A 105,149-nucleotide genomic window follows, 5' to 3' on the forward strand; every position below is an offset into this window, starting at 1 on the left:
GCGGGTAAAACGAATCAAATCATCGAGAACACAGTACATTGCAACGGTCTGTTCGCGCATGGTCGGCAGGGCTTGAAGGGGTCGAATACTTCAAACCTAGTCTGTTCACGCCGAACAGACTTTTTTTGGCCTTATTTATACCTCGCAACTTGGGTTAGCTATACAGGCCGGGTTCGTCGTCGTCAGGGTAAAATAAGGCCGGCACTGCCCTCGCGACGTGGCCTGTGCCTGTAACCCCGTCGGCGCTATGACGAAAGTTAGGCGGCAGTCTGACATGGCTCATATCATTTACAGGCCGTTCCCCGTTTCTTTACCAGCGCCGATTTCCCTGCTTCAAGCCCTGTCCTATGACACCTTCCCTGCTGATTATCACCGATTTCTTCCGGGCCGCCGACCAGGCTCTAGCCTATGCCACTAGCCTGGCTGGTCCGTTGCAGGCCCGGCTGGTGCTGCTACACGTGCGCCGCGACTCGCTGCTCGACCCGGAAATGTTTACCGGCGAGCTGTCGGACCTGAGCAAGGAAGCCACGGCCCTGGCCCTGAGCCAGGTGGCCGACAACCTGGCCATCCCGGTGGTAGCCGAAATAGGGCACGGCCGCGTGGCCGATGCAGTGGCCGATGCCGTGAGCCGGCACCACCCGCTGCTAGTGGTGCTGGGCCGGCCCGACTACTCGGGCACGCCCGACCAACTGGTGCAAACCACCGCGCTCGATATGCTGCGCACGGCACCATACCCCATGCTTATTGTGCCGCATACGGTGGCTGGCAGCAAGCTGCCCCGGCGTGTGCTGCTAGCTGTCGATGGGGAAGATTTCACTCTGGGGGCCCATGTTGGGGCTATCCGCCAACTGCTGCAGCTGTTGGGTGCGGAGCTGACAGTGCTCCATGTAGCACCCGACGCCGCCACCCATATTCCGGAGGAGCAGGTGCTGGATTCGGTGCGGCGCACGGGCCTGGGTACTGATTTGCCGGTCCCTATGGGTCTGCGCCGCATAGTGGCGGACCGCCCAGCCGACGGCATTCTGCAAGCTGCCCTGGCCCGCGACACCGACCTGGTAGTGGTGCTGGCGCGGCCCCGCAGTTTCTGGGGGAAGCTGTTTCATGACAGCGTGACGGCGGAAGTGCTGCTGCACAGCACCGTGCCCGTGCTGGTGCTTCCTACGCTAGCCTGAAACAGCGCAGCCCCCGGTCATTCGCTTCATCACGAGCCCGGCCTCAGTTGGTGCCCTGCAGCTCACCAGTGAGTTTGGTGGGGCTGGCGGCAGAGAAACGTCCTGACCCGGTATTCTGATCCTTGGGTTACTCCGGGCTCCACAGGCGGGCTACGTGCAGGCTTCGGAGCAGGGTGTTCTTCTTGCTTTGGTGGGCCTCCATGCGCCCCAGGATGCCGGTCAGCGTCTGCACGGCGGTTACAATGCGGGGGCCTTTGTTGAGCATAACGCACTCGGCCCGGCTGCCCATGGCGGCATCGGTAATTTCGGCCCGCGCCGGCATACCGCCGCTGGCCAGGCTTTCCAGCACCTGCGTGGCCCAGATTACGGGCACGTGCGCCGCCTCGCAGAGCCACAGTATCTCTTCCTGTACTTCGGCCAGCCGCTCGAAGCCGCACTCCACTGCCAAGTCGCCGCGGGCAATCATCACGCCGCAGCTTTCGGCCTGCATAGCGCGCAGCAACAGGGCGGGCAGCTGCTCGAATGCCCGTCGGGTTTCAATTTTAAGCACGATGGGCAGCACCCGGTCGGTGAGCCGGTGCAGGTGCTGACGCAGCAGCGTTATATCCGCGGGGCTATTGACGAAGGAGAGCTGCACGGCATCGGCATGTTGGGCGATGAAGACGAGGTGCTGCAAATCCGTTTCCGTCAGGGCCGGAATGGAAAGCTGGCTGTCGGGCAGGTTGATGCCTTTGTCGTTGCGCAGCTTGTCGCCCTCGGCGCGGGCCTGAACTATGCGTACCTGCACCGCCTGCTCATCTACGCGCTCCACTACGCCCCCAATTTTGCCATCGTCGAACCAGATACGCTCGCCGGGCTTCACCGAGTCGAACACTTCGGGCAGCGTGCAGCCGATAACTGCCGGCCCGGGCGCGGAGTGGGGTGGGGCTGGCTCGTTGCGCTGGCCATCGAGGGGCTGGCGGGTGAGTTGCAGTTGGTCGTTGGGGCGCAGCAGCAGAAACGAGGTCTTGGCGGGTAGCACGTGGGGGCTGGCCTGCGCCCCGGTAGCCCCAACAAAAAGGGTGGAAGGGGTGATGTAGGCCGTTTTGCGCAACTCCGCCCAGTACCCGTTCGCCTCCGTACGCACTATGTGCAGCTTCCGCCGGGCCCCGCGCGCATCCTCAAACAATACGCGGTTGCCCGGGCGCAGGCCCTGCAACCAAGCCGCCGGAAAAACAAGGGTGGCCGCCGTGGCCGGCTGCTGCTGGGCTGCCAGCCAAAGGCGGGCGGGGGCTATTACCCGGCCCATGGCGTCGCGCCTGGGCTCCACCTTCAGCACGGCCGGCGCGGGCGGCAGGCCCTGGGTGCGCAGCTTAGGGCCGGCCAGGTCCATGCTCACCCGGCAGGTTTTGCCCAGTTCCTGCTCGGCGCGCCGCAGGTGGGCAATCATCTGGCCCCAGGCCGTGGCGTTGTCGTGGGCGCAGTTGATGCGCATACAGTCCATGCCTTCGCGCAGCAGGTTGCGCACCAACTCGTAGTTGCCTGCCGCCTCGCCAGGCATGGTTACCATAATTCGAACGTCGTGGGCCGCCGGCGCCGGACCTAGGCAGGCGTTGCTATGCTTGGCCAGCAGGCGAGGTCCTCCCTCGAAATCGGGGGCGGTTTCGGGAGAAGGGCCGGCGGCGGTCGGTGCCAGCAATGCCTGCACGATGGCCAGCACCGATTCGACGGTGGCCAGCGCGTGGGCCTCGGCACGGCCCAGCGACGAGAGGCCCAGCGCGGCAAGCCGTTGCTGCAGGCCGCGTCGGTCGTGCTGGCGCAGGGCCAGGTAGTGCAGCAGGTTGCGGGCGCTGGCCCGGAAGCCCGGGTGCACGGCCTGCAACTGGTCGGTGGCCTGATCGGCCAGGCGCAGCATGTCGGCGCGCAGCGTGGTCAGCTCAGCCAGCAGCTCAGTTAGCGCGGGCGCGTGGCGTCGGGCATACGGGATGTGCTGGACAGATTCAGGCATAAGGAAGCAGCAATAACCGCAGATACCGGAATTGGTGAGCGGTCGGCAGCCGGGCAGCTGCGGGCGGCGTATCAGCTCATGGAGGGCATCCAGTCGGGCACGCCCGGGGCATGGGCGGGCAGCAGTAACACCGGCACAGGGCAGTCGCGCAGAACCTGCGCCGTTATGCTGCGATGGAACAGCCGGCCCAGAAAGCTGCGGGGCCGCGCAATAAGAACTAGCAAATCGGCCTGCAGCTCGGCCTGGGCCCGCAGAATGGTGGCGGCCGGGTCGTCGTTGTCGTAGAGCTGCGGTGCTGCGGCCGTCGGCAGCAGCCCGCGCAGCGGTTCGCCAACCCGCGCATACTGGCTCGCCTGCTCTGCTGCCCCGCCCACAGCCGGCCGGATATGCACCACCGAAAAAGTGGCTTGCCAGCTTGCCAGCAGTGGAGCCAGGGCCAGGGCGGTTTCCCCCAATGCGAAGTGCTCGCCATCGACGGCTACCAGCACGTGGCGCGGCATAGCGGGCGGCGAAGCGGCTTCGGGCACCAGCAGCAACGGCCGGTGGGTGGCCCGCAGCACCGGCAGGGCCTGGTTGCGCAGAAACTGATCCAGCAGGCCCGGCTCGGCGCTCAGGCCCATGGCCAGCAGCAGCGGCCGGAAACGGGCAATAGCCTGCTGCACGGCCTCGGCCAGGGGCGCCATCAGCACCGATGCGCCGGCTGCCGCGGGCAGGCCTTCGGCCAACTCGTGCAGAGCCGCGTCGTCATCGGCCTGCAACTGGGCCACGTAGGGCATCGGAACAAACGCCAGCTCCGACGACAGCACCGGTGCCTGGCAGACGTTGACCAGCTCCAGCCGCACCTGCCGCGGCGCGCCCAGCAAGGCCGCGTAGTGAGCGGCACGCGCGGCTCCGGCAGACAGATCGACGAAGACAACAAAGGAGGGCTGCATAACGAAATCAGAGGAAGAGTTTACGAAGCCGATTATAAAAGCTAGTCTTTGGCGGGCAGCACCAGTACCGGAATGGTGCTGCGCTCGATGAACTGGCCCGTGACGCTGTGGTGGAACAGGCTGCCCAGCAGGCTGTGGCGGCGGGCTATTACCACCAGCAGGTCGGCCTGCTGTCGGTCCGCTTCGGCCAGCACACCATCTACTGCCGAAAGGTCAGCCACTTCGGCAACCTGGCCAAAGGCCGCCTCATCGGCCAGGTCGTTGGCGGCTATGGTTCCCAGAATGGTGTCGGCTCCCAGGCGCGGGTGGCTGCTGTCGGCTACCCGCACTATGTTTAGCGTGCCGCCGCCCGATACGCTTAGCAGCTGCCGGATTATGTCCTGGTACTGGTGCAATACGAAAGGTTGCCCGTCAACGGCCAGCAGCAGGCGGCGGGGCGGCACGGCCTCCTGGGCGAGGGCCGGCACCAGCAGCAGCGGGTAAGGTACGGTGCTGAGTAATGTTTTGGCCGTGCTGATCATCACTTCTACGGGTGTATTGGCCCCACCGGGGTGGCCCAGCACCAACAGCAGGGGGTTGTGGGAGCGCACGGCGGTACGCACGGCCTCGGGCAACTCCCGCTCCGATACTTCGACCTGAGTAGATACCGGCTGCGTGACGGCCAGCTGTTGCAGCGCCTGCTCGGTGGCGAGGGCGTCGACGGGCACGTAGGACGGGTCGTCGAGTGGGGCTAGTAAAGCATCGTAGCGGGCGTGCAGCAGCACGAGCTCTGCCTGCAGGGGCAATGCCAGCCCGGCAGCATACGACAGCGCACTGTTGGTAACGGCATAAAAATCGGTCAGTACTATTAAAGGCGAAGCCATAATGCTGGAGAACAAAAAGTGGGGGAAGAGTGCAGAAAAGGTTGCCAGGTAATTAGGCAGAAAGGGCTCAGCAAGCGGCCGGCAACGGGCTTCCGATAGAAAGGAGTGCGCAGGGGCGCAGAACGAATTGGGAGAAGAGCAACCAGGAAAGCAGGGCTGTAACGGCGGCTAGGTAACTGACCGGCAACCGCTTTGAGGCGGGGACTAGACTTCCGGGGCCGGGGTGATGACCCGGTAGACGTCCATGCTGACCTGATATACTTAAGATACGATATAAACCGAACAATGGTCGGATGCTCGGCCCGTATGCGGCTTTTGCCAACGGGTTACGCAGTTCGTCGGGGCGCTGGGTTTTCCTGCTGATCAGGGGCATGCGCGCCAGCTGGTAGAAGTGTAAGAGCTCGTGCCAAAGCAGGGGCGTAGTGCTGGGTGCCAACGCATTGATGCCAGGCACCCAGAGCGCCCCGGCAATAGCGTTTGGGGGCGCCAGGGCTGGTTGTTGGCCCCTGCCCGCCGGCTACCTCCCAAACCAGAAAGAGTGCCGACCAATCGGCCGGCACTCTTTCGAAAACCCACGTAATACGAAGCGAAGGGGCCAGCTTCAGGGCTGTGCGTGGTTGGTGTACACCCCCGGTGCGCTCCTGCCTAGAATCGGCTCAGGTAGTCTTTTGCTTTGAACTCGCTCTTCTTTTTCTTCTTTCCTGAAGAAAGCCACACGACCAGCCCGGCCGTGACGGCGCCGATAGTGGCCATTTTGGTAACGAAGGCCGTGCGGTTGTGCTTCCACTCCATACCGTAGCCCTTCTCGGCCCAGATGTTGGGCAGCTTGCCCTGAAACAGGTCCGTTACCACGCCTTCCACCACGTTTACGCGGTCGGCCACAATCAGCGGTAGCCAGTGCTTGTACTGGTTCTCGCTGTACTTGAACGCCTGGCGGCGGATCATCCCGCTCAGGCCGCTGGGCGGGGCCGGCGTGCCAAACACGGCCGACACCTTGGGCCGCTCAATCGACTTGAGCACCTCGACGTTGACGGGCTGCAGGTTGTCGGGGCGGCGCTTGGGAGTAGGATCTTCGCCCGCGTTCATGCGCTTGCGCATGGGGTAGGTGGGGTCGTTTTTGGGGTCGGCGTCAATGCCCCAGCCCTTAATGGTCTTCGGGTCGATGGGGGTATTTATGGCGTTGTCTTTCATGGGGAGGCGGGGTTATTGGTTGGCGGTTGGGGGCATGAGCACGGTTTTGATGCAGTTGTCCAGTTTGTTGGAGAACATGCGGTAGCCGTCAGCCACTTCCTCCAGCGGCAGGCGGTGCGTAATCAGCGCCTTGGGGTCCAGCACACCGTTCTGCACGTGCTCAATCAGGCGCGGCAGCAGGCGCTTCACCGACGTCTGGTTGCCTCGCAGCGTCAGGCCCTTGTTCATGGCGTTGCCGATGGGAATCAGGTTATCGGTCGGGCCGTACACGCCCACAATCGACACCACGCCGCCTTTTTTTACCGCGTTGATGGCCCAGTGCAGGGCCGTGGCCGAACCGGCCTGCTGCAGCAGCTTGCGGCCGGTAATGGTTTGCAGCGTGTTGCCTTCGGCTTCGGCGCCCACGGCGTCAATCACGCAGTCGGCTCCCATCCAGTCGGTAATTTTCTTGATAAACACCACCGGGTCGCCTATTTCCTGAAAATTGTAGGCTTCGCAATACGAGTAGTTGCGGGCGAAGTCGAGGCGGTAATCCTCCTTGTCGATAATGATAACCCGGCCCGCGCCAAACAGCCAGGCGCAGCGGGCGGCCACAATGCCAATGGGGCCGGCCCCAAACACCACTACCGTGTCGCCGGTTTGGATGCCGGCCATTTCGGCGCCCTGGTAACCGGTGGGGATGACGTCGGTGAGCATCACGGCATCGTCCAGGTCCATATCGGCCGGGATGATGACCGGGCCCACGTTGGCGTAGGGCACGCGGGCGTACTCGGCCTGGCCGCCGTTGAAGCCGCCAGCGGTATGCGAATAGCCGTAAATGCCGCCTATTGCCCCCGATTCGGTGTTGGATTCCTGGCAGTTACCATACATTTCCTGCCGGCAGAAGTGGCACTCGCCGCAGGCAATATTGAACGGCACTATCACCCGGTCGCCCACCTTCACCTTGGTAACGTCGGCCCCGATATCCACGATTTCGCCCACAAACTCGTGGCCAAACGTGGAGCCCACGCGGGTGTCGGGCACGTTGCCATTGTAGAGGTGCAGGTCGGAGCCGCAGATGCAGGCGCGCAGTACGCGCACAATGGCATCCTGGGGATGCCTGATTTCCGGCATAGGTTTCTGCACGGCACGGACCCGCTTGGGGCCCCGGTAGTCCATTGCTAACATAGGGATTCTGGAAAGGATATGAAAGAGAGAAACTGGGCAACGCCGGGAGCACGAATGGCGAAACAGCTGCCGCTCCTGGCCCTAGCATTTGCCCATTTACTTACCCCAGGCCCTGCCAGAAGGTTGTTACGGTAGCGCTTGAAAATGTGCACGGCTGAAAAACGGCGAGTCTATAAACGAAGCGGAGCCGAATCGTCTCTACCGGGTGGTAGGCGATTCGGCTCCGTTGTGCCTGGCTTAAGTGGTCCTCCGGATTCGTTGAGTTGTTTGTTGCTAGAGGAGGAGGCGGGCTTTACAAAGTGGCGGCAGCGGCCGGGAGCACCTTGCCCGTTACCTCACCGAAACCAATCCGGACGCCGTCTTTCTCGGCGAAGCCGCGCATGGTTACCCGGTCGCCGTCGAGCAGAAACTTGCGCTCCGAGCCGTCGGCCAGCGGTACGGGGCGGGTGCCCTTCCAGCTTAGCTCCAGCATCGAGCCCAGCGAGTCGGGCGTGGTGCCTGAAATAGTACCCGAGGCATACAGGTCGCCGACTTGCTGGTTGCAGCCGTTGGAGGCGTGGTGGGCCAGCTGCTGGGCCATGCTCCAGTACATAAGGCCGAAATTGGCGTACGAAACGGCCGTTTCGGGGCCGCCTTCGGGCTGAATGGTGACTTCCAGGTTGATGTCGAAGTTGTGCTCGCCGGTCTGGCGCAGGTACAGCAGCGGCTCAGGCTCCTGCACCGGCCCGGCCATGCGGAAGGGCTCCAGCGCGTCGAGCGTCACTACCCAGGGTGCCACGCTGCTGCCGAAGCTCTTGCCCAGAAAGGGCCCCAGCGGCACGTATTCCCAGCTCTGAATGTCGCGGGCGCTCCAGTCGTTGAACAGCATCAGCCCAAAAATGTAGTCCTCGGCGCTCTGCACCGGCAGCGTGTCGCCGAGCTTGGTGGAGCGCCCCACCACGAAGGCCATTTCCAGCTCAAAGTCCAGCTGCTGGCAGGGGCCGAAAGTGGGCGCGGCGGCATCGGGAGCCTTGCGCTGGCCATTGGGCCGGCGGATATCGGTGCCGCTGACCACAATGGAGCTGGCCCGGCCGTGGTAGCCGATGGGAATGTGGCGCCAGTTGGGCAGCAGCGCGTTGTTGGGGTCGCGGAACATGGTGCCTACGTTGGTTGCGTGCTCGATGCTGGAGTAGAAGTCAGTGTAATTCTGGGGCTTCACGGGGCGCAGCAATTGCACGGCATCCTGGCGCAGCAGGCACTCGCGCATGGCTTCCTGCTGGTCGCGCAGGGCGGGGTTGTCGTGGCGCAGCAGCTCGCTCAGGCGCTGGCGCACGGCCCGCCACGCTGGCCGGCCCAGGGCAATAAACTGGTTGAGGCTGCGGCGGCGGAACACCTTGGGCATTTTCTTGCCCAGCTCCAGGTCCTCGAAATAGCCAAACTGGGCCACCGCGTACAGGTCGAGCACGTACTCGCCGATGGCCACGCCCAGCCGGGGGCCCCGCTCCGGGGTTTCAAACACGCCGAAGGGCAGGTTCTGAATCGGAAAGTCGCTGCCGGGGGCAATGTCAATCCAGGAGCGCAGGGTGGGGTCGTTGGCGTTGGCCATAGTAGCGGGCTGGTTTGGGTGAGTGGATAGGGTAGTGGATTAGGCAAAGGTAGAAGGGTAGGGGGAATGGGCGGGGTAGGTGGCGGTTTGTTCAGATATTTGCGCCATACTTTCCTTTGGACGCTCCATGCCCTACCTCCCCAACCCCGCCCGCTACGCCAATATGCCCTACCGCCGCTGCGGCCGTAGCGGGCTGAAACTGCCGGCTGTGTCGCTTGGCCTCTGGCACAACTTCGGCGACGTGGACGTGCTCAGTAACTTCCGCGCCATCCTGCACCGGGCCTTCGATTCGGGTATTACGCACTTCGATTTGGCCAACAACTACGGCCCGCCGCCCGGCTCGGCCGAAACCAACTTCGGCCGCATTCTTAAGGACGATTTCCGGGGCTACCGCGACGAGCTGGTGATTTCCACGAAGGCCGGCTACGACATGTGGGCCGGCCCCTACGGCGAGTGGGGCTCGCGCAAGTACCTGCTTTCCAGCCTCGACCAAAGCCTGAAACGGATGCGCCTGGAGTACGTCGATATCTTCTACTCGCACCGTTTTGACCCCGATACGCCGCTCGAAGAAACGATGGGCGCGCTGGCCCAGGCCGTGCGCCAGGGCAAGGCGCTGTACGTGGGCATCAGCAACTACGAGCCCGCCGAAGCCGCCGAGGCCATCCGGCTGCTGCGCGAGCTGGGCACGCCCTGCCTGATTCATCAGCCCAGATACTCGCTGTTTGAGCGCGGCCCCGAAAATGGCCTGCTTGATTTGCTGGGCCGCGAGGGCGTGGGCTGCATTCCGTACTCGCCGCTGGCCCAAGGCCTGCTCACGGGCAAGTACCTGCAGGGCATCCCCGCCGATTCGCGGGTGGCCAAGGGTGTGGGCTTCCTCACCGAAAACCACCTCACCGAAGAGCGCCTGCGCCAGATTAAAGCCCTGAATGAACTGGCCCAACCGCGCGGCCAGAGCCTGGCCCAGATGGCCCTGGCCTGGGTGCTGCGCGACGAGCGGGTAACATCGGTACTCATCGGGGCCAGCCGCCCCGCGCAACTCGACGACTCGCTGCGCTGTCTGAAGCAGCTGGCGTTCAGCGCGGAAGAGCTGGCGCGGATTGAGGAAATAGTGCGGTAGGGTTTTCTCGCAGAGGTTCGCGGAGTGTTGGGGCCAGCTACAGTTTAGCCCGGCTAGCGCAGCACGACGTAGGGGCGGGGCTTGTCCCCGCCCGCCGTTGAACGAGAGCAACCCGATTCGTTGGATGTATATCGTTTCAGCGGCGGGCGGGGACAAGCCCCGCCCCTACGTCGTTCTCTGCAACTGGAGTTACCTTACCGCGGCTCGCCATCTCCCAAACACTTCCTGCCCGTGACTAAATTTTACGCATTGCTGCTGAGCCTGCTGCTGCTCGCGGCCCACGGCCTGAAGGCCCAGACGCTGGCCGAAAAAACCAAAGGGCTGAAAAAATTCGAAGGCTTCTTTCCTTTCTACTGGGACGAGAAGACCGGCCGGATTCTGCTCGAAATCGACAAGCTCGACCAGGAAATTCTCTACGTCAGCAGCCTGCCCCACGGTGTAGGCTCCAACGACCTGGGCCTCGACCGGGGCCAGATTGGGCAGACGCGCATCGTGAAATTCGTGCGCAGCGGACCCAAAATCCTGCTGCTCCAGCCCAACTACGACTTCCGCGCCGTGAGCCCCAACCCTGATGAGCGCAAATCGGTGGAACAGGCCTTTGCCCGCTCCGTTATCTGGGGCTTCAAGGCCGAAGCCCGGGAGGGCAACCGGGTGCTGGTCGACCTGACGCCCTTTCTGCTGCGCGACTCCCATCAGCTCGACGACAAGCTGGAGGAGCTCAAGCAGGGCAGCTACAAGGCCGAGGAAAGCCGCTCGGCCGTGTTTCTGCCCAACACCAAGGGCTTCCCGCAGAACGTCGAGTTTGAGGCTATGGTCACGCTGATAGGCAAAGCCAAAGGCCGCGAAATCAGCTCCGTCACGCCCGACCCCAGCGCCCTGACGGTGCACCTGCACCACTCCTTCATTCAACTGCCTGATGGTGGCTACCAGCCCCGCGCCTTCGACCCGCGCGCCGGCTTCTACGCCAACGAATTCGCCGACTACGCCACTCCCATCGACCAGCCCCTTATGCAGCGCCAGCTGGTGCGCCACCGCCTGCGCAAACAAAACCCCGCGGCGGCCGTGAGTGAGGCGGTGCAGCCGCTGGTGTACTACCTCGACCGGGGCGCGCCCGAACCCGTGCGCTCGGCCCTGCTGGAAGGGGCGGCGTGGTGGAACCAAGCCTTCGAGGCGGCCGGCTACCGCAACGCTTTCCAGGTGAAGCTGCTGCCAGAAGACGCCGACCCGATGGACATCCGCTACAACGTGATTCAGTGGGTGCACCGCTCCACCCGGGGCTGGTCGTACGGGGCGAGTATCGTGGACCCGCGCACCGGCGAAATTATCAAGGGGCAGGTGTCGCTGGGCTCGTTGCGGGTGCGCCAGGATTACCTGATTGCCGAAGGGCTGCTGCAACCCTACGAGGACGGGCAGCCCACCAATCCGGCCATGCTGCAAATGGCGGTGGCCCGCCTGCGCCAACTGGCCGCCCACGAGGTGGGCCATACGCTGGGCCTCTACCACAACTACGCCGCCAGCCCCCAGGAGCGGGCTTCGGTGATGGATTATCCCATGCCCCGCATCCTCATGCGCCCCGACGGCAGCATCGACCTGAGCCAGGCTTACGCCGCCGGCATTGGCAGCTGGGACAAGCGCGCCATTCTCTACGGCTACCAGGATTTTGGGTCGGCGGCCGCTGAAAAAGCGGCCCTGCCCGGCATTATGCGCCATACCCTGGCCGAGGGTTTCGCCTTTATGGCCGATGCCGACGCCCGCGCGGCCGGTGGCGCCCACCCCACGGCCCACCTCTGGGACGATGGGGCCAATGCCGCCGACGAGCTGAACCGCGTGCTCGACGTGCGCCGGCAGCTGCTGGCCCGGTTCTCCGAAAAAGCCCTGGCTCCGGGCCAGCCCATGGCGTTGCTGGAAGAAGTGCTGGTACCTATCTACCTGCTCCAGCGCTACCAGGTAGAGGCGGCCGCCAAGCAGGTTGGCGGCCTCTACTATACCTACGCCCTCAAAGGCGACGGCCAGACCATTACGAAGCTGGTGCCGCCCGCCGAGCAGTGGAAGGCCGTGGAGGCGCTGCTGCGCACGATTTCACCCCGCGAGTTGGCCCTGTCGGAAGAGTTGCTGGCCAAGATTCCACCCCGGCCCGTGAATTACGGCCGCTCCCGCGAAACCTTCCCGACCCGCACCGGCCTCACCTTCGATGCGTTGGGCGCGGCCGAATCGGCGGCGTCTACTACCCTGGAGTTTCTGCTGAACCCCCAGCGGGCGGCCCGCCTGGAAGACTACCACGCCCGCCACCCCGAACAGCCCGGGTTGAGCGCCGTGCTCGACAAGCTGCTGGCCGCCACCTGGCGCGCCCGCCCCGAAACCGGCTCCGCGGGCGAGCTGCAGCGCCTCGTGCAGCAACTCACGCTGCGGCAGCTGCTCACGCTGGCCGCCACCCCCACGGCCCCGATGGGCGTGCGGGCCATGACCGCTTTGAAAGTGGAAGAGCTGAAAAACCAGCTGGAAAAAAGCCAGAAGTCAGCCAAAAACGAGAGCCAGCGGGCCAGCGCCCTGCTGGCCCTGCGCACCATCGGGCAGTTCGAAGAAACCCCCACTAAGTTCGAGCCCGCGCCCGCCCTAACAATGCCCGACGGTGCCCCCATCGGCACCGACGACTGCGGGGTTTGGTAGTGGAGCAAGTGTTATAGGTCGTCCTCACGTGCGCCTCACCCCCTAGCTCCCTCTCCGAAAAAGGAGAGGGGGACTAGCTTTTAGATTCTAAATCTAGAGCAGTCATAGTGACTAAAAATTACTTCTAGTTCCCCCTCTCCTTTTTCGGAGAGGGGGCTAGGGGGTGAGGCGCAACGGGAGGCGTAACATCCTCACTAAGAACCCTCCGGGGTCCAGCCGCCGCCGAGGGCGCGGTAAAGGTCGATGAGTAGCAGGAACTGCTGGCGGCGGGTGTCGGTGAGCTCCAGTTCGGCTTCGAGTACGTTACGTTGGGCGCTGATGACTTCGAGGTAGGTGGCGTAATTGGCTTTGAACAGGTCGTCGGAGATGCTGACGGCTTGTTGCAGGGCCTCTACCTCTTCCTGCTGCAAGTCGAACACGCGCTGGTAGTTTTCGATGCCGCGCAGGTTGGTGGTTACTTCCTCGAAGCCCGTCTGGATGGCCTTCTGATAGGTGCTGTAGGCAATCTGCTGGCCGGCTACCGAGCGGCGGTAGTCGGCCTGCAGCTCGGCTCGGTTGAAGAGCGGGGCCGAGAGGCCGGCCAGCAGCCCGTAGGCCAGCGAGCCGGGCGTGGTGAACAGCACCGAGGCCCGGTAGGCGTTCATGCCCACGTAGGGCGTGAGGCGCAACGAGGGCAGGAAGGCAGCGCGGGCGGCCGACACATCGGCGCGGGTGGCTACCAGCTCCAGCTCGGCCTGGCGTACATCGGGGCGGCGCAGCAGGGTGGCGGCGGGCAGGCCGGCCGCTATCCGGTTGGGCAGCGGCTGCTCCAGAATGGGCACGGTGCGGGCAATGGGGCGGGGGTAGCGGCCGAGCAGGCGGTTGAGCACATTTTCGGTGGCCGCTACGCGCTGCTGGGTTTCGGCCTCCAGGGCGCGGGTGCGCAGCAGCTGGGCCCGGAACTGCTGCACGGCCAGTTCGTTGGCCCGGCCGGCGCGTTTAAGCGTGCCCACAATGTCGAGGGCGCGCTCCTGCAGCTGCTGGTTTTTGCGTAGCACCAGCAGCTCGTTGTCGTAGCTGAGCAGGGTGAAATACTGCCGGGCTACTTCGGCTACCAGCTGGGTTTGCACCAGGTGGCGGCCCCGCTCGGTGGCCAGCAGCCGCAGGTAGGCGGCCTGCCGGCGCTGGCGCAGCTTGCCCCACAAATCAATTTCCCACGACGAGCGCAGGCCCACGAAAAAGTCTGGCGTGGGCGTCGGAATACGCTTTTTGCCCTCCACGTTGGGCGACAGGTTGGTGTCGTAGTTGCCCACGCCATTAAGCGTGTAGTCGCCGAAACGTTCCACGCCGGCACTCACCACCCCATCTACCTGGGGCAGCAGAGCCCCGCGGCGCAGCAGCAAATCGGCCCGGGCTATTTCGATTCGCTGCAAGGTGATGCGCAAATCGGGATTAGCCTGCAACGCCGTGTCAATCAACGAAACCAAGTTCGGGTCGCTGAACAGTTCGCGCCAGGGCTGCCGGGCAAACGTAGCGGAATCGGTAGCGGCGGAAGTAGTAATCGAATCGGCAATAGTAGCCAGCGGGAAGGCCAGCGGCACGGCGGCTACCCGGGGCAGCGCATCGGGTGCGGCTACCCGGCAGCTCGTCGCGGCCAGCGAGGCAACGGTAAGATAGGAAAGAACGGAACGGGAAAAGCGGGGCATGTAGTTGGGGAAGCTAGGAGTCAGGAGCTGGGAGCTGTGTGTCAACGAACACCCCACCCCCCGGCCCCCTCCCCGGTGGGGAGCGGGGAGTAAGGTCAGACCAAAACGGCCTCTTCCACGGGCGTTTCCACCGGTTTCGAGTTTTTCTTCTTGCCACCGCCCGAAAACAGCACGTACAAACCCGGAATCAGGATGACGCCGAACAGGGTGCCGATGAGCATGCCGCCGGCCGCGGCCGTGCCGATGGAGCGGTTGCCGAGGGCGCCCGCGCCGGTGGCGATGGTGAGCGGAATCAGGCCGGCCACAAAGGCGAAGCTGGTCATCAGGATGGGGCGCAGGCGGGCGTAAGCGCCTTCCACGGCCGCATCGAGGGCCGAGAGGCCTTCCTTGCGCTTGAGCACCGCGAATTCGATAATGAGAATGGCGTTCTTGCCTAACAGACCAATCAGCATAACAGCGAAACCTGGGCGTAGATGTTGTTTTCGAGGCCTAGCAGCTTGAGGGCCAGGAAGGCGCCGAAGATGCCGGTGGGCAAGCTCAGCAGCACCGGCAGCGGCAGCAGGAAGCTTTCATACTGGGCGGCCAGCAACAGGTACACGAAAATCAGCACGATGCCGAACACGTACAGCGCCTGGTTGCCGCTCAGAATTTGCTCGCGCGTCATGCCGCTCCACTGGTAGCTGTAGCCCCGGGGCAGCTCGGTGGCGGCCACTTTTTCCATGGTCGAAATCACGTCGCCCGACGAGAAGCCGGGGGCCGAGTCGCCGTTAATCATGGCCGAGGTGTACATGTTGTAGCGCGTGAGCTGCTCGGGGCCGTACACCCGCTCCAGCCGCACGAAGGCCGAGTAGGGTACCATCTCGTTGCGGTCGTTTTTCACGTAGAGCTTGAGCACGTCCTCGGGCTTGGTGCGGAAGCTGGGGTCGGCCTGCACCATTACCTTATACATCTGGCCGAAGCGGATGAAGTTGGAGGCGTAGAACGAACCCATCAGCGTCTGGAGCGTGCTCATGGCCTTGTCCACCGTCACACCCTTCTTGGCGGCCTGGTCCTGGTCGACGTGAATCAGATACTGGGGGAAGCTGGCGTCGAAGCCGGTGAAGGCCGAGCCGATGGCGGGTGACTGGCGCAGGGCCGCCACGAAATCCTGGCTGACTTTGGCCGTTTGCTGCAGGTCGCCGCGGCCGGTGCGGTCGAGCAGGCGCAGCTCGAAGCCGGCCGAGTTGCCGAAACCGGGCACGGTGGGCGGCGGGAAGAACTGGATGTCGGCGTCGTTGATATCCTTGGTTTTCTCGTTCAGCTCGGCAATCAGCTCGTTCACCGACTGGTCGCGGTCTTTCCAGGTTTTGAGGTTGATCATGGCCATGCCGTAGCTGGAGCCCGCCACCTCGTTCATGAGGCTGTAGCCGGCCAGCGTCGATACCGATTCGACCGGCTTGAGGCTGGCGGCTACCTTCTCCACTTCGTCGAGCACGCGCTCGGTACGCTCCACGGTGGCGCCGGGCGGGGTGGTCACGTTCACGTAAATCATACCCTGGTCCTCGGTCGGGATGAAGCCCGAAGGCAGCACCGACTGCACGCCCCAGGTAGCCAGGGTGAAACCAATCAGCAGGCCAATGGTGATGACGCGGCGGTTGGCCACGTAGCGCACCAGCCGCTGGTAGCCCTGGGCCAGGTTTTCGTAGCGGCGGTTGAAGCCGGAGAAAAAGCGGTTGATAAAGCCCTTTTGGGCTTCTTCACCCTCCGCCATTGGCTTGAGCATCAGGGCGCATAAGGCCGGCGTCAGGGTCAGCGCGTTCACGCCCGAAATCACAATGGCAATGGCCAGCGTGAGCGAAAACTGCCGGTAGAACACGCCCACCGGCCCGTCCATGAACGAGACCGGAATAAACACGGCCGACATCACCAGGGTAATAGCCACGATGGCCCCGCCAATCTCGCCCATCGCCTCCAGCGTGGCATCCATCGCCGACAGGTGCTTCTCGTGCATTTTGGCATGCACGGCTTCCACCACCACAATGGCGTTATCGACCACGATACCGATGGCCAGTACCAGCGCAAACAGCGTGAGCAGGTTGATGCTGAAGCCCAGCAGCTGCATGAAAAACAGCGTGCCAATCAGAGCCACCGGCACGGCCAGGGCCGGAATCAGCGTCGAGCGCCAGTCCTGCAAAAACAGGTACACCACGATAAATACTAGGATAAAGGCCTCAAGCAGCGTGATGAGCACGGCGTTGATGCTGGCGTCGAGGAAGCGCGACACGTCGTACGACACGTTGTAAGTCATGCCGGGCGGGAAGCTGGTGCCTTTCAGCTCGGCCATGCGCTCCTTCACGTTGGCAATTACCTCCGAAGCGTTGGAGCCGGGGCGCTGCTTGAGCATGATGGCGGCCGAGGGGCGGCCGTCAATCTTCGAGGTCATGCCGTAGTTGAGCACGTCGAACTTGACTTCGGCAACGTCTTTGAGGCGCAGCACCGAGCCGTCGGGGTTGGCCCGCAGCACCACGTTTTCGTACTGCCGGGGCTCGAACATCTTGCCGGTGTAGCGCAGCACGTACTGCAACACCTGGGCCTGGGAGCCCGAGCTTTCGCCCGACCGGCCCGGGGCCGCCTCCACGTTCTGGGCCCGGATAGCTTCCACCACCTCGTCGGCCGACACGTTGTAGGCCACCATGCGGTCGGGCTGCAGCCACACCCGCATCGAGTACTCGCGCGAGCCCATAATTTCGGCGAAGCCCACGCCATCAATGCGCTTAAGCTCCTGCAACACGTTGATATCGGCGAAGTTGTAGATGAACTTCTCGCCCACCTTGGGGTCGTCGCTCATGATGTTGAGGTAGAGCAGCATGCTGTTCACCTCCTTCTCGGTAGCTACGCCGGCCTTAATTACCTCCTCGGGCAACTCGTCGATAACGGTCTGCACCCGGTTCTGCACGTTCACGGCGGCCAGGTCGGGGTCGGTGCCTACCTCAAAAAACACGGTAATCAGCGTGGTGCCGCTGTTCGAGTTCACCGACTGAATGTAGGTCATGCCCGGCACGCCGTTGATGGCCCGCTCCAGCGGCGTGGCCACGGCCTTGGCCAGCACTTCCGAGTTGGCCCCGGTTTATTTGGCCGTCACCGTCACCGAGGGCGGTACGATGTCGGGGAACTGGGTAATGGGCAGCGTAAACAGCGCCAGCCCCCCCAGCAGCGTAATAAAGAGCGAAATAACCAGCGACAAAACCGGCCGGCGAATGAAGAGTGCGAGCATTCTTTCTTGTTAGTGCTTTGAGCTTAGTTGGTAGTGTATAGGCTGGTAGGGGCGGGGCTTGTCCCCGCCCGCCGTTCGCACCGTTTCAACGACAATCGTTCAACGGCGGGCGGGGATAAGCCCCGCACCCTACCTGTTCAGCATCTCTTTCATCGTAACCAGCCGGGGCTTGATGATGGCGCCGTCGCGCAGCTCCTGGATGCCTTCGTACACCACCCGGTCGCCGGGCTTGAGGCCGGCCTTCACCACGTAGTAGTCGGCGAGGCGGACTTCGGGCTCGAATGCCTGCTGGCTCACCTTGCCCCCTTTGCCCAGCAGGTACACGTAGTTCTTGTCCTGCACCTCAAACACCGATTTCTGGGGCACCAGCACGGCATCTTTCACCGTGTTGGTGAGCAGCACCTTGCCCGAGGCGCCGTGGCGCAGCAGGTATTTGGGGTTCTCGAAGCGGGCGCGGAAGGCAATGGAGCCGGTGTTGGGCGCAAACTGGGCCTCCACTGTTTCTACCTTGCCCTGCACCGGGTAAGTGCTGCCGTCGGCCAGAATGAGCGCGGCCACGTTGGTGGCGCGGGCCGAGTCCTGGCGGCGGGTCCTCACGTACTCCAGATAGTCGGTTTCCGACACGTTGAAGTAGGCGAAAACGTCGGCGGCATCGGAGATGGACGTGAGCAGGGTGCCGTCCTCAATCACGCTGCCCTTTTTGAGTGGAATACGGTTGATAACGCCATCAAAAGGGGCCTTAATGAGCGTGTACGACAGATCGAGGTTGGCCTGGGCCTGGGCCGAGAGCTGCTGCTGCACGGCGGCCTGGGCGGCGTGTAGCTTGGCGCGGGCCACATCGAGCTCCGTTTTAGAGATGATGTTTTTGCTCACTAACAGTTGAACACGCTCCAGCTCCAGCTCGGCTACGCGGGCATCGGCGCGGGCGCTGCCAAGGGCGGCTTTGGCCTGGCTGACGCGGCTACGGTACTCGGTGTCGTTGAGGCGGAACAGCGTCTGGCCCTTGCGCACGGTCTGGCCCTCGTCCACGTAAATTTCCTCCAGAAAGCCTTCAACCCGGGCTCGTACCTCCACGTTGCGCACGGCCTGAATATCGGCCACGTAGCTGTGGGTGAGCACCGTGTCACGGGCGCTCAGGGCCGTCACCAGGATTTCGGGCAGTGTTTCTTTCTTAGGCGTGTCGGCTTGGGTTTCGGCCCCGCAGCCGGCGAGCGAAGCGGCGCAAAGCGGTAGCAGCAGCCAACGGAAACGGGAGAGCAGGGGCAGGGGCATTGAAGAGGAGTTGGGGAGGAAAGAAGTGCGTCGGATGGCAGCCCGACGGCACAAAAGTCCGCCCCTGGTATTAGGGTCAGGTTAAGCCTACATTAAAAAGCCTTAATGCCCCCTGCGCCCTCTGGCGGCTCCCCAGCACATTCCCACCCCGGCCTCCAGCCCAATAATGAGAGCCGCCCCCACCCATCACGCCAGCTACAGAAGCTAGGCTGTAAGATGTTGATAGACAGTATAGGTATAGTTCATTCGCTCCTCGCTCCTCGTTCCTCGCTGCTAAGGTCCCTGCATCCACTCGCGCGGCATGGCAGAGTACAGGTAGTCAGCAGGCATAGCTACCCAGCCGGCGGTGGGCCGGGAGCCGAAAGTGCGGCCGGATTTAAGAACGGATTAAGAACCTCCGATGCGAAGGAGTCGCTCGAAAAGCCACTGCCGGGCTTGCTTGGGGGCGCTACTCGAAAAAATCGGTGGGGTCGGCCTGGGCCAGGTACTTGCTCAAGGCCCCCAAATCGGCAAAGATGGGCTGCACCAGCACCAGTAACCGCGCCGTGGCGGCCGGTCCGTCGGTATAGGCGCGGAAAATCTCGCCCGCCCCGGCCAGCTCCACATGGTCAAGCAGCTCGGGGTCGTGCTCCTCCAGAATCGTTTCGATGTGCTCGGCCCAGCTGGCCCCGCCGCCCCCAAACCCGTACCGCTCGAACACCACGTAATAATCATCCATGTCCGAGAGGTCCACCAGCAGGCGCTGCTGCCGCTCGGGCGTGGCCAGTTCCGGCGAAACTTCGGTGAGGATAAACGGGTGGGTGTCGGTGGGGTCGGGCATGGGCCGCAAGGTACGCCGGGCAGTTATCAATTTCCCTTGCGTGAGAGTGGCCCCTTAGAATTCGCGTTGCCTTACTCAGCCAGTAAAGGAGCGGGCTTGCCATAATCCCAGTGTCACCGATTAAATTCTGGATACTGGCTTGGCTGAGCCCGGTGCCTGTTTCCTAAACAGCTTCACTGGCTCAGATGCCACCTGCGGCGAAACCCTGCGGTCGGGAGGGAAATATATTCCTGGCGGCGGCCCGAGCCCCAGGGAGGAGGGAGGCAGCCGAGCCCTTGCTGCGGATATGAGCTGGGGCACGGAGGAAAAAGACTATGTCGCAAACATACGTCATAGCTATGTCGTATATTTGCGACATAGCTCCCGGCTTCAGCCATGACCTACGCCAAAACCGCCGCTTTCACCGCCGACCAGCAGCAGCTAGCCCGCGTGGCTAAGGCCCTGGCCCACCCGGCGCGGGTGGCCATCATTCAGCTGCTGGCCAGCAAGCATACCTGCATTTCGGGCGACATCGCGGCCGAGCTGCCGCTCTCGCGCACCACCGTTTTCCAGCATCTGCAGGAGCTGAAGGCCCTGGACCTGATTCGCGGCGAAATTGACGGGCTCACGGTTTGCTACTGCCTCAATACCGAGTTGCTGCGCCAGGTGCAGCAGCAGTTCACGGCCTTCTTCACGGAGGCTACGAGCGGCGCGGCCTGCGGGCCAGCCGATGCCTGCGCCTTCTAATTACCAGGCTGTTAGCTTTAAACTGGTAGCCGTTAGCATTTTGTTGAATACCAAGCAGTCGCTTCAAGAACACCAGCACCGACATTCGATACCCTTGCTCTTTTTAACCTCCTCAACCATGAACATTTCTGAAATGAAGCAGGCCCTGACGGGGCTGGAAGCCGTGAATTTCCGCTTGCCTACCGGCGAGTACCTGCCCGCGCATTTCCATGTTACGGAAGTGGGCCTGGTCAGCAAGCACTTCATCGACTGCGGCGGGGTGGAGCGTCGCGAAACCGTGGCCAACTTCCAGCTCTGGGAGGCTGGCGACTACGACCACCGGCTGGCCCCGCAGAGATTCCTGCACATCCTCAACCTCTCCGATAAGATTCTGGGCAGCGAAAATCTGCCCATCGAAGTAGAGTACCAGCAGGTCACCATCGGCAAGTTCGGCCTCACCTTCGACGGTACCGATTTCGTGCTCACGCCCAAGCAGACCGCCTGCCTGGCCCAGGATGCCTGCGGCATTCCCGATGCCCAGCAATTCTCCCTGCCGCAGCTGCAAATGGCCGCCTGCACCCCGGGCGGCGGGTGCTGCTAGATGTTCCTCAAGGGCTCAACCGGCAGATTGCGCCGTTCTGCTGTACGCCCTTTTTCTCCCGCTGATGACCATTGCCTTTTTCTCCGACGTGCATGGCAACCTGCCGGCGCTGCAAGCCGTGCTGGCCGATATTGACCTGCGCCGGCCCGATATGATTTTCTGCCTGGGCGACTTGGTGGGCTACGCGCCCTGGCCCAACGAAGTGGTGAACGAGGTGCGCCGGCGGGGCATCCCCACGCTGGCCGGCAACTACGACCAGGGCATCGGTTTGGCCCGCACGGAGTGCGGCTGCGCCTACAAAACCGACGTGGATAAGAACCTGGGCGCCCAAAGTATTGCCTACACCAACGCCGTGGTGGGCGACGATGAGCGGCGCTACCTGCGCCTGCTGCCCAAACATATGCGCCTCGATTTCGAGGACGAACCCTGCACGCTCAGCCTATTTATGGTGCACGGCTCACCGCACCGCATCAACCAATACCTGTTCGAGGACTTTCCCGAAGATAGTTTCCGCCGCCTACTGGAGGGGGCCGGGGCCGACATTCTGCTCTTCGGCCACACCCACAAGCCCTACCATCGGGCCATTGCTTACGAGCATGCGGGCGAAACCCGCTACCGCCACGCGCTCAACATCGGCTCAGTGGGCAAGCCCAAGGATGGCGACCCCCGCGCCGCCTACCTGCTGCTCCACCTCGACGAGCACACCCGCCTGACCGAGCCTAGCAGCCTGCGCAGCGGGTTCGTGCGCGTGGCCTACAACGTGGAGCAGGCCGCCGCCGCCGTGGAGGCCTCGCCGCTGCCCAACGAGTACGCCGACATGCTCCGCAAAGCCTATTAGCCCCATGCAAGCAACTCCCCTTACCGCCCCGGCCCCCGCCGCGCTGGCCGAAAAAAAGCTTTCGGGCCTTGACCGCGGCCTCACGCTCTGGATATTTCTGGCGATGGGGCTGGGCGTGGGCCTGGGCTACTTCGTGCCCGGCCTCAACGCCGCCGTCAACTACTTCTCGGTGGGCACCGTGAACGTGCCGCTGGCCATCGGCCTGATTCTGATGATGTACCCGCCGCTGGCCAAAGTCAAGTACGAGCAGCTGCCCACGGTTTTCCGCAACACCCGCATTATTGGGCTTTCGCTGGTTCTGAACTGGATAGTGGGGCCGCTGCTCATGTTCTTTCTGGCCATCTGGCTGCTGCCCGACAAGCCCGAGTACATGATGGGCCTGATTCTCATTGGTATTGCCCGCTGCATTGCCATGGTGCTGGTCTGGAACGATTTGGCCGACGGCAGCCGCGAGTACGCCGCCGGGTTGGTGGCGCTCAACTCCATCTTCCAGGTGCTGTTCTATGCGGTGCTGGCCTGGCTGTTCATCACGGTGCTGCCGCCGTATTTTGGGCTGAAGGGCTACGCCGTGAACATTGGTATCTGGGACATTGCCCAGAGTGTGCTCCTCTACCTGGGCGTCCCGTTCGCGGCCGGTTTTGGCTCGCGCTTGGTGCTGCGCCGCCTCAAGGGCGACGCCTGGTACGAGCAGGTCTATATCCCGGCCATCAGCCCGATTACGCTGGGGGCTTTGCTGCTGACTATCGTGGTGATGTTCAGCCTCAAGGGCGAAACCATTGTGCAGGTGCCGCTCGATGTGCTGCGCATTGCCCTGCCGCTGGCCTTGTATTTCGGTATCATGTTCGTGGTCAGCTTTGCGGCTGGCAAGTGGCTGGGGGCCGATTACGCCGAGAATGCCAGCATCGCCTTCACGGCCACCGGCAACAACTTCGAGCTGGCCATTGCCGTGGCTATCGGGGTGTTCGGGCTGAACTCGGGCCAGGCATTTGCCGGCGTCATCGGTCCGCTGATTGAGGTGCCGGCCCTGATTGCGCTGGTCAACGTGGCCTTCTGGTCCCGCCGCCGCTGGTACGGCGGCAAACCGGTGGCCCCGACCGCGTAGCTTCCTTCGTTTCAATGCAGCCATTGTACATGAATTTCGCCACCCTTCCCGTTACTGCTGACTTCACTGCCGACGTGCTCGTTATCGGGGCCGGCCAGAGTGGGCTGGCCGTGGGCTACTACCTGCGGCGGGCGGGTCTGGCCTTCGAGCTGCTCGACGACCAGCCGGCCCCCGGCGGGGCCTGGCCCCACGGCTGGAACTCGCTGCGGCTGTTCTCGCCGGCCGACGCCAGCTCCCTGCCGGGCTGGCTCATGCCGCGGCCAGCGGACAACAGCTTTCCTACCCGCGACGCGGTTATCGACTACCTCACGCGCTACGAGCAGCGGTACGAATTGCCGGTGCGGCGGCCCGTGCGCGTAGCCGCTATTCATCAATCTTCGCAGGGCGGTTTCGTAGTGCAAACCGATGCCGGAACATGGCGGGCCCGGGCGGTAGTATGCGCCACGGGCAGCTGGCGCAACCCCTTCGTACCGGCTTACCTTGGGCAGGCCGGTTTTGGCGGGGTGCAGCTGCACTCGGCTCATTACCAGCAGGCGGCGCCCTTCGCCGGGCAGCGGGTGCTGGTAGTGGGCGGCGGCAACTCCGGGGCGCAGGTGCTGGCCGAAGTTTCCCGGGTGGCGCACACCACCTGGGTCACGGAAAAAGCCCCCCGCTTCCTGCCCGACGACGTGGACGGCCGGGTGCTCTTCACCCAGGCCACTCAGCGCTACCACGCCCAGGACGGCCAGGCGGCAGCGACCCCGCCCACGCTGGGCCACATCGTAATGGTAGACCCGGTGAAGGAGGCCCGCGGCCGGGGCGAGCTGGGTAGCGTGCGGCCGTTTGCGCGGTTCACGCCCACGGGCGTCGTCTGGGCCGATGGGCGCGAGCAGGCTGCAGATGCAGTTATCTGGTGCACCGGCTTCCGACCCGCCCTCTCATTTCTGGCAGACCTAGGAGTTATGCAGCCAGATGGCCGGGTGGCCACTGTCGGCACGCGGGCCACCGCCTTGCCGGGTCTGTGGCTGGTAGGCTACGGCACCTGGACGGGTTTTGCGTCGGCTACGCTCATCGGCGTGGGCCGCTCGGCTAGGGCCACAGCCGACGAAATCAAGGCGTTTCTGGCCCCCGGTTAAGCGTCGGCCGGGGAGGTGAGCTAGTGCCTCAGGCCTGACTCCGAAACCATCAAAACTCCACGATAAACCCGATGGTGGGCAGCACGGTGGCGGCGTTGTTGTCGAGCAGTACGGGGATGCCGTTGGTGCCGTCGGGGCGCAGGGGCTGGCCGTCGGTGGACACGAATTCGGTGTTGTCGGGGGTGCGCTGGAAGGCGTAGCTGGGCACGGCCGGCGACTTCAGGGCCAGTGCGTTCTGGATGTCGACGTAGAAATCGAAGGTGAAGCGGCGCAGGTTTATTTTCTTGTCGAGCCGGAAATCGAGTTGCTGGAAGGTGCCCAGGCGCTGGGTGTTCAGGCGGTTGTAGTCGAGCACACCCTGGCCCACGGTGAGGTAGTTGGCCCGCGAGGCGGCGGCATCGAAGGGCGTGTAGGGCGCGCCGCCCGCCAGGCGGTACTTCAGGCCCAGCTCCCAGCCCCGCCCGAACTTGCGGCCCAGCAGCGCCGAGGCCAGGTGGCGGGTGTCCCAGGCTGAGGGCTTGTAGCGGCCATCGGCCCCCGTAAACTCGCTGTTGAACAGCGTGTAGGAAGCCACCGCGTAGAGGTTGCGGGTGAGCTGCTGCTGAAAGAACAGCTCGCCGCCAAACGACCGGCCTCGGCCGGTACTGGTCACGGCCTCGTTGCCTAACGCAATGAAGTCGCCGCCCAGGTTGGCCAGCGAAATACCGTCGCGCACGTTCACCGGGTAGTGGTCGTACTGCTTCCAGAAGCCTTCGAGCGTGATTCGGCGGCTGGTACTGGGCAGGAACTCCAGGCCCGCCACGTAGTGGGTGCTGCCGATGTAGCGGTTGGATTTGTTCACGAGCTGGCCGGCGTTGTCGCGGAAGCCGAGCAGGGTAGAGGGCGGAATTTTGTAGTAGCGGCCCACGCTGGCGCTGGCGTTCCAGCGCGGCGTGAGGGCATAAGTGGCCGAGAGCCGGGGCGAAATCGTGCGCAGTAAATTAGCCCCGCCATCGGTGAAGCTGTTGCCATCGGTGCGGATACCGGCCGAGAGCGTAAGCCGGTCGGCATCGAGGAAGGAGCGGGTGAGCTGGCCGAACGCACCGAAGCGGGCGAAGTCAATAGCCGAGTTGAAATCGACGGTGACGGCCGGCTGCTGCACCGTGCCGTCGGGGGCTATTACGGCCTGGCGCAGGCGGTTGAAAAAGCGGTTGTCGTAGTGAATGAGCTGGCCCACGGCCCCGTAGGCGTAGCGCCAGCGGCCGGCGCTGCGGTTCACGTCGAGGCGGAGCTTGTTCTCGGTTTCGCCCGAGCGCGTGAGCAGCACCCGCTTGCTTTCATCGCCCCGGAAAGCCGAACCGCCCTCAAAAAAATCGATTTGATTATGCAGTTGGGTGCGGCTCAAAGCCAGGTTGAGGTAGCCTTGCGGCAGCAGCTGGCGCAAACTCAGGCCCACGGTGTAGTTCCACTGGTCGATGGTAGGCGTGTTGCGGATGATGTAGGCCTTTTCGGGCGTAGTGGAGCGCGGCACGGCCACCTCGAAATGGTCGAGGGCCCCCAGGCCCAGGGCCGTGAGCGTGGTTTTGGGGCCCAGCTTGGAGGTGATTTTGAATTGGGAATCCCAGTAATCGGGCCGGATGGGCAGGTCAATCAGCTTGAAGAGCACCTGCAGGTAGGAGCGGCGCACGGAGGCCAGAAATGTGGTGTTGGGCGCCAGCGGACCTTCGAGCGTGCCGGCCACCTCGGTGCCGCTCAGGCGGATATTGCCCTGCACGCGGTCGGGGTTGCCTTCGCGCTGGCGGAATTGCAGCACGCTGCTCAGCACGTTGTCGTAGCGGGCCTCGAAGGCCGAGGTGCTCAGCGTCACGTCCTCAATGAAGCTCACGTTGAGCATGCCGGCCGGCCCGCCGGCGCTGCCCTGGGTCTGGAAGTGGTTGATGACCGGCACCTCAATACCGTCGAGGTAGTACACGTTTTCGTTGGGCGCGCCGCCCCGGATGATGATGTCGTTGCGGAAGCCGGCGGTACCGCCCGTGCCGCCGCCGCCCACGCCGGGCAGCACCTGCACCACCTTCGAAATATCGAAGTTGCCGCCCGGGTTGCTCTTGATTTCCTGGGCGCTCAGGCGCTGCACGCTCAGCGGTGTTTCGGCCGTAGCCACCCGAATGGCCCGGCTGGCCGTCACGGTCACCTCGCCCAGCTGCTGCTGAGCCGCCACCAGCTCCAGCCCTACAATATTGGCGTTGCCGCTGGTGATGACGATGTTGGCCCGTAGCAGCGGCTCGTAGCCGATAAATGAGGCCCGCACGTTGTAACTGCCCGTTGGGATGTCGGCGAGCCGGAAGCGGCCCTGCTCATCGGCGGCCGTACCCAGGCTGCTACCCTCCAGGGTAACGGTCGCGCCCGGCACCGGCTGCTGGGTGGCCCGGTCGCGCACCGTGCCGCTCAGCACGCCCGTTTGGGCCCAGCTCAGCAGCGGCAGCAGCCACAGCAATAGGAGGTAGAGGAAGCGCATAAGCTGGGGTGTCGGAAAGAATAACAGGTGGAAAGTCTCAACTTAACCGTAGCCCATAGGTTTCGGACCGCTGCCGTTAGCGCCGCCGCACGGCTTGTAGCTGCTGCCGTAGCTCGGCGGCCGAGTATATCCGGCCCCGGGCCACGACGGTGTGAATCCCACGCAGGGCCGCCAGACTGGTCAGCGGGTTGCGTTCGAGCAGCAGCAAATCGGCCGCTTTATTGGGGGCGATGGAGCCGGCCGTGGCTTCGAGGCCGAAGAAGCGGGCCCCGTTGAGAGTGGCGGTGCGCAGGGCCTCGGCGGGCGTGAGGCCGGCGCGCACCAGCTGGTCGAGCTCACTGAGCAGGGCCGCGCCGGGGTACACGTAGGAGTTGGAGGCCCCGCTGTCGGAGCCGGCCAGCAGCAGCACGCCGGCTTTTTGCATCCCTGGAATCAGGCTCCGAAACCGCGCCCCGAGCTGCTGGTTGAACGCCCGGGTGGCGGCCGACTGCTGCCGGACCCCGGCCAGGCGGCGGGCGTAAGTAGCTTCAATTTTCGGGTCGATGTAGGCCAGCAGCGAGTCGCGGGAGTGGTCGGTGGTGGGCAAATCGGCCAGCAGCTGCTGAATATAAAGCGTGGGCACCACGGCCGTGCGCTGCTCGGCCAGCATCCGGAACGTGCGGGCGGCGGTGGCCGGGTCGTAGGTGCGGTACACGGCCGGCAGGGCCGCGAACAGCCCGATGGGCCTAGCGGTGCCCTGGCTCTGGCGGATGGCGGCCGTGATGCTGTCTTCGCGGTTGGAGCAGGCTTTGAACACGTAGTAGAGGTGCTCGGAGGCATCGAGGCCCGCCGCGGCGGCCTCGGCCAGCGTTACGGTGTAGGGCATGTGGCCGGTGGTGCGCATGCCCCGCTTTTCGGCCTGCGCGATGGTGTTCAGAAAGGCCTCACGTGAAATGGTGCTCTCGTAAATCTTCACGTAATCGACCCGCAGCGCCTGCAACGAATCGAGGGCCCGCGTAATCTGGGCGGGCGTTTCCACTTCCAGCGAACCAGCCCAGAACGCGCCGGGGCCATCAATTTTGGGTCCTGAGGTGAAGATGGTCGGCCCTGCCAGCCGGCCGGCCGTAATCTGCCGCCGCCACTCCATCACGGCCGGGGTCAGGTCGCCGCCCGCGTCGCGCACCGTTGTGATGCCGTGGGCCAGGTACAGGGGCAGCAGGTTTCGGTTGGCGTTTACCAGTGAGTCGCCACCCCGAAAATGCACGTGCATGTCCCAGAGCCCGGGCATGAGGTAGCGCCCCTGGGCATCGAGCGTACGGGCCGCCCGCGGGGCGCTGGCCGAGGTGGGGCCGAGTTGGCGGATGATGCCCCCGGCTACTGCCACCGTCTGGTCGGGCCGAATGGTGCCGGTTTCCACGTCCACTACGTTGGCGTGGGTGATAACCAGGTCATAGGCTGCCTCGGCCGGGCGGCGGGCGGTACAGCCGGCAGCCAGCAGCAGGGTGGTGGCGAACAGAAGGCGGGCGGGGTGGGGCATGGGGCGTAAGGTAAGTAGGGACGGGGTTGTTTGGGGGCTCAGCTTATATGGTCGTTACGTGCTTCGTATCGCCCTCTGCGTGCGCCTCACCCCCCCCGGCCCCCTCTCCGAAAAAGGAGAGGGGGTGCGTTCAACGACTTGTGCAATCAGTTCTCGAACGTACTGTCGTCTGGCACCCCCTCTCCTTTTTCGGAGAGGGGGCCGGGGGGTGAGGCGTAACGTAAGGATACTAATAGGAGCCCTTAGACCCCCAGCGCCTTCAGCAGCACCGAGACGCTGAGCCAGGTCATCACCAGCACCACCAGCACCCCGAACACGGCCAGCACCAGCGGGTGGCGGTAGCTGCCCACGATGGCCGGGCGGTAGGCCGCTACCAGCAGGGTACCCAGGGTGAGGGGCAGGATGAAGCCGTTGAGCGCCCCGGCCCAGAGCAGCACCTGCACCGGCTGGCCGATAGTCAGGAACAGCAGCGTGGAAAGCCCGATAAAGCCGATAATCCAGCGATTTTCGTGGGCCGCCACCCGGGGCAGTAGGGCTTTAAGGAAGGAAATGGACGTGTAGGCCGAGCCGATGATGGACGTAACGGCCGCCGCGAACATCACCACCCCAAACAGCCGGTAGCCCACCTCCCCGGCCGCCAGCCGGAACACCGAAGCGGGCGGATTGGCCGGGTCAATAGCTAGGCCCTGACTCACCACGCCCAGCGTGGCCAGAAACAGGAACACCCGCACCAGCGAGGCCACCGAAATGCCCAGCACGGCGCTGCGCGTGACTTCGGGCAGGGCCGCTTCGCCCCGAATGCCGGCGTCGAGCAGGCGGTGGCCGCCGGAAAAGGTGATGTAGCCGCCCACCGTGCCGCCCACCAGCGTGATGATGGAGGAGAGGTCGAGTTGGGTGGGAGCCAGGGTGCGGCGGGCCGCTTCGGCCAGGGGCGGGTGGGTAGAAAAGGCCACGTAGACGATGGTGAGCACCAGCACCAGGCCCATCACCTGGGCGAAACGGTCCATGAGCCGCCCGGCCTCGCGGACCAGGAAAACCCCCAGCGCCACCCCGGCCCCCAGCACGGCGCAGATCGTTACGGGCAGGCCCGTAAGAGCCGAGAGGCCCAGGCCGGCCCCGCCCACGTTGCCCACGTTGAAGGCCAGGCCGCCGAGCACAATCAGCACTGAAATCAGGCTGCCCAAGCCCGGAAGCACGCGATTGGCAATGTCGGGGGCCCGCAGCTCGGCCACGGCAATCACCCGCCACACGTTCAGCTGAACCCCAATATCGAGCAGAATAGAAGCCAGAATAACGAAGCCAAAGCTGGCCCCGAGGCGCTGCGTAAACACGGTAGTCTGGGTCAGGAAGCCCGGGCCCACGGCCGAAGTGGCCATTAGAAAAGCGGCTCCCAGCAGCACGCCCCAATTACGGGCCGGCTTCATATGCGGAGCCCGGAAGGCGTTTGCACCGTCACATCGGCCGCTGCCAGCGCGGCCCGGAGCCGGCGAGCAAAGGTCAGCGCATGGGGGCCGTCGCCGTGCAGGCATATTGTGTCGGCCCGGATAACCACGTCCTCGCCCGACTGGGCCCGCACCCGGCCCTCGCGGACCATGCGTAGCACCTGGGCTTCGGCTTCGGCGGGGTCGTTGAGCAGCGCGCCGGGCTGGCGGCGGGGCGTGAGCGTGCCGTCGGGCTGGTAGCTACGGTCGGCAAATACCTCGTGGGCGGTGCGCAAACCCAGCTTCTCAGCGGCCCGGGGCAGGGCGCTGCCGGCCAGCCCGTAAAGGCAGGCCTCGGGGGCCACCCGGTACACGGCTTCGGCCAGGGCCTCGGCCAGGTCGGGGTTCACGGCGGCCATGTTATAAAGAGCTCCGTGGGGTTTTACGTGGTGCAGCATGCCGCCCTCGGCCCGCACGAAAGCGGCTAGCGCCCCAATCTGGTACACCGTCATATCGTAAGCTTCTTCGGGGGAAATTGCCATTTCGCGGCGGCCGAAACCCACCAGGTCGGGTAGGCCGGGGTGGGCCCCGAGGGCTACGCCGTGATGCATGGCCCGGCGCACGGTATGCTTCATCACGGTCGGGTCGCCGGCGTGGTAGCCGCAGGCAATGTTGGCCGACGTCACAAAGGGCAAAATGGCTTCATCCTGCCCCAGGGAGTACGCGCCGAAGCTTTCCCCCAGGTCGCAGTTGAGGTCGATGGTAAGGGTTGGGTCCATAGGCGGGCAAGATAGGCGGAAGCGGCCGATGTAGGGGCGGGGCTTGTCCCCGCCCGCCGTTAAACGGTTGTCGATGAACAGCGGCGCATGGTGCCATTGATGACGGGCGGCTGACTTGATTGAATAGCGACGTCTGGTTTCGTCGAACGGTAGCGCTTGGTTTCGTTCAACGGCGGGCGGGGGCAAGCCCCGCCCCTACATCGCCCTCCGCAACGCCACGGCCCGTTCCAGTTGCCGCAGCCGGTCTTCCTGGGCTAAATACAACTGCTGGGCTTTGGGCAGGCTGATTTCCTGGAACCGCAACGTGCCGCCTGGGGGCACCTGGGCCAGGGCCGAAAGGTCGGCGCGGCTACCAGGGCCAGGCGGGGGTAGCCGCCGGTAGTCTGGTGGTCGGCCAGCAGCACGATGGGCTGGCCCTCCGGCGGCACCTGCACCGTGCCGAACGTGACGGCTGCCGAGAGCAGCTCGGGTCCATAGGCGGAGCGGAACAGGGCCGGACCCGCCAGCCGGCTGCCCATGCGGTTGGAGGCCGGTGTAACCTGGAATTCCTCGGTCCAGAAAGCCTGCTGGCTGGCTGCCGTGAACTGCCCGTACTCCGGCCCGCGTACCGACCGCAGCACGGGCGCGGCTTCGGGTCGGGGCGTTAGGGTCGGTCGGCGAACCAGGGCGCGGCTACGCAGGGCAGCTCGGGCGAGCGGGCCAGCAGCAGTTGGCGCAGGCGGACGGCGGTGGGAGCGGGTTCGGCCACGGGCAGCACGTCCTCGGCCTGTAGTGCCCGGCCCGCCAGCCCGCCGATACCGGCCGCCAGGTAGGTAGCGCGGCTGCCCAGCACCGTCGGCACGGCCAGCCCGCCAGCCACGGCCAGATAGGCCCGGCAGCCTGCCTCGGGCCGGCCGAAGGTGAGTTCGGTGCCGGCCCGCACGGCTACGGCCCGGTTCGGGGGCAGGGGCTGGCCGTTGAGAGTGGCGCTGAGTTCGGCGCCGCACAGGGCCAGCAGGTGGTTGGTGGTGAAGCGGATGGTGGGGCCAAGCAAGGTGATTTCCAGAGTAGCCGCGCCGGGCGCGTTGCCCACTAGCAGGTTGGCCACGCGCAACGCCCGGGCGTCGAGGGGGCCGCCTACGCTCACGCCCGCCCGGCGGTAACCGGGCCGGCCGGCGTCCTGAATGGTGGTGAGCAGGCCGGGGCGCAGGATATGCAGGCTCATGCGGCGGGCCAATGACGGAACTGCTCCGCCGTGATGGATACGAATCGCAGCCGCTGGCCTGCCCGTAGCAGGCTGGGGTCGGCTGCTTCGGGCCGGAACAGCCGTTCGGGGGTGCGGCCAATCAGCTGCCAGCCGCCCGGCGTGGGCAGGCAATAAATGCCGGTCTGGGCGCCGGCAATGCCCACCGCGCCGGCCGGCACCCGGGCCCGTGGACTGGCGCGCCGGGGCATGGCCAGCTCGGCGGGTAGCCCACCCAGGTAAGGGAAACCCGGCGCGAAACCGATAAAATGCACCCGATAATCTGCTCCGGCGTGGCGGGCCACCACTTCCGCCGGACTCAGCCCACAGTGCCGGGCCACCGCCTCCAAATCGGGCCCGAATTCGCCCCCGTAGCACACCGGAATTTCTACTGCCGGCCCGGTTTCCGCATCGGCGGTTGTAGGGGGCAGTTGCGCCAGCCGTTCCCGCAGAATGGCCGCCACGACTTCAAACGGCGACCCGGCTCCGGCCGCGCGCACCTGCCAGGGGTCGTAGAAAACGGTGAGCGTGGTAAAGGCGGGCACCAGCTCCTGCAGGCCCGGAAACGGGTGGGCCAGCAGGTAGTCGGCCACGGCCTGAATGATGGCGTTGGTGGCTTCGCTGATGACGGTGCCGAACTCCAGGACCACGGCCATTTCGCCAAGTGGGTAAAGGCGCGGGAGCAGGGCAGCGGGTAGGAGGGAAGAACCAGACATCGGTGAGCAAGATAGGGCCCGGCGGCCGGTTAAGTATGGTGTAAAGTCGCGTATTCGCGTCTCGTCGTTGCTGATGCTGTGGTGCTCATGTGAACTACCGCTTCGTTGTTTACCGCCAAAACCAGACAACAAGATGCCCGCAGTTCTACGCCGAGACGCGAATACGCGCCTCTACAATCCGGGCCACAGCTGCCAAACGGCTGTATCTTGGGCATCTTCGCGCTCCTAGTCTTTTCTACATGACCATTCCTGCCTGCCCGCGTTCCTGTTATTCGCTACTGCCCCTGGGCCTGCTGCTGGCCGCCTGCGCCCGCGCGCCGCTGACGCCGGTGGCTACGCCTGTTACAGTGGCTGCCGCCGGCACCGCTGCCCCGGCCGTGGTGCCGGGCGTGAGTCGGGAGCTGGCCGATGACCGGGCCCGCCGGGTGTCGCGCCTGGGCTACGAACTACACCTGGATGTGCCCGCCGACCGGGCCGCCCCCATCGGAGCAACCGAAACGGTACGTTTCCACCTCACCGATGCTGGCCAGCCGCTGCAGCTTGATTTCAAGGAGCGGACCGCCAACCTGCACGCCCTGCGCGTGAACGGCCAGCCGGTGCCTATCGACCACCGCGCTGAGCATCTGGTGCTGCCCGCCGCCAGTCTGCGCCCGGGGGCCAATGCGGTGCAGATTGAGTTCGTGGCCGGCAACCAGAGCCTCAACCGCAACGACGACTACCTCTACACGCTGCTCGTGCCCGACCGTGCCCGCACCGTGTTCCCGGTGTTCGACCAGCCCAACCTCAAGGCTGCCTTCACGCTCACGCTCACCCTGCCCGACGCTTGGCAGGCGCTGGCCAATGGCCCTTTGCAGGATTCGACCCGCGCAAACGGCCGCAAAACCTACCGCTTCGCGCCCTCCGATACCATCAGCACCTACCTATTCTCGTTCGCGGCGGGCCGGTTCTCGCACCTCGTGCGCAGTCCGGCGGGCCGCACTATGCAGTTGCTGCACCGCGAAACCGATAAGAGCAAGCTGGCCCTGAGCCTAGACCCCATCTTCCAGATTCATGCCGACGCGCTTCAGTTTATGGAAGCCTACACCGGCATCCCATATCCGTTTCAGAAGTTCGATTTCGTGGCTCTGCCCGATTTCCAGTACGGCGGCATGGAGCACGTCGGGGCCATCGATTACAAGGCCAGCTCGCTGTTTCTGGATGAAGGCGCGACCCAGGACCAGAAAATTGCCCGTTCCAACCTCATTGCCCACGAAACGGCCCACATGTGGTTCGGCGACCTGGTGACCATGCAGTGGTTCAACGACGTGTGGATGAAGGAGGTGTTTGCCAACTTCATGGCCGATAAAATCACCCAGGTGGCGCTGCCGGAGTCGAACTACGACCTCAAGTTCGTTATCGACCATTACCCGGCCGCCTACGGCGTCGACCGCACCAGCGGGGCCAACCCCATCCGCCAGAACCTGGATAACCTCAGCGACGCGGGCTCGCTCTACGGGGGCATCATCTACCACAAAGCGCCCATTATGATGCGCCAGCTGGAGCGGCTGATGGGGGAGGAACCCTTCCGCGACGGGCTGCGCGCGTACCTGAAGCAGTACGCCCACGGCAACGCCACCTGGCCCGACCTCATCCGGCTGCTTGACGAACGGACGCCCGCTGATTTGCAGGCCTGGAACCAGGTGTGGGTGAACCAGCCCGGCCGCCCGGTATTCGACTACGACCTGCAAACCGCCAACGGCCGCATCAGCAGCCTGCGCCTGCGCCAGCAGGCCGAAGACGGCTCCGACCGTATCTGGCCCCAGTTTTTTGAGTTGCTGCTGGTGTACCCCAACGGCCGCACCCGCGAGCTGACCGTGAACCAGAACGCCCGCGAAGTGGCGGTGCCCGCCGCCGTGGGCGAGCTGGCCCCGGTGTTTATCCTGTTCAACTCCACGGGCCTGGGCTACGGCGTGTTCCCGGTTGATAAGCCGCTGCCGGCCGGACTGGCCGCTCTGCCCACGCCGGTGGCCCGGGCGGCGGCCTACGTGAACCTCTACGAAAATATGCTCAACGGCCGGGCTCTCGCGCCCGCCGAGCTGCTGGCCGTGGTGCGCCGCCAGCTGCCCCGCGAAACCGAGGAGCTCAACCTCAAGCTGCTCACCAACCAGCTGACCGACGTGTACTGGAAGCTGCTCGCGCCCGCCCGCCGCGCCGCTCTGGCCCCCGCGCTGGAAGCCGAATTATGGCAGGCCCTGGCGAAAAACCCCGCGCCCAACTCCAAGAAGCTGCTGTTCAAAGCCTACCAGTTGGTGGCCCTGAGCCGGGCGGCCCAGGCGCGCCTCTACCGCATCTGGGACCAGCAGCAGGCCCCCGCGGGCGTGAAACTGACCGAGGACGACTACACCAGCTTGGCCCTAGCGCTGGCCGTGCGCGACTACCCGGCCCCCACGCCTATTCTGGCCCGTCAGCTCACCCGCATCACCAACCCCGACCGCCGCAAGCGCATGGAGTTCATGCTGCCCGCCCTCTCGCCCGACCTGGCCACTCGCGACGCCTTCTTCGCCTCCCTGGCTGATGAAAAGAACCGCGAAAAGGAAGCCTGGGTGACGGCGGCGCTGGCCTACCTGCACCACCCGCTGCGGGCCGCCACCTCCGAAAAATATCTGCCCCAGAGCCTGGCGCTGCTGGAAGAAATCCAGCAGACCGGCGACATTTTCTTTCCCTATTACTGGCTCCAAGCCACGCTCAGCAACTACCAGACGCCTACCGCCGCCCGCACCGTCCGCGACTTCCTCACGGCCCACCCCAGCTATAATCCCCAGCTCCGCGCCAAGCTTTTGCAGGCTGCCGATGATGTGTTCCGGGCTGAGAAGTTGGTGAAGGAGTGAATTGGTAATTAGAACAAAAAGTACGTCATGCTGAGCGGAGCTGAAGCATCTCTACCGCTTCGTTGCAACGATTGGATTACTACTGCGGTAGAGATGCTTCGGCTCCGCTCAGCATGACGTTCTTTTTACTGGCAACTGGCAACTCACCAACCGCAGCTAGTTGCGCCGCTGGGCTGGCTGGGCGCTTAGTTGGCCACGTAGCTTCAGCACGTAGGCCAGCAGGGCGGCGGCGAGGAGGGCCAAGGTGGCGGCCAGCACTTCGCGGCTGGTGCGGGCGCCGGTGGCGGCGTCGGCGGTGGCCTGCAGGTCGCGCATTTTTTTGGCCTGCTGCCGCTCGCGCTCCTGCAGGTTCTGCACCTGATTTTCGAGGTCGTAGAAGCGCTGCTGAGTGCTGCTGCGGTCGGTTTGGGCCACGGTTATCTGCTGCTTTGCCTGCTGGTTTTCGGCCGCTACGGCGGCCTTGCTGCGCAGCGTAGCTGCCTGCACGGCCTGGATTAGCTCGGTGTCTTTGCGGATGATGCCCTTGAGCGCGTCGACCACTTCCTGCAGGTCCTTTTTGCTGGGCTTGTTGGCCAGAAAGGCGTTGCGCTGGCCATTGGCGGCCTCGTACTGGCTTACCAGCTGCTGGCGCTCGGCAATGAGGCGCGGAATGGCGGGGTCGGCGGGGGTGGGCGTTTGGGCAAGGGCTGAACCAGCGGTGGAGCAGACGAGCAGGAGGCAGGGCAGGAGGTGCTTAATCATGGGGCAAAGATGGCAGGTTGCCGCACTTAGCGGCGAACTGTGCGCTTACGGCCGGTATTGCCACCGCGTTATCCGGTGGTCCTGCTCCACGACCATGTAGGGCGAATTGGCCTCCTTGCGTACTCGGGCCCCCTTTTGCAGATAATAGGCCAGCGTGTTGTAGTAGGTATAGCCGGACGAATCACCCGTTGCGAGAATAAAGTCCAGACTATCGGCCGTTATCAGGTGCCTGGTGGCCGAGTCGGCTGGCTCGAACGACCAGAGGTCGTAACGGACCGATTCGTCGTTGTTCAGGTACCAGTTGAAATGCTGGCGGTTCACGTCGCACTTGGTTACCTGCCCCTCAAGCGCCATTTCGCGGTCTACCGTCACCAAGTCGAGGCCAAAAAAACTATAGAAAAACAAGCCCATCATAACCGGGACCAAGATAACCTGCAGTAGCTGGAAGCCAAAACGTAAAATCTTGCGGAGTGCGGCTTTTTGGCGGAGGCGGGCGCGGGCTGACATGGGGCGAAGAATAACGTTCTGGTATCGTTTCCTGCGGAGGAGCGCATACATAAACCGCGAAGGTCCGCAGAGTCGTTCTTAAACAGCTCTGCGGACCTCCGCGGTTTCGCTTCTGCCTCTGCAGGAAAGCGGCTAAGAAAACCTACCGGTTCATCTCTACAATATTGGTTTTGGGGGCCACGGCGTTGCGGATGCTTACCTGGCGGGCCACCTCCTCGGCCAGCTGCCCGAATACAACGGCGGCCGGCGTGTCTTTCTGCAGAATGACGGGCGTGCCCTGGTCGCCGTTTTCGCGGATGCTCTGCACCAGCGGAATGTGGCCCAGCAGCGGTATTTCGTGCTTGTCGGCTAGGCTTTGGCCGCCGCCTTCACCGAAGAGAAAATACTTGTTGTCGGGTAGCTCGGCGGGCGTGAACCAGGCCATGTTCTCAATTACGCCCAGTATCGGTACATTGATTTGCGGCAGCCGGAACATCTGCAGGCCCTTCTCGGCATCGGCCAGCGCCACTTTCTGGGGCGTGGTCACGATAACGGCGCCGGTCACGGGCACGGTCTGCACCATGGTCAGGTGAATGTCGGAGGTTCCGGGGGGCATATCGAGCAGCAGGTAGTCCAGCTCGCCCCAATCAACCTCCGTGATGAATTGCTTGAGGGCCGAGGAAGCCATCGGGCCGCGCCACACAATGGCCGACTCGGCCGGAGCCAGGAAGCCGATGCTCATCAGTTTCACGCCGTGGGCCTCGATGGGCTGGATGCGGTTCTTGCCGTCTTCACCCTGAAAAATGTGTGGCCGGGCGCTTTCTACCCCGAACATGAGCGGCATGCTGGGGCCGGAAATATCGGCGTCGATGAGGCCCACGCGGGCGCCGGTTTGGGCCAGGGCAATGGCCAGGTTAGCCGTAACCGTGCTTTTGCCCACACCGCCCTTGCCCGAAGCCACGGCAATAATGTTCTTCACGCCGGGCAGAATATCGCGGTTCTGGCGCATGGTCGTCACCCGCGAAGTCATCACGATGACCACCTCCGCGTCCTTGTCGACCATGGTATGAATGGCCCGCTCGCAGGCGTCGTGGATGAGCTGCTTGAGCGGGCAGGCGGGCGTAGTGAGCACGACGGTGAACGAGACGGTGCGGCCATCGATGGCCACGTCCTCAATCATGTTGAGCGTCACGAGGTCCTGGCCCAGATCGGGCTCCTCAACGTAGCTGAGGGCTTTCAGGACGGCTTCTTTGGTGATAGTGGCCATAGGGTTGCTGCGGGTAGGTAACGAAGTGCAAAGATAACCCGGAAATACGCTTGTCATCCTGAGCAGCGCGAAGGACCTATCCGGAGGCTATATCCAATGATTGGCTTCTCTATAGGTCCTTCGCGCTGCTCATGATGACAGTAGTTGCCAGCCGCTCAAAGGTTACCTTTGCCCACCTATGGCCCGCATCCCCAAAGAAACCGTCGACCAAATTATCCACCACGCCGATATTGTGGAGGTAGTGGGCGACTTCGTGAGCCTCAAGAAGAAGGGCCAGAATATGTGGGCCTGCTGCCCGTTTCACCACGAGAAGTCGCCGAGCTTTTCGGTGGCGCCGGCCAAGGGGCTGTACAAGTGCTTCGGCTGCGGCAAGGCCGGCGGGGTGGTGCAGTTTATCATGGATATTGAGGGTACCAGCTACGTGGAAGCCCTGAAATACCTGGCCAAAAAGTACGGCATCGACGTTCAGGAGGAGGAAAAGACCCCCGAGCAGCAGCTGGCCCAGAACGAAAAGGACTCCCAGTTTATCGTCTCCAACTGGGCCAAGGACCACTACCACCGGCTGCTGGAGCACGACGACGAGGGCCAGAGCGTGGGCTGGAGCTACCTGCGCCAGCGCGGCCTCAACCAGACCACCATTGCCACCTTCGAACTGGGCTACTCGCTCGACCAATGGGATAACCTGCTTAAATCGGCCACGACCGCGGGCTACGAGCAGAAATACCTGGAGAAAACCGGCCTTGTAGTAGTCAAGGAGGACGACAACGGCCAGGATACCGGCCGGCGCTACGACCGGTTCCGGGGCCGGGTGATGTTCCCGATCCATAATGTATCGGGTCGCGTGATTGGCTTTGGGGCGCGCACGCTCAAGCCCCACGACAAAACGGCCAAGTACCTCAACTCGCCCGAATCGGAGATTTACCACAAATCCGATGTGTTGTACGGGCTCTATCAGGCCCGACAGGCCGTGCGGAGCGAGGAGCAGTGCTATCTGGTGGAAGGCTACCTCGACGTGCTGAGCCTGCACCAGGGCGGCGTGAAGAACGTGGTGTCGACTTCCGGTACCTCGCTCACCGACGGCCAAATCCGGCTCGTGAAGCGCTACACCGACAACGTGACGGTGCTCTACGACGGCGACGCGGCCGGTATCCGGGCCTCGCTGCGCGGCATTGATATGCTGCTTGAAGGTGGCCTGAACGTGCGCGTGGTGCTGTTTCCGGACGGCGAAGACCCGGATTCCTACATCCGCAAAGTCGGCGACCAGCGCTTTAAGGACTACCTCGAAACGGCCAGCCAGGACTTCATCCAGTTCAAGACCGACCTGGTGAGCCGCGAGGCCGCCCACGACCCGGTGAAGAAGGCCGAGGCCATCCGCGAAGTACTCCAGAGCATCACCAAAGTGCCCGACCCTATTAAGCGGCAGGTGTTTCTGCAGCAGACTTCGCAAACGTTCGGCATTGATGAGCAGGTCATCATCAGCGAATACAACAAGCTGGCCCGCCAGAGTGCTCCCAAACCCGGCACCAGCGGCGGCAACACCAGCAGCGGCGGTGGGAGCGGGGCCGGCTTCCAGCCCGAAACCCGCAACCAGCCGCCCCGCCCCAGCCGCCAACTCAGCCCCGAAGAGGAGGCCGAAGCCCTCATGTACGGCGCTTCGCCCGAGGATTTGGCCGGCGGTGGCGCGGGCGGGGCCACCGACGACATGGAGCCCGTGCCCGATGTGCTGGAGCGTTGCGAGCGGGAAGTGGTGCGGCTGCTGCTGCTGTACTCGGCCCAACCGCTGGCCCCCGAGGTGAGCGTGGCCCAGTACCTGCTGGAGCAGCTCGACGACACGACTTTCAAAACCAGTATTTACGCCGATATGCTGCACCTGTGCCGCGAGGAGCTCAACCAGGGCCGCTGGCCCGAGGTGCGCACGCTCATCCAGCACGGCCGCTCCGATATCCGGAGCGCGGTGGCCGAGCTGGCCACCGAGAAATATGAGCTAAGCCCCAACTGGACCACCCACCAGATTCATGTGCCCCGCGAGCTCGACGTGCTGCAGCCGGCCTGCGACAACGCCATTCTGCGCCTCAATAAAGTGAACGTGGAGCGCGAACTGGCCGTGCGCCTCGAAGCCCTGCGCAACCCCACCGATGACGCCGAAATGATGGAAAACCTGCAAACCATTCATCTGCTGAAGCAGATGGACAATCAGCTGGCCAATATGCTGGGCACCGTCATTCCGCGCCTGAACGGGTAGGGCAAGCGGACGCCAGATCAAGCATGACCGCCTTTTTGGTTAAGTGTTCACATGCTCTCGGGCGAAGCTGGGGCGTCGCCCTACGTTTGCGCTACGGCCGTTCCATCCTTGCCATTGCGCCCGAGCCTGTCGTTCTTGCGGCCCCGCCACCAACTCCCGCAAAAATCGGCTGCTCCATCCGCTGGCACACCGAGCAATCCAACTCGAAAGCTAACAGCTAATAGCTGTCAGCTAAAAGCTTAAAAAGAATGCCTCCCATTATCAAGCCTCCCCGGCCCGGCCTAGTACATTACCTGCGGGATATCTGGCAGCGCTTTAACCTGAGCCGCTTCGTGGGGGCACTGGCCCTCACGGGCTCGGGGCTGGCTACGGGCATCATCGGGTTTATGTGGATTGAGAAATTCTCGTTTCTCGATGCCCTGTACATGACCATGATTACCGTCTCGACGGTGGGCTACCAGGAGGTACACCCGCTGTCGGTGGCGGGCAGGCTGTTCGTGTCGATTTATATTTTCTTCAACCTGCTGATTCTGGCCTACCTGCTGTCGGTGCTGAGCACGTACATCTTCGAAGGCGGGCTGCGTACGATGTTTACCATGCTTAAAAACGACCAGCAAATCCGCCGCTATTCCGACCACGTGATTGTCTGCGGCTTCGGCCGCAACGGCCGCAAAGCCTATCTGGAACTACGGGCCAGCGGGGCCGATGTGGTGGTGGTGGAGCTGGATGAGGCCGTCATCAACGAGTACGTGGCCGACGAGGCTGACCAGAACGAGAGCGTGTCGGTGGTGCGCGGCGACGCCACGCTCGACGACACGCTGCGGGCGGCCGGGGTCGAGCGGGCCCGCGCCCTCATTACAGCCCTGCCCAAAGACGCCGACAATGTGTTTGTGGCCCTCACAGCCCGCGAGCTGGCCCCCAACATCACCATCGTGGCCCGCGCCAGCCTCAAAAGCTCCGAAACCAAGCTGCTACGGGCCGGGGCCAACTCGGTGGTGATGCCCGACGAAATCGGGGGCTCCCACATGGCCAATCTCATCATGCGCCCCGAGGTCATCCGGTTCCTGGACATGATTTCGGGCTTGGGGCCGCACCGGTTGCGGCTGGAAGAAATGCGCGCCGAGGAGCTGCGGCCCGAGCTGCGGGGGCAGAGCATCCGCCAGCTCGACGTGCGCTCCCGCACCGGCACCACCGTTATCGGCCTGCGCCACCAGTCGGGCGAGTTTACCATCAGCCCCGCCGCCGACCTCGTGCCCGGTACCGGCGACGTGCTGCTGTTTCTGGGCACCGAGGAGCAGATTGTGAAGCTGCTGGATACGTTCCAGCAGGCGTAGCTCTTCAGCTGCCAGAACGCAACGTGATTCTTCGCCGCCGCTTGATTCGCGGGATGCGCTAAATGATGTTTCCTCCGGCAACTCACAACTGATGCCGTATCTTCGCGGGGCCCTATCAGCCCGCCGCTTTCCTCGTGCACATCCTCCAAATCTGCCCGCGCGTTCCGTTTCCGCCCACCGATGGCGGGGCCATTGCCATGTACGACGTGGCCGCTGGCCTGGCCCGCGCCGGCCACCGCGTCACGGTGTTGGCCCTCAACACGCCCAAGCACCGGCAGCCCGCCACCGTGCTCGACCACCTGGGCCCCAACGTGCGCCTGCTGACGGTGGACGTGGACACCCGCCTTTCGCCGCATAAGGCCCTGCTAAACCTGCTTTCCAGCGCGCTGCCCTACAATGTAGAGCGGTTTGTGAGCCCGGCCGTGGAGGCGCAACTGGCCGAATTGCTACAGCAGGAGCAGTTTGATGTGGTGCAGGTGGAGGGCACGTTTGTGGCCTGGTACGTAGAGGCGCTGAAGCGGCTGGCCCCCACGGTGCCGGTGGTGTTGCGGGCCCACAACGTGGAGCATACCATCTGGCAGATGCTGGCCGACAAAACCCGCAACCCGCTCAAGAAGTGGTACCTGCGCCAGCTGGCCGGCCGGCTGCGGCGCTTCGAGCAGCTGGTGCTGCCGCGCTTTGATGCCGTGGCCGCCATTACCGAGCCCGACCAGCAGCGCCTGCGCCGGCTGGGCTGCTCCGAGCCGGTGGTGTTCGTGCCGGCCGGCGTCGAGCTGAGCCGCTTCCGGCCCGACCCGGCCATCCGGCCCCGCCCGCGCACGTTGTGCATGCTGGGCTCCTTTGATTGGCTGCCCAACCAGGAGGGGCTCGACTGGCTGCTGCGCGAGGTATGGCCCGAAGCGCGGCGGCAGTTTCCGGAGCTGCAGCTGCACCTGGGCGGCAAGAACATGCCCGAGCGGTTCCGGCAGCTGCGGCTGCCCGGCGTCACGGTGCACGGCTTCGTCGAGTCGGCGGCCGAGTTTATGCAGCAGTACGAGCTGATGCTGGTGCCGCTGCTGAGCGGGGGCGGCATGCGCATCAAAATCATCGAGGGAATGGCCTTGGGCAAGTGCATTCTCAGCACCACGCTCGGGGCTGAGGGCATCCACGTAAAGCCCGGTTTTGATATTGTAGTGGCCGATTCGGCGGCTGAGTGGCTGGCGCAGCTGGGCCGCTACTACCGCGGCGAGCTGCCCGCGGCGGCCATTGGGCAGGAGGCTACCCGCACCATCGCCCGCCGCTACGACAACGAACGGGTAGTAGAAAGCTTCCTCGATTTATACACCATTCTGCTGCCCGCCCGTGCCGCCACTACCTGACGTGCTGGCGGCGGCTACTTTCTGGGGCAGCCTGCTGCTGGTGGCCCACACCTACGTGCTGTATCCGCTGCTGCTGACCCGCCTGGCCCGCGGCCGCCACCAGAATGCCAACGTGTACGCCCCCGATAGTCCCGAGCTGCCGGCCATCGATGTGCTGCTGGCCGTGTACAACGAGGAGCAGGTAATCGAGGAGAAAATCCGCTCGACCTTCGCCACTACCTACCCGCCGGATAAGCTCACGTTCTATATCGGCTCCGATAATTCTTCCGACCGCACCAACGCCCTCATCACACGGCTGGCGGCCCAGTATCCGGGCCTGCGGTTCCGGCCGCTGGGGCAGCGTACCGGCAAGCCCGGCGTGATGGAAGTACTGTCGGCGAAGGCCACCGCGCCGGTGCTGGTGCTCACCGACGCCAACGTGTTTTTCACGCCCGACACGCTCTATCAGCTGGTGCGGCATTTCCGCAACCCGGCCATTGGTTTGGTAGGCGGCCACATTCTCAACCCCGACCACCGCCAGGAAGGTATTTCGGGCCAGGAAAAGGCCTATCTGGAGCGCGAAAACCTGATTAAGTACCAGGAGGGCGTGGTGTGGGGCAGCATGATAGGCGCTTTCGGGGGCTGCTTTGCGGTGCGCCGCGCCTGCTACCACCCGGCCCCGCGCGGCTTCATCGTCGACGACTTCTTTATTTCCATGGCCGTGCTCCAGGATGGCTACCAGGTCATCAACGAACTGGCCGCCGTGTGCCACGAAGACGTGTCGGACCAGCTGCCCGAGGAGTTTCGGCGCAAGGCCCGCATTTCGGCCGGCAACTTCCAGAATCTGGTGGCGTTCCGGCGCCTGCTGTGGCCGCCCTGGCGGGGCGTGGGTTTTGCCTACTGGTCGCACAAGGTGCTGCGCTGGCTGACACCGCTGCTGCTGCTGCTTATGCTGTTGAGTTGTGCCCTGCTGGTGGCGCGGGGCGGTGGCGGGTTGTACCGGCTGCTGCTGGCCGGGCAGCTGGGCGCGCTGCTGCTGCCGCTGCTCGACGCCGGCCTGCACCGCCTGGGAATTCATCTGCGGCTGCTGCGTTTCATCAGCCACTTCTACTCCATGAACGCGGCCCTGCTGCTGGGCCTCTGGCGCTACCTGCGCGGCGTTAAAACCGCCGTCTGGGAGCCTACCGCCCGGTTTCAAGGGAAAACGGTGAGGTAGTGAGAAGAGATGAGCAGTGGGTAAAGGAACGTCATTCAGAGCGAAGCGAAGAATCTCGCTTGCTGACGCTGCAACGGTTGTCGTGCAACGGTGCCGAGCGAGATTCTTCGCTTCGCTCTGAATGACGTTCCTTTACTATCCTCTCACCTTTCACTGCTCGCTACCTCACCGTAAGCCATATGAAAGCCCTGCGCATCGCTATTCTCGGCTGCGGGAATATGGGCTTGGCCTTTGCCAAGGCCTTTCTGCACTACAACCTGGTGGCCCGCCCCGATTTGCTTCTGGTGGCCCGTCACGACGAGCACTGCCAGCGCCTCGCCCTGCAGCACCCCGACCTGCCCGTGGCGGCCCTGAACGCCGCTGTGGCCGATTATGGCGTGGTGCTGGTGGCCGTGAAACCCCAGGATTTCAGCCAGGTGGCCGCGGGCCTGCGGGCAGTGCTGCAGCCGGGGCAGGTGGTATTGTCCATTATGGCGGGCATTCCGATAGCGCGGCTGCAGCACGAGTTGAATCACCGGCAGGTAATGCGGGCCATACCCAACACGCCGGCCCTGTTGGGCATGGGCATCACCGGCTTTTCGGCCGCGCCCGAGATGGAGCGCAGCCGGCTGCACGAGGTTGAAAACCTGCTGAACGCTACCGGCCGCTCCATTTTTCTGGAAGACGAAAGCCTACTCGATGCCGTGACGGCCGTGAGCGGCAGCGGCCCGGCGTACTTCTACTTTATGGTGAAGGCCATGGTGCAGGCGGGGCAGGAAATGGGCTTCTCTGAGTCGGTGGCCGGCCTGCTCGTCAAGCAAACCCTAGGCGCTTACCATCTGCTCAACAGCTCCGCCCAGAGCCCCGACGAGCTGATTGCTGCCGTGGCCTCGAAGGGCGGCACCACCGAAGCCGCCCTGCGCGAGTTCAGGGCTGGTGGCCTGGCCGAAACCCTGATTGCCGGCATGAAGGCCGCCCAGCACCGCGCCATCGAGCTGGCCAGCGAGTAAAGCCCCCATTGCTGCCGGCTGCCAGTTCCTGCTTCGTAACTTTGCCCGGCCGCCGCTGGTTGTACGGCAGCCCCTGAGTAGCCCGCTGGGCGCCACCGAATCCGTGAAATCCGAAAAAAATCCGCGCTAATCCGTGATCCATGCTTGACTTGATTGAAGACGCCATTGCTGATATCCGCGCCGGTAAGGTGGTAGTGGTGGTTGATGATGAGGACCGCGAGAACGAGGGTGACTTTATCTGCGCTGCCCGCTGCGCCACGCCCGAAGTCATCAACTTTATGGCCACCCACGGCCGCGGCCTCGTGTGCGCCTCGCTGCCCGAAACCCGTTGCGAAGAGCTAGGCCTCGATTTGATGGTGGGCCACAACACGGCTCTGCACGCTACGGCCTTTACGGTGAGCGTTGATCTGCTGAAAAACGGCGTGACGACTGGCATTTCGGCTTCCGACCGCTCCAAGACCATTCTGGCCCTCATCGACCCCGAAACCAAGCCCGAGGAGCTGGGCAAGCCAGGCCACATTTTCCCGCTCAAGGCCCGTAAAGAGGGCGTGCTGCGCCGCGCCGGTCACACCGAGGCGGCCGTGGATCTGGCCCGTCTGGCCGGTTTCGAGCCGGCCGGAGTGCTGGTGGAAATTTTGAAAGAGGACGGCGAAATGGCCCGCCTGCCCGAGCTGCGCGAAATTGCCAACAAGTGGAACCTGAAGCTGATTTCGGTGCAGGACCTCATCAAGTACCGCCTCGAAAAGGAAAGCCTGATTGCCCGCGAAATCTCGGTGCGCCTGCCCACCGATTTCGGCGACTTCGACCTGATTGCCTACACCCAGCAGAGCAACAACGCCCATCATCTGGCGCTGGTTAAAGGGGATATTTCGGGCCCCGAGCCGGTGCTGGTGCGCGTGCACAGCTCCTGCGTAACGGGCGACATCTTCGGCTCGTGCCGCTGCGACTGTGGCCCGCAGCTGCACCGCGCCATGCAGCAGATCGAGCGCGAAGGCCGCGGCGTTATCGTGTACATGAACCAGGAGGGCCGCGGTATCGGCCTGCTCAACAAGCTGCGGGCCTACAAGCTGCAGGAGCAGGGCCGCGACACCGTGGAGGCCAACCTGGAGCTGGGTTTCGGCATGGATGAGCGCGACTACGGCGTGGGCGCCCAGATTCTGCGCGACCTGGGCATCAGCAAGATGCGGCTGCTCTCCAACAACCCCCGCAAGCGCACCGGCCTCATCGGCTACGGCCTGGAAGTGGTGGAGTCGGTGGCCATTGAGGTGGAGCCCAACGAGCATAACCAGCGCTACCTCACCACTAAGCGCGATAAGCTGGGCCACACCATTCTGCACCAGACCGGTGCCGCTGCGGCCGGCACAACGGTTGAGGCGTCTGGCGTCACGGGTCAGTAAGCCCGCGGCGGTCTGCGCCATTCAGTGTCCAAACGGCCCGGTCAGCACTGCTGGTTGGGCCGTTGGTGGTTAGGCTGAATTTGCGGCAAGCCGGGAACGACCTTATCGGCCAGTAGGGCGCCGGCGAGTGTCTCGATGCTATTTACCGGGTAGAATAAGTCCTTTGCTAAGTATAAAAAGCGGTAGTAATGACCACTCTATTGCCTGTGAAGATGCTGGCTGCAGCTCTGCGACAAGAACTGTTGGCTGATAATTCGTTTGAAAAACTGATGCAAATGCTCTGGCAGTACAAGGCTTCAGGAGGTGGGCAAGAGGATGCAGTGCATGTTTTAGAAGAATTGCGCGTTGAAATGCCCGATGAAGAACTGGAAGATACCGTTCTTGACTTAATGGATTTTGCGACTGGTTTCTGCTCGCCACACATGCGAATCTGGTAATCGGGTGCCGGAAGCGCCACGTTGAACACGAATAGCTCGAATACCGTTACCAAAGACTAATCCTCTTCCCATGAGAAACTTTGTTTTTAGTGGCTTACTAACATTGGTCGTGCCCTTCACGGCGCAGGCCCAGCGTGGGGGCGGGCAGGGGTTCACTCAGCAATTCAACCAGGGCAGCGTGCTACTTAGCTCGGGCGACAGTATCAGCGGGCCGCTGGCGCTGCACCGGGGCGAGGAAACGCTGACGATGACCTTGCCTGACAACACGGTACGCACGCTGCCCGCCGTGAACGTGCAGAGCTTCGCGGTGCGCGGCGAGCAGTACGACCGGAGCCGCGAGCGGTTCTACTACGACGATTTTTATGCTATGCGCCAGGGCTACTACTCGGGCAACCCCTACTTTGGGGCTACCCCGCCGCCCCGCCGCCGCGAGCGGGCCGATACCAACCTGCTGCGTGTGTTCCGGGTGTACCGCTGGAACCGCGACAACGACTACAGCGACTTCAAGGCGCCCGGTTTTTTTGAGCAGCTAAGTGACGGGCCCGTTGTTCTGCTGCGGCGCGAGGGCCTGGTAGAGCGGCCCATTACGGCCAATAGCCCCTATGGCTACGGCGGCTACAACGGTATGCCCAGCCGCACCATGGGCTACTATACCGAGGTCAAGGACAACTTCTTCCTGGGCCTGCCCGACGGCACGGTGCTGCCGCTGCGCACGCCCAAAAAAGACCTGCCGAGCCACTTCCGCGCTCAAGCCCGTCAGCTGGCCCAGTACGCCAAAACCAACAACCTCAACTATACCGACGCTCGCGACCTGGCTTATCTGGTGAACTACGCCAACTCGCTGGGGGCGGCAGTGAAGTAGTAAGCTGTTCAGCCTTTTTAAATAGTTTCGACTCCAACTCTTGCGTCTCTACACCCCTCGAAATCAAAATTTTACGGCTACAGCACCCGCAGCACAGGGTAGCGCAGGTGGCTGGGTTCGTAGTGGTCGGACTGGCGGTAGAGCCAGTCGAGCTGGGCGGGGCCGCTGGCGGCAAAGGCGGGGTCGGCCTGCTTTTTCTGGTTGAGCTGGGCCTGTAGTTCGGGCTTCTGGCGGAGCAGGCTGGCGGCCAGATCCTCGAACACGTAATCGGAGAAATACTCCTTCTGCTGGAGCGCGCTATCGAAGAAGCCCCAGGCGAAAAACGAGTCGGTGGCCTGGGGTTCGAGGGTTTCAATGAGGTAGCGGGCGGCGGGCTGGTTGAGGGAGATGTAGTAGTCGCCGCGCAGAAACTGGCGGGGCTGGCGCACCGGCCGCAGCTGCACCTGCGAGTGTGTATAATGGCCCTCGTAGGGCCGGGGGCTGGTTTTGTAGTCCTGGATGTAGTAGGTTTCGCCGTTGATAACGGTATCCATTGACAGCTGCCGCAGCTGCACGCCCGACAGGCGCAGGCGCTCGGCTACCTCGCCCCAGGCCTGAGGCAGCACGTAGGCGCGGGGCCGCTGCACGGTGGCCGTGGGCCGGAAGGTGTTGTAGTAGGGAATGGAGCGGGTAAAGGGCGCCTTCCGGTCGTAGTACAGCCGCGGCTGGCCGCTGACGTCGCTGGGCTTGGTTTTGCCCTCGTAGCCGCGGAACGTGAACCGCTCGGCCTGGGTGGTGTCGAGCCGCCAGCCCAGGGCAAACTCCTGCTGCTGCTGGCTGAGGCGGGTAGCCTCGGTGCGGGCCGCCGCCAGCGCCGCTTTCTGCTGCTGCACGGTGCCAATCAGCAGACTCAGGAAGTCATACGTGGCGCGCACCCGCGGCGTGTAGGCCTTCAGCATGTGGGTTTCCGTCACGAAACCGATGGTATTGAACAGCGTGGTGTAACCGGTAGAATAGCGCGGGCTCTCCAGGAAACCCTGCAGGCCCCGGGCGTCGGGCGTGCGGCCCGCAAAGTCCACGTAAGGGGCCATATGCCACTTTTTCTGGTCCATGCCGCCGTAGAGGGCCGGTAGCAGTTGCTGCTGCATGTACTGGCTAAGGGCGGGGTGCAGCTTGTCTTTCTGGGTGGCGATGAGCGTGAGCGTGTACTGGTAGTCGGCGCCGTTGGAGGTGTGGGTGTCCACGTACACATCGGGCTGCCAGCGCTGAAACAGGGCCGCAAACGAGCGGGCATTGCGCGAATCCTGCTTGATGTAGTCGCGGTTGAGGTCGAGGTTGCGGGCGTTGCCGCGGAAGCCGTAGCTCTCGGGGCCGTTCTGGTTGGTGCGGGTGCTGGAGTTGCGGTTGAGCGCGCCGCCCACGTTGTAAATCGGGATAATGACCAGCACCACATCGGCAAGCTGGCGGCGCAGGGCCTTTTTCTGCACGTAGTCGCGGGCCAGCATCAGGCTGGCATCAATGCCCTCGGGCTCGCCGGGGTGAATGCCATTCTGAATAAAGACGATGCGCCGGCCCTTGGCCCGCAGCGAGGCCGGCTCCATGTCGCCATCGGCCGAAACCACCACCACGTGCAGCGGCCGGCCGCTGTCGGTGGTGCCCGCCTCGCGGAGCTCGATTTCAGGATAAGCTGCATCCAGCCGCTGGTAGTAGCCGATGCACTCGTCGTAGGTGGCCGTGGTGTTGCCGTTGCCCCGCTCGAAGGGCGTGCGCCAGTCGGCCGGAGCCGGCGCGGCGGCGGCAGCAGGAGAGGGGAAAGTAAGGAGCAGTGAAAGCAGCGAGGGCAGTAGCATATAAAGGCAGTTGGGGCGGTAAAGATGGCCAATCTGACCAACTTGCCAGCCCCGATAATGCACAACGTCACCTGCCGGATACCACTACATCCGGGGGGGCATAATGATATGGGGCAGGTGACGTTGCCGCGTTACGAAAACAGCGGGCGCGGCTTAATACAGCCGCCGCGGGGCCGGGAACAGCAATTGGTCGAGGCTGAAGCGGCCGGGGCCGATGAAGGCCAGACCCAGAAACAGGAAGGCCGATTCGAGCGAGTGGGAGTAGGCGTTGAACTCGTCGCCCTTGCTTAGGTGCATAATGGTAGCCATCACCATGGTGCCGAGCAGCAACGCGCAGGTCCAGCGGAAGAACAGGCCCACCGCCAGCAGCTGCCCGCCGATGGCCTCGGCAAAGGCGGCCAGAAAGCCCCAGAAGGCAGGTGCAAAATTGAGCCCCACCAGCTTCATCACGCCCCCGATTTCGGCCCACGCCGCCGGGCCGCCCGTGAGTTTGGGGTAGCCGTGTACGGTGAACATAAAGCCAATGGTCACGCGTAATACCAGCAGGCCCAAATCATGCGTGCGGTAACGGTTTTCAAACAAAGCCATAAGCAGGTGGCCAAACGGACCAAGGCAGAGAGTAGGACAAAAACGGTCCGCCACAAGGGTTGGGACGTATATAGGGGTGGCAAAATACATTATTTGTAGCATTGTCCAAAGTGCGGGGCTGGTCTGGGGCCGGATGCTACGGTTCAGGCGGTGGCGGCCCGGTGGCCGGGCGGCAGTGGCCGGGCCGTAAAACATCCGAGCGCGGAGGGGCGTTAAGAAGCACCCCTGCCGGGGGCGTACCTTCGTCCGGCAATTCCTTCTTATCCTCGTAAGCCTGTTTCCTGTGTCAACTCCAGCCCCTGCCAAGCCGCTTATCCTTATTTCCAACGACGACGGCATTACGGCCCCCGGTATTGCCATGCTCGTGCGTGTGATGCGCCGGCTGGGCGAAGTGGTGGTGGTAGCGCCCAACTCGCCCCAGTCGGGCATGGGCCACGCTATTACTATCGGTAAGCCGTTGCGCCTCGACCCCAACCGCATTTTTGAGGGCATTGAGGCCTATGAGTGCAGCGGTACGCCCGCCGACTGCGTGAAGCTGGCCAAGCACCACGTGCTCAAGGACCGCCGCCCCGACCTGGTGGTGTCGGGCATCAACCACGGCTCCAACTCGGCCGTGAACGTGCTCTACTCGGGCACCATGTCGGCAGCCATTGAGGCGGCTATTGAAGGGTTGCCGGCCATTGGCTTCTCGCTCTGCGACTATGGCCACGACGCCGACTTCTCGCACGCCGAGGAGTGGGTGGAGCGCCTGGCCCGGCAGGCCCTGGAGCACGGCATCCCGGCCGGCACGGCCCTGAACGTGAACATCCCCAAAAAGTCGGACCAGCCCATTGCCGGAGCACGGCTCTGCCGCCAGGCCAAGGCCAAGTGGCAGGAAGAGTTCGACCTGCGCTACGACCCTTACAAGCGGCCCTACTACTGGCTGATCGGCTCGTTCGTGAACGGGGACCCCGGCCAGGATACCGACGAATACGCACTGGCCAACAACTACATATCCATTGTGCCCTGCCAGTACGACCTGACCTCGCAGCCGGGTCTGCGGCAGATGAATGATACCTGGGACATGAGCCCCATGCCGGCTTCCTCGGGCCAGGCGCTGCCCGTAGCCGTCCCCGGCAGCGCCGCTCCTGCTCCCGGTGAGTCGGCATCTGGGCTGGGGTAGGAGTAACCGCCAAGGGTGGGTTGGCTCCCGGCCCTGACCCGCAAAATGGTTTGATAAACGCTGACAGTGCGAGATTTGACCTCGCACTATCAGCCGTTTACTGTTGTAGGCATACTGCCCGTTGCGCTGCTGCCCCGCTTGGGGGAGGTGGCGCGACGGGCATTTCTGCGTTGCGCAAAGGACTTAAACGCTGGATGGCCGCTGACAAAAACTTTGTGGGCCGGGAGGCATCGGCTTCATACCCGCTTCATGAAGCGGGCGCTTGCTTTGTGCCCGAAGCCGGCTAGCAGCCGCCACTTCGCCTGGCTCGCGCCAGGTTTTAGGGGTAGCCGGTAGCCAGATGCTACGCCAGCACTTGTTGCAGCAGTTACGGCTGCTACCGGGCCTGATTCAGTTGGTTTACACGATTGTAAATGAAGTACCCGTCGTTCCGCATGATAGCTCACAACACGAAGTCCCTTCTGCTGCTTGGCCTGAGTGCCCTATGCCTGGCTACCAGTTGCACCAAGCACGAAGAGGCAAAGGAAGAAGCCGTAAAATACCTGGTTACCAGCCCGCTGCTGCAGGATACGACCATCACCAAGGAGTACGTGGCCCAGATTCATGCCATCCAGCACATCGAGCTGCGGGCGCTGGAGAAGGGCTACCTCGAAAAGATTTACGTGGACGAGGGCCAGGAGGTGCGCAAGGGCCAGCTGATGTTCCAGATTATGCCCCGCATGTACCAGGCCGAGCTGAAGAAGTCGGAGGCCGAGGCCAGCTACGTGGGCATCGAGTACCAGAACACCAAGCGCCTGGCCGACAACAACGTGGTGTCGAAAAGCGAGCTGGCCCTGGCTGCCGCCAAAGTGGGCAAGGCCCAGGCCGAAGTGTCGCTGGCCAAAACCCACCTGGCGTTTACCACCATCCGGGCGCCTTTCAACGGCATCATGGACCATTTCCAGGTGCGGTTGGGCAGCCTCGTGGATGAGGGCGATTTGCTGACCACGCTTTCGGACAACAGCCAGATGTGGGTGTACTTCAACGTGCCCGAGGCCGAGTACCTGTCCTACAAGACCAACGCCAAGGCCGCCAACCAGACCAACGTGAAGCTGCTGATGGCCAACAACGAGCAGTTCAAGCACCCCGGCGTGGTGCAGACGATTGAGGCCGACTTCAACAACGAAACCGGCAACATCGCCTTCCGGGCCACTTTCCCTAACCCCGACGGACTGTTGCGCAGCGGCGAAACGGGCAGCGTGCTGATGACGGTGCCGCTCAAAAAGGCCCTCATCATCCCGCAGAAAGCTACCTACGAGGTGCTGGAGAAGAAGTACCTGTATGTGCTCGACGCCAAGGGCATCGTGCACCAGCGCGAAATTACCGTTGGGGCCGAAATGCCCGACCTCTACATCGTGCAGAGCGGCCTGAAGCCCGGCGAGAAGTTCCTGCTCGAAGGCATCCGCAAGGTGAAGGACGGCGACAAAATCGACTTCGAATACGAAGCGCCCAAGCAGGTGCTCGCGCATTTGGGTACCCATTCGGAATAGCTTGTTTGGGGTCGTCACAACGGTGTCATGCTGAGCGGAGGCGCAAGCCGAAGTCGAAGCATCTCTACCTCTGACTAATCAATACCATTGCAACGAAGCGGTAGAGATGCTTCAACTCCGCTCCGCTTCGCTCAGCATGCCTCGGTTTTTTAGCCGCTAACAACTCAAAAACCTATGTTCAGTAAATTCATTCGACGGCCGGTTTTTGCCGTCGTCATTTCCATTGTCATCATCTTTTTGGGGATGCTGGCCATGAATACGCTGCCGACTTCGCAGTTTCCGGAGATTTCGCCGCCCATGGTAATGGTGAGCGTGGCCTACCCGGGGGCCAGCGCCAAGGTGCTCACCGAGTCGGTGCTGATTCCGCTGGAACAGGCCGTGAACGGCGTGCCGGGCATGAAGTACATGACCTCCGACGCGGTGAGTGCGGGCGAGGCCAACATTCAGATTGTGTTCAATCTGGGTACCGACCCCGAGCAGGCGGTAGTGAACGTGAACACGCGCATCGCGCAGGTTATCAACCGATTGCCTATTCTTGTGCAGCGCGAGGGCGTGATTGTGAACCGCGTGGTGCCCAACATGCTCATGTATGTGAACCTCTACAGCAAGGACAAGAACACGGACATGAAGTTCCTGTTCAACTACGCCGGGGTGAACATGATACCCGAAATCCAGCGCATCAACGGCATCGGGCGGGCTTCCATTCTGGGCAGCCGCCAGTACGCCATGCGCATCTGGCTCAAGCCCGACCGCATGCGGGCCTACAACATCTCGGCCGACGACGTGATGAAGGCCCTGGATGAGCAGAGCGTGATTGGCTCGCCCGGCCGCATTGGCCGCTCCGACGGCGGCCAGTCGCAGGCGCTGGAGTACGTGCTGACGTATGAGGGCCGTTTCAGCGACGTGGAGCAGTACAAAAACGTGATTCTACGAGCCAACGCCGAGGGCGAAAGTCTGCACCTCAAAGATGTAGCCGATGTGGCTTTGGGCTCCGAATTCTACGACATCTACTCCAACCTCGACGGCTACCCTTCGGCGGCCATCGTGCTCAAGCAAACCTACGGCTCGAACGCCAAGGACGTAATTGCCGAGGTGAAGGCCAAGCTCGATGAGCTGAAGAAAACCATGCCGCCCGGCATGGACTACAAAATCAGCTACGACGTGTCGAACTTCCTCGACGCCTCCATCGAAAACGTGGTGCACACCCTGCGCGACGCCTTTATTCTGGTGGCCCTGGTGGTGTTCCTGTTTTTGGGCGACTGGCGCTCGACGCTGATTCCGATTCTGGCCGTGCCCGTGTCGCTGATTGGGGCGTTTATGGCCATGCAGGCGTTCGGGCTCACCATTAACATGATTACCCTGTTTGCGCTGGTGCTCGCCATCGGTATTGTGGTCGATGACGCCATTGTGGTGGTGGAAGCGGTGCATGCCAAGATGGAGGAGAAGCATTTGTCGCCCTACGGGGCCGTGCGCGAGGTGATTGGCGAAATCAGCGGGGCCATTATTGCCATTACCATCCTGATGACGGCCGTGTTCGTGCCGGTAGCCTTCATGAGCGGTCCGGTGGGCATTTTCTACCGGCAGTTCTCGATTACCATGGCCTCCGCCATTGTTATTTCGGGCATCGTGGCCCTCACGCTGACGCCGGTGCTGTGCGCCATGATTCTGAAGGACAACCACGGCAAGCCCCGCAGCAAGTCGCCCATCAACCGTTTCCTCGACTGGTTCAACCGGGGTTTTGAGAAGCTGACGGGCGTTTACGTGGGCTTTCTGGAGAAAGTGGTGGACCGCCGGGTGGTGACGTTCCTGGTGCTGGCCGCCTTTGGCTTCGGCATCTTCGGTATCTCGACCACCCTGCCTTCGGGCTTCATTCCGGCCGAAGACCAGGGCATGCTCTACGCCATTATCCAGACGCCGCCCGGCTCGACGCTGGAGCGCACCAACGCCATTTCGCAGGACTTGCAGCGGCTGGCCAAAGACGTGCCCGGCATTGCCAGCATCTCCACGCTGGCCGGCTATGAGGTGCTCACCGAGGGCCGCGGCTCCAACGCCGGCACCTGCCTGATTGACCTCAAGCCCTGGAGTGAGCGCAAGGAATCCATCCACGACATTGTGCTGGCGCTGGAAGAGAAGGCCAAGGAAATTCCGGGCGCGACCATCGAGTTCTTTGAGCCGCCGGCAGTGCCGGGCTACGGCGCGGCGGGCGGCTTCCAACTGCAGCTGCTCGACAAAACCAACACCGGCGACTACAAGGCCCTGGAGCAGGTGAACGATGAGTTTATGGTCAACCTGCGCAAGCGCAAGGAGTTAGCCGGCTTGTTCACGTTCTACTCGGCCAACTACCCGCAGTACGAGCTGCAGATTGACAACCAGCTGGCCATGCAGAAGGGCGTGAGCATCGGCAACGCCATGAACACGCTCAGCATCATGATTGGCTCGACCTACGAGCTGGGCTTCATCAAGTACCAGCGCTTTTTCAAGGTGTACGTGCAGGCTTCGCCCGAGTACCGCCGCCTGCCCAAGGACATTCTGGACATGTGGGTGAAGAACGACAAGGGCGACATGGTGCCGTTTTCGGCCTTCATGAAGATTAAGAAGAGCCAGGGCGCCAACGAAATCAACCGCTACAACATGTACACCACGGCCTCGATTCGGGGCGACGCCGCCGCCGGCTTCAGCTCGGGCGAGGCCATTAAGGCGGTGCAGGAAGTGGCGGCCAAAACGCTGCCCCGCGGCTACGACATCGACTGGGGCGGGCTGAGCAAGGACGAAGTGGGCCGCGGCAACGAGGCCGTCATCATCTTCATCACCGTGCTAGGCTTCGTGTACCTGGTGCTGGCCGCCCAGTACGAAAGCTTCCTGCTGCCGCTGGCGGTGGTGCTCAGCCTGCCGGCGGGCATCTTCGGGGCCTTTTTGCTGATTAAGGTCATGGGCCTGGCCAACAACATCTACGCCCAGGTGGGGCTGGTGATGCTGGTGGGCCTGCTGGGCAAGAACGCGGTACTGATTGTCGAGTTTGCGGTGCAGAAGCACGAGGAGGGCATGACGGTTCGGGCGGCGGCCATTGAGGGCGCGAAAGTTCGTTTTCGCCCGATTCTGATGACTTCCTTCGCCTTCATTGCTGGCCTGATTCCGCTGGTGCTGGCCACCGGCGCGGGCGCCATCGGCAACCGCACCATCGGCACGGCGGCCCTGGGGGGCATGCTGTTCGGCACCGTATTCGGCGTGGTTATCGTGCCCGGGCTGTACTACATTTTCGGCACGATGGCCGCCGGCCGCAAGCTTATTCAGGATGAGAATGAGAATCCGCTGTCGGAATTCGAGCCCCACGTAATTGTAACCGAAGAAGACCAAGTTGCCCCCACTCATGCGTAAGAAGAGCCTGTACAACTATTTAGGGGCCGCCGCCTTTGCGGTGGCTCTGGCGGGCTGCGTTACGCCGGGCATTGTGCCCCGCACGGCCAGCCACACGGTGCCGGCCGCCTACGCGGGCAGCACCCCCTCCGACAGCACCAACCCCGCCCAGCTGCGCTGGAAGGAGTTTTTCACCGACCCCAACCTCACGGCCCTCATCGACACGGCCCTGCGCAACAGCCAGGAGCTTAACATCGCGCTGCAGGAAATCCAGATTTCGAAAAACGAAATCCAGATTCGGAAGGGCGAGTACCTGCCGTTTCTGGGCGTGGGCGTGCGCTCCGACGTGGGCCGGCCGGGCCGCTACACGCTGCGCGGCGCTACCGAGGAGCAGGTGAACATCCGGGAAGACCAGCGCAACCCCAACCCGCTGGCCAACCACCAAGTGGGCGCGTTTGCGAGCTGGGAGGTTGATATCTGGCACCGGCTGCGTAACGCCCGCAAGGCCGCCGCGTTGCGCTACCTGGCCAGCGTGGAAGGCCGGAACTTCACCGTCACCAACCTGATTGCCGAAGTCGCCACCTCGTACTACGAGCTGCTGGCGCTGGATAACCAGCTGGCCATTACGCGCCAGAACATCGAGATTCAGCGCAACGCGGTGCAGCTGGTGAAGCTGCAGAAGGAGTCGGCCCGCACCACCGAGCTGGCCGTGCAACGCTTCGAGGCCCAGCTGCACAACACGCTTAGCAACCAGTTTACCATCCAGCAGCAAATCACGGAAACCGAGAACCGTATCAACTTCCTGGTCGGCCGCTACCCGCAGCCGGTCGTCCGCAACGACGCCTCGTTCAATGCCCTGGTGCCGCCGCTGGTGCGGGCCGGCGTACCGGCCCAGCTGCTGCAGAACCGCCCCGATATCCGCCAGGCCGAGCAGCGCCTGCTGGCTTCCAACCTCGATGTGCAGGTGGCCCGCGCCGCCTTCTACCCGGCGCTACGCATCACCGGCTCGGCCGGCTTCGAGGCCTTCAAGCCGGGCCTGATTTTCACCACGCCCCAGTCGCTGCTGTTCTCGGCGGCCGGCGACCTGATGGCCCCGCTCATCAACCGCAACGGCATCAAATCGGTGTACAGCAGCGCCAACGCGGCCCAGATTCAGACCGCCTACAACTACGAGCGCACGGTGCTGAATGCCTACGTGGAGGTAAGCAACCAGCTGGCCTGCCTGCGCAACCTGGGCCAGAGCTACGACGAAAAGGCCCGCGCCGTGGCCGCGCTCAACCAGTCGGTGGCCATTTCCAACAGCCTGTTCCGCTCGGCCCGCGCCGACTACACCGAGGTGCTCTTCACCCAGCGCGACGCTCTGGAAGCCAAGTACGACCTCATCGAGCTGAAGATGAAGCAGCTCAATGCCCAGGTAAACGTGTACCGCGCGTTGGGCGGTGGCTGGAACTAGGAGGACAGGTTGCAGGCACCCCAGGCGCCAATAAGGTGGAGTTCAGGAGGAATGTGGAAAGGTGCCCGGTGAGAATGAAGCTGATTACCGGGCACCGCGGCCGTTCAGGCAGCAGCGGCCGGTTAGCGGGCCCGGTACCCATCTGGCTAAGCGTTGCGGGGCAGTTAGCTGAAATGCAGAGTGAACGTGGTGCCCTGGCCCTCCGTCGATTCTACGGTCAGCCGGGCCTGATGGAACTCGGTAATGGTTTTGGCGATGGGCAGCCCCAACCCATAGCCCTCGGGAGCCGCCGCCCCGGCCTGAACCCGCCGGAACCGGTCGAACAGATAGGGCAGGTGGCGGGCCGCAATGCCCGGTCCGGTATCGGTAATGGCTAGTTGGTAGCCGCCCCCGGAAGCGGGGCGGCCCGTGATTAGTATGCGGCCACCCTCGCAGTTGTACTTGATGGCGTTGCTGACGAGGTTGAAGATCAGCGTGAACAGAAGCGTTGGATTGGCCTGGGGCAGCACGTAGTCGGGCTGCAAATCCTGGCGCAATACAATTTCGCGCTGGGTTAGTCGGTCCTCCAGTTCCTCGGCCACATCGGCCAGCACGGCCGCCACCGATACCGATTCGTCGCGTAGGTACTGCTCGTTTTCGATGTTGGCAATGAGCAGCAGGGTTTTTACGGTATTCCGTAGCCGGTAAAGCGTCTTCTGCGAGTCCACTATTTTCAGCAGATGGGCCTCGTCCAGAGTAGGATCCTGGAGCATGTTCTCAAACCTCGTTTGCAGAATGCTGACCGGCGTAAGCAGCTCGTGCGACACGTTGCTCATAAACTCACGCTCCTTCTCGAAAGCCGACTGCACCAGCCGCATCATATCGGTGAGGCTGCTGTCGAGGCGCTGGAAATCGGCGGTGGTGGTAGCCAGCGGCTCGTAGGAGAAGGCCGACGGGTGGTGCACGCCTTCGAGCCGCCGCACAATAAGCTGGTGCAGCGGCCGCAGCAGATGGTGGGCAAAAGCCGCGTCCGACAAGACAGTAACAAAAGCCCCAATCACGAGTACCCAGAGCGCCATTCGTCGTAGCGTAGCGGTCAGCAGCTCCACCGTCGCCAGCGACGAGCCGATTTCGAGGCGGTAGCGCCGGCCCGCAGAGACGAATTGCCGGCTTATAATCCGGAAATCCTCCACCTTGCTATCAACCTGGCGGGGTTCGTCGAAAATGCGAAGGCGCGCCGGGAGGGCGCTACTCGCGGCCGCTGGCAACGGTGTGAGGGTGATGTATTCCTGCTTGAGGATATTGTAATCGGCATACTGCTCGCCCTGCACGAAGGTGGTAATACCATCGCGGCGGATAAGCGTCAGTACTTGCTCGCACTTCTCGCGCAGCTGCTCGTCGGTGTGGCTCACTGCCACCCGCTCCACGATGGGCGGAATCAGCAGGGCCCCCAGCAGTACCAGCAGCAGCTTCGAGAGGGTATTGAACAGCGCCAGCTTGGCTTCAAGACGCATGGCAGACGGTCAGTTTTTAATCGAATACCCGATGCCGCGCACGGTTTCGATGAAATCGGCGGGGGCGAACTGGCTGAGTTTTTTACGCAGGTTTTTGATGTGCACGTCGATGTAGTTGGAGTCAGAATCGTCTTCGAGCACGTTGCCCCACAGGTGCTCGCCAAGCTGCAGGCGGGTGAGCACCCGGTTGCGGTGCAGCAGCAGGTAATGCAGCAGGTCGAATTCTTTTTTGGTCAGCGGCACATCCTGGCCCCCGTGGCGAATGGTGCGGCCGCTGACATCGAGCGAGAAACCGTCTCCAAAAGTGATTTCCTGGCGCTTGAGGCCAAATTTGCGACGCATAACGGCCTGCATCCGGCTCTGCAATTCCAACAGCGAAAAGGGCTTGGGCAGGTAGTCATCGGCCCCCAGGTCGAGGCCTTTCACTCGGTCGTCGATGCCTCCGCGCGCCGTCAGGATGATGAACGAGGCTTCTTGGCGTTCATTCTGGCGAGCCTCGCGCAGCAGGTCGAGGCCGTCGCCGCCGGGCAGGCCCAGGTCGAGCAGCACAAAATCGTAGCTGTTCGTAAATATCTTCTCCGAGGCTTCGGCGTAGGTAAAGGCTGAATCGACCAAGTATTGCGACCCGACCAGAAACTGCCGCACCTCGTGGTGCAGGCTTTTTTCGTCTTCAACCAGCAAAACGTGCATAGAAAGCAGGGCGTAAATGAACCCCCAACTTACGCAGCTGGCCATGAAGAAGGGATGAATACGGAACCGGCTTATCCGTGAGCTGCGCTGAATAGTAGCTGCCCGGGCGGCTGGTTTCGTAAGTTGGGGCTAGTATTGCCCGTCGCCCGCCTCTACGTATCCATGCCCTCCGGCCCCGCTGCTCCGCTGCTTTTCGTCAGCATCATCATTCCCACCTTCAACGAAGGCAGCCACATCGGCCGGCTGCTGGCTCACCTGCGGGCCATCAATGGCGCCGATGCGGCCGTGGAGCTAGTGGTGGCCGACGGTGGTAGCCTCGATGATACGGCCGCCGAAGCCGCCGCCCACGGCGCCCGGGTGGTGCAGTGCCCGCGCCGGGGCCGGGCCGCCCAGCTCAACCACGGCGCCGCCCGCGCCACCGGGCAAATCCTGTATTTCCTGCACGCCGACTCGCTGCCGCCCGCCACGCTGCTGCCCGATTTGCGCGCGGCCGTGGCAACCGGGGCCGTGGCCGGCTGCTACCGCCTGCGCTTCGACGAGCCGCACTGGTTTCTGGCGGCCAACGCCTGGTTTACGCGCTTCAACTTCAACGGCATCCGCTACGGCGACCAGAGCCTGTTTGTGCGGCGGGAGGTGTTTGAGCGGGCCGGTGGCTACCGCGAGCAGCTGCAGCTGCTCGAAGACCAGGAAATCGTGGGCCGGTTGCGGCAACACGGCCCGTTTCGGGTGCTGCCGGGCTACATTGTCACCTCGGCCCGCAAGTACCGCCGCAATGGTATCTACCGCCTGCAAGCCGTTTTTGCGCTGCTCACCGGGTTGTTCTGGCTGGGCGTGCCGCAAGCCCGGCTGGTACAGCTGTATCAGCGGCTGGTGCGGGGCTAAGGGGAATCTGGGCAGCATAGCTAGGAACAGCGGAATTATACAGCTAAAATCAAGCGCAGTTTAAGCCGCCCCAGCTACCGCAGATACTTGCTCAGCTCCGATACCGTTCGGATACCCAGCTGCTCGGCCTGCTGCCGACGCATGAGCAGCGCATAGGTGTTGTTGAAGCCCAGCGGCGCCAGCCACTCCAGCTGGTAGCGGCGGCGGTACTCGCGGCGCACATAGGCCAGCACGGCGGCCGGGTCGGGGCCCAGCGAGTCGAGCACGGCAGCCGATGGTTGGAGCACTACTAGCAGCCCGGTGCCGGTGTACTCGGGGTAGAGGTCGATGGCGCCGGTACGCAGCGCGTCGGCGCAGATGCTGGTGCCGCCCAGGCCCGTTTTGGCCTCCACCTGCAGGTTGGTGTAGCCTTTGATGAGGGCCGCGTACATTTCAGCCAGAATATACTGCTCCCCAAAAATCTTGGAGCCCAGCCGAATGGTAGCCCCGGTGGCGGGCTGCGGCTCGCGCCACAGCCCACGGCGGCGCAGGAAATCGTGGGCCACGGCCCGGGGCGTTTCGTGGCGGATGTCCACCCGGTAGTTCAGCTCCGTCATCACCGAATCGGAGAGCTGGCCGGCGAGGCGGGCCAGGGCCGGGGCCAGCTCGGGGTGGGCCTGCAGCGTCTGGCGGCGCACCACGGGCACGGCCTGGTAGGGCGGAAAGGCGTGGCGGTCGTCGTGCAGTACCCGCAGGTCGTAGGCCCGGATGCGGCCGTCGGTCGAGTAGCCGTCAATCAGGTCCACGTCGCCGCTCCGGACCGCCTCATACACCAGCGCCGGGGCCAGCACCACCGAGGCCGGGTTGAGCCCATAAAGTTGGCGCAGACCCGGCAGCCCATCGGCGCGGCCCACAAACTCGGGGCTAAAGCCGGCCAGCAGCTTGCTGGTGGCACGGGGCAGCAGGTAGAGGCCCGCCAGTAGGGGCAGGGCCAGCAGCAGCGCCCGCCCAGCCCACACCAGCCGCCGCCCCCGCAAGTGCTGCAGTCCGGCCAGCGCCCCATCAAACAGCAAGGCCAGCACCGCCGCCGGAACAGCGCCGGCCAGAATCATGGCCGGGTTGTTCAGGGCAATGCCACCAAAAATGAATTCGCCCAGCCCGCCCGCCGCCACGTAGGCCGCCAGTGTGGCCACGCCCACATTAATCACGGCCGCCGTGCGGATACCGGCCAGCAGCACCGGCAGGGCCAGCGGCAGCTCTACGCGGCGCAGCACCTGCCCGTCGGTCAGGCCCAGGCCGCGGGCGGCATCCACCACGGCGGCATCTACGCCCTGCACGCCCGCGAGCGTGTTGCGCACAATGGGCAGCAGCGAGTACAGAAACAGCGCCACAATGGCCGGCCCCGGCCCGATACCCATCACCGGAATCAGAAAGCCCAGCAGCGCAATGCTCGGAATGGTCTGGAGCACGCCGGCCCCGCCCAGCACCCACGGTGCCAGCCGCGGCCGGCGCGTGAGCAGCAGCCCCAGCGGCACGCCCACCATCACGCCCGCCAGCAACGAGGCCGCCGTCAGCCCGATGTGCTGCAGGATCTGCTGGCCCAGTTTATCGGCCTGTGCCTGCCAAAAGGCGAAGAGTTCGGTAAGGATGGTCAAGGTGAAATGTAGGAAATATGAGGGGTAAAGAACGTGTAGGGGCGGGCTTGCCCCCGCCCGCCGTTCAACGGCGGTGCATGGTTCGTTCAACGGCGGGCGGGGGCAACCCCCGCCCCTACACGTTCTTTACCCCCCTTCCGCCAGCCGTCGTACTGCCCGACCGAAGGCGGCCATAAGCGTGGCGTAGGTGAGGGGCCGGACGGTGCTTTTCGCCACCTGTACCCACACCGTGGGCTCGCCGGAAGCCGGGACCGGGGTGTGGCTCAGCTTCTCCAGTGTATCATGTATCGATGCTGTAGATGAAAGGGGCTTATTGCTTGAATTAGTGAGACTTGCCAATTCAAATACGTCGGTTTCTGGTAGCTCGCATAGCACGTCGGCCAGCCGCAGCGCCCGCAACTGCAGGGCCAGCTGCTCGGCCCCGAAGAAGCGGCGTACGAAGTCGTTGGCAGGGCGCAGCAGCAGCTCGCGAGGCGGCCCCAGCTGCTGCACCCGGCCGGCATCGAGCAGCAGAATCTGGTCGGCCAGCTCGAAGGCCTCGGTTACATCGTGGGTGACGAGCACCATTGTTTTGCGGCGCAGCTCGGGCAGCTCCCGGAACTCGCGCCGGATGCTGGCCCGCGTGATGGGGTCGAGGGCGCCGAAAGGTTCGTCGAGCAGGATGATGGGCGGGTCGGCGGCCAGGGCCCGGGCCAGGCCCACGCGCTGCTGCTGGCCTCCGGAAAGCTGGCTGGGGTATTGGTTCGCGAACCGCTCGGGCGGCAGGTGCAGGCGGCGCAGCAGCTCCTCGGTGCGGGCGGCCACGGCGGCCGGGGCGTGGCCCAGCAACTGCGGCACCACGGCCACGTTTTCGGCCACCGTGTAATGCGGCAGCAGCCCCACCTGCTGAATCACGTAGCCCATGCCCCGGCGGAGCAGCTCCGGGGGCTGGCTTCGCACATCTTGCCCGTTGATGAGCACCGTGCCGCTATCAGGTTCCACGAGGCGGTTGAGCATGCGCAGCAGCGTGGTTTTGCCGCAGCCGCTGGGCCCCAGCAGCACCAGCGTCTGGCCTGCTTCCACCCGAAACGATACATTCTGCACCGCCGCGTGGCTTTCGTAGTGCTTGGTCAGGTGGCGGGCTTCAATGGCGAGCATGGTAGCTGGAATAGGATGGTGAAAGGTAAGGCGGGAAAAGGCAGTGGGCCGGGCGGCGGGCCAGGGAAGCCAGCAGACCGCCGGGAAATCTTTCTGCGCTGCTCAATCACCCCAGACTTGCCCGGTTCCGAATCTGGCTTAGCTTTGAGCAAACAACCACCGGCGGCCCGTGCCTATGCAAACCGAGTTCGGCCGCCCACATCTTCCGGTTGCCCGACCGGACTCAACGGCTCTTTCCCCATGATCAAACTGTCTGCCCGTCGGCTCCTGCTTTATTTCAGCCTGCTGCTGACCCTGGCTGCCTGCGTGCGCAAGGCCGCCCCGGTAGCCACTGCCACCGGCCCCGAAACCCGGGTGTACGTAGTGCGCCACGCCGAAAAGGACCTCACGCCCGGCCTCACCGACCCACCCCTGACGGCCGAAGGGCAGATGAGGGCGCAGTCGCTGGCCGCTGCCATTCCGCGCCAGACGCGCCTGAGCGCTGTTTTCAGCACCAACACCGCCCGCACCCGCACCACGGCCCAGCCCCTGGCCGCCGCCCGCGCCCTGCCGGTGCTGCTGTATGATGCCCGCGACCTGCCCGCGCTGGCCGTCCGGCTCCGCCGCGACTACCCCAACCAGAATGTGCTGGTAGTGGGCCACTCCAACACCATCCTCGAAACCGTGGATGCCCTGGGTGCCCCCCGGCCCGTGCCCCTCATCCCCGACGAAGCCTACGATTACCTGCTGGAGGTGCGCCTGCCAGCCGATGCCGCCCGGCCAGCCACGGCCGTTGCGCATCACTACGGCGTGCAGAGCCACTAGCCAGGGCCGGGACGCTGCAACCCGGCGGCTCGCTTATGCTTCTATTAGCCACTCTACCGGTTTCTTTTCCCTCCTTTTTTCTTCCATGATGTTTTCTGCCCTTCGCCGCCGCGCCCTTGCGCTGGTGCTGCTGTTGCTTGCTGTTCCGCTGGCCGCCCAGGCCCAGACTCCCACCGCCACCGACTCGGTTAACATTCGCCGCATTTATGATGAGGCCCTGGCCCGTGGGCAGAGCTACGAGAACCTGCGCTACCTCACCGGCCAGATTGGCGCCCGGCTCAGCGGCTCGCCTCAGGCAGCCCAGGCCGTGCAGTGGGGCCAGCTGACCATGGAAAAACTGGGCCTCGACCGCGTGTATCTGCAGGAGGTAATGGTACCGCATTGGGTGCGCGGCAAGCCCGAAAAAGCCACCATCCGGGCCGATAAGGGCAAGGGTGTGAGCCTGAACGTGGTTGCGCTGGGCGGCTCGGTGGGTACCGGCGGCAAGCTGCGTGCCGGCGTGGTAGAGGTGCAGAGCCTGGCCCAGCTGGCCGCTTTGCCCGAAGCGCAGGTAAAGGGCAAGTTTGTGTTCTTCAACCGCCCCATGAACCCGCTGTATATAGAAACGGGCCAGGCCTACGGCGAAGCCGGCGACCAGCGCCGCTCCGGGGCGGTAGCCGCCGCGAAGCGGGGGGCCGTAGGCGCGCTCGTGCGCAGCCTCACGCTGGCCCAGGACGACCTGCCCCACACCGGCACTATGAGCTACCAGGAGGGCGTGGCAAAGGTGCCCGCCGCCGCCCTCAGCACCAAGGGTGCTGATGAGCTGAGCCAGCTGCTCAAGGCCGACTCCAACCTGAGCGTAGAACTGGAAATGAGCTGCCAGACCCTGCCCGACGTGAAAAGCTACAACGTCATCGGCGAAATAAAAGGCACGAAGTACCCCGAGCAGATCATTACCGTGGGCGGCCACCTCGACTCCTGGGACCTGGGCCAGGGCGCCCACGACGACGGTACGGGCTGCGTGCAAAGCATGGAGGCCCTGCGCCTGCTGAAGGCCACCGGCCTGCTCCCCGAGCGCACCGTGCGGGCCGTGCTGTTTATGAATGAGGAAAACGGCAACCGCGGCGGCATCAAATACGCCGAAATAGCCAAGGCCAACAACGAAAACCACCTCGCCGCTATGGAGTCCGACGGCGGCGGGTTTACGCCCCGGGGCTTCAATATCGATGCCGCGCCGGCCGTAGTGCGCAAAATTGAAGTCTGGCAGCCCCTGTTTGCCCCCTACGGCAGCGGCCAGTTTGCCCAGGGCCACGCCGGCACCGACATCGGCCCACTGAAGGGCCAGGTGCAGGCCCTGGTTGGCTATGACTGCGACTCGCAGCGCTACTTCGATATCCACCACACCGCCGCCGATACTTTCGATAAGGTAAACCGCCGCGAGCTGGAGCTCGGCGGTGCCAGCATGGCCGCGCTGGTATATCTGCTAAGCAAATACGGCCTGTAACAGCCTCGCCTGGCTGGTAGGAATTACGCCGCAACAAAAATGCCCGACTGCCATTGGCAGCCGGGCATTTTCAGGTATACACTTACCGGAAATATTATTCGGCAGTAGCGTTTTTGCGCGGACGGCCGGGGCCTTTGCCAGTGGTGCTGGCGGCGCGCGGCTTGCGCTCCTTCTTTTCAACCTTGTAGCCAGGGTCCAGCATAGCGTTCATTTCCTCCATCATGCTGTTGATTTTAGAAGCCTGCTTACGAATGCGGGTCAGAAGCGCGTGGTTGTCTTCGGCGCTGTTGAGGATTTCCTGGAGCTTATTGAGGTCGTTGGTTGCCATTGGAGAAATAAATGGGTTGAGAAATTATGAGGTTGCAAAGTTGCCTGTTTATTTTTATTTCACAAGTACTTTTGCGTCCGGAATAATCCCGATACGTGAAAAACAATAAACTGTCTGGTCAGGAGAATAAATAAAGTGACGCTATAAAAGCAGGTAGCCTGCATGTCCGGCTATTAATTCGGATACACAGGCTACCTGCTTTTAGAATATTACTGGCCCTGTAAGTTGGATAGTTTACTGCCGGGAGATACAGTTTCCACCTACAAGGCACAGACTAATTAATACGCCGCGGTATGATCGAAACCATCGGCTGAAAGACCGTTAATTCTGCTCCAGAATTTGAAACAGCTCGTCGAGCTTGGGCGTCAGAATAATTTCGGTACGGCGGTTAAGCGCCTTGTTGGCCGGGGTATCGTTGGCCGCAATGGGCACAAATTGCGCCCGGCCCGAAGGGGTTACCTGCGAATCAGAAAGGCCCGATTCGGTGAGAATACGCGTGATTTCAGTTGCCCGCAACACGCTTAAATCCCAGTTGTCCTTCGCCCCGTTCACCACGCCGCGCAGCGGTACATTGTCGGTGTGGCCTTCAACCAGTACGTTCACGTCCTGGTTGCCTTTGAGGGCGGCAGCCAGTTTTTTGAGGGCTTCCTGGCCTTTGGGGTCTACTTTGGTCGAGCCCGATTTGAAGAGCAGCTGCTCGGAAAGCGACACGTAAACTTTGCCGTTTTTCACGTTTACCTGCAAATCCTGGGCGTTGAAACCGAGGAGCGCGTCGCCTACTTTCTGGCGTAGCGCCTTTACGGCGGCTTCCTTCTGGTCGAGCACGCGCTGCATTTCGGCAATGCGCTCTTCCTTGGTCCGCAAATCGGTGGAAAGCTGAGAATTTTCCTGCTGTGCCCCGCTCAGACTTTGGTTGAGCTGGTTTACCTGCTGATTTTTAGAAAGCAAATTACTGCGTAACGATTCTTCGTTACGCGCCTTTTCATTTTCGAGGGCCGATTTCTCAACCTGCAGCTGGTCGCGGGCCTGGGCCGCCTCCTGAAATGAGCGTTGAGCAGCGTCAAATTGTTTCTGCGATACGCAGCTGGCTGAGCCAATGAGCAGAGCTGCTCCGCAGAGCACTTTGGGGAAAACGGAAGAAAAGTACATACGAGTAGTAGAAATGAAAAAACAGTGAAGCAGTAGATAAAACTGCCGCAAAAATAATTCTGTGCAGTTACACCGCTACAACGGCTCAACCGTAGGGCTGGTTGTCGGCCAGTATGCCGCCGGTGCTTCGCCAAACGGGGCTTTATTGTACCTTCGGAGCTGAAACAGGTATTTAGGTAAGAGAAGAATTGCGGTTCCGTGGACATCTGACTTTGTGGCTGGGGTTGCTGGCCGGGCTGCCGGCTGCTGCGCAGCGCCCGGCGCCCATTGTGGCTCCTGCCGCTCGCTATTGGGTTACGTTCCGCGACAAAGCGGGCCAGACGCTGCAACCAGCTGCTTATTTCGACCCGGCTGCCCAGGCCCGCCGCCGCCGCCAGCACCTGCCGGCCGCCGACAGTACCGATTTCCCGGTGCGCCCCGATTATCTGGCCCGGGTCCGTGCGCTCACCGATTCCGTTACGCTTGTTAGCCGCTGGTTTAATGCCGTAGCCTGCCGGGCCACCGCTGCCCAGGCTGCCCGTATGCGGCTACTGCCCGGCGTGCGCAGCGTAGAGGCCTGGCCCGAGCGCCCCTTGCTGCCTACTGGAACCCCTCGCCTGAAAGCCTCTCCACTGCCGGCTGGCCCGCCGGCGCCCCTCTCGCCCGCCGATTTGGCACTGGCTCACCGGCAAACGGCCGTGCTTGGGGCTGCCGGGTTCCGGCAGGCAGGGCAGCAGGGGCAGGGTCTGCGTATTGCCGTGTTCGACGTGGGCTTCCGCGTCACCGACACGCATCCGGCCTTCGCGCACCTGCACCGCCGCCGGGCCATTGCGGCCACCTACGACTTTCTGCGCCGGACCTCCGATGTATATCGGGGCGGTACCCACGGCACCGAGGTGCTCTCGTGCCTAGCCGGCCAACTGCCCGACAGTACCTTCCTGGGGCTGGCGCCGGCCGCCGAGTTCCTGTTGGCCCGCACCGAACAGCAGGGCCGCGAGCTGTACGCCGAGGAAGAAGCCTGGCTGGCCGCCGCCGAATGGGCCGACCGCCACGGAGCCGATATCATCAACTCCTCGCTGGGCTACACCGACCGCCGCTACTTTCCGGAACAGATGAACGGGCGTACCAGCCTGGTGGCCCGGGCCGCCGCAATGGCCGTGCGCAAGGGCATGCTGGTGGTGAATGCGGCCGGTAATGACGGTGACGACCCCACGTGGCGGACCGTTGGCACTCCCGCTGATGCCGACTCGGTGCTGACCGTGGGCGGCCTCGACCCCGATACTTTTCTGCACCTGCCTTTCAGCAGCTACGGGCCCGCGGCGGGCGGGCGGCTCAAGCCCAATGTGGCGGCCTTTGGAGTGGCCATAACGGCCGTGCCAGGCGGCTTCGAGCGGGCCGAAGGCACCTCTTTTGCCAGCCCGCTGGTGGCGGGCTTTGCGGCCTGCGCCTGGCAGCAGCAGCGCGATTTGCCTGTAATGGCGCTGTTTGCCCGGCTGCAGCAGGCCGGGCAGCTCCACCCATATTTCGACTATGCCCATGGCTACGGTCTGCCCCAGGCAGCGGCCTTCAGCGCCGCCGGCCAGCCTGCTGTGTTGCCAGATCCCACCTTCGATTTTGTGGCCGCCGACTCGGCCGTCAGTGTCATCATCCGGCCCGAAGCGGCCGTTGTGCCCGCCTATTCGCTGCCGCTGCAGGCAGCTGCCGAGTCCCTGGCCAACTTGGACCCCGATGCTGCCGGGCCGCCGGTCCCGCTGTACTGGCAGCTGCGCGATGCCAGCGGCTTTATTATACGCTACGAGGTGCTGGAGGTAAGCCAGCGGGCCATACTGCGGGTGCCGTTGCGAGAGTTGCCAACCGGCGGTACGCTACGGGTGCACTTTCGGGGGTACACGGCTAGCTTTGGGGGATTATGATGAGGCGCAACCCAATTTCGCCACAGCTGCTTGCCCTGCTGCTGCTGGCCGTATGTCCCCGCCTGGCAGCGGCCCAGCGGGTGCTGCTGCGCGCCGACCCCGCCACCGACACCATTCCCAGGCGCTACGGCCCCAACCGGGCGTTTTATCAACACCTCTACCTAGGCTACACCGCCGTAGTGGGCGCGGCCGACGGGCCCGGAGCCACGCTGAGCTACCCCCAATCGGGCGAGCTGTTTGCTGGGCTGCGCAACAAGTGGCGCGTAACAGGAACCACGGCGGCAGGGCTGGATGCCCGCTTTGCCTACTTGCGCTATCAGCTTCGGCAAAACAGCGCCAAGCAGGTGCCCACGGCCCAGCCGCACTACCGCGAGTCCCTGAACCTTACGCAGCTGCAGCTGGAACCCTTTGTCCGGCTGAGTTTCGGGCGACGCGGCAACGTGGTAGGGCACTACCTCGACGTAAGCGGGTGGGGTAGCTGGGCGCTGAGCAGCAACCATAGCTATGAAGACCGGCCCGGGCAGGGACAGGGCACTCGGACGCTGGTGCGCGAAGTACGCCCGGCCTACCTGCGCCGCTGGAGCTGGGGCCTGGGCACGCGGTTGGGCGCGGGCCGCTACGCCCTGGTGGGCCGCTACCGGCTCGCCGATACATTCAGCAATCTGGCGCCCGCCATTTACCCCGAGCTACCGCGCTGGCTGCTGGGCGTAGAGGTAGGAGTATTCTGAGTTTCAACCAAAAAAATGCGTCCACAGCAGGCTATCGGCTGGCAGATTTCGTAAACAAGTGAACTGCCAGCCAGATAACTCCGCAAGCGTAGGGGCAGGGCGTTGGTAGTCAATTGATTTAGGTATAATAATTGGCCGAATGCGGGGAAATTCCGAACTTTCGGGGCTGGGACCGTTATAAGGGCTGTCTAGCTGAATTGTTGCTGTGTCTGTTTTCTCATGAAAAAACTATTAATCCCTGTTGCCGGAGCTTTTTGTCTGCTTCAGCTGTCGTCTTGCTTGAACACGGAGCGCGAAGTGGCCACCTCCCGCAACACCGACCGTCAGTTTACGCCTGGCCTGGAGGCTAACCGCGGCCGGGTGAGCGAGCGTACCGTGCTGCGCACAGTAAACGCCAGTCATAACTTCTCGTCGACCAAGGATAAGGATTCCTTTGTGCTGCAGCTGCGCGGGCCTAAAATTGCTACTTCGCGGGCCTACTTTATCATCCTCAGCAGTACCGGCGACACGCTGCGGCAGGAGGTGATGCCAGCCACCGCCCTCATCCGCGACCAGGACATGACCGACCCGCAGACGGCCACCGTGCGCGACAAGGAAATTGCCATTCTGCAGGGCATGAACAGCTTCTTCCGCGACGACCGGTTTGTGCAGCCGGCCGTACCAAAGGCGGCTGTTCAACCCGAAAACGTGGACGCCCAATCGTGGTCATCGGTGAAAGCCGACAGCCGGGCCATTGGCTTCGACTACCCCTCGGCCGATGGCCGAGAGCGGCGCCTGGCATTCTCCAAGGCCCTGAAACGAGCGGTAGTTATTGCTGAGTAAGGTTAAGCTGGGAGCCTCTGGCAGATAGCCAGTAGTCTCTGTTCGGACGGGTAAATGACTGCGCAAAAAGCAAGCTACCTGTACCGCTGCACGAGTATTTAGTGCCCTGTTAGATATAATGCAAAGCGCGCCGGAGCTATTCCGGCGGCGTTTTGTCTTGTATTAAGGATGACGGCCCTGGAAGCAGCAACTACTTGCTAAACAGCTTCAGCAGAGAGTATCGTTAGCCTGGAAATTCCGTTGGCTACCACTCACTGCTTCCTTATGGCATCGTGAAGGCCAGGTCGAAGCTAATGAGGTTGGCGTTGAAGTTGTTGTTGCGCTGGTAGTAGGCGTAGCGTACATCGAGCGACTTGAACTTAGCCACTTTGCGGCCGCCCTGGCCGTTGCCGAAGGGCGTTTTGAAGCGGCTGATGCCGTATACCGGCGAATAGCGCAGCCCCAGTCCGAGCTTATTGGCCGAGAAATCTGACAGGTCGTAGTCGGAGGTGTAGAACTCGCTGGTGCTGGAATGCTGGGCGTAAGGGGCGAAGTACCTGGCCGCCGTTTGGGTGTGGTAGCGGTAGAAGGGGTAGAGCACAAAGAAAGGCGTTACTTTCAGTGGCGTTTCCAGCTCAAAGGTGTGGGCCGTGATGCCGAAATTATCGTTGTAGAAGCGGTAGAAGCCCCGCAGCTGCACAAAGTCGGAAGCGAAGTAGCTCACGCGTAGCGCCACCGGATACTTAAAGCGGCGCTGCGGCAGCTGCTCTACCTTGGGGGCCACATTGCCCGGCTCGCGGAAATACACCCGGTGGAAGGATGTGCTCAGCAGCCCTCGCTGGTACACCAGCTCGGTGCTGACCGCTAGCTGCAGCCGCTGGCTGATTACCTGCGAGTACACCAGCGACAAATTGTAGCTCTGGCGCTTATCGGTGGGCACGAGTTGCTGGCCGGTGCGCAGCTCGGTGGGGTAAATAAGGGTGGCTCTATCGAGGTACACTTGCCCGGCGGCGCTGAACTCGCGGTTACCGTCGCGGGAGCTCTTGGACCAGGAGCCCGCCACGTTCACCGAGAAGTAATCATATTCAGTCGATACACCGGCTCCCAGCCCGATAATGCGCCGCTTAGCCTTGTTCTCGCGCGAGTAGCCGAAATCGGCGTGCAGGCGCGTGTCGCGGGCCGAAGGGGTGGAGAGGAAAAGGCCTTCCACGCCATCAATACGGTCGGTAGAGGCGGAGGCGTAAAAGTCGGCACCGATGTTGGCCGTGAGCCGGCTGACCGTATCGAGCGGGATGTTGAGGATGATGGTGGGGGTAACATCGGTGAGGTATTCGGTGCCGCGCCCGCCCTGCACGGCCCCATGCGTGCCGTCCTGTTGGTAGTAGCTCCCCAGAATATTGATTTCGGTTTCGCCCACCGTAGTGCCAGGCGCAGTGGCCTGGAGGCGGAGTGGCACCCCGGAGCCATCGATGCGGTTGGGCGTAGCGCCCCCCTGTGCCCAGACCAGCGCGGGGAGCAATACCCCACAGGCCGCTATACTCAACTGCCGAAAAAAAACCATCCTAGTCCAAGTCCAACGCATACAAAAAGCGAAAAGCGTACCTCCGAAAAACCAACCTTAGCGTAGTGAGCTAACTGCTTTAATTACAGCCGCAACCGCCGCCAACTTTGCCGCCGTTGGCTCCGCCGGCTCCTTCGCGGTACGACTCGAAGTTGGTCTCGTACACCTCTATTCGCTTGTTGGATAGCTTCATATCTTCATCGTTGAGGTACACCTTCTGGTAGGCTGCCACCGATACGCAGCCCCCAAGGCTGCCCGCCGCCATCAGCAAACCGGCCAGCCCAATTATCGGGCGGCGCAGGCAAATAAAAGCTGGAATATCCGGCATGAGCAAGTAGCAGAAAACGTGAGGGCGAAGCGACGGAAAATGTACGGTAAATTACCCGGCTACGGTTGTTTGGTTGCCGGCACCGGGGTGCTGTTGCGGTAGTAATTGATCTGCATTTTTTTGGAAACCAGCGTGCGGTTGTCGTCGGTAATCAGGGTGCAGTCTACGCCTTTGAGCTGGTTGATGAAGGCCAGCCCCTCCACGGGTCCCTTCACGAACACCACCTCATCGAGGCAGTCGGCCAGCTCCACATCGGAACAGATGATGGTGACCGAGCGCAGGCCGGTGGCGGGCAGGCCGGTGGCGGGGTTGATGATGTGGCCGTACACCTTGCCGCCCGACGTAAAGTATTGCTCGTAGTTGCCGGCCGTTACCACGGCCACATCGGTTACCTGTACCCAGCTCGAAATGCTGCCGGGGTGGTCGGGGTTGCCGATGGCCACGCGCCAGAGCGAGCCGTCGGCCTGCCGGCCCCAGCACAGAATATCGCCCGAGCCGTTGAGCAGACCGCCTTTTACGCCCAGCTTATCGAGCACCTGCCGGGCCCGTCGGATGCCGTAGCCCTGCAGCACCCCGGCCAGGTTGATGCGCATGCCCTTTTCCTGAAGCATAACGGTGCGCCGGGTGGGGTCGAGCAGCACGTGGCGGTAGTTGATGCGGGCCACAGCGGCGCGGCGCACGGCTTCGGGCGGCAACGCGTGCTCCTGCCGGTCGAAGCGGTAGATTTTATCGGCCGAGGCGAACGTGATGTCGAAGGCGCCGCCGCTCAAAGCCGAAATTCGCAGGGTGCGCTCAATCAGCTCATACACTTCCTGATCCACCACCACGGGCCACAGGCCGGCGGCGCGGTTGATCTGGGTTATTTGAGAGGTAGAATCCCAGAACGACATGAGCCGGTCGATGCGGCGGGTTTCGCTGATGGCGGCGTTCAGGGCGGTCCAGCCCAGCGTGTCGTTGTCGGCTACCACCGTGTAGGTGAAGTGCGAGCCCATAAGTTGGGCTTGCTTGCTGAAATTGCGCAGCTGAGCGGCCGCGCTCATGGGCCGCCACGGCAGCAACAGCGCCAGCAGCCAGAAAAAGCGCAGCAACGGGGCGGCAGGCATAGAAAATGGTGTAGTCAGACCCGAAGGAAACAGGTCGGTGCTTAAGTTGGGCAGCGTCGGGTAAAATAAACGCCCTATTTGCGGGTCAGCAGGGACGTGAGGTGCGCTTCGTAGGCGGCCTCGCCACCAGGCCGGTAGCCGGTTTTGGCCAAAATCTTGCCCTCGGGCGAAATCAGGACCACCAGTGGAAAGGAGCCCTCTTGGTTGAGTTTGGACGCTGCCAGTTCATTCTGCCTGGTTTGATCGGCCGACAGCTTGTTCTTCTTGCTGCGCGGGAAATCGAAATGAGCCAGCACAAACTTGTCGCGGGCGAACTGCTCGAAGGCAGGCTTATCAAACACCTCCTGCTTCAGCATAATGCAGGGCTTGCACCAATCGGAGCCCGAAAAAATAGCCAGCACGGGCCGGTTGGTGGCTTTGGCCTGCTGCATGGCCGCCTCCAGGCTACTGCTCCAGGTGGCGGCCGGCACGGCCGCCGCAGTAGTCGTCTGGGCAAAACCAGGTGTTGCCCAGCCTAATTCAGCTGCCAGCAAAGCAGTTGCGAAAAGTAAAACGCGCATAAGTAGGTAGTAGAAAGTAGTAAGATACAGCGGCCGTAGCCACATACGAAGCAACTGCTGCTCCGGAGTAAAGTAAGAACGCGGAACAGCTTCCGAAAAAGCCACTCCGCGTTCTTACTCCAATCACCAATTCAAACCTACAGGCAACTTCATGAAGGCCGAATGAAGAAGTACAACTCGTTTCCGGCCCCAGGAAATAGTGTGGTGCCGCCAGCAATAGGTAGCCGAAACCGACCAAGCGGGGCGCTTATCCGGCCTTAACCCAGCCGGTGCGCCCGTTGGCCTGGCGCACGAGGCGGTAGCCCCCGAACTCGCCCAGCACGGCCACGGCGGTTTGGGCCGGCAGGGCCGCCACAGCCGGCGCGCCGGGCAGCGGGAAGGAACGTAACTCGGTTTCGGCGGCTAGCTTCTCGCGGCGCAGTGGGGCGGCAGTCCGTACGGCCGGGGCGGGTACGAAGCCGCTGCCGCCGCCGGGCAGCTGTACCCGCAACCAGCCGGGCACGGCGCCCAGCACCAGCAGCGGTACGGTGGGCGTGGCGATATGGCCAGCGAGGCCCGCCGCAGTAGTGGCCGGGGTGGGGCGCAACGAGAGCCGCGGGGCGCGGGCCCGCACGTACTGGCCCAGCTCGGCCGGTAGCTTCTTCGGCATTGCAGTTGGCGCATCGGCCTTGCGCAGGAAGGGTAGCGGGTCGAGGGCGCCACTGCGGTACACGCCGAAGTGCAGGTGGGGCGGCGTAGTGCGGGCGTTACCGGTGCTGCCCACCAGGCCCAGCGTGTCGCCTATGCGCACGCGCTGGCCGGGCTGTACCAGCTGCTTATCGAGGTGGGCGTAGTATAGGTGGGCGTTGAAATCGGCGGTGGAAAGCCACACAACCCGGCCACCCAGCGGGGTTTCATTTACCCGCGTAACGACGCCGGCGGCGGCGGCCACTGCGGGCGTGCCGCGGGGCGCAAAAATATCGACGCCCTCGTGGCGGCGGGCCCCACCATCGCGCCCGGCCCCCCAGAACGAGCCGATGGCCTGGTCGGATTTGCCCTGCACCGGGAAGCTCAGGGTGGGCTCGCGGCGGATGCTGAGCGTGTAGCGGCCCCCGCGCAGCAGCTCGGGCTGCACCCGCAGCAGGTGCTGGCGGTCGGCTTCCACCACGTAGCGAAACGACAGGCTGGCCGTATCGGCGGCCATCAGGTGCCGGGGCGCGGGCTGGTCGGGGCTCAACTCGAAAGCGTCGAGAAACACGCGGGGCGCGGCCGTGCCGGGAGCCAGCGTGAGGCTGACCTGGATGGCCTCGCCCGCACGCACGCCGTAGCGCAGGCCCAGCGCCACGGCCCGGTCGGCCGGGAAAAAGCCCGATTCCTGGTAGGGCAGCTTCACGGTGAGCGAGTCGCGCAAGGCCTGGTCGGCGGCCCGGAGCCAGTCGCGGCCCAGGGCCGTTTCGGCGAGGCCCGACTGTTGCAGGCGGCGGGCGTAGGTTTCGTGGGGCGTGGTTTGCTGAAAGAGGCCGCGCAGGGTTTGGTTCTGGCTACAGGCGCTCAGCAGCGTAATCAATAACAAAAAAGGCAGGGCGCGAAGGCGGTGCGGCATGAAGCGAGCGGGGAGGAGTAGAGCAATACTAGAAGTGACTGCTTCAACCCCGAAACGCGCCGGGTAGTTCGCCCGCAAGCGGTGGGCCCGAAAGGATGCATCGGTTCTTTCAGCCGCTACCCAGCGAGGAGCCGGGCAGCGGAAAAGCGTATTATTACCCCGGTTTTCGTCGTTTAATTTCCGTGTATGTTTTCCGCCGACCGCATCCTGGCCATTCGCAAAAGCAAAGGCTTCTCGCAGGAATTGCTGGCCGAACACTCGGGCGTGAGCCTGCGCACCATTCAGCGGGTAGAGCAGGGCGGAACAATGCCGCGGGGCCACACCCTAAACGCGCTGGCCACCGCCCTGAGTGTATCGTTGGAGGATTTTCGTGCGGAGCCCGCGCCGGTAGTCGCGCCGCTTTTTCCAGCCGATGCAGCGGCCCCCGCGGCGGCCCCGGCGGAGCGGAGCGCGCTACGGTCGGACCCGGATTTTCTGCAGCTGCTCAACCTGAGTGCGCTGAGTTTGCTGGTGCTGCCGCTGCTCAACATCATCGTGCCGCTGGTGCTTTGGCGGCGGCGGGGCCAGCACATCCGGCACGCGGCCGAGGTGGGCCGCCGGGTAGTGGGCTTTCAGATTCTGTGGCAGCTGGGCTGCTTCCTGGCGTACGGGCTGCTGCTGCTGGGCTACCAGGCGGCCAACGCTCTGCAGCTGCAGCTGTGGCGGGGCGGCTTTCTGGCAGTTTTCATCCTGTCGTACCTGCTCAATATAGCTGCCGTGGTATACTATGCCGGGCGGTTGCGACGCGGTGATTTGGCGGTTTACCCCATCAGGCTCTGATTTTAAGTTTTTGATGGAAAGGTGCTTGCAGGCAATGGCGGGGAAGTGGCGGTAAAATGACGCAAGGGTCGGCAGTGAATCAGGCTAGGTTTGCCTCCGTACTCCAACCCTCGCTTATTCCCTGTCATGAAAACGCTTTTCAAGGTTCTGCTTGCCCTGGTGTTGCTGCTCGTGCTGAGCGGCATTGGCGGCTATTCCTACATGAAGGGGAAGTTTGCGCCCCCCGCCAACCAACTCACAGTAGCGGGCCTGCCTGCCACCGGCCCGCTACGCTGGCTGGCCGATACAGTTGCCCGACCCGCCGTGCCGCACGCTGGTTTGCTGGTGCCCATCCGGCTGCGCAACTGCCCCCGCACCTGTTATCTGCAGGTAGATACCGGGGCTCCCTACACCGTGCTGTATGCGCACCAGCTGACGGCCCTGCGCCAGCGCTACCCGGCGCTGGGCACCAGCTTGCAGCTGCGTGAAAAGGTGGTGCCCGAGTTCCGTTTTGCCCTGGGCGGCGCCCAGGTAGCCGTTGGCCACACGAAGGTGCTCGTCAACGGAACCGGCGAAATGCCCGCCGATAGTCTGGCCCCCTTCATCATTGGCTCGCTGGGGGCCGATGTGCTGGAAGGCCGCGTGCTGGTGCTCGATTACGCCGCCAGCCGCTTCACGCTGGCCAACGAAGTGCCGGCCGACTTGGCCGCCCGCGCCATCTTCGCCCCGCTGGCTTTCCCCGAGCGCCGCCTGCTGCTCACCGCTGCCCTGAACGGGGAGTCGCGTCAGCTCCTGTTCGACTCGGGTACCAGCGCGTATACCTTGCTCACCAGCCAGGAAAACTGGCAGGGAATGGCGGCCCCCGGTGCCGCACCCGTACCGATACCGCCAATTCGTGGGGCAAAAAACTGCTGCTGCACACGGTGGCTACCAACGCCCGGCTGCGCTTTGGGGCCGCTGAGCTTCCGCTGGGCACGGTTACCTACATAGAGGGCATGAACCTGATGCAGGAAACGCTGATGCGCTTTTCAGGGCTGGAAGGCATGCTGGGCAACGAGCCTTTCGTAGGCGGCGCGCTCATTCTGGACGTGAAGGGCGGCCGCTACGGGGTGGTGGGCCGTTAGGAGGAGGAGGGGTAGGGCCGGGTTGTCGGGGGAGGGTTTATCTTTACGCTCCACCCACTTCCCGCCCATGCTCTACCTCACCGAATGCCCCCGCGACGCGATGCAGGGCTGGCCCACATTCATCCCGACCACCGATAAAATCGACTATCTCAACGCCCTGCTCAAAGTGGGCTTCAGCACGCTCGATTTCGGCTCCTTCGTCTCGCCCAAGGCCATTCCGCAGCTCGCCGATACGGCCGAAGTACTGGAGGGACTCGACCTGAGCCAGTCGGGCACCATGCTGCTGGCCATTGTGGCCAACCTGCGCGGGGCCGAAACGGCGGCCGCGCACCCGCAAATCCGCTACATCGGCTTCCCGCTGTCGGTGTCCGAAACATTTCAGCAGCGCAACACCAACAAGAGTATTGCCGAGGCCCTGACCGACGTAACCCGCATCCAGGAGCTGTGCGCCCGCACCGGTCAGCAACAGGTGGTGTACTTGAGCATGGGCTTCGGCAACCCCTACGGCGACGCCTGGAGCCCGGCCGTGCTGGGCGAGTTCACCCAGCAGCTCGATGCGCTGGGCGTGGGCATCGTGGCGCTGTCCGATACCATCGGGGCCAGCACGCCGGCCACTATCGGCCCCGCCTTCCGCGAGCTGACGGCCGCTTACCCGCACATCCGTTTCGGGGCCCACCTGCACACCACGCCCGACACCTGGCAGGAGAAAGTGCAAGCTGCCTACGAGGCCGGCTGCCGCCACTTCGACGGCGCGCTGGGCGGCTACGGCGGCTGCCCGATGGCCGCCGACGACCTCACCGGCAATATGCCCACCGAGCGGCTGCTGGAGTTTTCGACCCAGGTCGGCCTGGAGCCGGGCGTGAACCTGGAGGCGCTGAACGAGGCCATGCGGCTGAATCAGCGCATCTTTGCGGGGCATTAGCGCATGAGCAACAATATTAGCATAGATCTTTATAACCGGCAGCCCGTGCGGCTTGAGCTTTGTCTAGAACCTTTTGGGCATGGGGTAGAAATGCAAGCGGGGATGGAATATCGAATTGTGTCCGTTGAGACAGAGTATCGAATTGAGTTTGGGCCCGATTTAATTATAGTGTATTTAGAAGACGTTTTTGAGTACAAAATTTTCGAGCGGCCTTATTCGACTGATTTTCAAAATCCCGGTGATTGGCAGCTTGTTGTTGAGTACTAATCAACTTAAAAATCAAGTTTATGCCCACACTCGTCGATATCTTCATTCCCTGCTTTGTTGACCAGCTTTTCCCGCACACGGCCATGAATATGGTGAAGGTGCTGGAGGCCGTGGGCTGCGAGGTGCACTACAACGCCAACCAGACCTGCTGCGGGCAGCCGGCCTATAACGCTGGCTACAAAGCCGAGAGTTGTGAGGTCGCCCGTAAGTTTCTGGCTGATTTCCCCACCGAGCAGGAGCGCTACATCGTGAGCCCCTCGGCCTCCTGCATCGGCATGGTGCGCAACACCTACGCCGACCTGTTCGAGGGCACGCCCGACGCCGGCCGCTACCACGGTGTACAGCGCCGGGCCTTCGAGCTGACCGAGTTCCTCGTCGATGTGTTGGGCATAACGAGCATTCCGGGGGCGCAGCTCAGCGGCAAATACACCTACCACGACTCCTGCGCGGCCCTGCGCGAGTGCGGCATCCGCGAGGCCCCGCGCCAACTGCTCGATGCCATAGCTGGCTTGGAGCGCCTCGAAATGGCCGAAACCGAAACCTGTTGCGGCTTCGGCGGCACCTTCGCCGTGAAGTTTGAAGCCATATCCGTTGCCATGGCCGAGCAGAAGGTGGAGCACGCCCTGGCCACCGGCGCCGACTACCTCATCAGCACCGACACGAGCTGCCTCATGCACCTCGACGCCTACATCCGCCGCGAGAAAAAGCCCATCAAAACCCTGCACATCGCCGACGTATTGGCCAGCGGCTGGTAAATCACTGATTTTCGCTGATTAGTCGTGATGACGCTGATTTCTTTAAGCGGGTAAGATTGCCTTTTCAACACACCACATCTTTCTGAAGCGCAAAGCCCCTGACATTCGCAAGGAGGTCAGGGGCTTTGCGCTTATTAGTGCATCGCTATTGGGAAGAACGAATTGCTCCGCCTTGCAATGGGGATTACATCAACTCCTTAATTCGAGCAGTTAGCCCCTCACTGGCCTCCAGCAGCGGCATCCGGACGGCATCCGAGCATAGCCCCTGGGCAGCCAGGGCGGCTTTTACGCCCACGGGGTTGCTTTCCTCATACATGAGCGGGTTGAGCTGGGCGAAGCCGAACAGCAGCTGGCTAGCCCCGGCGAAGTCGCCGTTGAGGGCGGCGCGGGTCATGGCCGAGAAGCGTTTCGGGAAGGCGTTGGCCAGGACCGAGATGATGCCCGCGCCGCCGAAGCTGATGAGTGCCGTGGTCATCATGTCATCACCCGAAATCAGCAGAAAATCGGTGGGCTTTTGGGCGGCAATGGCGATGCACTGCTCCAGGTTGCCGCTGGCTTCCTTGATGCCGATGATGTTGGGGTGCTGGGCCAGCTCCAGGGTAGTGGCCGCCAGCAGGTTGGAGCTGGTGCGGCCGGGCACATTGTAGAGCAGTACCGGCACCGGCGAAGCATCGGCCAGGCGCTGATAGTGGGCGATGATACCGCGCTGGCTGGGCTTGTTGTAGTAGGGCGAAGCCGACAGCAGCGCCTCGTAGCCGTTTAAATCGGTGGTTTCGAGGCTGCGCACCAGCGCGGCCGTGTCGTTGCCGCCCAGGCCGTACACCAGTGGGGCGCGGCCGGCCGTATGCTCGCGGGCCACGCGCCGGATTTCGGTGCGCTCCTCGGTCGTCAGGGTCGGCGACTCGGCCGTGGTGCCGTTGATGACGAGGTAGTCGGTGCCGTTTTCCAGTTGGAAATCGATGAGCCGGCGCAGGGCCGGGTAGTCCACGGCGCGGTCGGGGGAGGGGAGGAAGGGCGTAACCAGGGCTACGCCGGTGCCACGGAGTTTGTCCATGCGGGAAATAAGCGGTTGCTTTGTAGTAGAAAGACCGGCGGCAAGATACGGCCGCCGGGCTGAAGGTTCATCTGCTTTTCTTCCACCGCGTTTTCCCTTGCGGCCCGCCCCTTAGCGGCCCGCGCTCTGCTTGCCCATGAAGTTCACAAAGTACCCCGTGCTGGCCGCCGCGCTGGCAACCCTGGCCGCGCTGCCCGCCTGCACCGAAACCAAATCGGCCGCCGGCACCGAAACCGCCGCTGCCACTGCCGAAATAGCCGCCGACTCGGCCGCCACGGCCACCACACCCACCGCCGGCAACGCCACGGCCGCCAGCCTGAACAACGGCACTCCGGCTACCATTCCGGCCAACCAGCGCGCCGATGCGGCCACTATCATTGCCCGCCCCCAGGTGCCGATTTTGTGCTACCACCAGATTCGGAACTGGAAGTCTTCTGACTCCAAAGGCGCTAAGGATTATATCATTCCGGTCGACCAGTTCAAGGCCCAGATGAAGATGCTGGCCGACTCGGGCTACCACTCCATCCTGCCCGACCAGCTCTATGCCTACCTGGCTACCGGCGCCCCGCTGCCCAGCAAGCCGGTCATGCTCACCTTCGACGATACCGACCTCGACCAGTTCACCGTCGCCCGCCCCACGCTCGAAAAGTACGGCTTCAAAGGCGTGTACTTTATCATGACCGTAAGCCTGGGCCGGCCCCGCTACATGAGCAAGGCGCAGGTCAAGCAGCTCTCCGACGAGGGCAACGTCATCGGCTCGCACACTTGGGACCACCACAATGTGAAGAAGTACCAGGGCCAGGATTGGGTGACCCAGATTGAAAAGCCCACCAAAGTGCTCGAAGAAATTACGGGCAAGAAAGTCAACTACTTCGCCTATCCTTTTGGCCTCTGGAACCCGGAAGCCATTCCGGAACTGAAGAAGCGCGGCATGGACGCGGCCTTCATCCTGGCTGAAAAGCGCGACCAGCAGGACCCGCTCTTCACTATCCGCCGCATCATCGCCAGCGGCTACTGGAGCCCTCGCACCCTACACAACAGTATGGTACAGAGTTTCTAAGCGGAAGTAAAAGCGAAGAAGTAAAAAACCAAAGCCCCCTGATGTCTTACTGACGTCAGGGGCTTTGGGTATGGTATGTTTTGACTGTTTAATCCAATTTGCGGAGGTCGATGTAGGGGGGGGCTTGTCCCCGCCCGCCATTAGCACATGCTTTGCGGGGCCTGAAAACAGTCGGTCAACGCATCGTTTTGATGTAGGGCGGGGGCAAACCCCGTCCCTACATCGACCTCCACAACTTAAGTTGTTTACTTTTTCGCTTTGACTTCAAGCTTCACCTCATCTTTCAAATCCTTGTATGCCCCGGCGTTGACGACATGCTTGAAACCTTTTTCTTGCATTAGCACGGCAGTTTTGTTGCTGCGGTTGCCGGAGGCGCAATAGAGTACGTAGGTTTTGCTGGGGTCAAGCTTCTGCAGCTGCGCGGCCAGGTCAGGGGCGCGGAAATCCACGTTGCCAGCGCCGGGCAGATGGCCGGTGGCGTACTCTTCGGGCGTGCGCACATCGAGCAGCACCACATTGGGCTGGCGCAGGGTTTTCTTCACCTCGTCGATAGATGCTACCGGCACAGTTGCAAGCGAAATGGCACCGGTGACCGGTGGCTTGGGGGCAGGAGTTGGTGCAGTCGGCAGCGTATTCTGAGCCAGCAGGGTCAACGGCGCGAGGGCCAGGGTAATCAGCAGCAGATGACGAAGCATAGTAAGTTTTTCAGGGAGAGATACATAAGAACGCGGCTGGGCTGGCTACGTTGCGTGGCCCGTCCACCGGGAGCTAGAACAACGAACCCTGGGTGAGAGTGCCCGGAGCCGTGTCGGCGGGAGTGGCCGGGCTTTCGTTGGTTGGGGTAGCTGGCGTTTCGTCAGCCTTCGGGAGCATGGCCAGCAGGTCGGTTTCGCCGATGATGGGCACTTTTAACGTGGTGGCTTTTTCGCGCTTGGCCGGGCCCATTTTGTCGCCGGCCACCAGGAAGCTGAGCTTCTTGCTGATGCTGCCCGTGATTTTGCCGCCGTGCTGCTCAATCAGGTGTTGCAGCTCGTCGCGGCTGTGTAGCTCAAACACGCCCGAAAGTACGAACGTGAGGCCGGCCAGCCGGTCGCTCTGGGGCTGGGGCGCCTCGCCGGTTAGGGCCAGCTGCACGCCCGCCGTCCGCAGGCGCTCCACAAAGTCCTGGTTGGCCGGCTCCTGAAACCACGCGGCGGCCGACTCGGCAATAACGCCACCCACCTCGGGCACGGCGGCCAGCTCGGGGGCCGTAGCCGCCGCCAGCGCCTCAACGGTGCGGTAGTGAGCGGCCAGCTTCTCGGCCACGGTTTCGCCCACGTAGCGGATGCCCAGTCCGAACAGCACCCGGTCGAACGGCACCTGCTTGCTGGCCTCCAGTCCTGCCACCAGCCGCTGCACCGACTTCTCACCCATGCGCTCCAGCTGGGCTAGGTCTCCCGCCTTGGCCGGCAGCTCGTAGAGCGAAGCCGCGTCGGTTACCAAGCCCAAATCGAAGAAGCGGCCCACGGTTTCGGCGCCCAGCCCATCAATATCAAGCGCCTTGCGCGACACGAAATGTTCGAGCTTGGCCTTGAGCTGGGGCGGGCAGCCCCGGTCGTTGGGGCAGCGGAAGTGGGCCTCGCCCTCGGGCCGGATGAGCGGCGTACCGCAGGCCGGACATTCCGTCGGGTATACAATGGGCTGGCTGCCTTCGGGCCGGGCCGACAGGTCGACGCCGGTGATTTTGGGGATGATTTCGCCACCTTTCTCTACGAACACCAAGTCGCCGAGGCGCAGGTCGAGGGCGGCAATCTGGTTGGCGTTGTGCACCGAGGCCCGCTTCACCACGGTACCGGCCAGCGGCACGGGGTCGAGCAACGCCACCGGCGTAACGGCCCCGGTGCGGCCCACCTGGTACTGGATGGCCTGCAAACGGGTGCGGCCGGCCTCGGCCGGGTACTTGTAGGCAATGGCCCAGCGGGGACTTTTCGAGGTGTAGCCCAGCAGCTCCTGCTGCCGGAAATCGTCCACCTTGATAACGATGCCGTCGGTGGCTACCGGCAGCTCGAACCGCTTCTTGTTCCACTCGTGCACGAAATCCAGCACCTGCTCAATAGTGGCGCAACGCCGCCAGGTGTCCGATACCGGCAGACCCCAGGCGCTTAATGCTTCCAAAGAGGCGCTGTGCGTTTCAAACTGCGAGCGGCCAGGCATCAGGAAGGAGTAGGCGTAGAACCGCAGTCGGCGGGCCGCCACCTGGGCCGAATCCTGGAGCTTGAGCGCGCCACTGGCGGCGTTGCGCGGGTTGGCCAGCAGGGCCTCGCCGTTGGCCTCGCGCTCCTCGTTCAGCTCGCCGAATACGGGCAGGGGCATGAAGATTTCGCCCCGCACCTCGAACTCGGGCGGGCGTGCCGGGCCGGCGGGCCGCAGGTGCAGCGGCAGGTTGCGAATGGTGCGCACGTTGTTGGTGACCACGTCGCCGCGGGTGCTGTCGCCGCGCGTAACGCCCTGCGCCAGCTGGTCGTGCTCGTAGGTCAGGCTCATCGCCACACCATCGAACTTCAGCTCGCAGACGTACTCCATTTCGGCACCCTCCAAGCCTTTGCGCACCCGCTCGTCGAACTCGCGCAAATCGGCTTCTGAGTAGGTGTTGCCCAAACTCAGCATGGGGTAGCGGTGCTCGGCCGTCGGGAACTGCTTGGTAATGGTACCGCCCACCCGCTGCGTTGGTGAGTTGGGCCGGGCCAGGGCCGGATATTCGGCCTCCAGCCGGGCCAGCTCGGCCAGCCGCGCGTCAAACTCCTGGTCCGGTATTTCAGACTGGTCGAGCTGGTAATATTGGTAGTTGAGGTGGTGCAGCTGCTCGGTCAGGGCGATAATGCGCGCTTCGATATCGAGGTTCATAAGGGCAAGGCGGGTTAGGGCCGCAAGCTACGAATTGAGGAGGTTAAGCGGTGGATGAGCGGGCTGGTAAACGAGAAAACGCCTGTCATCCTGAGCGAGCGAAGGATCTGTATAAAAGGTATATTTTGATACTACCTTCTGTACAGATCCTTCGCTCCGCTCAGGATGACAGGCGTTTTCCTGGTCGTTGCTACTCCTGCACCAGTACCCCGTCGGCCTCAAAGTTGAGCTGCTGTTGGGGCTCGGTGATGGCGGCAATTTCGGTGGCCGATTTGCCGGCGTCCTTGGCGTAGTGCTGCAGGTCGGCGACGGGCACGGTTTCGCGATGGGCCCAGCCGTTGATGACGATGGTTTTGCCGCTGATGTCCTTGGGCACGAAGAAGGCGTAGTCCTTGAATTTCACCCGCATGTCGCGGCCATCGGCCAGCTTCATCGTCATCCAGCAGCCCTTGGCCTGGCACACCTCATTGGCAGTGCCCACCAGCTTTACCTGGGCCGAATCCTGGGTGCCGAGCAGCGTGGATAGGGCCGACAGGGGCTGGGCGCCCTCGCTCGTAATGGCCGCACCGTAGGTTCTGCCCTGCGGCGAAGTAGTGGTTGGCGGGGAGGCCTCAGCGGTGGCGGTACCAGCCGTGTCCGAAGTGGGAGCTGCATTCTGACAGGCGCCCAGCAACAACAGCGCGGCGGGCAGTAGGAGGAGAGGGCGCATAAGCCGGAAATATAAGAGCGGTAGAAAGTCGGAATTTAGGACTTTTTGCGCTTACTCGTCTCTTTCGTGATGGAACCTGCCGATTGGTCCAGCCCCGTCAGTATCCGCACCTGCTCCAGCCGGCCCTTCTTGTCATACACTTCCGATTTCACCAGCCCTACGGTGGGCGCGTAATAGTCTACCACGCGCACTGTAGAAGCCAGCTTGAGGTCGGCGCGGGCTACGGTGCCACTCTCTAGCTGGGCCTCCACCTTGTAGCACAAAAAGGTGCCGACGGGCGTCGTAACCGATTCCTGGCCCGTTACACGACGCTTGCTAACGGTCGCGTATACCTTCGCAATATCTACGGCCGAGCTACGTACATCTACCAGCATGCCTCCACCGGGCAGCTCCGAGCCCACGGTGGGCTGGTTGGGCCAGGCCAGAGGCGTGGGGGTGTAGGTGAGAAGCCGGTCGCGGAAGGAGCTGAGCTGAGCTGGTTTAAGCTGGTCGAGGCCGTCGGTAAAGGCCGTGTCCTGGCGGCAGCGGAATGTGAGGTCGCGTAGGTAAAGCAGGCGTCCTTTGGTGTCGTAGGCCCCGCTTTTGAGCAGGACGGTATTCGTCGTCTGGTCCTTTTTTTTGTCCTGCTCGGTGTTAAGGCTCACCACCCGCTGGTGTACGTAGCCGGTGGTTTCGCCCCGTCCGTCCTGCAGGGTAAAGGTGCGGGCCGTGTTATCGGCCAGGCCGAAAGGGTGGGGGCAATCGGCCGCCGGGGCAGGAGCAGGAAGGGTTTGGGCCTGCAGGTTCACCGTAGCCAGCAGGCCGGTGGCCAGGGCCACAAAGTAAGAGGAGGACATAGAGAAGAGCGAAGTGAAAACCTGATCCGGAAAAACCGGCCGTACGCCTTGCATACGCAGGACGGCCCGTTTGGATTCTGCCGGGCATATAAGACGTTAGGCAAAAGCCGTGCCCACTCAAAACTGTAACTTGCGCTCCGTAATGACGTTCGTTCCTCAGACACCAACCACTCACCACTCACTACTAAACTATGCCTGACCAACCTACTTCCTGGGCCGATACGGCCGCTTCGTTGCTTTCCAAGCTTTCGGGCGGAGTTGAGCTGGCCCTGAATTTCGACCAGATGGAGCTGCAGGTGCCCAACGCCCAGAACCCCGGTACACCCACTACCTGGCGGCTCAACGGTGCGTTGCGCATCCGTACCCGCGGCGAGAACCCGCCTTCCGGTAACCTGCCGCCGGCCAACCCCAACCCCGCCACTCTTGGCTAGCGCCCTCGACGTTGAGGCGCAGCTGGTGGTGACGCTCGATGGCGACGAGGTACAGGTAGCGGGCACGGGTGGCTATCTGATTATCAATTTTCCCAGCCAGCGCGTGTTCGAGAAAATTACGGCCGGCCCACCCAAAGACCCCCAGGCCCCGCCCAGGCCCAAAGGCCCGCCCGGCCTCGACCCGCTGCAGCAACTCAACGACCTGGCCCGGCAGCTGGGCCTGGTACTCGATTTACGGGTGGCGGGCAAAACCCACGTCACGTTTGGGGCCAGCGGCAGCCCGAAGATTACCATTAATGCGGTATTCGGTAAAATCGGCTCCTTTTTCCGTAAGCTGTAGCGGCCGGCTGGCCGGGAAGAACCAGGGGAAAACCGGCCCGAAAAACGTACGGTTGTAACCATCCATTTCGCGTACTTTAGAAATAGCCCGGCGGGCCGGCCTAAGCTGTCGGCCCGCCGGAACTAAAGGCCCGCCGCTTGGTTTGCACTACGTATGCCCGTCCGTTTATATCGCTCATGAGCTCCGACCACAATTCTCCCAAAAAAGTGGGTTCTACCCGCCCGGCTTCCGCCTTTCAGCGCATGGAGCGGATGCCGCCGCTGCTGATGATGCTCTACGTGGGCCTGGCCGGAATTACGGTGCTGTTTGTAGGACTGGTTGGGGCCTACGCCATTACGCACTTCCGGACTGGGGCACCCAGCGGGGTATTTGCTTTGCCGCGCTTCTTTTCGCTGAGCACCATTGTGCTGCTGGCCAGTAGTTACGTTATTGCCCAGGCCAGCCGCATTTATGCCCAGGACGATTTGCCCACGCTGCGCCGCTGCCTGGGGGCCACGCTGCTGCTGAGCTGCGTTTTCGCCGGCTTGCAGGTGCTGGGCTGGCGCGAACTGATGGCCCAGGGCGTCTTTTTCGACGGCATGGCCAGCGGCTCGTTCGTGTACCTGCTTTCGGCCCTGCACGTGGCGCACCTGCTGGGCGGCATGCTGTTTCTGCTGGTACTGCTAATTCGCACGCATTACGCCGCCGCCGACGCCGTGCGCACGCTCGTCTTCATTCGCAACCCTTACCGCCGCCTCCAGTTGCGCATGGTCACGCTCTACTGGCACTTCATCGACGGCCTCTGGATTGCGCTGTTTGCGGCCTTTCTGCTTCTATATTGAGTACCTATAGGTAAGCCGCCGAACCACTACCGCCCCCGATACCTGAGCAGGTGCCGGGGGCGGTTTTTTGGGTCGTAGATCTTACGTCATCGCTGACGGCCGCGCCATGCTCCAACGTTCAACGATGCGCGAAGCTGGAGCTTCGCGCAACCCGCTTTTGGCGCAAGTCCTGCTTAACCTAAGGCGCGAAGATCAGCGCAGCTAAGCCTCGCACCCTACGCCGTGCTGGCAGACTACTCCGCAACTTGAGTTAATCATTGTAGCGGCCGGAACGCCCTATCAGCCGCTACCGGAACCAGTAGTCAGCATACGGGGCAGCTGCTAAGTGCAAGCCACTGATTTTGAGCGGCGGGGCCGTACCTTGGATCCCGCATCCTATTCCTCACTCCAATTCGCAATATGCGCCTTTCTACTTTTCTGCTGACGATGGGTGGCCTGCTGGCTGGCAGCCTATCGGCCACCGCTCAGCTACCCACCTACCGCCCCGTAGCCACCGACCTCGATGGCTCGGCGGCCGATGCCTGCGCCCGCGTGCATACCGGCTCGCGGCCCGCCCGGCCTACGCCAGTCTCAGCCACCGCCAGAAAATGGCGGGCTACGACGTCAAGTATTACAAGCTCGATATCCGGCTGAGCAATACCAGCCGCAACGTGGGCGGCACGGTTACCATTAAGGCCCGGACTGGCAGCCAGCCGCTCGACTCGCTGGCCTTCGAGCTGTTCAGCACCTTTACTATCGAGTCGGTGGTGGTAGACGGGCAGGCCAGCGCCGGCCTGCGCCGCAAGGGCCAGGGCGATGTAACGGTGGGCCTGGCCAAACCCGTGGCGGCCAACACGCTGTTTGAGGCCCGCATTACCTACAACGGTACGGCCCCCAACAGCAACGCGGGTGCCATCGGCAACGCCCTGAATACCCGTATTGCGCCCACCTACAACGTGAGCACCACCTGGAGCCTGTCCGAGCCCTACAACGCCTACGAGTGGTGGCCCTGCAAACAGGTGCTCACTGATAAAGCCGACTCGACCGATGTGTGGGTGACCACGGCCGCCGCCAACAAAGTAGGCTCCAATGGCGTGCTGGAGCGCGTAACCAACCTGCCCAACAACGAGGTGCGCTACGAGTGGAAGTCGCGCCACCCGATTGACTACTATTTGGTTTCGGTGGCCGTAGCACCTTACATCGAGTATGTGAATTACGCCAACCCCGCCGGCGGCCCGCGCATTCCCATCGTCAACTACGTTTACAACCAGGCGGCCCTCAATTTCTACCGCCCCGAAATCGACCGCACGCCGGGCTTTATCGAAAGCTTCTCGGCCCAGGTGGGCCTCTACCCGTTTGCCAACGAGAAGTACGGCCACAGCATGGCGCCCATCGGCGGCGGCATGGAGCACCAGACCATGACTACCCAGGATGGCTTCAACTTCACGCTCACGGCCCACGAGCTGTTCCACCAATGGTTCGGCGACAACGTAACCTGCGGGGCCTGGGAAGACATCTGGCTTAACGAAGGCTTTGCTTCCTATGGCGAGTACCTCGCCCTGAACGCGTTTTCTACGCCCACTTCGGCCCGTAGCTGGCTCAACCAGGCCCACAGCTCGACTATGAGCCAGCCCGGCGGCAGCATATTCGTGAATGATACCAGCAACGTGGGCCGCATCTTCAGCTCGCGGCTCAGCTACAAGAAGGGGGCCTCTGTTATCCACATGCTGCGCTACCTGCTCAACGACGACGCCAAGTTCTTCCGGGTGTTGCGCACCTATCAGAGCACATACGGCGGCCGCACGGCCCGCACCCGCGACCTGCAGCGGCTCTTCGAGGCCGAAGCGGGCCGCTCGCTGCAGTACTTCTTCGACCAGTGGTTCCGGGGTGAAGGCTACCCCACGTTTGCGCTGCGCTGGAACCAGACTGGCGGCCAGGTGTATCTGCAGAGCACCCAGACCGTATCGATGCCCACGGTTACGCCCTTTTTCCTGACCGATATTGACTACCGCCTGACCTTTGCCGACAACAGCACCCGCACCATTCGCTTTGCCCAGACGCAGCCGGTACGCACATTGGCCGTGGCCGAGTCACGCGCGGTGGTCGGCATCGAAATCGACCCCGACCAGTGGCTGCTCAATGGCCTTGCCGGCTTAGTGGTGCGCGATGAGGGGGTTGTAACGAGCACCCAAGCGGCCCGCACGCCACAGCTCAGCGTGTACCCCAACCCCTGCCGCGACCAGTTGCGCCTGGCCGATTTCAGCGGCCCGAGCGCCCAGGCCGTGGTAACCGATGCCGCCGGCCGCGTGGTGTTACGCCAAATTATACCTGCGGCCCGCCCCATACTGCAAACCAGCACCCTGGCCCCCGGCCTTTACCACCTGCGCCTGCTCAGCCCCGATGGCTCGGCTAACCGTGCCCGGTTCGTGAAGGAGGACTAAAAAAGCAGAAACACTGCAAACAGGCAAGGCCGCTGAGTTTCCTCATGGAGGAAGTTCAGCGGCCTTGCCTGTTTGCAGTGTTTAGTATTCAATCAGGAGTAACGGTACAATTCTGCGCGTCATGCTGAGCATGTCGGAGCATCTCTACCGCTTCGGTGCAGTGGTAAGCTCCAACAAAGCGGTAGAGATGCTTCGGCAAGCTCATTACTATACAGTTGCTTATGCACCACAACTCAGAAACCGGTTCCCGGTTAGCTTATCGGCTTTTTGTACGCTGTTATCAACTCTTCCACTTCAGGCGGGGCGAGGGGCAGGTTGAAAACGGCATCTACCAGCGCATCAAACGTGTCGGCCGGCGTGAAGATGGCGTCGGTAAAGGGGTTGTTGGCGAGCCGGATAAAGCCAGGCTGACCATTAATACTCACTAAATCGACAGTTACGTTGCCAAAACGCTGATTGCAGCGGCCGGTGGCCGTGCAGTCGTTGGGCTGGGGCTTGAGAAAATATTTCTGGGTGCTTTCAGCGTAGTGCTCATGGCGCAGGGTCCGTTGGTCGGCCGCGCCCAACTGATAGCCCAGGTTCAGCACCCGGTCGCGGATGAAATCGAAGAAATGCTGGAAGTTGCCCGGTCCCATGCTCGGGTCGTAGAGGAATACGGCCCCGCGCTGGCCCTCCTTGCGGGCCAGCTGCACTCGGAACCTGGCCCCAGGCAAGCCGGCTTTCTGGTAGTGATAGGCCTTGAAATAAGGACCTGCCCAGTTAAGGTACACCTGTTGAACCAGCCACTGCTGCCTGCGCCGCTCCTGCGCCGGGCTGCGGTGCAGCGGCTGCCAAGCGCCCGATTCGGGGGCGGAGCCGGTAAAAAGCTGTTTGAGCAGATCGAGCAAAATAAGTAGCTGAATTTAAGGAGTAACCACAAGCCGGGTAAATGGTTTGTTGGCCGGCTGACAGCTCAAGCTTGAAAAACACGCCAGCATACGCCCTTGGTGGTCCCAAAAAAGCGGGGCTCCCGTTACCGGAAGCCCCGCCGAAGCTGGTGCAGTAGCGCGCCTTATTTCACCCGGGTCCAGGTCTGCGACTTGCCGATGAGCGAGAAGCCGATGTAGCCTTTCACCTCCATGGTGTTGGCGTTAATCATCTTCATGTAGCAGGAGTACGTTTTACCGGTTTCCGGATCGTAGATTTTGCCGTCGTCCCATTTGTTGTTCTCGTCGTACTCGAAGCCGTTCATGAACACCATGCCCAGGCGGGGGCGGGTGCGAAGCTTGGGCTCGGGGTTCTGGGTGTCCGTCTTGGGCTTGCCGGATGCGTCGTTAGGCACCGTAAGTGACACAATTTTGCCGCAAAGCTTGGTACCACACTTGTAAATCTCGAAGGTGGCCTTCTTTTCAGCATTGGTCCATACGCCCAGCGGAGAGAGAGATTGGGCCGAAGCGGAGGAGAGCAGGCCAAAGAGAATGGCCACGCTTAACAGAAGAAATTTTTTCATGGAATTGAGGATGGTGAAGTGGGAGTTGATTCGTGGGAAAAGATAGTAAAATCCAGCTGAACCGGCCGCTCGGCCAGATTTTAAGCATACTTACCCTGTTGCAACTATGAAGCCAGAATCCGGCCATACTCACCCATGGAAAAAGTAAGGCTGGCAAAAGCAGGTGACTGTCAATAAGATGGAAATAAATGCGGCTCTGGAGTGCAAAAAAAGCTGTTTTTATTTTGAACCTTCCCTTTAGCGTTTAACTTTACCATGCGTAGTGAGTGCTACCGCCCCCGCCGGGCCGCCCTAAGGTGCTGGGCAGCGAAGCAGGGGTTATGTCGAATCTAAAGAAAGGAGGTACAAAATGTCTAGTAGTCCCAACCAAATCCTGCCAAGCCTGTCGAATGTAGTCCGCATCACCGCCGGACGCGCCTAACAACAGCTTACGCGCGGAATCCTGTTAGCCCTTCAGGGTGGGTTCCCGCATTCTGGCAAGGTCTTACAAATAGATGGCGGGGCTGTACCCCAGTTCAGCCGCTTGGTAAGATTTGAAGGATTAGATGCCCGGTTTGCCCAGCAGCCTCGAAAAGGAGGTCTGCACAGGCAGCCGGGCATCGTTGCGTTCAGGGGTTGGCGGAAAGAGTCGGTATTGTGGCCAGGAGAGGCAAATGGGGCTACGCAATGGCTCGGTCACCATGTGTAACCTCCCTAAAGCACCCGCCGCACCTGCATAAAGCGCTGCTCGTAGCCGGAACCTTCTACCTGGCTGATTTTAACGCCCGACTCGCGGCGGGCCGAGGAGGAATGCACGAACCGGATGGGCTCACCGGCATTGCTGATGATGATGCCCGCATGGCCCGGTGTGGTAGAAGTAGCAGCGGTACCAGTAAACACCACAATGTCGCCGGGGCGGGCGGAAGCCCGCGGTACCGGACGGCCTGCATCAATCAGCATAGCGGTGGAATGAGGTGTGGGTACGCTATAACGGGCAAACACGTACATAATGAACCCCGAACAGTCGAACCCGATGCTGGGCGTGGCGCCGGCGTATAGATAGGGAGTGCCGAGCTGCCGCAGGGCAAAGGCTACAATGCTATCGGCCTTGCTGGAGGGCGCAGCGGCCCGCAGGCCTGATGAAGGGTGTAACGGGCTCGGCGAAGCAGAATTGAGCGGTAGCTTACCAACGGCGGGCTCTGTGGCGGCTGGCGTGTAAGCTGTAGGGCGGGCCGGCGTGGGGGAGGCAGCTACCGCATCACGTACAGGAGCGGGGTGCGGCAAGCGCACCCAAACCGCCCGTCCCACCAGCAGGACAATCACCAGCAAAAAAACTGACCAGACGTAGCGCATTGCTTGAATTAAAGTTTGTGGCTTGCTTAACGGTTGTGGTGTGGTGCGGGTTCCGGCGGGCTGGGTGGGCTCCGGCAAAGCGGAGCCGCAGCGGTAAAGATGCCGCATAATAGGCAGGTAATTGCAGCCTTTCGGGGTTTTCCCCGTTCTTTGCCCCAGCCGGCCCTCAGGGCCGGCTTTGTCCTCTTCGCCCACCCTTTTTCTCTTCTGAATGCTCCTGACTGCTCCTCACCGCCGGCTGGCGGTGGCGGCCCTGGGCGTGCTGCTGGGCCACGTGGCTCCGGCTGCCCTGGCCGCGCCCACGCTACGCTATACGCTGGCCATGCCCGCTCCGCAAACCCACTACTTCGAGGTCGAGATGAACCTTGATGGCTTCAATAAGGCCTATACCGACGTAAAAATGCCGGTCTGGGCACCTGGTTCGTACCTGGTGCGCGAGTTTGAGCGCAATGTGGAAGATTTTGGGGCTGTAGCCGGCAGCCAGCCGCTACGCACCGAGAAGATAGACAAGAACACCTGGCGCGTTTACCACCCTAAGGCCCGCAACTTTGCGGTGCGCTACAAGGTGTACGCCTACGAGCTGAGCGTGCGCACGAGCTTCATCGACGCCTCGCACGGCTACGTGAACGGCACGAGCGTATTTATGTATCCGGCCGAAAACAAGCAGCTGCCCAGTCAGCTGGAGGTGAAGCCCGCCGCGGGTTGGAGCCAGGTAAGCACCAGCCTCAAGCCTACCGGTGGCACCTTCACCTACCGCAGCAGCAACTACGACGAGCTGGCCGACTCGCCCATCGAAATCGGCAACCAGAAAATCTACACCTTCACGGCCAACGGCACGCCTCACACGGTGGCCATGTACGGCGACCCGGCTGTAGACGAGCAGCGCCTCACCCGCGACATGCAGCGCGTGTGCGAGGAGGCCCATAAGGTGATGGACCGCAATCCGCTCGACCGGTACCTGTTCATCGTGCACAACATCGACCGGGGCACCGGCGGCCTGGAGCACCTGTTCTCCACCACGCTGTCGGTGTCGCGCAACGCTTACGCGACCGAGGCCGGCTGGAAAGGTTTTCTGGGGCTGGTGGCGCACGAGTATTTCCATCTCTGGAACGTGAAACGCATCCGGCCGGTGGCGCTGGGGCCGTTTGATTATGACAAGGAGAACTACACCCGCATGCTTTGGGTGAGTGAGGGCGGCACCGAATACTTCTCCAACCTGATTATGCAGCGGGCTGGCTTCGTGACGCCTGACCAGTACCTGGCTGATCTGAGCAACGGTATCAACCGCGTCGAGAACACGCCCGGCAACAAGGTGCAGTCGGCCGCCGAGTCGAGCTTCGACGCCTGGATCAAGCAGTACCGTCCCAACGAAAACTCGGGTAACACGGCCATCAGCTACTACGACAAAGGCGAAGTAATTGGGGCCGTCCTCGACCTGATGGTGATCAACGCCACGAAAGGTGAGAAGCGCCTCGATGACGTGATGCGCTACCTCTACGACCAGTATTACCTTAAGCAGGGCCGCGGCTTTACCGATCAGGAGTACCAGGATGCCGTGGCCAAGGTAGCCGGCCAGCGCTTCGATGAGTTCTTCGCCAAGCACGTGTACGGCACCGAAATGCTGCCCTACGAGCAGGCCCTGAACTACGCCGGCCTGCGCCTGAGCGTTACGCCCACGCCCGCCACCGAGGCCGACCTGGGTGCCCGCATCAGCCCCGCCGGCGGCCGCCAGACGGTGGCCACCGTAGTGCGCAACGGCAGCGCCTGGCAGGGTGGCCTCAACGTAGGTGACGAAATTTTGAGCCTCGACGGCATGCGCGTAACCGACGACCTGAATAAGCTGCTGGCCGGCCGGCCGGTGGGCTCCACCGTTGAGGTGCTCGTAACCCGCGAGGGCCGGGTGCAGGAGGTGAGCTTCCCGCTGCTGGCCAGCCCCGTTAGCCGCTACCGCATCGAGCGCCAGCCCAACCCGACTGCCGAGCAGCAGCGCGTGTTCGATAAGTGGCTGCCAGTGCGCGGCTAAACCCGTCGGTTACCTCCACATGCAAAACGCCCCCGCCGGAATCCGGTGGGGGCGTTTTGCATGTGATGAAATGTCTGGAATGTGGTTAGTTGATCCGCTGCAGGGCCACCTCGCGCACGGGCGAAATCACCAGCGGAACCTTCTCCACCTTCACCGAGCTGGTATCGAGGCCGAAGTACTTGTCTTCGGAGGCGATAAACTGCTTGATGTAGAAATAAGACTGCATTACGAGCTTCTCCATGGTCGGGAAGTCGTTTTCGACCGAGAGGTACTTTTCCATCACCACGAAGCGGAAGTCGCCGGTGACCTGCTGCTTGCTGAGCGACTCGTAGCGCGAGGTGATGTCCACTTCCTTATTGCGCACCAGCTCCTCAATTACCTTGCGGAAGTACAGGTTGATTTTCTGCTCGACCCGGAAGCCCAGCCGGAACGTGATGCGGAAGGCGTCGTCGGGGGCCAGTTCGGTTACCTTGTACTCCATAGTATAAGGCTGGTCGGTGGTATCGACGTGCACAAACCAGTAGATGTCGGCCCGCTTGGGGCGCTTCTGGAAGATGGAGTAGATGATTTTGGCCTCGATTTCCGACGACCGCTCGGCCGATGTGAGGAACACGAGGTGGGTGGCGTATTTCGAGACGGACTCATCGGCGCTCAGCTCCTTGAGGGCTTCAATGTAGGGTTCAATTTTAACAAACTCGGTGAGGCGGCGCTTGATGTAATAGGCCCGCAGCCACACGTACATCACGCCCACCAGTATCCCACCAATCAGCAGCGACACCCAGCCGCCGTGCGGGAACTTGATGAGGTTGGCCACCAGGAAAGAACCCTCAATGGTGCCGTACACCAGCACAAACAGCCCGATAACGGCCAGCGGCACCTTCTTCGAACGCAACCACACGCTCAGCAGAATCGTGGTCATGAGCATGGTGAGCGTAATGGCCAGCCCGTAAGCGGCTTCCATGTTTTCGGAGCGGCGGAAGTACAGCACCACTCCAATGCAGCCCAGCAGCAGCAGCCGGTTCATGCTCGGCACGAACAGCTGACCCTTCACGTCGGTGGGGTAGTTGAGCTTCACCTTGGGCCACATGTTGAGGCGGATGGCCTCGGCTACGAGCGTAAACGAGCCCGTAATGAGGGCCTGCGAGGCAATAACGGCCGCCAGCGTGGCGATGCAGATGCCGATGAGCAAAAACCACTCGGGCATCAGCTCATAAAACGGGTTGCGGCCGTTGAGCTGCTGGCCCTGCTGCGACATCAGCCAGCCGCCCTGACCCAGGTAGTTGATTACCAGGCACGATTTGACGAATATCCAGCTGATGCGGATATTGCCCTTGCCGCAGTGGCCCAGGTCGGAGTACAGCGCTTCGGCCCCTGTCGTACACAGAAACACGGCGCCCAGCAGCCAGAACCCGCCGGGGTAGTTCACCAGCAGGTTGTAGGCGTAGTAGGGGTTGAAGGCTTTCAAGATTTCGGGATGGTGCAGTATCCCGTTTACGCCCAGGATGCCCAGCATAGCAAACCACACGAACATAATGGGCCCGAACGCCTTGCCCACAATCTGGGTGCCGAAGCTCTGGAGCAGAAACAGCGCTGCAATAATGCCGATAACGATGGGCACCGTCGGGATGTCGGGATATATGGCTTCCAGCCCTTCGATGGCCGACGACACCGAAATGGGCGGCGTAATCACGCCATCGGCCAGCAGGGCCGCGCCCCCGATAATGGCCACAGCTGAGAGCCAGGCCCCGCGCCGCCGCACCAAAGCGTAGAGCGAGAAAATGCCGCCCTCGCCGTTATTATCGGCATTGAGGGTGAGTAGCACGTACTTAACGGTGGTCTGGAGCGTGAGCGTCCAGATGACGCAGGAGATGCCGCCATACACGAGCAGCGGGTCAATCTGGCCCGATACGATGGCCTTCATTACGTAGAGCGGCGAGGTGCCGATGTCGCCGTAAATAATACCCAGGGCAATGAGCAAACCGGCCGTCGAGATGGCGGAATGCTGGTTTTTGGCATCCATAAGGAAACTAGTAAAAAGAGTGCGAAAGCGAGAAGCGGGGCCGAAGGTAACAGGTTGCCCGTAATTGGCGGCGAGCCGGCTGTGGCGCAGCTATAAACCGGCCTTCTAGATGCGGCCGGGAGCGGTTCAGGCCGGCTTGTGGGCGTTAGGTGCGGCCTGTGCAGGAGCGGCGGTATCTTCAGGGCCGGGGGCAATTGGGGCCAGCCAGGTGGGCTGCTGCAACCAGTATCCGGCGGCAGTGGCCGTTTCGTGGTGGCGCTGCCCGGTGCGGCGGTTGGCCTCGCGGGCCAGCGCCTGCCAGCCGTTGGCCGGGCCACCAAGCGAAAAGTAGCGGGTTTGCCGGCCCGGCCGGTGCACCCGCCAGCGGTTGGTGCCACGCAGGCCCCAGGCTAGTAGCGCCAGGCCCAACCCGATACCCAGCGCCGCCGGAGCCGTTTTCAGCCAAAACTGCAGGTAGGCTGCCAGGAAGCCTAAAAAGATAAAACCGCCCAGCAACACGCCCAGCAGCCAGCGTACCGGCTGCAAATCCACGCCCTCCAACTCGCGCCAGCTAAATTGTTCGTTGTTCAACTCCAGCCCCTCATTGGTCAGCACCATTTGCCCGTCCTCGCTCCGTAGCGTGTCAAACGCTTCCGGCGGTGGGGGCGGCGGCAGCAGCGGCTCAACTGGCTCGGGAGCGGGCTCAAACCGGGCGGTCTGTTCCGGCTCGGTAGGGGGCGGGGTATCTGCTGGCAAGTCGGGCGGCTCCGGGCGGGACAAATTATTCTTAGAAATGCCCTCCGCAAAAGCCCCGCCGCTACCCGTGCTGGTTCGCACCCAGTTGGGCGGAACATGACTCAGGGGTGGCAGCGGGGGTCGCATAGGGGTGTTCGGTAAAAGTTTAGGATGGAATGGCGGTCTGGCCCTCCATCAGCACCACTACTAATTCACCTTTACCAGCTCCACATCAAAGATGAGCGTGGTATCGGGGCCAATGTCGCGGCCGGCGCCGCGCTTGCCGTAAGCCAGGTCGGAGGGGATGTAGAGACGCCACTTCGAGCCCTCGGGCATCAACTGCAGGGCTTCTGTCCAGCCGGCAATTACCTGGTTTACGCCGAACGTGGCGGGCTGGCCGCGCTGGTACGAGCTGTCGAATACGGTGCCGTTGAGCAGCGTGCCGTGGTAGTGGGTGGTAACCGACGAGCCAGGGCCGGGCTTGGGGCCGCTGCCTTCGGTGATGACCTCATACTGCAGGCCGCTGGGCAGGGTGGTTACGCCGGCTTTATTGGCGTTTTCTTGCAGGAAGGCTTCGCCTTCGGCTTTGCTGTTACCCATATCGTTGGAGTTTTGGTTGTCGTCGTCGTTATCATCTTCTTCCATGCCGCCGCCAAGCTGCTCCTGCAGCTGCTGCATGGCGCTTTGCATCTGCTCGGGCGTGAGGCGGCTGGGTTCGTTGGTGAGGGCCTCCTTCATCGACTGGGCAAAAATATCGAGGTCGAGGTCGAGACCCTGCTGGGCGAAGTTGTTGGCCATGTCGCGGCCGATGATGTAGCTGATTTGCTCTTTCAAGCCATTCAATTCCATAAAGCACTGATTTATGCTGATTTCGCGCTGCTGCCGCTGCCATTTTTGGGTAGCAGTCAGGGGTGAAATCAACAGGTGAGAAATAAAGTGCGCGGCCCCGCGCGGGCCGGCGCTAGTGTGAAGTACCGAAAACCGCCGCGAATGGATGTTGTTTTTTCCAGGCCCGCCGCTAAGGTGCTGACTATGAAGCCCGGTTTCTAAGGCCCAAAAACACGCAAGCCCCGCCGGAGGGGCGAGGCTTGCGGTAAAAGAATAGACGGTGGAAGCTTAGCAGAAGTGCAGCTCTTCTTCGTCGCGTAGGTCGAAATGGAGGCTCAGGTCGCGCAATTGCGCGGCCAGAAAACGGTAGGAGCCGAAGCTGCCCAGCAGCAGCAGCGACGAAAAGGTGGCGGTGCTCTTTTTCATGGTACTAGGGTTAGATAAGTGTCAATCAGCTGATTGACTGCAAAGATACTACACATGGATTGCTAAATTGTTATGCAAGCATAATAAATTTGTGGCGCCCTAATCGTGGGCAGTATTTCCCTCGGGTAATCAGGGTGCAGTTAATGCTGTATTATTTTTATATCTAATGGCTTGCCGAGTGGGTGTCAAGCTGTCGGAAAAATTATTTAGCGCGCTATATGGCTGGATTTTTCATCCCGATTGTTTACTTTCACGTCATCTCTTCAGTATAACATTTCACGGATGAAATACCTGTTTACACTACTTCTATTCGCCACCGTACAATTGGCGCATGCTCAGGCCAGCCTGCTGATCAACGGTGTTCGATTGGCTACGCAATTGGGGGTGATGGCTGCGCGCAGCAACAAGCACAAAGCGCCTCCCATGCCTCACGTAGCGGCTACTGCGGAGGAGGCAGCGGCGGCAGCGGCCGCCGCTGCCGCTACGATACCGAATGTTGCGCCCATTCCACCCGCTTCAAACAGCGAGTTTGCTTACCATGGTCAGCGCATTGCGCGCCAGCGCACCGAGGCGAAAGACGTAAAGGGCAAAGGCATAACCGAAATCATGGCCCTGGAAGTAGTTCTGGAGCAAACCCACCAGGCGCTACTGGCTGACTCCATGCAGTCGTTTTTGCCCGCCGCCCAGCTCGATGTTATCCGCGCAGTAGCCCGCCGGGCGGCTGCGGCCCGCTACAACTGGAATTTTGCTCCCTACCAGCACGAGTTAGGATTCTACCAGTACGAGGAGGCTCGCCGTGCCGCCCTCGCACCCGCCCCGGCCACCAATTCGGGCCAGTAGAAAGCCGTTTTTATCACATGTTGAAGGCCCGCTTCTGAATAATCAGAAGCGGGCCTTTAGCATCTGGGGCCGTGGCTTTCGGCAGTTGTCGGCGCTTACTCCACCGCCCGTACCTCCACCCGGCGGTTACGCTCGTCGGGGGCGGGGTGGAGGGGGCGGGTGTCGCCGTAGCCGATGGTGCTGATGCGGCCGGCCGCAATGCCGGCCCGGATTAGGTATTTCTGCACGGCGGTAGCGCGCTGCTCCGAGAGCAGCTGGTTTTTGGCCGATTCGCCGAGGCGGTCGGTGTGGCCAGCTACTTCAAGCCGCAGCCCGGGGTTGGTGCGCAGGGTGGCGGCCAGCTGGTTGAGGGCCGGGAAAGCCTTGGGCAGCAGCCGGGCCGTGCCCAGCCTGAAGAGCACCGTAGGCAATGCCGTGGGCGTAGCCGCCAGCCCCGGCCCCAGCGGCTGCTTCCGCACCGAGTCGGGCCGCGGGCGGGCCAGGGCCGGCCGCCGCAACAGCACCCGCAGCGGCTCCAGCGGTTCGGGTGGCACGGGGCGGATGGGTTCGGAGGGCACGGTGCCGCCGACGCGAATAGTGATGGGGACGCGGGCGCTCTGGGCGGTGGGATAGTAGCCCTGGGCCAGGTAGAAGGTAGTGGTCTGGCGCAGGCGGGTGCGGAAGCTGTTGCCGCTGGCCAGCGGCTGCTGCGCCTCTGCATCGGCGTACCATAGCACGTTGCGGCCCGATACGCGCAAAGTGGTTTCGGCCCCGGCCGGCACGGTGGCGGCCGATTTCAGCCGGACGCGGTAGAAGGTGAAGTTGCCGATGTCGCAGTCGCCGATGGGCTGGTAGGCGGCGCGGCCAGTGAGCTTCTCTTGGGCCGCATCGTAGCTGAAGCTGAGGGAACCGAAGCACCAGTAGCTGAATGGCGACTGGCCGGTTTCCTGCAGCTTGCGGCCGTGCTCTAGCCGCAGCCCGCCGGCCGTGCGCTGGCCCCGCACCTGAAACGTGACGTTGACATCGGCCCCGGCCCCGGCCTGCTGGTAGAGCACGCCCAGCAGGCTGCCGGATTTACTCTGCTGCAGACGCAGTTCGGCGGGCCAGTACTCGCCCCGCTCGCCGGGGTCGGTTTCTACTCCCTGCCAGCTACCCGACAACGACTGGGCACGGGCCGTAAGGGCGGCCGCCGACAGCAGTACAGGCAGCAGAAGCAGCTTCCAATTCATCATTCAGCCAACAAACAAACGCAAAGAGAGTTGCCGCTAAGACGACAGGACGCCGCTAAAAGGTTGCGTTTGAGGGGCTGAAAACTGTGGAATGCGCGGAGGTGAGGGTTGGTTGGAAATGCGAAACAGAACGTCATGCTGAGCGCAGTCGAAGCATCTCTACCGCTTCGTTGCAATAGCGTTCCAACAGCAAGGTTAGCATTGCGGCAGAGATGCTTCGACTCCAATCCGCTCAGCATGACATTCTTATTGCTGATTCATGCCAACCGCACTCCTGTACCCCGCTTAATAGCCGTTGCGGGCGCGGTGCTTGATGCGGGCTTCCCAGTTCTTACGCTTGGGCGCGATGGGGCCGCGTAGGTGCTTTTCCATTACCAGCACGGCGCAGGGGGCGGCGGCAGTGGCCCCGAAACCGGCGTTTTCGAGGTACACGGCCACGACTATTTTGGGGTTATCGGCGGGGGCGAAGCCGACGAAGGCAGCGTGGTCGTCGCCCTCGCTGTTCTCGACGGTGCCGGTTTTGCCGGCCACCGTAATGCCCACGTCGGCGAGGCTGGAGGTTTCGGCCGTGCCGCCGCGTTGCATCACGCCGATCATGCCGGGCAGCAGGGCCGCGAAATTGGCGCTGTCGATGAGGGTGTAGCGCTTTTTGGTGAAGCGCGGGAGCGGCCCGTCGTCGCCGATGCCGCGCACGAGGTGGGGCGGGTAGTACCAGCCGCGGTTGGCAATAATGGCCGTTATATTGGCCATCTGCAGGCCGGTTATATTGATTTCGCCCTGGCCCACACTCAGCGAATAAATAGAGCGGTAGGTCCAGTTGCGGGTGCGGCGGGCCTTGTCGTAGTACGCGGGAGTGGGCAGGAAGCCGGGAGCCTCGCGCGGGATATCGACGCCCAGTACCGAATCGAGGCCGAACGAGCGCACGTAGCGACGCCACTCGGCCAGGTTGGCGTGGCGGGCGGCCACGGTATCTCCGGCCAGACTGTCGGGTACGCGCTGGATGAGGTTGCGCATAGTCTGGTAGAAATAGGGGTTGCAACTGTACTTGAGGCCCATCGTGAGGCTGCTGGGGCGGGGATGGTAGTGCACGCACTTAATCAGCGTCTGGTCGCACTTGAAGCCGGTGCTGGGCTTGATGGCACCCAGCTGCAGGGCCACGGCGGCATTCACCAGCTTGAACACCGAGCCGGGCGGGTTGGCCAGCATGGCGGGCCGGTTGATGAGGGGCCGGTTCTCGTCGGAGAGCATCTCCGACCGCACCTTGGCCTGGTCGGGGGCCGTGAGGGTGGCCGGGTCGTACACCGGGCCCGACACGTAGGCCAGGATTTCGCCGGTTTTGGGGTCGAGGGCCACGAGGTAGCCCTTGCGGTTGCCCATGAGCTGTTCGGCGTAGGCCTGCAGCCTGGTATCGATGGTCAGGTGCAGGTCCTGGCCCTGGCGGAAGGCGGTATCGGTAGCCCAGCTGCCGCGGTTTTCACCCAGTGAATCGATGAGCGGGTGCAGGTAGCCGGGGCGGCCCGTTAGCAGGCCGTTGTAGTAGCCCTCGACGCCGCCGTTGCGGAGGCGGTAGTAACGGCCGCGCACCGTGCGCTGGGCTTGGTTGAAAAACGCCTGGGCCTCGGCGGCCGGGTAGCCCAGCACCGCCGCGCCGGCGTTGGCGGTGTAGCGGCGGCCCGTCTGGGTGCTGAGCACCAGCGTCGGCCATTGCTTGCGGGCCTTGCGTACCCGCGCGGCTTCGGCCGCCGTCAGCCGTAGGTTCACAGGGTAGCCAGCCGGGGCGTTATCGTAGGGGAGGGCGTTGGCGATGCGCTGCCTGATGGTGGTCGGACCCCAGCCCAGCAGCTTGGCCAGGGCCAGCGTATCGAGGGGGGCCTTGCGCGGCAGCTTCAGCAGGTGCAAGGTGCCGGTAGCTACCAGTACCGAATCGTTACGGTCGAGCAGGCGGCCGCGAACGAGCGAGTCGGCGCCCACCACCACGCGGCGCTGGGTGAAGGTTTCGGTGGGCTCCTGGACCTCCTGCGCAGCCACCTCGGTCGAAGGGGAGGAGCAGGCTGTCTGCCCGGTTAGCAGCAGCAGGAGCAGCAGAACCATCCTCCACTCATAGAAAACTATACGCATGTGTCAAAGCTAGCCAATTGTCAGATTTGCCGCTTTGCACTTTCGATGGAATGCATGCTTCGCGCTATGAATGAGCATGAAACAAAGTTCGGAACGTGAAGGCTGCTGATGCCAGCCAAAAGAAGAATGCGCGGGAAGTGTTTCGTTGCAGTTGGACGGTGTTTTGCTTTGGTCGGAAGGTGTTTCGCTTCCGTCGGGAAGTGTTTTCGATTGGTTGGAGGGTGTTTCGTTTTAGTTGGGGAGTGTTTCTGGTTGGTTGGAGGGTGTTTCGCTTCAGTCAGGAGGTGTTGCGCTTTAGGTGGGACGTGTTTTCGATTGATTAGGACCTGTTTCGCTTTAGCTGGAAGGGGTATTTAGCAGCATATATAGCGAATTGTTATTGTGGAGCTTATTAAATACTTTGGCATTGATAAGCAGGTGCTTATCGCGCCGGGTAGAGCGGTTCTGCCATCTAGATAGGTATATGGATAAGACCAGAGAAGACCAGTTAGTGATGTGTGGGCAAGTGGTGGATTATGTGACGGAGAACAGCGACGCCATTGCGGCAAGTGAGGCCGCGGCGGAGCAAGCCACGGCCGTAGCCGACGACTATGCCCAGATAAAGGGCGCCCGCGGTGGCACGGCCAAGCGCACCAAGCGGCTGACGGTGGAGGCCAAAGAAGCCAAGAAAATGCTGCTGGAGCTGCTGCCAGCCCTGCTGGGTCCGCTCAGCCGCATCGCCGCCCGCCTCCAGGACAACGCTCTGCTGGCTTCGGCCACGCTTAGCGGTAAGCAGCTGCGGAAGTTGCGGCCCCTGGCCTTCGCGGGAGTGGCCGAGGCCCTGCTGGCCCGCGCTGCCCAGCCCGATATGGTGCCCGAATTAGCCAAACAAGGCCTCACGGCCAAGGCGCTCAAGCCGCTGCACGAGGCGCTGGCAGCTTTCAAAACGGCCCAGCCGGCCACGCGCAAAACCATCAACGAACGGGTGGTGGCAGGGGCCGCGCTGGAAGAGTTGGTGGACGCGTTGCTGGACGAAGTGCGCCAGCTCGACGCCGACATGAAGGCCTTCAAGCTGCTGAACCGGGAGCTGTACAACGGCTACACCCAGGCCCGTAAGCTGGTAACGACCGGCGGCCGGGGGAGGACGGAGGCGGTGTAGGGAACCAGGACACCTAATGAAACGGCCCGCCCCCTGAATGGGAGCGGGCCGTTTTGTTGGCAGCGGAATATAAATACATCTGTTCTGAGCGCCACCACCATCTGCCCCAAGCGAAGCAGCCAATAACGGCGGGGCTGGCCGGGGAATAGCGGCGGAAATAGGCGCGCCTCCCCGAGTGGTCCGGGCGCGCGCCCTTTCGGAATTAGAATGCTGAGATGAAAGGTTACGCCATAAGTTCGCATATTGCGAACTTATGGCGTAATGCTGATGTACTCCTATGAAAGTTCACCTCATCAAGCGGCAAACCGTGGAAGATTTTGCAGCCCGCCATGCTCGTAGCCGCGCCGCTTTGCACTCTGGCTGACGGCCGTCAAATACGCCGACTGGAACACGCCCGCCGATATGCAGCAAACCTTCGGCGCGGCCGACCTGCTGGGCAATGGCAGCAACCGCGTGGTGTTCGATATTGGCGGCAACAATTACCGGATGATTGCCAGCTATGCATTTGGACAGCGGCAGGTGCATTTGTTCGTTTGCTGGCTTGGTACGCACGCCGAATACGATAAGGTTTGCGCAAAAAACCAGCAGTACACCCTCAACCTATACTAGCCCAACCTATGGAAACGCTGAAATACACCGTCATCAAAACCGAGCTACAGTACCAGGAGTATTGCGGCCAGTTGGAAGCGTTGGTAGCCCAAGCCACTCCCCCGTCGGCTACGCAGGAAGAAATCGACTTGCTCACGTTGCTTATCGAAACCTGGGACCACGCCCACGCCACGCTGCCCGAAGCCGACCCTATCGAGCTGCTACGCTCCCTCATGGCGGGCCGCAACCTGCTGGCCAAGGACTTGGTGGCCGCGCTGGGCCTCAGCAAAGGGGCAGTTTCGGATATGCTGAACCGGCGGCGGGGCCTGTCGAAAGAGGTTATCCGTCGCCTCGCCAGCTACTTCCAGGTGTCGCAGGAAGCCTTCAACCGGCCGTACGAATTGGTTGTGGCGGTTGCGCCCTTGCCCCGTAATGCGCGGGTGGTTCATCAAGGAGCTAAGGTGACTGCCTAGAAGCCATCCGTCTCCGGCCACCGCCCCCAACGACCCGCCCCCCACCACCCCGCCCCGCGCCCCCGGC

General features: G+C 62.7%; 89 protein-coding genes and 1 pseudogene. 43 read left to right on the plus strand and 47 right to left on the minus strand.

Annotation, left to right across the window (positions count from 1 at the left end; genetic code table 11):
- Positions 1 to 347: 347 nt before the first annotated feature.
- On the plus strand, positions 348 to 1,172 hold the full coding sequence (locus D0N36_RS10920; RefSeq protein ID WP_116941429.1) for a universal stress protein: 825 nt from the start codon (positions 348 to 350) through the stop codon (positions 1,170 to 1,172).
- Between the two features lie 127 nt (positions 1,173 to 1,299).
- Here the strand turns inward: D0N36_RS10920 and D0N36_RS10925 are convergent, their stop codons facing one another.
- The 6 genes from D0N36_RS10925 to fahA all read right to left on the minus strand — a co-directional run bounded on the left by D0N36_RS10925 (position 1,300) and on the right by fahA (position 8,897).
- Positions 1,300 to 3,159 carry a pyruvate kinase gene (locus tag D0N36_RS10925; RefSeq protein WP_116941430.1) on the minus strand — a complete coding sequence of 620 codons (1,860 nt, stop codon included), beginning with the start codon at positions 3,157 to 3,159 and terminating at the stop codon, positions 1,300 to 1,302.
- Positions 3,160 to 3,230: 71 nt separating this feature from the next.
- Complete coding sequence (locus D0N36_RS10930) at positions 3,231 to 4,091, minus strand: universal stress protein (RefSeq protein WP_116941431.1); 861 nt, start codon at positions 4,089 to 4,091, stop codon at positions 3,231 to 3,233.
- A gap of 41 nt (positions 4,092 to 4,132) precedes the next feature.
- Positions 4,133 to 4,954: a universal stress protein gene (locus tag D0N36_RS10935; RefSeq protein WP_147320836.1), complete on the minus strand. Its 822-nt coding sequence runs from the start codon at positions 4,952 to 4,954 to the stop codon at positions 4,133 to 4,135.
- Positions 4,955 to 5,599: 645 nt separating this feature from the next.
- The gene (locus D0N36_RS10940; protein ID WP_116941433.1) at positions 5,600 to 6,145 is read right to left on the minus strand and encodes a hypothetical protein; all 546 of its coding nucleotides are present in this window, start codon (positions 6,143 to 6,145) and stop codon (positions 5,600 to 5,602) included.
- A gap of 12 nt (positions 6,146 to 6,157) precedes the next feature.
- A complete protein-coding gene (locus D0N36_RS10945; protein WP_116941434.1) occupies positions 6,158 to 7,312 on the minus strand; it encodes a zinc-dependent alcohol dehydrogenase in 1,155 nt (384 codons plus the stop codon).
- Positions 7,313 to 7,604: 292 nt separating this feature from the next.
- Positions 7,605 to 8,897: a fumarylacetoacetase gene (gene fahA, locus D0N36_RS10950; protein ID WP_190242630.1), complete on the minus strand. Its 1,293-nt coding sequence runs from the start codon at positions 8,895 to 8,897 to the stop codon at positions 7,605 to 7,607.
- 127 nt (positions 8,898 to 9,024) lie between these two features.
- Between fahA and mgrA the strand changes: the two genes are divergently transcribed.
- Together mgrA and D0N36_RS10960 are read left to right on the plus strand one after the other, a co-directional pair.
- Entirely contained in the window at positions 9,025 to 10,014 is a 990-nt protein-coding gene (gene mgrA / locus D0N36_RS10955; protein ID WP_116941435.1) for an L-glyceraldehyde 3-phosphate reductase, read from the plus strand.
- A 231-nt stretch (positions 10,015 to 10,245) separates the two neighbouring features.
- Entirely contained in the window at positions 10,246 to 12,681 is a 2,436-nt protein-coding gene (locus tag D0N36_RS10960) for a zinc-dependent metalloprotease (RefSeq protein ID WP_242478881.1), read from the plus strand.
- A 194-nt stretch (positions 12,682 to 12,875) separates the two neighbouring features.
- Here D0N36_RS10960 and D0N36_RS10965 read toward each other — a convergent pair whose 3' ends face one another.
- The 4 genes and pseudogenes from D0N36_RS10965 to D0N36_RS10980 all read right to left on the minus strand — a co-directional run bounded on the left by D0N36_RS10965 (position 12,876) and on the right by D0N36_RS10980 (position 19,711).
- The gene (locus tag D0N36_RS10965) at positions 12,876 to 14,366 is read right to left on the minus strand and encodes an efflux transporter outer membrane subunit (protein WP_116941436.1); all 1,491 of its coding nucleotides are present in this window, start codon (positions 14,364 to 14,366) and stop codon (positions 12,876 to 12,878) included.
- Between the two features lie 95 nt (positions 14,367 to 14,461).
- Positions 14,462 to 17,619 (minus strand): annotated as a pseudogene (locus D0N36_RS10970) (efflux RND transporter permease subunit).
- A gap of 129 nt (positions 17,620 to 17,748) precedes the next feature.
- Positions 17,749 to 18,891: an efflux RND transporter periplasmic adaptor subunit gene (locus D0N36_RS10975; RefSeq protein WP_116941437.1), complete on the minus strand. Its 1,143-nt coding sequence runs from the start codon at positions 18,889 to 18,891 to the stop codon at positions 17,749 to 17,751.
- A 448-nt stretch (positions 18,892 to 19,339) separates the two neighbouring features.
- Positions 19,340 to 19,711, minus strand: coding sequence for a hypothetical protein (locus D0N36_RS10980; protein ID WP_116941438.1), 372 nt, complete (start codon positions 19,709 to 19,711; stop codon positions 19,340 to 19,342).
- A gap of 375 nt (positions 19,712 to 20,086) precedes the next feature.
- Between D0N36_RS10980 and D0N36_RS10985 the strand changes: the two genes are divergently transcribed.
- The 5 genes from D0N36_RS10985 to D0N36_RS11005 all read left to right on the plus strand — a co-directional run bounded on the left by D0N36_RS10985 (position 20,087) and on the right by D0N36_RS11005 (position 24,072).
- Positions 20,087 to 20,437 carry an ArsR/SmtB family transcription factor gene (locus tag D0N36_RS10985; RefSeq protein WP_116941439.1) on the plus strand — a complete coding sequence of 117 codons (351 nt, stop codon included), beginning with the start codon at positions 20,087 to 20,089 and terminating at the stop codon, positions 20,435 to 20,437.
- Positions 20,438 to 20,555: 118 nt separating this feature from the next.
- Positions 20,556 to 21,017, plus strand: coding sequence for a DUF6428 family protein (locus D0N36_RS10990; protein WP_116941440.1), 462 nt, complete (start codon positions 20,556 to 20,558; stop codon positions 21,015 to 21,017).
- 64 nt (positions 21,018 to 21,081) lie between these two features.
- The gene (locus tag D0N36_RS10995; protein ID WP_116941441.1) at positions 21,082 to 21,855 is read left to right on the plus strand and encodes a metallophosphoesterase family protein; all 774 of its coding nucleotides are present in this window, start codon (positions 21,082 to 21,084) and stop codon (positions 21,853 to 21,855) included.
- Between the two features lie 4 nt (positions 21,856 to 21,859).
- The gene (gene arsB / locus D0N36_RS11000; protein ID WP_116941442.1) at positions 21,860 to 22,957 is read left to right on the plus strand and encodes an ACR3 family arsenite efflux transporter; all 1,098 of its coding nucleotides are present in this window, start codon (positions 21,860 to 21,862) and stop codon (positions 22,955 to 22,957) included.
- A gap of 29 nt (positions 22,958 to 22,986) precedes the next feature.
- Entirely contained in the window at positions 22,987 to 24,072 is a 1,086-nt protein-coding gene (locus D0N36_RS11005) for an ArsO family NAD(P)H-dependent flavin-containing monooxygenase (RefSeq protein WP_116941443.1), read from the plus strand.
- Between the two features lie 49 nt (positions 24,073 to 24,121).
- Here the strand turns inward: D0N36_RS11005 and D0N36_RS11010 are convergent, their stop codons facing one another.
- From D0N36_RS11010 to pxpB, 7 genes are all read right to left on the minus strand, one after another.
- Entirely contained in the window at positions 24,122 to 26,566 is a 2,445-nt protein-coding gene (locus tag D0N36_RS11010; RefSeq protein WP_116941444.1) for a TonB-dependent receptor, read from the minus strand.
- Between the two features lie 76 nt (positions 26,567 to 26,642).
- Positions 26,643 to 28,082, minus strand: a complete 1,440-nt coding sequence (locus D0N36_RS11015) for an amidohydrolase family protein (RefSeq protein ID WP_116941445.1) — start codon at positions 28,080 to 28,082, stop codon at positions 26,643 to 26,645.
- A gap of 242 nt (positions 28,083 to 28,324) precedes the next feature.
- A complete protein-coding gene (locus D0N36_RS11020) occupies positions 28,325 to 29,506 on the minus strand; it encodes an NRAMP family divalent metal transporter (protein WP_116941446.1) in 1,182 nt (393 codons plus the stop codon).
- Positions 29,503 to 30,282 carry a LamB/YcsF family protein gene (locus D0N36_RS11025; protein WP_116941447.1) on the minus strand — a complete coding sequence of 260 codons (780 nt, stop codon included), beginning with the start codon at positions 30,280 to 30,282 and terminating at the stop codon, positions 29,503 to 29,505. The genes D0N36_RS11020 and D0N36_RS11025 overlap by 4 nt, the downstream gene beginning before the upstream one ends.
- 254 nt (positions 30,283 to 30,536) lie before the next feature.
- Entirely contained in the window at positions 30,537 to 30,902 is a 366-nt protein-coding gene (locus tag D0N36_RS19955; protein ID WP_262895313.1) for a 5-oxoprolinase subunit C family protein, read from the minus strand.
- 23 nt (positions 30,903 to 30,925) lie between these two features.
- A complete protein-coding gene (locus D0N36_RS19960) occupies positions 30,926 to 31,486 on the minus strand; it encodes a 5-oxoprolinase subunit C family protein (protein ID WP_262895314.1) in 561 nt (186 codons plus the stop codon).
- Positions 31,483 to 32,220 (minus strand): 5-oxoprolinase subunit PxpB, encoded by a 738-nt coding sequence (pxpB, locus tag D0N36_RS11035; RefSeq protein WP_116941448.1) that lies wholly within the window; start codon positions 32,218 to 32,220, stop codon positions 31,483 to 31,485. The genes D0N36_RS19960 and pxpB overlap by 4 nt, the downstream gene beginning before the upstream one ends.
- Before the next feature lie 239 nt (positions 32,221 to 32,459).
- Between pxpB and D0N36_RS11040 the strand changes: the two genes are divergently transcribed.
- The gene (locus D0N36_RS11040) at positions 32,460 to 35,087 is read left to right on the plus strand and encodes a M1 family aminopeptidase (protein ID WP_116941449.1); all 2,628 of its coding nucleotides are present in this window, start codon (positions 32,460 to 32,462) and stop codon (positions 35,085 to 35,087) included.
- A 156-nt stretch (positions 35,088 to 35,243) separates the two neighbouring features.
- Here D0N36_RS11040 and D0N36_RS11045 read toward each other — a convergent pair whose 3' ends face one another.
- The 3 genes from D0N36_RS11045 to D0N36_RS11055 all read right to left on the minus strand — a co-directional run bounded on the left by D0N36_RS11045 (position 35,244) and on the right by D0N36_RS11055 (position 37,581).
- On the minus strand, positions 35,244 to 35,828 hold the full coding sequence (locus D0N36_RS11045) for a hypothetical protein (protein WP_190242631.1): 585 nt from the start codon (positions 35,826 to 35,828) through the stop codon (positions 35,244 to 35,246).
- Between the two features lie 45 nt (positions 35,829 to 35,873).
- Positions 35,874 to 36,242 carry a hypothetical protein gene (locus tag D0N36_RS11050; protein ID WP_147320837.1) on the minus strand — a complete coding sequence of 123 codons (369 nt, stop codon included), beginning with the start codon at positions 36,240 to 36,242 and terminating at the stop codon, positions 35,874 to 35,876.
- Positions 36,243 to 36,477: 235 nt separating this feature from the next.
- A complete protein-coding gene (locus D0N36_RS11055; RefSeq protein WP_116941451.1) occupies positions 36,478 to 37,581 on the minus strand; it encodes an Mrp/NBP35 family ATP-binding protein in 1,104 nt (367 codons plus the stop codon).
- A gap of 178 nt (positions 37,582 to 37,759) precedes the next feature.
- On the opposite strand from D0N36_RS11055, the gene dnaG reads away from it, so the two are divergent.
- The 8 genes from dnaG to D0N36_RS11095 all read left to right on the plus strand — a co-directional run bounded on the left by dnaG (position 37,760) and on the right by D0N36_RS11095 (position 47,395).
- On the plus strand, positions 37,760 to 39,823 hold the full coding sequence (gene dnaG, locus D0N36_RS11060) for a DNA primase (protein WP_116941452.1): 2,064 nt from the start codon (positions 37,760 to 37,762) through the stop codon (positions 39,821 to 39,823).
- Positions 39,824 to 40,071: 248 nt separating this feature from the next.
- The gene (locus tag D0N36_RS11065; RefSeq protein ID WP_116941453.1) at positions 40,072 to 41,157 is read left to right on the plus strand and encodes a potassium channel family protein; all 1,086 of its coding nucleotides are present in this window, start codon (positions 40,072 to 40,074) and stop codon (positions 41,155 to 41,157) included.
- 134 nt (positions 41,158 to 41,291) lie between these two features.
- The gene (locus tag D0N36_RS11070) at positions 41,292 to 42,515 is read left to right on the plus strand and encodes a glycosyltransferase family 4 protein (RefSeq protein ID WP_116941454.1); all 1,224 of its coding nucleotides are present in this window, start codon (positions 41,292 to 41,294) and stop codon (positions 42,513 to 42,515) included.
- On the plus strand, positions 42,499 to 43,710 hold the full coding sequence (locus D0N36_RS11075) for a glycosyltransferase (protein WP_190242632.1): 1,212 nt from the start codon (positions 42,499 to 42,501) through the stop codon (positions 43,708 to 43,710). Before D0N36_RS11070 ends, D0N36_RS11075 begins: the two co-directional genes overlap by 17 nt.
- Before the next feature lie 188 nt (positions 43,711 to 43,898).
- The gene (gene proC / locus D0N36_RS11080) at positions 43,899 to 44,699 is read left to right on the plus strand and encodes a pyrroline-5-carboxylate reductase (RefSeq protein WP_116941507.1); all 801 of its coding nucleotides are present in this window, start codon (positions 43,899 to 43,901) and stop codon (positions 44,697 to 44,699) included.
- 140 nt (positions 44,700 to 44,839) lie between these two features.
- On the plus strand, positions 44,840 to 46,096 hold the full coding sequence (locus D0N36_RS11085) for a bifunctional 3,4-dihydroxy-2-butanone-4-phosphate synthase/GTP cyclohydrolase II (RefSeq protein ID WP_116941456.1): 1,257 nt from the start codon (positions 44,840 to 44,842) through the stop codon (positions 46,094 to 46,096).
- 188 nt (positions 46,097 to 46,284) lie between these two features.
- Positions 46,285 to 46,533 carry a hypothetical protein gene (locus D0N36_RS11090; protein ID WP_116941457.1) on the plus strand — a complete coding sequence of 83 codons (249 nt, stop codon included), beginning with the start codon at positions 46,285 to 46,287 and terminating at the stop codon, positions 46,531 to 46,533.
- A gap of 70 nt (positions 46,534 to 46,603) precedes the next feature.
- Positions 46,604 to 47,395 carry a hypothetical protein gene (locus D0N36_RS11095; RefSeq protein WP_147320838.1) on the plus strand — a complete coding sequence of 264 codons (792 nt, stop codon included), beginning with the start codon at positions 46,604 to 46,606 and terminating at the stop codon, positions 47,393 to 47,395.
- 77 nt (positions 47,396 to 47,472) lie between these two features.
- On the opposite strand, the gene D0N36_RS11100 is transcribed toward D0N36_RS11095, so the two are convergent.
- Positions 47,473 to 49,224: a M14 family metallopeptidase gene (locus D0N36_RS11100; protein WP_116941459.1), complete on the minus strand. Its 1,752-nt coding sequence runs from the start codon at positions 49,222 to 49,224 to the stop codon at positions 47,473 to 47,475.
- Positions 49,225 to 49,377: 153 nt separating this feature from the next.
- Entirely contained in the window at positions 49,378 to 49,812 is a 435-nt protein-coding gene (locus D0N36_RS11105) for a DoxX family protein (protein WP_116941460.1), read from the minus strand.
- A gap of 283 nt (positions 49,813 to 50,095) precedes the next feature.
- On the opposite strand from D0N36_RS11105, the gene surE reads away from it, so the two are divergent.
- From surE to D0N36_RS11125, 4 genes are all read left to right on the plus strand, one after another.
- Positions 50,096 to 50,974, plus strand: coding sequence for a 5'/3'-nucleotidase SurE (surE, locus tag D0N36_RS11110; RefSeq protein WP_116941461.1), 879 nt, complete (start codon positions 50,096 to 50,098; stop codon positions 50,972 to 50,974).
- 413 nt (positions 50,975 to 51,387) lie between these two features.
- Positions 51,388 to 52,503, plus strand: coding sequence for an efflux RND transporter periplasmic adaptor subunit (locus D0N36_RS11115; protein WP_242478882.1), 1,116 nt, complete (start codon positions 51,388 to 51,390; stop codon positions 52,501 to 52,503).
- Between the two features lie 174 nt (positions 52,504 to 52,677).
- Positions 52,678 to 55,878 (plus strand): efflux RND transporter permease subunit, encoded by a 3,201-nt coding sequence (locus D0N36_RS11120; RefSeq protein ID WP_116941462.1) that lies wholly within the window; start codon positions 52,678 to 52,680, stop codon positions 55,876 to 55,878.
- The gene (locus D0N36_RS11125; protein WP_116941463.1) at positions 55,871 to 57,310 is read left to right on the plus strand and encodes a TolC family protein; all 1,440 of its coding nucleotides are present in this window, start codon (positions 55,871 to 55,873) and stop codon (positions 57,308 to 57,310) included. Before D0N36_RS11120 ends, D0N36_RS11125 begins: the two co-directional genes overlap by 8 nt.
- A 164-nt stretch (positions 57,311 to 57,474) precedes the next feature.
- Here D0N36_RS11125 and D0N36_RS11130 read toward each other — a convergent pair whose 3' ends face one another.
- Together D0N36_RS11130 and D0N36_RS11135 are read right to left on the minus strand one after the other, a co-directional pair.
- Positions 57,475 to 58,803 carry a sensor histidine kinase gene (locus D0N36_RS11130; protein WP_116941464.1) on the minus strand — a complete coding sequence of 443 codons (1,329 nt, stop codon included), beginning with the start codon at positions 58,801 to 58,803 and terminating at the stop codon, positions 57,475 to 57,477.
- A 9-nt stretch (positions 58,804 to 58,812) separates the two neighbouring features.
- Entirely contained in the window at positions 58,813 to 59,493 is a 681-nt protein-coding gene (locus D0N36_RS11135; RefSeq protein WP_116941509.1) for a response regulator transcription factor, read from the minus strand.
- A gap of 135 nt (positions 59,494 to 59,628) precedes the next feature.
- On the opposite strand from D0N36_RS11135, the gene D0N36_RS11140 reads away from it, so the two are divergent.
- On the plus strand, positions 59,629 to 60,375 hold the full coding sequence (locus D0N36_RS11140; RefSeq protein ID WP_242478883.1) for a TIGR04283 family arsenosugar biosynthesis glycosyltransferase: 747 nt from the start codon (positions 59,629 to 59,631) through the stop codon (positions 60,373 to 60,375).
- A 74-nt stretch (positions 60,376 to 60,449) separates the two neighbouring features.
- Here D0N36_RS11140 and D0N36_RS11145 read toward each other — a convergent pair whose 3' ends face one another.
- Both D0N36_RS11145 and D0N36_RS11150 read right to left on the minus strand, forming a co-directional pair.
- The gene (locus D0N36_RS11145) at positions 60,450 to 62,009 is read right to left on the minus strand and encodes an ABC transporter permease/substrate-binding protein (protein ID WP_116941466.1); all 1,560 of its coding nucleotides are present in this window, start codon (positions 62,007 to 62,009) and stop codon (positions 60,450 to 60,452) included.
- 126 nt (positions 62,010 to 62,135) lie between these two features.
- Positions 62,136 to 63,146: an ABC transporter ATP-binding protein gene (locus D0N36_RS11150; RefSeq protein WP_116941467.1), complete on the minus strand. Its 1,011-nt coding sequence runs from the start codon at positions 63,144 to 63,146 to the stop codon at positions 62,136 to 62,138.
- A 240-nt stretch (positions 63,147 to 63,386) separates the two neighbouring features.
- Between D0N36_RS11150 and D0N36_RS11155 the strand changes: the two genes are divergently transcribed.
- Positions 63,387 to 63,950, plus strand: coding sequence for a phosphoglycerate mutase family protein (locus tag D0N36_RS11155; protein WP_190242633.1), 564 nt, complete (start codon positions 63,387 to 63,389; stop codon positions 63,948 to 63,950).
- A gap of 85 nt (positions 63,951 to 64,035) precedes the next feature.
- Positions 64,036 to 65,433, plus strand: a complete 1,398-nt coding sequence (locus D0N36_RS11160) for a M20/M25/M40 family metallo-hydrolase (protein ID WP_242478884.1) — start codon at positions 64,036 to 64,038, stop codon at positions 65,431 to 65,433.
- A 94-nt stretch (positions 65,434 to 65,527) separates the two neighbouring features.
- Here the strand turns inward: D0N36_RS11160 and D0N36_RS11165 are convergent, their stop codons facing one another.
- On the minus strand, positions 65,528 to 65,761 hold the full coding sequence (locus D0N36_RS11165; RefSeq protein ID WP_116941469.1) for a hypothetical protein: 234 nt from the start codon (positions 65,759 to 65,761) through the stop codon (positions 65,528 to 65,530).
- A 321-nt stretch (positions 65,762 to 66,082) separates the two neighbouring features.
- The gene (locus D0N36_RS11170) at positions 66,083 to 66,910 is read right to left on the minus strand and encodes an OmpA family protein (RefSeq protein WP_116941470.1); all 828 of its coding nucleotides are present in this window, start codon (positions 66,908 to 66,910) and stop codon (positions 66,083 to 66,085) included.
- A 188-nt stretch (positions 66,911 to 67,098) separates the two neighbouring features.
- Between D0N36_RS11170 and D0N36_RS11175 the strand changes: the two genes are divergently transcribed.
- The 3 genes from D0N36_RS11175 to D0N36_RS11185 all read left to right on the plus strand — a co-directional run bounded on the left by D0N36_RS11175 (position 67,099) and on the right by D0N36_RS11185 (position 70,352).
- Positions 67,099 to 68,802, plus strand: coding sequence for a S8 family serine peptidase (locus D0N36_RS11175; RefSeq protein ID WP_147320839.1), 1,704 nt, complete (start codon positions 67,099 to 67,101; stop codon positions 68,800 to 68,802).
- Positions 68,799 to 69,530, plus strand: coding sequence for a hypothetical protein (locus D0N36_RS11180; protein WP_116941472.1), 732 nt, complete (start codon positions 68,799 to 68,801; stop codon positions 69,528 to 69,530). The genes D0N36_RS11175 and D0N36_RS11180 overlap by 4 nt, the downstream gene beginning before the upstream one ends.
- Before the next feature lie 279 nt (positions 69,531 to 69,809).
- Positions 69,810 to 70,352, plus strand: a complete 543-nt coding sequence (locus D0N36_RS11185; RefSeq protein ID WP_116941473.1) for a hypothetical protein — start codon at positions 69,810 to 69,812, stop codon at positions 70,350 to 70,352.
- 262 nt (positions 70,353 to 70,614) lie between these two features.
- Here D0N36_RS11185 and D0N36_RS11190 read toward each other — a convergent pair whose 3' ends face one another.
- From D0N36_RS11190 to D0N36_RS11210, 5 genes are all read right to left on the minus strand, one after another.
- Positions 70,615 to 71,850 carry a DUF3570 domain-containing protein gene (locus D0N36_RS11190; protein WP_190242634.1) on the minus strand — a complete coding sequence of 412 codons (1,236 nt, stop codon included), beginning with the start codon at positions 71,848 to 71,850 and terminating at the stop codon, positions 70,615 to 70,617.
- Positions 71,851 to 71,971: 121 nt separating this feature from the next.
- Complete coding sequence (locus D0N36_RS11195; protein WP_317191461.1) at positions 71,972 to 72,157, minus strand: DUF4266 domain-containing protein; 186 nt, start codon at positions 72,155 to 72,157, stop codon at positions 71,972 to 71,974.
- A 122-nt stretch (positions 72,158 to 72,279) separates the two neighbouring features.
- Complete coding sequence (locus D0N36_RS11200) at positions 72,280 to 73,323, minus strand: FAD:protein FMN transferase (RefSeq protein ID WP_116941476.1); 1,044 nt, start codon at positions 73,321 to 73,323, stop codon at positions 72,280 to 72,282.
- Between the two features lie 74 nt (positions 73,324 to 73,397).
- Positions 73,398 to 73,883 (minus strand): thioredoxin family protein, encoded by a 486-nt coding sequence (locus tag D0N36_RS11205; RefSeq protein ID WP_190242635.1) that lies wholly within the window; start codon positions 73,881 to 73,883, stop codon positions 73,398 to 73,400.
- 247 nt (positions 73,884 to 74,130) lie between these two features.
- Positions 74,131 to 75,465 carry a M23 family metallopeptidase gene (locus tag D0N36_RS11210; RefSeq protein WP_116941478.1) on the minus strand — a complete coding sequence of 445 codons (1,335 nt, stop codon included), beginning with the start codon at positions 75,463 to 75,465 and terminating at the stop codon, positions 74,131 to 74,133.
- A 186-nt stretch (positions 75,466 to 75,651) separates the two neighbouring features.
- Between D0N36_RS11210 and D0N36_RS11215 the strand changes: the two genes are divergently transcribed.
- From D0N36_RS11215 to D0N36_RS11230, 5 genes are all read left to right on the plus strand, one after another.
- Complete coding sequence (locus D0N36_RS11215) at positions 75,652 to 76,284, plus strand: helix-turn-helix domain-containing protein (RefSeq protein ID WP_116941479.1); 633 nt, start codon at positions 75,652 to 75,654, stop codon at positions 76,282 to 76,284.
- Between the two features lie 126 nt (positions 76,285 to 76,410).
- On the plus strand, positions 76,411 to 77,253 hold the full coding sequence (locus D0N36_RS11220) for a hypothetical protein (RefSeq protein ID WP_116941480.1): 843 nt from the start codon (positions 76,411 to 76,413) through the stop codon (positions 77,251 to 77,253).
- Positions 77,254 to 77,258: 5 nt separating this feature from the next.
- Positions 77,259 to 77,387 (plus strand): hypothetical protein, encoded by a 129-nt coding sequence (locus D0N36_RS19965; RefSeq protein ID WP_262895315.1) that lies wholly within the window; start codon positions 77,259 to 77,261, stop codon positions 77,385 to 77,387.
- A gap of 67 nt (positions 77,388 to 77,454) precedes the next feature.
- Positions 77,455 to 78,309 (plus strand): hydroxymethylglutaryl-CoA lyase, encoded by an 855-nt coding sequence (locus D0N36_RS11225; RefSeq protein ID WP_116941481.1) that lies wholly within the window; start codon positions 77,455 to 77,457, stop codon positions 78,307 to 78,309.
- A gap of 287 nt (positions 78,310 to 78,596) precedes the next feature.
- Entirely contained in the window at positions 78,597 to 79,331 is a 735-nt protein-coding gene (locus D0N36_RS11230; protein WP_116941483.1) for a (Fe-S)-binding protein, read from the plus strand.
- 184 nt (positions 79,332 to 79,515) lie between these two features.
- Here D0N36_RS11230 and dapA read toward each other — a convergent pair whose 3' ends face one another.
- Positions 79,516 to 80,385, minus strand: a complete 870-nt coding sequence (gene dapA, locus D0N36_RS11235; RefSeq protein WP_116941484.1) for a 4-hydroxy-tetrahydrodipicolinate synthase — start codon at positions 80,383 to 80,385, stop codon at positions 79,516 to 79,518.
- A 136-nt stretch (positions 80,386 to 80,521) separates the two neighbouring features.
- Here dapA and D0N36_RS11240 point away from each other — a divergent pair, with 136 nt between their 5' ends.
- Positions 80,522 to 81,445: a polysaccharide deacetylase family protein gene (locus tag D0N36_RS11240; RefSeq protein ID WP_116941485.1), complete on the plus strand. Its 924-nt coding sequence runs from the start codon at positions 80,522 to 80,524 to the stop codon at positions 81,443 to 81,445.
- 245 nt (positions 81,446 to 81,690) lie between these two features.
- Here D0N36_RS11240 and D0N36_RS11245 read toward each other — a convergent pair whose 3' ends face one another.
- The 4 genes from D0N36_RS11245 to D0N36_RS11260 all read right to left on the minus strand — a co-directional run bounded on the left by D0N36_RS11245 (position 81,691) and on the right by D0N36_RS11260 (position 85,873).
- The gene (locus D0N36_RS11245) at positions 81,691 to 82,140 is read right to left on the minus strand and encodes a rhodanese-like domain-containing protein (protein ID WP_116941486.1); all 450 of its coding nucleotides are present in this window, start codon (positions 82,138 to 82,140) and stop codon (positions 81,691 to 81,693) included.
- A gap of 73 nt (positions 82,141 to 82,213) precedes the next feature.
- Positions 82,214 to 84,328, minus strand: coding sequence for an NAD-dependent DNA ligase LigA (gene ligA, locus D0N36_RS11250; protein WP_116941487.1), 2,115 nt, complete (start codon positions 84,326 to 84,328; stop codon positions 82,214 to 82,216).
- A 190-nt stretch (positions 84,329 to 84,518) separates the two neighbouring features.
- The gene (locus D0N36_RS11255) at positions 84,519 to 85,037 is read right to left on the minus strand and encodes a DUF4920 domain-containing protein (RefSeq protein ID WP_116941488.1); all 519 of its coding nucleotides are present in this window, start codon (positions 85,035 to 85,037) and stop codon (positions 84,519 to 84,521) included.
- 35 nt (positions 85,038 to 85,072) lie between these two features.
- Positions 85,073 to 85,873: a TapB family protein gene (locus D0N36_RS11260; protein WP_116941489.1), complete on the minus strand. Its 801-nt coding sequence runs from the start codon at positions 85,871 to 85,873 to the stop codon at positions 85,073 to 85,075.
- Positions 85,874 to 86,064: 191 nt separating this feature from the next.
- Here D0N36_RS11260 and D0N36_RS11265 point away from each other — a divergent pair, with 191 nt between their 5' ends.
- The 5 genes from D0N36_RS11265 to D0N36_RS11285 all read left to right on the plus strand — a co-directional run bounded on the left by D0N36_RS11265 (position 86,065) and on the right by D0N36_RS11285 (position 89,885).
- Positions 86,065 to 86,304 (plus strand): hypothetical protein, encoded by a 240-nt coding sequence (locus D0N36_RS11265; RefSeq protein WP_116941490.1) that lies wholly within the window; start codon positions 86,065 to 86,067, stop codon positions 86,302 to 86,304.
- Complete coding sequence (locus D0N36_RS11270; RefSeq protein WP_116941491.1) at positions 86,297 to 86,644, plus strand: hypothetical protein; 348 nt, start codon at positions 86,297 to 86,299, stop codon at positions 86,642 to 86,644. The genes D0N36_RS11265 and D0N36_RS11270 overlap by 8 nt, the downstream gene beginning before the upstream one ends.
- Positions 86,645 to 86,820: 176 nt before the next feature.
- Positions 86,821 to 87,465, plus strand: a complete 645-nt coding sequence (locus tag D0N36_RS11275) for a cytochrome c oxidase subunit 3 (RefSeq protein ID WP_116941492.1) — start codon at positions 86,821 to 86,823, stop codon at positions 87,463 to 87,465.
- A gap of 399 nt (positions 87,466 to 87,864) precedes the next feature.
- Positions 87,865 to 88,098, plus strand: coding sequence for a hypothetical protein (locus D0N36_RS11280; RefSeq protein WP_147320840.1), 234 nt, complete (start codon positions 87,865 to 87,867; stop codon positions 88,096 to 88,098).
- Entirely contained in the window at positions 88,053 to 89,885 is a 1,833-nt protein-coding gene (locus D0N36_RS11285) for a M1 family aminopeptidase (protein WP_116941493.1), read from the plus strand. The genes D0N36_RS11280 and D0N36_RS11285 overlap by 46 nt, the downstream gene beginning before the upstream one ends.
- Positions 89,886 to 90,136: 251 nt before the next feature.
- Here the strand turns inward: D0N36_RS11285 and D0N36_RS11290 are convergent, their stop codons facing one another.
- From D0N36_RS11290 to D0N36_RS11300, 3 genes are all read right to left on the minus strand, one after another.
- Positions 90,137 to 90,772 (minus strand): hypothetical protein, encoded by a 636-nt coding sequence (locus D0N36_RS11290; RefSeq protein ID WP_116941494.1) that lies wholly within the window; start codon positions 90,770 to 90,772, stop codon positions 90,137 to 90,139.
- Between the two features lie 164 nt (positions 90,773 to 90,936).
- Positions 90,937 to 91,374: a DUF2147 domain-containing protein gene (locus D0N36_RS11295; RefSeq protein WP_116941495.1), complete on the minus strand. Its 438-nt coding sequence runs from the start codon at positions 91,372 to 91,374 to the stop codon at positions 90,937 to 90,939.
- 693 nt (positions 91,375 to 92,067) lie between these two features.
- Entirely contained in the window at positions 92,068 to 92,706 is a 639-nt protein-coding gene (locus D0N36_RS11300; protein ID WP_190242636.1) for a C40 family peptidase, read from the minus strand.
- A gap of 211 nt (positions 92,707 to 92,917) precedes the next feature.
- Between D0N36_RS11300 and D0N36_RS11305 the strand changes: the two genes are divergently transcribed.
- Positions 92,918 to 94,729: a M61 family metallopeptidase gene (locus D0N36_RS11305; protein ID WP_116941497.1), complete on the plus strand. Its 1,812-nt coding sequence runs from the start codon at positions 92,918 to 92,920 to the stop codon at positions 94,727 to 94,729.
- Positions 94,730 to 94,814: 85 nt separating this feature from the next.
- On the opposite strand, the gene D0N36_RS11310 is transcribed toward D0N36_RS11305, so the two are convergent.
- The 4 genes from D0N36_RS11310 to D0N36_RS11325 all read right to left on the minus strand — a co-directional run bounded on the left by D0N36_RS11310 (position 94,815) and on the right by D0N36_RS11325 (position 98,717).
- Complete coding sequence (locus D0N36_RS11310) at positions 94,815 to 96,749, minus strand: KUP/HAK/KT family potassium transporter (RefSeq protein WP_116941498.1); 1,935 nt, start codon at positions 96,747 to 96,749, stop codon at positions 94,815 to 94,817.
- Between the two features lie 126 nt (positions 96,750 to 96,875).
- On the minus strand, positions 96,876 to 97,508 hold the full coding sequence (locus tag D0N36_RS11315; RefSeq protein ID WP_116941499.1) for a hypothetical protein: 633 nt from the start codon (positions 97,506 to 97,508) through the stop codon (positions 96,876 to 96,878).
- Positions 97,509 to 97,670: 162 nt separating this feature from the next.
- Positions 97,671 to 98,312, minus strand: a complete 642-nt coding sequence (locus D0N36_RS11320) for an FKBP-type peptidyl-prolyl cis-trans isomerase (protein WP_116941511.1) — start codon at positions 98,310 to 98,312, stop codon at positions 97,671 to 97,673.
- A gap of 267 nt (positions 98,313 to 98,579) precedes the next feature.
- Positions 98,580 to 98,717 (minus strand): hypothetical protein, encoded by a 138-nt coding sequence (locus D0N36_RS11325; RefSeq protein WP_176898550.1) that lies wholly within the window; start codon positions 98,715 to 98,717, stop codon positions 98,580 to 98,582.
- Between the two features lie 282 nt (positions 98,718 to 98,999).
- On the opposite strand from D0N36_RS11325, the gene D0N36_RS11330 reads away from it, so the two are divergent.
- The gene (locus D0N36_RS11330) at positions 99,000 to 99,557 is read left to right on the plus strand and encodes a hypothetical protein (RefSeq protein ID WP_116941500.1); all 558 of its coding nucleotides are present in this window, start codon (positions 99,000 to 99,002) and stop codon (positions 99,555 to 99,557) included.
- A gap of 95 nt (positions 99,558 to 99,652) precedes the next feature.
- Here the strand turns inward: D0N36_RS11330 and D0N36_RS11335 are convergent, their stop codons facing one another.
- Both D0N36_RS11335 and D0N36_RS11340 read right to left on the minus strand, forming a co-directional pair.
- Positions 99,653 to 100,768: an OmpA family protein gene (locus D0N36_RS11335; protein WP_116941501.1), complete on the minus strand. Its 1,116-nt coding sequence runs from the start codon at positions 100,766 to 100,768 to the stop codon at positions 99,653 to 99,655.
- 282 nt (positions 100,769 to 101,050) lie between these two features.
- Positions 101,051 to 102,856 carry a peptidoglycan D,D-transpeptidase FtsI family protein gene (locus D0N36_RS11340; RefSeq protein ID WP_190242637.1) on the minus strand — a complete coding sequence of 602 codons (1,806 nt, stop codon included), beginning with the start codon at positions 102,854 to 102,856 and terminating at the stop codon, positions 101,051 to 101,053.
- A gap of 490 nt (positions 102,857 to 103,346) precedes the next feature.
- Between D0N36_RS11340 and D0N36_RS11345 the strand changes: the two genes are divergently transcribed.
- The 3 genes from D0N36_RS11345 (at position 103,347) to D0N36_RS11355 (ending at position 105,082) form a co-directional block, all read left to right on the plus strand.
- Positions 103,347 to 104,021, plus strand: a complete 675-nt coding sequence (locus D0N36_RS11345) for a hypothetical protein (RefSeq protein ID WP_116941503.1) — start codon at positions 103,347 to 103,349, stop codon at positions 104,019 to 104,021.
- Positions 104,022 to 104,423: 402 nt separating this feature from the next.
- Positions 104,424 to 104,630: a type II toxin-antitoxin system HigB family toxin gene (locus D0N36_RS19625; RefSeq protein ID WP_242478886.1), complete on the plus strand. Its 207-nt coding sequence runs from the start codon at positions 104,424 to 104,426 to the stop codon at positions 104,628 to 104,630.
- Positions 104,631 to 104,638: 8 nt separating this feature from the next.
- Positions 104,639 to 105,082: a helix-turn-helix domain-containing protein gene (locus tag D0N36_RS11355; RefSeq protein ID WP_116941504.1), complete on the plus strand. Its 444-nt coding sequence runs from the start codon at positions 104,639 to 104,641 to the stop codon at positions 105,080 to 105,082.
- Positions 105,083 to 105,149: the final 67 nt, after the last annotated feature.

Source organism: Hymenobacter lapidiphilus (genome assembly GCF_003417065.2).
In the GTDB taxonomy this organism is placed as follows: domain Bacteria; phylum Bacteroidota; class Bacteroidia; order Cytophagales; family Hymenobacteraceae; genus Hymenobacter.

What these genes read in the sequence shown, in the direction of transcription:
- D0N36_RS11025 (WP_116941447.1), bottom strand. Translation starts at nt 30,282, where the DNA reads ATGGACCCAACCCTTACCATCGACCTCAACTGCGACCTGGGGGAAAGC.
- D0N36_RS11085 (WP_116941456.1), top strand. Translation starts at nt 44,840, where the DNA reads ATGCTTGACTTGATTGAAGACGCCATTGCTGATATCCGCGCCGGTAAG.
- D0N36_RS11170 (WP_116941470.1), bottom strand. Translation starts at nt 66,910, where the DNA reads ATGTACTTTTCTTCCGTTTTCCCCAAAGTGCTCTGCGGAGCAGCTCTG.
- D0N36_RS11240 (WP_116941485.1), top strand. Translation starts at nt 80,522, where the DNA reads ATGAAGTTCACAAAGTACCCCGTGCTGGCCGCCGCGCTGGCAACCCTG.
- D0N36_RS19625 (WP_242478886.1), top strand. Translation starts at nt 104,424, where the DNA reads ATGCAGCAAACCTTCGGCGCGGCCGACCTGCTGGGCAATGGCAGCAAC.
- D0N36_RS11325 (WP_176898550.1), bottom strand. Translation starts at nt 98,717, where the DNA reads ATGAAAAAGAGCACCGCCACCTTTTCGTCGCTGCTGCTGCTGGGCAGC.
- D0N36_RS11100 (WP_116941459.1), bottom strand. Translation starts at nt 49,224, where the DNA reads ATGCTACTGCCCTCGCTGCTTTCACTGCTCCTTACTTTCCCCTCTCCT.
- D0N36_RS11275 (WP_116941492.1), top strand. Translation starts at nt 86,821, where the DNA reads ATGAGCTCCGACCACAATTCTCCCAAAAAAGTGGGTTCTACCCGCCCG.
- D0N36_RS10995 (WP_116941441.1), top strand. Translation starts at nt 21,082, where the DNA reads ATGACCATTGCCTTTTTCTCCGACGTGCATGGCAACCTGCCGGCGCTG.
- D0N36_RS11020 (WP_116941446.1), bottom strand. Translation starts at nt 29,506, where the DNA reads ATGAAGCCGGCCCGTAATTGGGGCGTGCTGCTGGGAGCCGCTTTTCTA.
- D0N36_RS11125 (WP_116941463.1), top strand. Translation starts at nt 55,871, where the DNA reads ATGCGTAAGAAGAGCCTGTACAACTATTTAGGGGCCGCCGCCTTTGCG.
- D0N36_RS11160 (WP_242478884.1), top strand. Translation starts at nt 64,036, where the DNA reads ATGATGTTTTCTGCCCTTCGCCGCCGCGCCCTTGCGCTGGTGCTGCTG.
- D0N36_RS11180 (WP_116941472.1), top strand. Translation starts at nt 68,799, where the DNA reads ATGATGAGGCGCAACCCAATTTCGCCACAGCTGCTTGCCCTGCTGCTG.
- D0N36_RS19960 (WP_262895314.1), bottom strand. Translation starts at nt 31,486, where the DNA reads ATGAGCCTGCATATCCTGCGCCCCGGCCTGCTCACCACCATTCAGGAC.
- D0N36_RS11255 (WP_116941488.1), bottom strand. Translation starts at nt 85,037, where the DNA reads ATGCGCCCTCTCCTCCTACTGCCCGCCGCGCTGTTGTTGCTGGGCGCC.
- D0N36_RS11265 (WP_116941490.1), top strand. Translation starts at nt 86,065, where the DNA reads ATGCCTGACCAACCTACTTCCTGGGCCGATACGGCCGCTTCGTTGCTT.
- D0N36_RS11330 (WP_116941500.1), top strand. Translation starts at nt 99,000, where the DNA reads ATGAAATACCTGTTTACACTACTTCTATTCGCCACCGTACAATTGGCG.
- D0N36_RS11165 (WP_116941469.1), bottom strand. Translation starts at nt 65,761, where the DNA reads ATGGCAACCAACGACCTCAATAAGCTCCAGGAAATCCTCAACAGCGCC.
- D0N36_RS11280 (WP_147320840.1), top strand. Translation starts at nt 87,865, where the DNA reads ATGCGCCTTTCTACTTTTCTGCTGACGATGGGTGGCCTGCTGGCTGGC.
- D0N36_RS11225 (WP_116941481.1), top strand. Translation starts at nt 77,455, where the DNA reads ATGCTCTACCTCACCGAATGCCCCCGCGACGCGATGCAGGGCTGGCCC.
- D0N36_RS11200 (WP_116941476.1), bottom strand. Translation starts at nt 73,323, where the DNA reads ATGCCTGCCGCCCCGTTGCTGCGCTTTTTCTGGCTGCTGGCGCTGTTG.
- D0N36_RS11320 (WP_116941511.1), bottom strand. Translation starts at nt 98,312, where the DNA reads ATGGAATTGAATGGCTTGAAAGAGCAAATCAGCTACATCATCGGCCGC.
- D0N36_RS11245 (WP_116941486.1), bottom strand. Translation starts at nt 82,140, where the DNA reads ATGCTTCGTCATCTGCTGCTGATTACCCTGGCCCTCGCGCCGTTGACC.
- D0N36_RS11090 (WP_116941457.1), top strand. Translation starts at nt 46,285, where the DNA reads ATGACCACTCTATTGCCTGTGAAGATGCTGGCTGCAGCTCTGCGACAA.
- D0N36_RS11210 (WP_116941478.1), bottom strand. Translation starts at nt 75,465, where the DNA reads ATGCCGCACCGCCTTCGCGCCCTGCCTTTTTTGTTATTGATTACGCTG.
- D0N36_RS11230 (WP_116941483.1), top strand. Translation starts at nt 78,597, where the DNA reads ATGCCCACACTCGTCGATATCTTCATTCCCTGCTTTGTTGACCAGCTT.
- D0N36_RS10940 (WP_116941433.1), bottom strand. Translation starts at nt 6,145, where the DNA reads ATGAAAGACAACGCCATAAATACCCCCATCGACCCGAAGACCATTAAG.
- D0N36_RS11120 (WP_116941462.1), top strand. Translation starts at nt 52,678, where the DNA reads ATGTTCAGTAAATTCATTCGACGGCCGGTTTTTGCCGTCGTCATTTCC.
- D0N36_RS11220 (WP_116941480.1), top strand. Translation starts at nt 76,411, where the DNA reads ATGAAAACGCTTTTCAAGGTTCTGCTTGCCCTGGTGTTGCTGCTCGTG.
- D0N36_RS10975 (WP_116941437.1), bottom strand. Translation starts at nt 18,891, where the DNA reads ATGCCCCTGCCCCTGCTCTCCCGTTTCCGTTGGCTGCTGCTACCGCTT.
- D0N36_RS10935 (WP_147320836.1), bottom strand. Translation starts at nt 4,954, where the DNA reads ATGGCTTCGCCTTTAATAGTACTGACCGATTTTTATGCCGTTACCAAC.
- D0N36_RS10965 (WP_116941436.1), bottom strand. Translation starts at nt 14,366, where the DNA reads ATGCCCCGCTTTTCCCGTTCCGTTCTTTCCTATCTTACCGTTGCCTCG.
- D0N36_RS10990 (WP_116941440.1), top strand. Translation starts at nt 20,556, where the DNA reads ATGAACATTTCTGAAATGAAGCAGGCCCTGACGGGGCTGGAAGCCGTG.
- dapA (WP_116941484.1), bottom strand. Translation starts at nt 80,385, where the DNA reads ATGGACAAACTCCGTGGCACCGGCGTAGCCCTGGTTACGCCCTTCCTC.
- D0N36_RS10980 (WP_116941438.1), bottom strand. Translation starts at nt 19,711, where the DNA reads ATGCCCGACCCCACCGACACCCACCCGTTTATCCTCACCGAAGTTTCG.
- D0N36_RS11130 (WP_116941464.1), bottom strand. Translation starts at nt 58,803, where the DNA reads ATGCGTCTTGAAGCCAAGCTGGCGCTGTTCAATACCCTCTCGAAGCTG.
- dnaG (WP_116941452.1), top strand. Translation starts at nt 37,760, where the DNA reads ATGGCCCGCATCCCCAAAGAAACCGTCGACCAAATTATCCACCACGCC.
- D0N36_RS11300 (WP_190242636.1), bottom strand. Translation starts at nt 92,706, where the DNA reads ATGCGCTACGTCTGGTCAGTTTTTTTGCTGGTGATTGTCCTGCTGGTG.
- D0N36_RS11005 (WP_116941443.1), top strand. Translation starts at nt 22,987, where the DNA reads ATGAATTTCGCCACCCTTCCCGTTACTGCTGACTTCACTGCCGACGTG.
- D0N36_RS11305 (WP_116941497.1), top strand. Translation starts at nt 92,918, where the DNA reads ATGCTCCTGACTGCTCCTCACCGCCGGCTGGCGGTGGCGGCCCTGGGC.
- D0N36_RS11285 (WP_116941493.1), top strand. Translation starts at nt 88,053, where the DNA reads ATGGCGGGCTACGACGTCAAGTATTACAAGCTCGATATCCGGCTGAGC.
- D0N36_RS11335 (WP_116941501.1), bottom strand. Translation starts at nt 100,768, where the DNA reads ATGATGAATTGGAAGCTGCTTCTGCTGCCTGTACTGCTGTCGGCGGCC.
- D0N36_RS11010 (WP_116941444.1), bottom strand. Translation starts at nt 26,566, where the DNA reads ATGCGCTTCCTCTACCTCCTATTGCTGTGGCTGCTGCCGCTGCTGAGC.
- D0N36_RS11215 (WP_116941479.1), top strand. Translation starts at nt 75,652, where the DNA reads ATGTTTTCCGCCGACCGCATCCTGGCCATTCGCAAAAGCAAAGGCTTC.
- D0N36_RS11015 (WP_116941445.1), bottom strand. Translation starts at nt 28,082, where the DNA reads ATGCCCCACCCCGCCCGCCTTCTGTTCGCCACCACCCTGCTGCTGGCT.
- D0N36_RS10920 (WP_116941429.1), top strand. Translation starts at nt 348, where the DNA reads ATGACACCTTCCCTGCTGATTATCACCGATTTCTTCCGGGCCGCCGAC.
- D0N36_RS11105 (WP_116941460.1), bottom strand. Translation starts at nt 49,812, where the DNA reads ATGGCTTTGTTTGAAAACCGTTACCGCACGCATGATTTGGGCCTGCTG.
- D0N36_RS11310 (WP_116941498.1), bottom strand. Translation starts at nt 96,749, where the DNA reads ATGGATGCCAAAAACCAGCATTCCGCCATCTCGACGGCCGGTTTGCTC.
- D0N36_RS11295 (WP_116941495.1), bottom strand. Translation starts at nt 91,374, where the DNA reads ATGAAAAAATTTCTTCTGTTAAGCGTGGCCATTCTCTTTGGCCTGCTC.
- D0N36_RS11195 (WP_317191461.1), bottom strand. Translation starts at nt 72,157, where the DNA reads ATGGCGGCGGGCAGCCTTGGGGGCTGCGTATCGGTGGCAGCCTACCAG.
- D0N36_RS11055 (WP_116941451.1), bottom strand. Translation starts at nt 37,581, where the DNA reads ATGGCCACTATCACCAAAGAAGCCGTCCTGAAAGCCCTCAGCTACGTT.
- D0N36_RS10930 (WP_116941431.1), bottom strand. Translation starts at nt 4,091, where the DNA reads ATGCAGCCCTCCTTTGTTGTCTTCGTCGATCTGTCTGCCGGAGCCGCG.
- D0N36_RS10945 (WP_116941434.1), bottom strand. Translation starts at nt 7,312, where the DNA reads ATGTTAGCAATGGACTACCGGGGCCCCAAGCGGGTCCGTGCCGTGCAG.
- D0N36_RS11340 (WP_190242637.1), bottom strand. Translation starts at nt 102,856, where the DNA reads ATGGTTCTGCTGCTCCTGCTGCTGCTAACCGGGCAGACAGCCTGCTCC.
- D0N36_RS11065 (WP_116941453.1), top strand. Translation starts at nt 40,072, where the DNA reads ATGCCTCCCATTATCAAGCCTCCCCGGCCCGGCCTAGTACATTACCTG.
- D0N36_RS11045 (WP_190242631.1), bottom strand. Translation starts at nt 35,828, where the DNA reads ATGATTAAGCACCTCCTGCCCTGCCTCCTGCTCGTCTGCTCCACCGCT.
- D0N36_RS11150 (WP_116941467.1), bottom strand. Translation starts at nt 63,146, where the DNA reads ATGCTCGCCATTGAAGCCCGCCACCTGACCAAGCACTACGAAAGCCAC.
- pxpB (WP_116941448.1), bottom strand. Translation starts at nt 32,220, where the DNA reads ATGTCTGGTTCTTCCCTCCTACCCGCTGCCCTGCTCCCGCGCCTTTAC.
- fahA (WP_190242630.1), bottom strand. Translation starts at nt 8,897, where the DNA reads ATGGCCAACGCCAACGACCCCACCCTGCGCTCCTGGATTGACATTGCC.
- D0N36_RS19965 (WP_262895315.1), top strand. Translation starts at nt 77,259, where the DNA reads ATGAACCTGATGCAGGAAACGCTGATGCGCTTTTCAGGGCTGGAAGGC.
- D0N36_RS11260 (WP_116941489.1), bottom strand. Translation starts at nt 85,873, where the DNA reads ATGTCCTCCTCTTACTTTGTGGCCCTGGCCACCGGCCTGCTGGCTACG.
- D0N36_RS11115 (WP_242478882.1), top strand. Translation starts at nt 51,388, where the DNA reads ATGAAGTACCCGTCGTTCCGCATGATAGCTCACAACACGAAGTCCCTT.
- D0N36_RS11040 (WP_116941449.1), top strand. Translation starts at nt 32,460, where the DNA reads ATGACCATTCCTGCCTGCCCGCGTTCCTGTTATTCGCTACTGCCCCTG.
- mgrA (WP_116941435.1), top strand. Translation starts at nt 9,025, where the DNA reads ATGCCCTACCTCCCCAACCCCGCCCGCTACGCCAATATGCCCTACCGC.
- D0N36_RS11205 (WP_190242635.1), bottom strand. Translation starts at nt 73,883, where the DNA reads ATGCGCGTTTTACTTTTCGCAACTGCTTTGCTGGCAGCTGAATTAGGC.
- D0N36_RS11155 (WP_190242633.1), top strand. Translation starts at nt 63,387, where the DNA reads ATGATCAAACTGTCTGCCCGTCGGCTCCTGCTTTATTTCAGCCTGCTG.
- D0N36_RS11135 (WP_116941509.1), bottom strand. Translation starts at nt 59,493, where the DNA reads ATGCACGTTTTGCTGGTTGAAGACGAAAAAAGCCTGCACCACGAGGTG.
- arsB (WP_116941442.1), top strand. Translation starts at nt 21,860, where the DNA reads ATGCAAGCAACTCCCCTTACCGCCCCGGCCCCCGCCGCGCTGGCCGAA.
- D0N36_RS10925 (WP_116941430.1), bottom strand. Translation starts at nt 3,159, where the DNA reads ATGCCTGAATCTGTCCAGCACATCCCGTATGCCCGACGCCACGCGCCC.
- D0N36_RS11355 (WP_116941504.1), top strand. Translation starts at nt 104,639, where the DNA reads ATGGAAACGCTGAAATACACCGTCATCAAAACCGAGCTACAGTACCAG.
- D0N36_RS10985 (WP_116941439.1), top strand. Translation starts at nt 20,087, where the DNA reads ATGACCTACGCCAAAACCGCCGCTTTCACCGCCGACCAGCAGCAGCTA.
- D0N36_RS11095 (WP_147320838.1), top strand. Translation starts at nt 46,604, where the DNA reads ATGAGAAACTTTGTTTTTAGTGGCTTACTAACATTGGTCGTGCCCTTC.
- ligA (WP_116941487.1), bottom strand. Translation starts at nt 84,328, where the DNA reads ATGAACCTCGATATCGAAGCGCGCATTATCGCCCTGACCGAGCAGCTG.
- D0N36_RS11050 (WP_147320837.1), bottom strand. Translation starts at nt 36,242, where the DNA reads ATGATGGGCTTGTTTTTCTATAGTTTTTTTGGCCTCGACTTGGTGACG.
- D0N36_RS11345 (WP_116941503.1), top strand. Translation starts at nt 103,347, where the DNA reads ATGGATAAGACCAGAGAAGACCAGTTAGTGATGTGTGGGCAAGTGGTG.